Consider the following 86132-nt stretch of genomic DNA (forward strand, 5'->3'; position numbering starts at 1 on the left):
TCCCGTTTCCCGATCCGAAACGGTCGGGAACGGTCCGAAAGCATTCATTGTCAAGTCAGGCTTGACAGCTTGTAAAGGCGCGCGGGAATTGTCAATGAATCTCGATCAATCGAGAATCGCATCATGCCCGGCAACCATGCCGGACCGTTGCCCGCGCCGCCTGGACCGGCTCGCGCACCGGCGCTGCGGGCCGCCCGACCGGTGTGGGCCGCCCGGCGCACCGCACCACTGGAGACACGATGAATTCCACCGCTTCCCCCGCCAGCCCGACGGCCGGCACCGTCACGCGCGAACGGCGCGACAAGGTGCTCGTCGTCACGATCGACCATCCGCCCGTCAACGCGCTGTCCGCCGACGTGCGGCGCGGTCTCGCCGACGCGATCGACGCCGCGCAGGCCGACGACGCGATCCGCGCGGTGCTGATCGTCGGCGCCGGCCGCAACTTCATCGCGGGCGCCGACATCCGCGAATTCGGCAAGCCGCCCGTGCCGCCGTCGCTGCCCGACGTGTGCGAACGGATCGAATCGGGCGCGAAGCCGGTCGTGGTCGCGCTGCACGGCGCGACGCTCGGCGGCGGCCTCGAGGTCGCGCTCGCCGCGCATTACCGGCTCGCGGTGCCCGGCGCGAAGCTCGGGCTGCCCGAAGTGACGCTGGGCCTGCTGCCCGGCGCGGGCGGCACGCAGCGCGCGCCGCGCCTGATCGGCGCGAAGGCCGCGCTCGACCTGATGCTGACCGGCCGCCATGCGAGCGCCGAGGAAGCGCTCGCGCTCGGCCTCGTCGATCGCATCGCGCACAGCGACGACACGCTCGCCGAAGGGCTCGCCTATGCGCAGGAACTCGTGTCGCTCGGCGCGCCGGTGCGCCGCACGCGCGACGCGCAGGGCCTGGCCGATCGCGCGGCCGCGCAGGCCGCGATCGACGCGGCGCGCGCGGAATTGCCGAAGAAGTCGCGCGGCCTGTTCTCGCCGGCGAAGATCGTCGACGCGGTCGAGGCCGCGCTCACGCAGTCGTTCGACGCGGGGATGAAGTTCGAACGCAGCCTGTTCCTGCAGTGCCTCGACAGCCCGCAGCGCGCGGGCCTCGTGCATGCGTTCTTCGCGGAACGCGAAGCGGCGAAGGCGCCCGAGGCGCGGCGCGCGAGCGCGCGGCCGGTCGAGCGGATCGGCGTGGTCGGCGGCGGCACGATGGGCGCGGGCATCGCGGTCGCGGCGCTCGACGCCGGGTTGCCGGTGACGATGATCGAGCGCGACGACGCGTCGCTCGCGCGCGGCCGGGCGCACGTCGAGAAGGTGTACGACGGCCTCGTCGCGAAAGGGCGGATGACGCCGGCCGCGCACGCGGCGCGGCTCGCGCGCTTCAAGGGCAGCACGTCGTACGACGCGCTCGCGCAGGCCGACGTCGTGATCGAAGCCGTGTTCGAGGACATGGCCGTGAAGCAGGCGGTGTTCGCCGAACTCGCCCGCGTGTGCAAGCCGGGCGCGGTGCTCGCGACCAATACGTCGTATCTCGACATCGACGCACTTGCCGCGAGCATCGACCGGCCGGCCGACGTGACCGGCCTGCATTTCTTCTCGCCGGCCAACGTGATGAAGCTGCTCGAGATCGTCGTGCCGAAGCGCGTGAGCCCGGACGTCGTCGCGACCGCGTTCGCACTGGCGAAGCAACTGAAGAAGACGCCGGTGCGCGCGGGCGTGTGCGACGGCTTCATTGGCAACCGGATCCTCGCCGTCTATCGGACGGCTGCCGACTACCTGATGGAAGACGGCGCGTCGCCGTACCAGATCGATCGCGCGGTGCGCGAGTTCGGCTTCCCGATGGGCCCGTTCCAGGTGGTCGATCTCGCGGGCGGCGACATCGGCTGGGCGACCCGCAAGCGCCGCGCGGCGACGCGCGATCCGAACGCGCGCTACGTGGAGATTTCCGACCGGCTGTGCGAGCGCGGCTGGTTCGGGCAGAAGACCGGCCGCGGCTACTACCTGTATCCGGACGGCGCGCGCGTCGGCACGCCCGATCCGGAAGTCGACGCGATCGTCGCGGAAGAACGCGCGAAGAAGGGCGTCACGCCGCGCACGTTCACCGATGAAGACATCCTGCGCCGCTATCTCGCCGCGATGATCAACGAAGGCGCGAACGTCGTGCACGAGAAGATCGCGCTGCGCCCGCTCGACGTCGACGCGGTGTTCCTGTACGGCTACGGCTTCCCGCGCTATCGCGGCGGCCCGATGCACTACGCGGACACGGTCGGCCTCGCGAACGTGCTCGCCGATATCCGCTCATTCGCAAAGGAAGATCCGCTGTTCTGGAAGCCGTCGCCGCTGCTCGTCGATCTCGTCGCGCGCGGCGCGGATTTCGCGAGCCTGAACCGCATCGACTGAACGCCCACCGCATTCGCAACGGACCCACGATGGACCTCGATTTCACTCCCGAAGAGGAAGCGTTCCGCACGGAAGTGCAACGCTTCCTGCAAGCCGAACTGCCCGAGCGCACCGCGCGCAAGGTGAAGGGCGGCCTGCACCTGACGCGCGACGACATGCGCGAATGGCATGCGACACTCAACGCGCGCGGCTGGCTCGCGAGCCACTGGCCGCGCGAATACGGCGGCCCCGGCTGGAGCGTCGCGCAGAAGTTCCTGTTCGACAACGAATGCGCGCTCGCCGGCGCGCCGCGCATCGTGCCGTTCGGCGTGAACATGCTCGGCCCCGTGCTGATCAAGTACGGCAGCGAAGCGCAGAAGCGCCGCTGGCTGCCGCGCATTCTCGACGGTACCGACTGGTGGTGCCAGGGTTATTCGGAGCCGGGCGCCGGCTCCGATCTCGCGGCGGTGAAGACGAGCGCGGTGCGCGATGGCGATCACTACGTCGTGAATGGCCAGAAGACGTGGACCACGCTCGGCCACTACGCGAACATGATCTTCTGCCTCGTGCGTACCGCGACGGACGTACGCAAGCAGGAAGGCATCAGCTTTGTGCTGATCGACATGAACACGCCGGGCGTCGAGGTCCGCCCGATCATCACGCTCGACGGGGAGCACGAGGTGAACGAGGTGTTCTTCACCGACGTGCGCGTGCCGGTGGAAAACCTGGTCGGCGAAGAGAACCGCGGCTGGACCTACGCGAAATACCTGCTCACGTACGAGCGCACCAACATCGCCGGAATCGGCTTCTCGACCGCCGCGCTCGACCGGCTGCGCGCGGTGGCCGCGAAGGTCACGAAGAACGGCCGGCCGCTTGCCGACGATCCGTTCTTCGCCGCGCGGCTCGCCCGTGTCGAGATCGAACTCGAAAACATGCGCACGACCAACCTGCGCGTGCTGGCCGCGGTCGCGGGCGGCGGCGTGCCGGGCGCGGAAAGCTCGATGCTGAAGATCCGCGGCACGCAGATCCGCCAGGAGATCACCGCGCTGATGCGGCGCGCGATGGGGCCGTACGCGCAGCCGTTCGTCGACGACGCGCTCGACGCCGATTACGACGGCGAACCGGTCGGCCCCGACGAAGCCGCGAGCGCCGCGCAGCAGTACTTCAACAACCGCAAGCTGTCGATCTTCGGCGGCTCGAACGAGATCCAGAAGAACATCATCGCGAAGATGATGCTCGGGCTGTAAGAGGGACGCGACGATGGATTTCCAGCACACAGAAGACCGCCGGATGCTGGCGGACACGTTGAACCGCTTCATCGCCGAACAGTACGCGTTCCCGGTGCGCGACCGCATCGCGCAGTCGGCCGAAGGCTTCGACCGCGCGATGTGGCGGCGCTTCGCCGAACTCGGCACGGTCGGCGTGCTGTTCGCCGAAGCCGACGGCGGCTTCGGCGGCGCGGGCTTCGACATCGCCGTGGTGTTCGAATGCCTCGGGCGCGGGCTCGTCGTCGAGCCGTTCCTCGGCGCGCTGCTCGCGGGCCGGGCGCTCGCGCTCGCCGGCGGCGATGCGCATCGCGACCGGCTCGCCGCGCTGATCGACGGCAGCGCGAGCGCCGCGTTCGCGCACGACGAACCGGGCTCGCATTACGAACTGACGACGGTGCGCACGCGCGCCGAACGTTCGGGCGACGGCTGGGTGCTGACGGGCGCGAAGGGCGTCGTCGACCAGGCCGCGCAGGCGGCGTTCTTCGTCGTCAGTGCGCGCGTGTCGGGCAACGACGACGACGCGGCCGGCATCGGCCTGTTCGTCGTGCCGGCCGATGCGCCGGGCGTGTCGCTGCGCGATTACAGGAAGATCGACGGCGGCCGCGCGGCCGAAGTGCGCTTCGAGCGCGTCGCGCTGCCGGGCGATGCCGCGCTCGGCGCGCCGGATGCGCACGACGGCGAAGCGGGCGCTGCGCTGCTCGAACGCGTGCTCGGCTACGGGCTGCTCGCGCTGTCGGCGGAAGCGCTCGGCGCGATGGACGTCGCAAAGGCGCACACGCTCGACTATCTGCGCACGCGCAAGCAGTTCGGGTTGCCGCTCGGCAGCTTCCAGGCGCTGCAGCACCGGATGGCCGACCTGCTGCTCGAAGTCGAGCAGGCGCGCTCGGCGGTGATCAACGCGGCCGCGCAGCTCGATGCGCCGCGCGCGGTGCGCGAGCGCGCGCTCGCGGCGGCGAAATACACCATCGGCCGGATCGGCACGCTGGTCGCCGAGGAGAGCATCCAGCTGCACGGCGGGATCGGGATGACGTGGGAGTTGCCGCTGTCGCATTACGCGAAGCGGCTCGTGATGATCGATCACCAGCTCGGCGACGAGGATCACCATCTCGCGCGCTACATCGCGCTGTCGAAACAATAAAGTCGAACGACGCGAATGGAGGAGACAAGGATGACGAACGAATCGTGCGCGTTGCCGCTCGCCGGCGTGAAGGTGCTCGATTTCTCGCGCGTGCTCGCGGGCCCGTGGTGCGCGATGGTGCTTGCCGATTTCGGCGCGGAAGTGATCAAGGTCGAGCATCCGGCGCGCGGCGACGATACGCGCGACTGGGGGCTGCGGATCGGCGACACCGAGACCACCTATTTCAACAGCGTGAATCGCAGCAAGCGGTCGATCTGCGTCGACCTGCAGACGGAAGCCGGCCAGCGCATCGCGCGCGAGCTGGCCGCGCAGGCCGACGTGGTGCTCCACAACTTCAAGTGCGGCGGCGCGGAGAAGCTCGGGCTCGGCTACGACGCGCTGGCCGAACTGAATCCGCGGCTCGTGCATTGCGCGATCTCCGGCTACGACCGCTCGGGCCCGGAGGCCGCGCGGCCCGGCTACGACCTCGTCGTCCAAGGCGAAGCAGGGCTGATGGCGCTGAATGGCGAGGCCGGCCAGCCGCCGTTGAAATTCGGCGTCGCGGCGGTCGACCTGTTCACCGGCATGTATTCGGCGCAGGCGATCCTCGCCGCGTTGTACGAGCGCCAGGCGACCGGGCGTGGGCGGCGCATCGAGATGGCGCTGTTCGACTGCGGGCTGATGATCACCGCGTACTACGGGCTCGACGCGCTGCTGATGGGCGAGGACCCGCCGCGCTACGGCAACGCGCATCCGTCGATCGTGCCGTACGGCGTGTTCGACGCGGCCGACGGCCCGCTCGTGATCACGGTCGGCAACAACACGCAGTTCGCACGCTTTTGCGACGCGATCGGGCGGCCCGATCTCGCGGCCGACGAACGCTACAGGACCAACCTCGGCCGCTCGGAGAATCGCGCCGACCTGCTGCCCGAGATTCGTCGCGAACTCGCGCGCCGGTCGCGCGCGACGCTGCTGGCGGCGCTCGCCGATGCGGGCATTCCGTGCGGCGAAGTGCTCGGATTGCACGAAGCGCTGACGTCCGAACGCGCGACCCGCGCCGGGCTCGTCACGCGGCAGCCGCATCCGGTCGCGGGCGGCGTCGACGTGCTCGCGCCGCCGTACCGCTTCGACGGCGCGCGGCTGCCGGTGCGCGGCGCGCCGCCGGTGCTCGGCGCCGATACGGCGGCGGTGCTCGGTGGCTGGCTCGGGATGTCGGCGGAGGACGTCGCGCGGCTGCGGGCGGATCGCGTCGTGTAGATCGCTTGTTCCGCCGCGGCGCGGGCGGTGAGTCGACGCGCGCCGACCATTCCACACTACATCGCTCGCCATGACGAGCCGGAAATGGAGACACCATGGAGCTTTCCGTCATCGAATCGGTCACGGCGCGCCGCGACTACCAGCAACTCGTGCGGGCGCGGCGCCGCTTCAGCTTCACGCTGACCGCGCTGATGATCGCCACGTACTACGGCTTCATCCTGCTCGTCGCGCTCGCGCCGCACGTGCTCGCCGCGCCGCTGTACCGCGGCGCGACAACGACGGTCGGGATCGCCGCGGGCGTCGCGATCATCCTGGTCGCGATCGGCCTGACCGCGTGCTACGTGCTGCGCGCGAACCGTGCGTTCGACCGCCGCGTCGACGCGATCCTGCAACGTCCGTGACGGAGCCCGACATGCGATTCATTTCGAGCGCGCCCGGCGCGCTGGGCATCCTCGTTTCCGTCGTTTCCTCCACCGCCCATGCGACCGGCGTCGCCGGCCCGATGCCCGACAAGGTCGAGCTGAACCCGGTCGCGATCGGGATGTTCTTCGCGTTCGTGTTCGCGACGCTCGCGCTCACCCGCTGGGCCGCGCGCCGCACGCGCTCGACGCGCGACTTCTATACGGCCGGCGGCGGCATCACCGGGTTGCAGAACGGGCTCGCGATCGCCGGCGACTACATGTCGGCCGCATCGTTCCTCGGGCTGTCCGGCATGGTGTTCATGTTCGGCTTCGACGGGCTGATCTACTCGATCGGCTTCCTGGTCGGCTGGCCGTTCGTGATGTTCCTGATCGCCGAACCGCTGCGCAACCTCGGCAAGTTCACGTTCGTCGACGTCGTCGCGTACCGCTTCGCGCAGCGGCCGATCCGGCTGCTGACCTCGGCGAACGCGCTGACGATCGTCGTGCTGTACCTCGTCGTGCAGATGGTCGGCGCGGGCAAGCTGATCCAGCTGCTGTTCGGGCTGTCGTACGGCACGGCCGAGCTGATCGTCGGCGTGCTGATGGTCGTCTACGTGTTCTTCGGCGGGATGACCGCGACCACCTGGGTGCAGGTGATCAAGGCCGTGCTGCTGCTCGCCGGCGCGACGCTGCTCGCGTGGCTCGCGCTCGGCGAATTCGGCTTCAGCATCGACGCGATGTTCCGCCGCGCGGTGGCCGTGCATCCGGGCGCGCTGTCGATCATGGGGCCCGGCAAGCTGATCCGCGATCCGGCCAACGCGCTGTCGCTCGGCATCGCGCTGATGTTCGGCACGGCCGGCTTCCCGCACATCCTGATGCGTTTCTTCACGGTGCCGAACGCGAAGGAGGCGCGCAAGTCGGTGCTCTACGCGACGGGCTTCATCGGCTACTTCTACCTGCTGACCTTCGTGATCGGCTTCTCGGCGATCGTGCTGCTCGCGCAGCATCCGGAATTCTTCCGGCTCGGCGCGAACGGCACGTTCAACCTGACGCACGACCTGCTCGGCGGCTCGAACATGGTCGCGGTGAAGCTCGCGCAGGCGGTGGGCGGCAACTGGTTCTACGGTTTCATCGCGGCGGTCACGTTCGCGACGATCCTCGCGGTGGTCGCGGGCCTGACGCTCGCCGGCGCGACGACGATCTCGCACGACCTGTATGCGCAGATGTGGGCGCGCGGCAAGCCCGACGAACGGCTCGAGATGCGCATCTCGCGCGCCGCGACGATCGGGCTGTCGGCCGTCGCGATCGCGCTGTCGATCCTGTTCGAGCACGTGAACGTCGCGTTCATGGTCGGGCTCGTCGCGGCGGTGGCCGCGAGCGCCAATTTCCCGGTGCTCGCGATGTCGATCTTCTGGCGCGGGATGACCACGCGCGGCGCGGTGCTCGGCGGCGGTCTCGGCCTCGTGTCGGCGGTCGCGCTCACGGTGCTGTCGAAGTCGGTGTGGGTCGACGTGCTGCACCACGCGCATGCGGCGGTCTTCCTCGACAACCCGGCGCTCGTGTCGGTGCCGCTCGCGTTCGTGGGGATCGTGGTCGGCTCGCTCGCGGATCGCGGCGAGCGCGCCCGCCGCGAGCGCGATGCGTTCGCGCAGCAGGAGTTCTACGCGCAGACGGGCGTGCTGGCCAGCCGGGCCGTGCAGCACTGATTCGTCCGATGAAACGATGCGTCCGTCCGGATCGCCGGACGGATATTTTCCGGAAATCCGGAATCCCGGATTTCCTTGCCTGCCGCATTATGAGAAATACAATGAAAACAACGGCTTGAGGGGTTCCGGAAACCTGGCATCGACCTTGCGATATAAAACGCACGGCCATCCCCCCGGCCGAACTACTACAGCAAGCAAGGAGACAACCGATGACCGCTGCCTTCCTCCCCCTCCGGACGTCCTGAGGCATCGCTTGTTGCGGCACGGCAGCCGCGCGGGCGAATGCCTTTCCCCTGAGACATTCGCCTGCGCGCGTGACGCCGTTTCCACGGCTCATCTACTTCAGCAGGAACCATCGTGAAGAAGAAACCCTTCTACAAAGTGCTCTATGTGCAGGTGATTTTCGCCATCATCGTCGGCGTGATCCTCGGCCACTTCTACCCGTCGATCGCCACCGACATGAAGCCGCTCGGCGACGGCTTCATCAAGCTGATCAAGATGGTGATCGGGCCGATCATCTTCTGTACGGTCGTCACCGGCATCGCCGGCATGGAGGACATGAAGAAGGTCGGCCGCGTCGGCGGCAAGGCGCTGCTGTATTTCGAGATCGTGTCGACCTTCGCGCTGCTGCTCGGCCTCGCGGCCACGCACCTGCTGCGCCCGGGCGTCGGCTTCAACATCGATCCGGCGACGCTCGACGGCAAGGCCGTCGCGTCGTACGCGGCGAAGGCGCACGGGCAGTCGACGGTCGACTTCCTGATGCACATCATCCCGAACACGATGGTCGATGCGTTCGCGCAGGGTGAAATCCTGCAGATCCTGCTGATCGCGCTGCTGTTCGGCAGCGTGCTCGCGCACCTCGGCGAGCGCGGCAAGGTCGTGACCGACTTCATCGACGGCTTGACGCGCGTGCTGTTCGGCATCGTGCACATCGTCACGAAGCTGGCCCCGATCGGCGCGTTCGGCGCGATGGCGTTCACGATCGGCAAGTACGGCGTCGGCTCGCTGGTGCCGCTGCTCAAGCTGATCGGCACGTTCTATCTGACGTCGGTCGTGTTCGTGCTGGTCGTGCTCGGCGCGATCGCGCGCTTCACCGGCTTCTCGATCATCCGCTTCGTGTCGTACATCAAGGAAGAGCTGCTGATCGTGCTCGGCACGAGCTCGTCGGAAGCCGCGCTGCCGCAGCTGATGGAAAAGCTCGAGAAGGCCGGCTGCTCGCGTTCGGTCGTCGGCCTCGTCGTGCCGACCGGCTATTCGTTCAACCTCGACGGCACCAACATCTACATGACGATGGCCGTGCTGTTCATCGCGCAGGCGACCAACATCGAGTTGACGTGGATGCAGCAGCTCACGCTGCTGGCCGTCGCGATGCTCACGTCGAAGGGCGCGAGCGGCGTGACCGGCGCGGGCTTCATCACGCTCGCCGCGACGCTGGCCGTCGTGCCGACGATCCCGCTGTCGGGCATGGTGCTGATCCTCGGCATCGACCGCTTCATGAGCGAATGCCGTGCGCTGACCAACATCGTCGGCAACGGCGTGGCGACCGTCGTCGTGTCGGCATGGGAGAAGGAACTCGACCGCAACAAGCTGCGCCAGGCGCTGAAGGGCGGCGGCGAAGTCGCGCCGACCGAGAAGACGGCCGGCGTCTGACTCGATGAGCGAGCAGGCGGCGGCACGGCCGGCCGGCCGTGCGACCCGCGGCGGCCGGGGCATCGACGAGCAGGCCTATGACACAATAGGCGATCCGCATCGCCAGGAAGCCTCGACCGTGACGCGCCGCCTGCTCATCCTCGTCGTGCTTGCCGCCGCGCTCGTCGCGGCGTGCGCGCTCACGTGGACGGTCACCTGGCAGCGCGGCGTCGCCGAACTGCAGCGCAATGCCGCGGTGCGCGTCGACCGCACCACCAACGCGCTCAAGAGCACGCTCGACCGCTACGAATCGCTGCCTTATCTGCTCGGCAGCCATCCGTACGTGCAGGATCTGCTCGCCGAGCCGAAGCGCGGCGACTACACCGCCCGCGTCAACCGCTATCTCGAAGACCTCAACGAGCACGCGCACGCGACCGTCACCTACGTGATCGGCGCGGACGGCCTGTGCGTCGCCGCCAGCAACTGGCGCGCGCCCGACAGCTTCGTCGGCATCGAATACCGGTTCCGCCCGTATTTCCTCGATGCGATGAACGGCCGGGTCGGCCGCTTCTTCGGGATCGGCACGATCTCGCGCGATCCCGGCTACTACATCTCGCAACCCGTGTGGCACGACGGCAAGATCGCGGGCGTCGTCGTCGTGAAGCTCAACCTCGAATGGTTCCAGGGCGCCGATGCGTCCGAGCCGCTCGTTGTCGTGGACGATCACGGCGTCGTGTTCCTGTCGTCCGTGCCCGCGTGGAAGTACCACACGCTGCGCCCGCTCACGGGCCCGGTCGCCGCGTCGATCTACGAAACACGCCAGTACGCGCGGCAACCGGTCACGCCGCTGCCGCTGCGCGTCGAGCAGACGCTCGGCGCCGATGCGGAAATCGTGCGCCTGGGCGCCGGCCGGCGCGCGCCGCGCTTTCTCGCCAGCAAGCGGCGGATCGGCGAGCCCGACTGGCAGCTCGTCACGCTCGCGCCGATCGCGCCGATCGATGCCGATGCGCGCAACGCGACGATCGTCACCGGCTTCGGCTTCGTGTCGGTCGCGCTGCTCGCGTTCTACTGGCGGATGCGCCGTGCCCGCGTGCGCGAGATGATCCGCGGCCGCGCGCTGCTGCAACAGGCGTACGCGGAGCTGAACCGGCGCGTCGAGGAGCGTACGGCCGATTTGTCTGAAGCGAACGAGCAGTTGCAGAAGGAGGTCGGCGACCGGATCCGCGCGGAGCAGGAGCTGCGCGCCGCGCACGACGAACTGATCCAGGCGAGCAAGCTCGCCGCGCTCGGCCAGATGGCGGCCGGCATCACGCATGAACTGAACCAGCCGCTCGCGGCGCTGCGCAGCTTCTCCGACAACACGCGCGTGCTGCTCGATCGCGGCGAGCAGGCGGCCGCGCGCGAGAATCTCGAGGCGATCGCCGCGCTCACCGAACGGATGGGCAAGATCACGAACCAGCTGAAGCTGTTCGTCGGCCGCGCGAAGCCGCGCAACGAGCAGGCGCTCGTCGTGCGTGCGCTGCGCAGCGTGCTGTCGCTGCTCGACGAACGCCTGCGCGGCGTCGCGCTCACGCTGACGCTGCAGGACGCGACCGTCTCGCCCGCGCTGGACGCGCCGCTCGATCTGGCGCGAGACTATCCGGAACTCGTCGCGCGCTGCGAGGACCTGCGCCTCGAACAGGTGCTGATCAACCTGCTCGGCAACGCGCTCGATGCGGTGGCCGGCGTCGCGGCGCCGGCCATCGAGGTGACGATCGCGGTGTCGGTCGCGACGCTCGCGGTCGAGGTGCGCGACAACGGCTCCGGCATCGCGCCCGATCTGCTGCCGCGCCTGTTCGAGCCGTTCTTCACGACCAAGGAAATGGGGCGCGGGCTCGGGCTCGGCCTCGCGATCTCGTCGTCGATCGCGAGCGACGCGGGCGGCGCGCTGACCGCACGCAACGCCCCGTCGGGCGGCGCGCTGTTCGTCTTGACGCTGCGGCGCGCCCGCACGCATCATCCGGACTCCGTGTCCGAGCCGGCGGGCTCGCACTAGCGTGAGCAGGCCCGGTCGGCGAACGACCGGCATCAACGAGAGCCGCGCGCGCCGCGGTCTGTCAGGAGCAAGTGACCAAGATGGCCAACCGGCTGCAAGTGATCTATATCGAAGACGATGCGCTCGTGCGCCGGGCGAGCGTGCAGAGCCTTCAACTGGCGGGCTTCGACGTCGCCGGGTTCGAATCGGCCGAGGCGGCCGAGAAGGCGATCGTCGCGGAGACCGCCGGCGCGATCGTCAGCGACATCCGGCTGCCCGGCGCGAGCGGGCTCGACGTGCTCGCCCAGTGCCGCGAGCGCGTGCCGGACGTGCCGGTGATCCTCGTCACCGGGCACGGCGACATCTCGATGGCCGTGCAGGCGATGCGCGACGGCGCGTACGACTTCATCGAAAAGCCGTTCGCGGCGGAGCGCCTGATCGAGACGGTGCGCCGCGCGCTCGAGCGCCGCGAGCTCGTGCTCGAGAACCACGCGCTGCGGCGCGAGCTGGCCGGACAGAACGTCGTCGCGCCGCGCATCATCGGCCGGAGCCCCGCGATCGAGCAGGTGCGAAAATTGATCGCGAACGTCGCGCCGACCGACGCGTCGGTGCTGATCAACGGCGACACGGGCGCCGGCAAGGAGCTGATCGCGCGCAGCCTGCACGAGCTGTCGCCGCGCCACGACAAGCCGTTCATCGCGGTGAATTGCGGCGCGCTGCCCGAGCCGATGTTCGAATCGGAGATGTTCGGCTACGAGCCCGGTGCGTTCACCGGCGCCGCGAAGCGGCGCGTCGGCAAGCTCGAATACGCGTCCGGCGGCACGCTGTTCCTCGACGAAATCGAAAGCATGCCGCTCGCGCTGCAGGTGAAGCTGCTGCGCGTGCTGCAGGACGGCGTGCTCGAGCGGCTCGGCTCGAACCAGCCGATCCGCGTGAACTGCCGCGTGGTCGCGGCCGCGAAAGGCGACATGAGCGAGCTCGTCGCGGCCGGCACGTTCCGGCGCGACCTGCTGTACCGGCTCAACGTCGTGACGATCGCGCTGCCGCCGCTCGCCGAGCGCCGCGAGGACATCGTGCCGCTGTTCGAGCATTTCATGCTCGATGCGGCCGTGCGCTACGGGCGGCCCGCGCCGGTGCTGACCGACCGGCAGCGCGCGAGCCTGATGCAGCGCGACTGGCCGGGCAACGTGCGCGAGCTGCGCAACGCGGCCGACCGCTTCGTGCTCGGCGTGGCCGACATGCCGCAGGAAACGGGCGCGGGCGACGACGCCGACAACGACCAGACGCTGAAGGAGCGCATCGAGCAGTTCGAGCGCGCGGTGATCGCCGAGGCGCTGAACCAGACGGGCGGCGCGGTCGCGGCGACGGCCGACCGGCTGCATGTGGGCAAGGCGACGCTGTACGAGAAGATGAAGCGCTACGGGCTGTCGGCCAAAGGCGAAACCGAGCGCTGAAAAGCAAACGGACCGCAGTGCGGTCCGTTTCGCGGAGCAGGGCGCGGCGTGCGGCCCTTCTAGCGGGATCCGGCGGCGCTCAGGCCGCGTTGCCGTCGAGCGCCTTCTTGAGCAGCGCGTCGAGTTCCGCGAATTGCGGCGCGCCGACGTAGCGCTTCAGGATCTTGCCGTCCTTGTCGACGACGAAGGTCGTCGGCGTGAGCTGCACGTTGCCGAACTGCTTCGCGACGCTGCCGTCGTCGAGCGCGACCTTGAACGGCAACTGGCGCGTCTGCGCGTAGTTCGCGACGTACATCGGCGGATCGTAGTTCATCGCGACCGCGACGAATTCGAGCCCCTGCCCCTTGAAGCGATTGTAGGTATCGACCATCTGCGGCATTTCCTGCATGCAGGTCGCGCAGCTCGTCGCCCAGAAGTTCACGAGATAGACCTTGCCCTTCAGGTCGCCGGCGGTCGAGACTTTCTGGCCCGACAGCAGCGTGAAGGTCGCGTCCGGCACGCTGGACTTGCCGTTGAACGCGAAGAAGCCGGCGACGGCGATCGCCGCGACGACGGCGGCCGCGACGAGGTAGCGGACGGGGCCGGTGCTGCGGCGGGCGGGAGGCGTGGTGTTCATCTGGTGCTCTCGGAGTCGATGACGCGGATCGATGCAAAGGACGTCGAAATCGACGTCGAAATTCGGCGCTCATTTTAGCGCGAATGCGGCGTATGCATCGGCCGCCGCCGCGCATCCCCGATTTCAGGTTCGGCGGATAATGCCCGTTTTGCCTGCCGCGATCCACGCCATGCCGAAGGATGTCACCGATTCGTTGCGCCCCCTTTTTCGCCCGCTGCGGCACTTCGCCGCGCTGGCCTGCGTGAGCGCGGCGCTGGCCGCGTGCTCGCCGTCGTACGACTGGCGCACGCTGCACAACGACGCCGGCTATACGATCGATCTGCCGGCGAAGCCGACCGTCGAGGAGCAACCGGTGGCGCTCGGCGGTACGTCGATGCCGATGCGGATGCAGGCCGCGCACGTCGACGGCGCGGTATTCGCGGTCGGCACGCTGACGTTGCCCGACGACCGCGACGACACGCGGCGCACGGCGCTCGAATTCCTGCGCGCGGGACTGTCGCGCAACCTCGAAGGCGCGCCGCAGACGGCGTCGGTGCCGGTGCCGCTCGCCGCCGGCGGCGCGGTGAACGGGCTCGAGCTCCGCATCGCGGGCGCGGCCGCCGGCGGCGATCGCGCGCACAAGACGATCGTCGCGCGGCTCGCCGCGCGCGGCCGGCACGCGTACCAGGCTGTCGTGATCGCCGACGGCCCGCTCGCGCAGGAGCAGCTCGACCAGTTTTTCGGCTCGTTCAAACTCGATTGACGACGGCCGGCGAGGGCGCTCGGACACGCCGTGACAACTGAAAGTTCATTCGCAGCTTTCGACGCTAATCGCCGGATTTTGCGAAGGTTTTTCGACTATCCACAGCGCATGTGGATAACTTTGTTGAAAAGTACTGCGTATTGCCCGCGCAGCCGCGCCGGACGGCCTTCCGGCCCGTTTGGTCGCTCGTGTGCCGTTTGAGAAAAATCAATCAAAACAACGGGATACAAATTCCGTCCGGCAAAGGCCACGGGAAGCCGCGACCCGGGGCCGGATTCGTGGAATTGTGTATAAGTCAAGTCTTGACAGCCTGATTTTGTCCTCCCAGCGCGCTCACAGCGCCGTCAGCGCGCGCCGGTAGCGGATCGCCTCGGCGATCTGCGCGGCCGTCGGCAGCGGGTCGCCGGCCAGGTCGGCGATCGTCCGCGCGACTTTCAGCACGCGGAAATACGCGCGCGCCGACCAGCCGAAGCGCTCGCCGGCCTCGCGCAGCAACCGCTCGCCTTCGTCGGTCGGCCGGCACAGGTCGTCGGTTTCGCGGCCGCTCAGCATGTGATTCGTCTTGCCCTGCCGCTCGAGCTGCAGCGCGCGCGCCTGCGCGACCCGGGCGGCCACCGCCGCGCTCGGCTCGCCGGGCGCCGTCGCGCGCGACGTGAGTTCGGCCGGCGACAGCGCGGGCAGGTCGATCTGGATGTCGATGCGGTCGAGCAGCGGCCCCGACAGCTTGCGCAGATAGCGGGCGGCCACGTCCGGCGAGCAGCGGCAGCGGCCGGACGGATCGCCGTGCCAGCCGCACGGGCACGGGTTCATCGCGGCGATCAGCTGGCACGCGGCGGGGAAGTCGGCCTGCTGGGCCGCGCGCGAGATCGTGATGCGGCCGGCTTCGAGCGGCTCGCGCAGCATTTCCAGCACGTGCCGGTCGAATTCCGGCAGCTCGTCGAGAAACAGCACGCCGAGGTGCGCGAGCGTGATTTCGCCCGGCTGCGGCGGATTGCGGCCGCCAACGAGCGCGGCGGCGCTCGACGAGTGATGCGGCGAGCGGAACGGCCGACGGCGCCACTGTGCAGGCGAGAAGCCGAGCCGGCTCGCGGACAGCAGCGCGGCCGAGGTCAGCGCCTCGTCGTCGGTCAGCGGCGGCAATAGCCCGGCGAGGCGCGCGGCCAGCATCGACTTGCCGGCCCCGGGCGGGCCGACCATCAGCATGTGATGGCCGCCCGCGGCGGCGACTTCCAGCGCGCGCCGCGCGCCGCGCTGGCCGACGACGTCCGCGAGATCAGGTGCGGCGGGCGTTGGCAGGCCGTCGAGACAGGGCGCCGCGACCGGCGCGAGCCGGCCGTCCGGCGCATCGGCGAGGTGCGCGCACAGCGCCGGCAGGTCGCGCGCACCGAATACGGTCACGCCCGGTACGAGCGCGGCCTCGGCGGCGCTGTCGAGCGGCAGGTACAGCTCGGGCGGACGCGATGTCGCGACGGAATCGCGCGGTGCGCCGGCATCCAGGCCCGCGTCGCCTGCGGCGCCCGCGCCGGATGTGTCCGCCCGCCAGTCCCGCGCGACGCCGCACGCCATCGCGAACGCGCCGCGCATCGGCCGCAGCGCGCCGGTCAGCGACAGCTCGCCCGCGAATTCGCGGCCGGCCAGCGCGTCGGCGGGGATCTGGCCGTTCGCGGCGAGGATGCCGAGCGCGATGGGCAGGTCGAAGCGGCCGGATTCCTTCGGCAGGTCGGCGGGCGCCAGATTGACTGTGATGCGGCGCACCGGGAATTCGAATCCGCAGTTCTGCAGCGCGGCGCGTACGCGCTCGCGGCTTTCGCGGACTTCGAGATCGGGCAGGCCGACGATCGAGAACGACGGCAACCCGTTGGCGAGATGGACTTCGACGGTGACGTCCGGCGCGCGGCCGGAGGCGGGCGCGCGACTGCGCACCACGGCGAGCGACATGGCGAGGCTCCTGCATGACAGGCGGCGACGGCCGTTCGGGGCCGCATGCCGCGGGAATCGGAGAAATCGGTGCGCGCTTGCCGGCGTGGCGCGGGGAAAGAACGAGGTGTTGCGAACGACGAACAGCGATGGACTGCGAAGAGCGATGGACTGCGAAGAGCGGAGGGTGCTGCGAAGAGCGACGGACGACGAAGAGCGGAGGAAGGTGGCGGGCGCGGGGCGCACGAGGCGGCCCCGCGCCCGGACCTTGCTGCCGGGTGGACGTCAGGCCTGCGGGGCGGCGAGCTTCTGCTCGAGTTCCGCGACGCGCTTTTCGAGTTCCTCGAGGCGCACGCGGGTGCGGGCGAGCACCTGTGCCTGGGTGTCGAATTCCTCGCGCGTGACGAGGTCGAGCTTCGAGAAGCCTTGCGACAGCATGGCCTTCACGTTGCGCTCGACGTCCTTGGCCGGCGAGTTTTTCAGCAAATCGCTGACGCGCGACTGCAGATCGTTGAAAACGTCGCTGGGTTGCTTCATGTGATTCCCCTTCCTTGCACAAAAAATGTGCATCTTCAGTTGCGTACGTGCCCATGATGCACGCATGACCGGAAATGGTGCGCGCGGGGCGCAAATTCCGGGCATGGCGCCCGCATGGGTGAATGGCCCGGCGATCCGGGACGTGCGTGCACTCTAGCAACGATCCTTTCGCCGCGCCAGCAAACCGGCCGATGTTGGCCATTCGGCCGGGCTCTGGCGCCTTACACCGCAAGATATGACCCCGTTCCGGAGCCCTTCGAGACGGTGTTCGGGCAAACATGGCATGCGAGTTGCTGAGAAGAGTCCGTCACAACATTCCAACTCTATTCGACGGGACAACCCAGCGAGAGGACTTCATGAAACTCATTACCGCAATCATCAAGCCGTTCAAGCTCGATGAGACGCGCGAAGCGCTGTCGGCGCTTGGCGTCTCGGGCATCACGGTGACGGAGGTGAAAGGGTTCGGGCGCCAGAAGGGGCATACCGAGCTGTACCGCGGCGCCGAATACGTGGTCGATTTCCTGCCGAAGATGAAGATCGAGGCGGCCGTGTCCGACGATCTCGTGGACCAGGCGGTGGAAGCGATCGAGCGGGCCGCGCGCACGGGCAAGATCGGCGACGGCAAGATCTTCGTCACGCCGATCGAACAAGTGATCCGGATTCGCACCGGGGAGACAGGCGCGGACGCGCTGTAACAGAACAGACAAGACAAGCGACAAGAGGAAACCCAAGATGCGCAAACTTCTGATGTCCCTGCTGATGGCCGGCTCGCTGATCGCGGCCGGCGTCGGTTCCGCGCTCGCGGACGACGCGGCGTCCGCCGCGGCTGCTTCGGCGCCCGCCGCCGCTGCTTCCGACGCATCGGCCGCCGCCGCACCGGCCGCTTCGGCGCCGGCTGCCGACGCATCCGCCACCGCCGCCGCACCGGCTTCGGGCGCGGCCGACGCATCGGCTGCCGCCGCCGCGTCCGCGCCGGCTGCACCGGCCGCGCCGACGGCCCCGTTCTCGGTCGATTCGTCGAAGATCAGCGCGGGCGACACCGCGTGGATGCTGACGTCCACCGCGCTCGTGCTGTTCATGACGATCCCCGGCCTCGCGCTGTTCTACGCGGGCATGGTCCGCAAGAAGAACGTGCTCGCGACCGTGATGCAGAGCTTCGCGATCACCGCGGTGATCACGGTGCTGTGGACGGTGGTCGGCTACAGCCTCGCGTTCACGCCGGGCAACGGCTTCATCGGCGGCCTGTCGCGCGTGTTCCTGCACGGCATGAACTACATCAAGGGCGACAAGGCAACCACGCTGACCGTCAGCCACCTCGCGTCGACGATTCCGGAATCGGTCTACTTCGTCTATCAGATGACGTTCGCGATCATCACGCCGGCGCTGATCTGCGGCGCGTTCGCGGATCGCATGAAGTTCTCGGCGATGCTCGTGTTCATGACGCTCTGGTCGCTGATCGTCTATGTGCCGATCGCGCACATGGTGTGGGAGCCGACCGGCTGGCTGTCGGCCGACGGTGTGCTCGACTTCGCGGGCGGCACGGTGGTGCACATCAACGCCGGTATCGCGGGCCTCGTGTCGTGCCTCGTGCTCGGCAAGCGCGTCGGCTACGGCCGCGAATCGATGGCGCCGCACAACCTGGTGCTGACGATGATCGGCGGCTCGATGCTGTGGGTCGGCTGGTTCGGCTTCAACGCGGGTTCCGCGGTCGCGGCCGACGGCCGTGCCGGCTTCGCGATGCTGACGACGCAAGTCGCCACCGCCTGCGCGGCGCTCGGCTGGATGTTCGCCGAGTGGATCGCCAAGGGTAAGCCTTCGGTGCTCGGCATCGTGTCGGGCGCGGTCGCGGGTCTCGTGGCGATCACGCCGGCAGCCGGCTTCGTCGGCGTGGCGGGCGCGCTCGTGATCGGCATCGCGGCGGGTGTGATCTGCTTCTGGTCGGCGACGTGGCTCAAGTCGAAGCTCGGCTACGACGATTCGCTCGACGCGTTCGGCGTGCATGGCGTGGGCGGGATTCTCGGCGCGCTGCTGACGGGCGTATTCGCGGTCAAGGACATCGGCGGCTTCGACGGCAGCCTGCTGCTGCAGGCGAAGGGCGTGCTGATCACGCTGGTCTACAGCGGCGTGCTGAGCTTCGTGCTGCTGAAGCTGATCGACCTGACGATGGGCCTGCGCGTGACCGAAGAGGAAGAGCGCGAAGGTCTCGACGTGATCCTGCACGGCGAACACGTGGAATAAGTCACACGAATCAACGGCGGGCCGCCGCGCAGACGGCGCCCGCCCCGAATGAGCGCAGCGACTTCGGCCCGCCCACCCGGCGGGCTTTTTTTCTCCTGTCACCCACTGCCGTAGCGGATAACCCTTCACTCTATCGGGTCAATAGCCGAAAACTTCCTCGATATCCTTGCGAAGCCGGGAACAATCCCCAAATGGGCAAGGCAATTGCTCTACAATCTTCATTCTCCCGCTCGCGAGTGATTCATGGTTCCCCACCTCGTTACCGCGTTGAACGGTCCGCTGCTCGAACTCGAGCAGAAGATCCTCGACGCGACGCCTGCGATCGAACGCTGGTTCAGGCTCGAATGGCAGGAACACACCCCGCCGTTCTATTGTTCGGTGGACCTGCGCAATGCCGGCTTCAAGCTGGCGCCCGTCGACGCGAACCTGTTTCCCGGCGCGTTCAACAATCTGCCGTCCGAAGTGCTGCCGCTCGCCGTGCAGGCCGCGATGGCCGCGATCGAGAAGATCTGCCCGGACGCGAAGAATCTGCTCGTGATTCCCGAGCTGCCGACCCGCAACGCGTTCTACCTGGAAAACGTCGCACGGCTCGCGACGATCATGCGCCAGGCCGGCCTGCACGTGCGCTTCGGCTCGCTCGACCCCAGCATCACCGACATGACGCCGATCACGCTGGCCGACGGCCAGAAGATCGTGCTCGAACCGCTCGAGCGTTCGCAGCGCCGCCTCGGCCTGAAGAATTTCGATCCGTGCTCGATCCTGCTGAACAACGACCTGTCGGCCGGCATCCCGGCCGTGCTGGAAAACCTGCACGAGCAATATCTGCTGCCGCCGCTGCACGCGGGCTGGGCCGTGCGCCGCAAGTCGACGCACTTCGCGTGCTACGACGACGTCGCGAAGAAGTTCGCGAAGATGGTCGGCGTCGATCCGTGGATGGTGAATCCGTATTTCGCGCACGTCGAAGGCGTCGACTGGCAGGCGCATGAAGGCGAGCAGGCGCTCGCCGACGCGATTGACGGCGTGCTGAAGAAGATCGCGCGCAAGTATCGCGAATACGGGATCAGCGAGAAGCCGTACGTCGTCGTGAAGGCCGACGCGGGCACCGCGGGCCGCGGCGTGATGACCGTGCACGACGCGGCCGAGATCGGCCGCATGACGAAGGCCGAGCGCGCGCAGATGGCCGAATCGAAGGCCGGCCTCGCGGTGCGCGACGTGATCGTGCAGGAAGGCGTCTACACGTTCGAGCGCGTTGGCGACGAAGTGGCCGAGCCGGTCGTGTACATGATCGACCGCTACGTGGTCGGCGGCTTCTACCGCACGCACGGCGGCCGCGAGCGCGACCAGAACCTGAACGCGCCCGGCATGCACTACGTGCCGCTCGGCTTCGAGCACACCGCGCTGCCGGATGCCGGCGCCAAGCCGGGCGCCGCGCCGCCGAACCGTTTCTACATGTACGGCGTGGTCGCGCGGCTGTCGCTGATCGCGTCGTCGATCGAACTGGAAAAGACCGACCCCGAAGCGATCCAGGTGTAACGGACCTTCGCTACGTACAGGACCCGCATGGACATTCTTTTTATCGCCGACCCGCTCGAGCGTTTCAAGATCTACAAGGATTCGACCTACGCGATGATGGCGGAGGCCGCCCGGCGCGGGCATGCGGTGTACGCGTGCGAACCGCGCCACCTCGCGTGGACGGGCTCGGCGGTCGAGGCCGACGTGCGGCGCATCGCGTTCGTCGGCGAACTGGACGATCTGCATCGCGACACCTGGTTCGACGCGGGCGCGGTCGACGCGCGCCGCCTCGAATCGTTCGGCGCGGTGCTGATGCGCAAGGATCCGCCGTTCGACATGGAGTACGTGACGTCGACGTGGCTGCTCGAGCTGGCCGAGCGCGCCGGCGCGCGCGTGTTCAACAAGGCGCAGTCGATCCGCGATCATTCGGAGAAGCTCGCGATCGGCGAGTTTCCGCAGTTCGTCGCGCCGACGCTCGTCACGCGCGACGCGAAGCGTCTGCGCGCGTTCCACGCCGAGCACGGCGACGTGATCCTGAAGCCGCTCGACGGGATGGGCGGGATGGGCGTGTTCCGCGTGAAGCCGGACGGCATGAACCTCGGCTCGATCGTCGAGATGCTGAGCCACGACGGCACGCGCTCGGTGATGGCGCAGAAGTTCATTCCCGAGATCAAGGCGGGCGACAAGCGCATCCTGCTGATCGGCGGCGAGCCGGTGCCGTATTCGCTCGCGCGGATTCCGCAGGGCAGCGAGGTGCGCGGCAATCTCGCCGCGGGCGGGCTCGGCGTCGCGCAGCCGCTCACACCGCGCGATCGCGAGATCGCCGACACGCTGGGGCCCGTGCTCGCGTCGCGCGGGCTGTTGCTGGTCGGGCTCGACGCGATCGGCGACTGGCTGACCGAGGTCAACGTCACGAGCCCGACGTGTTTCCGCGAGATCATGGAGCAGACGGGCTTCGACGTCGCCGCGATGTTCGTCGACGCGCTGGAGCGTGCGGCCGCGTAGGCCGCCTCCCGCACAACCCCGGCGGCGGCCGCGCAGGTCCCCCGTCGCCGGAGCAGCTTGACCGGCCTGCTACAATGCCCGCTTGCCCGGTGCCGTGATCGGCGCACCGAAGGCCCGGCGGTCGGGCCGACACTGTTGCAAGGCTGAACATGAAACGTTCCCCATACTCGCTACGCTCATTGCCCCGCCGCGGGGTATCGGCCCGCCAGGGGCGGCCGGGAGCGATCTGACATGGCCGGGATCCTCATCATCGCGCACGCTCCGCTCGCCACCGCGCTGCGGGATTGCATCGCGCACATCTACGGCGGCGTGCCCGCCCGCATCGGCTGCATCGACGTGATGGCCGACAGCGATCCGGCCCAGGTGATGGCGTTCGCGCACGCGGAACTCGCGCGGCTGCGCGAAGAGAACGGCGTGGTCGTGCTGACCGACATGTACGGCGCGACGCCCGCGAACATCGCGGGCCAGCTCGCGAAGCTCGACAACGTGCGCGTGCTGGCCGGCGTGAACCTGCCGATGCTCGTGCGGGCCGTCTGCTACCGCACCGTGCCGCTCGACAAGCTGGTCGACAAGGCGCTGTCCGGCGGCGCGAAGGGCGTCCACGAGGTGTCGTCCGGCACGCCGCCGCCGCCGAGCGAAACCGGCTGTGGCCAGTGCGCGCCGATTCCGCCCGAACCGCAGCCGCGCACCGAATCGCACTGAGCCTGGCGTTTTTCGTTTTAGACCGACCCGCCTGCGCGCGCCGCCGGCGGTCCCGACCGACCCGACCGAGAATCATGCTTCAACAAGAAACCACCATCGTCAATAAATTGGGGCTGCATGCGCGCGCATCGGCCAAGCTTACGCAACTGGCCGGCAACTTCCAGTCGGAAGTCTGGATGACACGCAACGGGCGCAAGATCAATGCGAAGAGCATCATGGGCGTGATGATGCTGGCGGCCGGCATCGGCAGCACCGTGACGATCGAGACCGAAGGGCCCGACGAGCGGGAAGCGATGGACGCGCTGCTGAAGCTGATCGCCGACAAGTTCGGCGAAGGTCAGTGATCGCTACGCGGGATCGTTGCCGTTTCCAGCCAGAATGCCGCGGATGTCGCGGCATTTTTTTCGTCGGAAGCATTGATGCGAAATGCGCAATGCTGCGCTGCATGCAGTCAGCAGGGAGTCGCGGAATTTATAATCGCTAACCGGGGTCATAAGCGCATCGCAGCAGTGTGCCGCGGCTTTACTTGTACAGAGGAGGTGCGCGTGTCCTTCACGCTGCATGGCATTCCCGTCTCACGAGGTATCGCGATCGGGCGAGCGTACCTGATCGCGCCGGCGGCGCTCGACGTCGCCCATTACCTGATCGAGGCCAACCAGACCGACGCCGAGGTGGAGCGATTCCGCACCGCGCTCGACGTCGTGCGTCGCGAGCTCGAAGCGCTGCGCGCCGACCTGACCGACGACACCCCGAGCGAAGTCGGCGCATTCATCGACGTCCACACGATGATCCTGAGCGACGAGATGCTCGTGCAGGAAACCATCGACCTGATCCGCACGCGCCGCTACAACGTCGAATGGGCGCTGACCGAGCAGCTCGAACTGCTCACGCGCCATTTCGACGACATCGAGGACGAATATCTGCGCGAGCGCAAGGCCGACATCGAGCAGGTGGTCGAGCGCGTGCTGAAGGCGCTCGCCGGCGCGCCGTCCGCATCGCAGGCGCTCGACGGCGCGGCCCGGAACGGCACCAACGAGATGATCGTGGTCGCGCACGACATCGCGCCGGCCGACATGATGCAGTTCAAGACGCAGTCGTTCCAGGCGTTCGTCACCGATCTCGGCGGCCGCACGTCGCACACGGCGATCGTCGCGCGCAGCCTCGGCATTCCGGCCGCGGTCGGCGTCCAGCATGCGAGCGCGCTGATCCGCCAGGACGACCTGATCATCGTCGATGGCGACCAGGGCATCGTGATCGTCGATCCGGCGCCGATCGTTCTCGAGGAATACTCGTACCGCCAGTCCGAGAAGCTGCTGGAGCAACGCAAGCTGCAGCGCCTGAAGTTCTCGCCGACGCAAACGTTGTGCGGCACGAAGATCGACCTGTACGCGAACATCGAACTGCCCGACGACGCGAAGGCGGCCGTCGAGGCCGGCGCGGTCGGCGTCGGGCTGTTTCGCTCCGAGTTCCTGTTCATGCATCAGAAGGAGATGCCGGAAGAGGAGGAGCAGTTCGCCGCGTACAAGCGGGCCGTCGAGTGGATGAAGGGCATGCCGGTGACGATCCGCACGATCGACGTCGGCGCCGATAAACCGCTCGAGGCGCTCGACGAAGGCTACGAAACGGCGCCGAACCCGGCGCTCGGGCTGCGCGCGATCCGCTGGAGCCTGTCCGAGCCGCAGATGTTCCTCACGCAGTTGCGCGCGATCCTGCGCGCTTCCGCGTTCGGCCAGGTGAAGATCCTGATCCCGATGCTCGCGCACGCGCAGGAGATCGACCAGACGCTCGACCTGATCCGCGAGGCGAAGCGCCAGCTCGACGACGCGGGGCTCGCGTACGATCCGAACGTGCGTCTCGGCGCGATGATCGAGATTCCGGCCGCGGCGATCGCGCTGCCGCTGTTCCTGAAGCGCTTCGATTTCCTGTCGATCGGCACGAACGACCTGATCCAGTACACGCTCGCGATCGATCGCGCCGACAACGCGGTCGCGCACCTGTACGACCCGCTGCATCCGGCCGTGCTGCACCTGATCGCGTACACGTTGCGCGAAGCGAAGCGCGCGGGCGTGTCGGTGTCGGTGTGCGGGGAGATGGCGGGCGACCCGGCGCTCACGCGCCTGTTGCTCGGGATGGGGCTCACCGAGTTCTCGATGCACCCGAGCCAGCTGCTCGTCGTGAAGCAGGAGATCCTGCGTGCGCACCTGAAGGCGCTCGAAAAGCCGACGGCCGACGTGCTGGCCGCGTTCGAGCCGGAAGAAGTGCAGGCGGCGCTGCAGCGGCTGTCGGTCGCCGAGCCGCGGGCGGATGCGGCCGCATAGGCGTTTTCGTCGCCGCTAACTGTAGAGAAGTGTTACGCATGCGCGGTCCGGCGCATGCCTGTCGCGCGTCAGTGCCGGCCCCCGCACACGGGGCAGTCGGCCTGGCGCGCGATTTTCATCGTCGTCCATTCCATCCGCAGCGAATCGAGCATCATCAGCCGCCCGTTGAGCGTCTTGCCGATGCCGCCGATCACGCGCAGCGCCTCGGCCGCCTGCATCGCGCCGATGATCCCGACGGTCGGCGCGAATACGCCCATCGTCGCGCACGCGACTTCCTCGAACGGCTGGTCTTCCGGGAACACGCACGCATAGCAGGGCGCGGCCGCGTCGCGGAAGTCGAACGTGCTGATCTGGCCGTCGAAGCGCAGCGCGGCGCCCGACACGAGCGGCACGCCGTGCGCGACGCATGCGCGGTTGATCGCATGCCGCGTCGCGAAGTTGTCGGTGCAGTCGAGCACGACGCTCGCGTGCGGCACGTGCGCGTCGAGCCACGCATCATCGACGCGCGCCGCGACCGCGTTCACCGTCACCTCGGGATTCAGCTGCGCGAGCGTGTCGCGCCCCGATTCGACCTTGCTGCGGCCGACCGACGCCGTCGCGTGCAGGATCTGCCGCTGCAGGTTCGTGAGGTCGACCGTATCGGCGTCGACGAGCGTGAGCGTACCGACCCCCGACGCCGCGAGATACATCGCGGCGGGCGAGCCGAGGCCGCCCGCGCCGACGACGATCGCATGCGCATCGAGAAAGCGCTGCTGCGCCTCGATGCCGATTTCGTCGACGAGGATATGGCGGGAGTAGCGAAGGAGTTGGTCGTCGTTCATGGGGAATCGTGAGCGAGGCGGGCGGACGTTCGTTATTTTAGGCGCGCATGAAAAACGGGCCATCGCGGTCTTCCCGCGATGGCCCGTTGGATGCCGGCCGGCGCTTACTTCGGCGCGGAGGCGGGCTTCGGTGCGGAAGCCGGCTTCGCGGCGCTCGCGCCCGATGCCTTTGCACTTGCGGCAGCCTTGGCGGCCGGGCTCTTCGTCGTGCTCTCGGCGAGCAGCGACTTCGATTCCTGGACCGGCTTGCCTTCGAGCTTGTTGAGCGCCTGCTGCATCATGAAGTCGTCGGCGCTGCCGAACTCGATCGGCTTGCGATCGCGATCCTTCTGGCGCTGCTCCGGCGTCTTCTTGTCGTTCTGCTCCTCGAGAATGCGCAGCTGATCCAGCCGGCGCTGCTCGCGCTCTTCCTGTTCCTTCTTCTCGTTCGGATCCTGCGTGTTCGCGAGGTGGTTCGTGTAGTCGACCTCGCGCGTCACGAGCACGTCGTCCGGATCGCCGTCCGCGTACTGATCGACCGGCACGTCCGGCGTGATGCCCTTGTTCTGGATCGAACGGCCGCTCGGCGTGTAGTAGTACGCGGTGGTCAGGCGCAGCGCGGTGTCGGCCGTCATCGGGCGGACCGTCTGCACCGAACCCTTGCCGAACGTCGTCTTGCCCATGATCTGCGCGCGCTTCGAATCCTGCAGCGCACCGGCGACGATTTCCGATGCGGACGCCGAATACGCGTTCGTCAGCACGATCATCGGCACGGTCTTGAAGACGGGCGGCAGGTTCTTCAGCGGATCGCCGTCGAAGGACGGCAGGCGATAGTTGTCGTATGTATCGCGGTAGACCTGCTTCGAATCGGGGATCTGGCCGTTGGTCGACACGACGACCGAGTCGGGCGGCAGGAATGCGCCGGCCACGCCGACCGCGCTCTGCAGCAGGCCGCCGCCGTTGTTGCGCAGGTCGAGGATCAGCCCCTTCAGGTTCGGCTGCTGGCGCGCGATGTCCTGCAGCTTCTGCGCGAGATCGGGCGTCGTGCGCTCCTGGAAGCTCGTGATGCGGATGTACGCGTAGCCCGGGTCGAGCATCTTCATCTTCACGCTCTGGACCTTGATGATCGCGCGCGTGACGGTGACGGGGAACGTGCGGTCGTCGCTCTTGCGGAAGATCGTCAGCGTGACCTTGGTGCCCGGCTCGCCGCGCATCTGCTTGACGGCCTTGTCGAGGGTCATGCCGCGCACCGGCTTGTCGTTGATGCGCGTGATCAGGTCGCCCGGACGGATGCCGGCGCGGAATGCGGGGGTATCCTCGATCGGCGAGATCACCTTGACGAGGCCGTCTTCCTGCGAGATCTCGATGCCGAGGCCCGCGAAGCGGCCCTTCGTCTGCTCCTGCAGCTCGTCATAGTCGGTCTTGTCGAGGAACGACGAGTGCGGATCGAGGCTCGACACCATGCCCTTGATCGCGGCCGTCAGCAGCTTCTTGTCGTCGACCGGTTCGACGTACTCGCGCTTGATCTGCCCGAATACTTCCGCGAACAGGCGGAGCTGGTCGAGGGGAAGCGGCGCCGTGGCGGTCTGCTCGGCCGATGCGGAAACCTGCAGCGTGGCGAACACGCCCGTGGCGAGGCCCGCGGCAATCAGGCCGATGTTCTTCAAATTCATTCGCATAGAGAGTCTGGTGCGGTCGGGAAGCGCGTGGCGGTAGCGGGGATGTAGCGGACAAGTATAACTGTTCGTCCGATTACTCAGTGGAACGGCGCGAAAAGCGTCGAAAAGGCCGCTGAGGGCCCGGCCGGGGCGCCGCCGGGCGCGCTGCGGGGTTCGAAAGCGGTTTCGACCGCGGCAGGGCCGCGAAGGTTCGCGCGGCGTGCGGGCCGAGGCCGGAGCCCGACGCGCCGCGCCGGAACGCCACCTCGGCCACCTCGGCCGCCGCGCCGGGCGTCAGCCCGCCTTGCCCTGCTTCGCGACGGCGGCCTGAGCCTGCGCGATCGCGTCCTGGTCGCCGAGGTAATAGTGCTTGATCGGCTTCAGGTTCTCGTCGAGTTCATACACGAGCGGCACGCTGTTCGGGATGTTCAGGCCGACGATGTCGCTGTCCGAGATGCCGTCGAGGTACTTGATCAGCGCGCGCAGCGAGTTGCCGTGCGCGGCGATCAGCACCTGCTTGCCGGCGCGCACCGCCGGCGCGATCGACTCGTTCCACAGCGGCAGCACGCGCGCGACCGTGTCCTTCAGGCATTCGGTGAGCGGCAGCTGCTCGCGCGGCACCTTCGCGTAGCGCGGGTCGTCGAACGGCGCGCGCTCGTCGGTCGGCTCGAGCGCGGGCGGCGGCGTGTCGTAGCTGCGGCGCCACACGAGCACCTGCTCGTCACCGAACTTCGCGGCCGTTTCCGCCTTGTTCAGGCCCGACAGCGCACCGTAGTGGCGCTCGTTCAGGCGCCACGAGTGGACGACCGGCAGGTACATCAGGTCCATCTTGTCCTGCACGTGCCACAGCGTGCGGATCGCGCGCTTGAGCACCGACGTGTACGCGATGTCGAACGTGTAGCCGGCCTCCTTGAGCAATTCGCCGGCCTGGTAGGCCTCGTTGCGACCCTGTTCGGTCAGGTCGACGTCGACCCAGCCGGTGAAGCGGTTTTCCTTGTTCCACGTCGATTCGCCGTGGCGGATGAGAACGAGTTTGTACATGGATCTTGCGGTCGGTAGTGATAGGGAAGCGGGGCGCGTCGCGCGGCGCCCGGACCGGGCCCGCCATCGCGCAAGGCGGTTATTTTATAATGGCGGGATTGTCCTCATCCGATTTCTCTTTTTCCGGCGGCATTCCGTGACGTTCTTTACCCATTACACGAACCTGGCCCTTATCGCGATCCTGCTGGTTTCCGGCGGCCTGCTGGCGTGGCCGGCCTTGCGCCGCGGCCGCGGCGGCCTGTCGGCCGCGGAGGCGACGCAGCTCATCAATCGCCGCAACGCGGTCGTGATCGACCTGCGCGCCGCGTCGGATTTCGCCGCCGGCCACCTGCCGTCGGCGCGCCAGATCGCGGCGGGCGAGATCGGCGCGAAAATTGCGCAGGTCGCGAAGAACAAGAGCACCCCGGTGCTGCTCGTCTGCCAGAACGGCCAGCAGTCGCAGAAGGCGGCGCGCGAGGTCGAGGCGGCCGGTTACGCCGAGGTGCACGTGCTCGAGGGCGGCGTGGCCGCCTGGCAGCAGGCCGGGATGCCGGTCGTCAAACAAGGAGTGGCGAAGTGAACAAGGTTTTGATGTACAGCACGCAGGTGTGTCCGTATTGCATGCAGGCCGAGCGCCTGCTGAAGCTGCGCGGCGTCGAGCAGATCGAAAAGGTGCTGATCGATCGCGATCCGGCCCGCCGCGAGGAAATGATGACGCGCACGGGGCGCCGCACGGTGCCGCAGATCTATATCGGCGACACGCACGTCGGCGGTTACGACGATCTGTCGAAGCTCGACCGCGAAGGCGGCCTCGTGCCGCTTCTGCAAGCGGCCTGATTAGGGCAGAATGGCCGCCGGCCGCGCCGCGGCTTGGGCGCGCAGGATTCATCCGTGGCGGCCGGCGAGAAGCCGGGCCGCCCCGTCACCACTTTTAGGGAAACACCATGTCCGACGTCGAAAACCAACCGTTCTTCAACATCCAGCGCGTCTACCTGAAGGATATGTCGCTCGAGCAGCCGAATTCGCCGGCGATCTTCCTCGAGCAGGACATGCCGTCGGTTGAAGTCGAAGTCGACGTCAAGGCCGACCGCCTCGCGGAAAGCGTGTTCGAAGTCGTCGTGTCGGGTACCGTCACCGCGAAGGTGAAGGACAAGGTCGCGTTCCTGATCGAAGCGAAGCAGGCCGGCATTTTCGACATCCGCAACATTCCGGACGAACAGCTCGATCCGCTCGTCGGCATCGCGTGCCCGACGATCCTGTTCCCGTACCTGCGCTCGAACATCGCCGACGCGATCACGCGCGCCGGCTTCCCGCCGATCCACCTGGCCGAAATCAACTTCCAGGCGCTGTACGAGCAGCGTCTCGCGCAGCTTCAGCAGCAGGCCGGCGCGGCAGGTGCACCGAACGGCGCGCCGAATGGCACGACGCTGAACTGACGTTTCGCTCGGACCGGTGCTGGGTATGAAAGTAGCCGTTCTCGGCGCCGGTGCTTGGGGCACCGCGCTCGCGGGCCATCTGGCCGCGCGGCACGATACGCTTCTGTGGGCGCGCGACGCCGCGCTCATCGCCGGGCTGCAGGCCCGGCACGAAAATTCCCGCTATCTTGACGGCATCGCGCTGCCTGCTGCGCTGCGCTACGACGCCGATCTCGGCGCCGCGCTCGCGCATGGCGCCGCGGACGACGCGCTGTGCGTGATCGCCGCGCCGGTGGCCGGGCTGCGCACGCTGTGTCACGCGATGCGCGACGCGGGTTGCGTGCCCGCGCACGTCGTCTGGGTCTGCAAGGGCTTCGAGGCCGACACGCACCTGCTGCCGCACCAGGTGATCGCGGCCGAGTTGCCCGAACAGCGGAGCAACGGCGTGCTGTCGGGCCCGAGTTTCGCGCGCGAGGTCGGGCAGTCGCTGCCCGTCGCATTGACGGTGGCGAGCGCGTCGGCCGAGTGCCGCGAGCGCACGCTCGCCGCGTTCCATCACGGCGCGATGCGGATCTATACCGGCGACGACGTGGTCGGCGTCGAGGTCGGCGGCGCGGTGAAGAACGTGCTGGCGATCGCGACCGGCATTTCCGACGGTCTCGGCCTCGGGCTGAATGCGCGCGCCGCGCTGATCACGCGCGGCCTCGCCGAAATGTCGCGGCTCGGCGTGGCGCTCGGCGGCCGCGCGGAAACCTTCACGGGCCTGACCGGCCTCGGCGACCTGATCCTCACCGCGACGGGCGACCTGTCGCGCAACCGCACGGTCGGGCTGCAACTGGCGGCCGGCCGCACGCTGAACGACATCCTCGGTGCGCTGGGCCACGTGGCCGAAGGCGTGCGCTGCGCGCAGGCCGTGCTGGCGCTCGCGCGCGCGCAGTCGATCGAAATGCCGATCACGCAGGCCGTGTGCGGCGTGCTGTTCGACGGGATCGCGCCGCGCGACGCCGTCAGCGGCCTGCTGCGCCGCGACGCGCGCGCCGAGTAGCACGGGCGGGCGCCGCTCGGCGCGGTTGCGCCGGGCGCGCGGCGCCAAATCGGACTACGCTTGAATCGTCTCCGGCGTTCCGCGAGGGTGTCATGCTGCAGATCCATTCCACCACGCTCGATGCGCAACGCGTCGACATCACGACGCTCGACGTCGATGTGATCGTCAACGCGGCGAACGGCTCGCTGCTCGGCGGGGGCGGCGTCGACGGCGCGATCCACCGCGCGGCCGGCCCCGGCCTGCTTGCCGAGTGCCGCACGCTCGGCGGCTGCGACACCGGCGACGCGAAGCTCACGCGCGGCCACGGGCTGCCGGCGCGCTACGTGATCCACGCGGTCGGGCCGGTCTGGTATGGCGGCGCGCGCGGCGAAGCCGACCTGCTCGCGTCGTGCTACCGGCGCGCGATCGAGCTGGCCGAGGAAGTCGCCGCGACGTCGATCGCGTTTCCGGCGATCAGTTGCGGTATCTACCGCTATCCGGCGCAAGAGGCCGTCGACATCGCGGTCGGCACCGTCACCGAAATGCTGGCGCAGGCGCCGAACCTCGCACGCGTGGTGTTCGCGTGCTTTTCTTCCGACATCTACGACCTGTACCGCGCGCGGCTCGCGCGAACCTGACGCATCTGGTGCGGCGGGCCGCGCTCGGCAAGTTTCAGGCGCCGCCTTCGAAGCCGGCCTGGCGCCACGCCTCGAACACGACCACCGCGACCGTGTTCGACAGGTTCAGGCTGCGGTTGTCCGGCCGCATCGGCAGGCGCACGCGCCGTTCGTTCGGGAAGCGTTCGAGCAGCTCGGCGGGGAGGCCGCGCGTTTCCGAGCCGAACACGAACCAGTCGCCGGGCAGGAACGCGTGATCGTGGAAGCGGCCCGAGCCGCGCGTCGTGAACGCGAACATCTGCGCGGGATCGGGCGTTTCGGACGCGACGAACGCGTCCCAGTCGCGGTGCACGCGCATCTGCGCATACTCGTGATAGTCGAGGCCGGCGCGGCGCATCCGCGCGTCGTCGAGCGGAAAGCCGAGCGGCTCGATCAGGTGCAGGTGCGCGCCGGTGTTCGCGCACAGGCGGATCACGTTGCCGGTGTTCGGCGGAATTTCGGGGGCGACGAGGACGACGTTGAACATGTTTCGGTTTGGCTGGGCCGGCCGGGCCCACGCGATACACGGGTGCGCCCGGCCAGCCGGTTCGTGACGGCCGCTTGCGGGCGGCCGGCCTCTTTATCTAATTAATCCCTGGCGGTGCGCAGCGCAACCAGATTCGTCACGCGCGCGGCGCCCGCCGCCTTCAGCGCGTGCGCGGCCGCCGCGAGCGTCGCGCCGGACGTCATCACGTCGTCGACGAGCGCGATGTGGCGGCCGGCGACGCCGCCTGCCACCGCGAAAGCCGCCATCACGTTGTCGCGCCGTGCGTGCCGGTCGAGCCGCGACTGCGGTGCGGTGTCGGCGACACGCGCGAGCAAGGCCGCGTCCGCCGGCACGCCGAGCCGGCGCGCGAGCGGACGCGCGATCGCCCACGCCTGGTTGTAGCCGCGCGCGACGAGCCGCCGGTGCGACAACGGCACCGGCGCGACGAGATCGAAGCCGCTGGCGCCGCGCGTATCGTCGACCAGCCGCGCAAGCCGGGCCGCGAATTCGCCGCCGAGCGCGAGCCGCGCGTGAAACTTCAGGCCGCGCGCGAGCCCGTCGAGCGGCGGGCGGTAATCGGCGAGCGCGAGCGTCGCGTCGAACGGCGGCGGCGCGGTGCAGCATGCGTCGCACCGGTACGCGGCCGCGCGACCGGCGCCGGGGCGGCCACCGCGGGGCGGGCGCGCGTGCCCGACCCCGAGCGGCACGGCGCAAACCTCGCAGCGCAGCCGCGCTTCATTCCAGTACGCGGCATCGCAGGCGCCGCAAATCACGGTGTGTGACAAATTGCCGCATAACGCGCAGCGATTCGGCAGCGTGACCGCGGCAACGCGCACGACCAGCGCTCGAATCTGCGACAAAACGACGCGCATCGTGCGCTCGGCGGAACCGCGGACCATCGCAACACTCCAGGCATGCCGCCTCGATGAAGCTTGCGAGGCGAGCGAGTATACTTCGGGCTCTTCGCCAGTGTGCCCGACATGTCCCCAGCTTCGACTTCAACCGGCCGTCCGGCCAATGACGCCAGGCGCCTGCGGCGGATCTTCGACCGCCGTGCCGCCACGTTCGATGCGGTTGCGTTCCTGCCGCGCGAGATCGCGCAGCGGATGAACGAGCGCCTCGAATACATCAAGGTGAGCCCCGCGGCCGTGCTGGATGCGGGCTGCGGCCCGGGCGACGACCTGCCGGCGCTGCGCGCGCGCTTTCCGGAAGCGCCGGTGTTCGGCGTGGACCTGTCCGGTGCGATGCTCGCGCGGGCCGGTCAGCGCGAGGTCGAGCAGACCACCTGGCGCCGCTGGCTGCCGGCGTCGCTCGGCCGCGCGCTGGGCCAACGCGGCCCGCGCGTCGCGCAGGCCGACTTCGCTACGCTGCCGTTCCCGGGCGGCGCGTTCGACCTGATCTGGTCGAATCTCGCGCTCCACTGGCATTCGCGTCCCGATACCGTCTTCCCCGAATGGCAGCGCGTGCTGCGCGTGAACGGGCTGCTGATGTTCAGCACGCTCGGCCCCGACACGCTGCGCGAGCTGCGCGCGGCCTGCGCGGACGCGGAAGCGTCGCTCGGCGTCGCGCCGCCCGCGGCGCGCGTGATCGATTTCGTCGACATGCACGACCTCGGCGACATGCTCGTCGAGAGCGGCTTCGAGATTCCCGTGATGGACCAGGAAGTGCTGACCGTCACCTACCAATCCCCCGATTCGCTGCTCGCCGACGTGCGCCGCTGGGGCGCCTATCCGTTCGAGCGCACGGCGCCGCAGCACGCGACGCGGCGCTTTCGCGCGGCGCTCGGCGATGCGCTGGACGCGCGCCGGCGCGAGGACGGCACGATCCCGCTCACGTTCGAGGTGATCTACGGCCACGCATGGAAGGCCGTGCCGCGCACGACCGCGGAAGGGCACGGGATCGTGCGCATCGAGGACATCGGCAAGGGGCGTCCGAAGAATCGGTAAAGCGGTAAAGAGGGGTTTTGTTATGTCCGAAATTAGCGGCGCAAAGCGGGGTCGAATTGGCGGCAAAAACGGCCGGGAAGCTTGTCGCGCTTGGCTTGGCGGGCGATAGGCGCTTGCTTGTGGATGCCATTGAACCCGCCTATAATGCGTCAGCTTGTCGTCCCGGGGTCCCCGCAATACGGGGCGGCGAGTCCGATGCAGGCATGCATCGCATGCCATTCGCGTGAGGCGGCGATGGAAGCAGCGAGCGTTTTGGCGAAGACGGCGGACAGCGAACCGGTCCTCGAAGACTGGCTGATGAAACGCAACTGTTCGGTGTCGCCACGCCAGTTCGTGCTGTTTTACGCGTCGCTCGCGGGCTTCTCGCTGGCGATCGCGGCGTTGCTGATGTGGAGAGGGGCCTGGCTTGTCATGCCCTTCACCGGCATCGAGTTGCTGGCGGTGGGTGTCGCGTTTGCGATCCATGCTCGCCATGCGGTCGATTACGAGCGCATCAGGCTGTTCCCGCACCGGCTCGTGATCGAGCGGATGGATGCGGAGCGGCTCACGCAGATCGAATTCAACCCGCGCTGGGTGCGGGTCGAGCCGGGTGCGACGCCACGCGATCCGATTCGACTGGTATCGCGTGGGCAGACCGTCGTAATCGGGCAGCATCTCGCGCAGTACAAGCGTGCGCAGTTCGCCGACGAACTGCGCGTGTCGCTCAGGCGCTGCGGCTGACGAGGCGCAGTCATCGGCCGGAACAGGCCGGCGGCTTGCGACGGGGGAGGGTTTGAATGGAAATTTTGGGTAAGGATGCTATGAAAACAATCAAGCGAGCCCTCGCGGGCGTGCTGGCATGCAGCGGATTGCTCTTTGCCGGTGCGGCCCTGGCGGTCGGTGATAGCCCGGGCGGCCCCCGTGTCAACGAGATCAACTTTCAGCCGCCTGTCACGAAGATCGCCGAGGAGCTCTACGATCTCCACACGATGATGCTGATCCTGTGTACGGTGATCTTCGTCGGCGTGTTCGGCGTGATGTTCTATTCGATCTTCGCGCACCGCAAATCCAAGGGCCACAAGGCCGCCAATTTCCATGAAAGCACGACCGTCGAGATCATCTGGACGATCGTGCCGTTCGTCATCGTCGTGCTGATGGCGCTGCCGGCGACGAAGGCCGTCGTCGCGATGAAGGACACGACGAACGCCGATCTCACGATCAAGGTCACCGGCTACCAGTGGAAGTGGGGCTACGACTACGTGAAGGGTCCGGGCGAGGGCATCGGCTTCCTGTCGACGCTGACCACCCCGCGCGACGCAGTGATGGGCAAGAAGCCGATCACCGACACCTATCTGCAGGAAGTCGACAATCCGCTCGTCGTGCCGGTCAACAAGAAGATCCGCATCATCACGACCGCGAACGACGTCGTCCACTCGTGGTACGTGCCCGCGTTCGGCGTGAAGCAGGATGCGATCCCCGGCTTCGTGCGCGACACGTGGTTCAAGGCCGACAAGGTCGGCACGTTCCGCGGTTTCTGTACCGAGCTGTGCGGCAAGGAACACGCGTACATGCCGGTCGTCGTCGAAGTCCTGTCGGACGACGACTACGCGAAGTGGGTCACCGCGCAGAAGGCGAAGCTGGCCGGCGCGGCAGTCGATCCGAACAAGGTCTACACGATGGCCGAACTCGTCGCGCACGGCGAGGAAGTCTACAAGGCGAACTGCGCGGCCTGCCACCAGGTGAACGGCAAGGGCCTCGGCGCATTCCCGGCGATGGACGGCAGCCCGATCGTGAACGGCCCGATCGCCGCGCACGTCGAGCGCGTGCTGCACGGCAAGGGCGCGATGCCGTCGTGGGCGTCGCTGTCGGACCTCGACATCGCTTCGGTCGTCACGTACGAACGCAACTCGTGGGGCAACCACAAGAACGACCTGCTGCAGCCGAAGCAAGTGGCCGACGCACGCAACGGCAAGCTGCCGGAAGACACGGCGGGCGCGGCAGCGGCACCGGCCGAAGCGGCTTCGGCGCCGGCGCAAGCCGCGTCGGGCGCCGAGCAGCCGGCGGCAGCGGCATCGGCCGCGCTGTCGACGATCTACTTCGAGACGGGCAAGAGCGTGCTGCCGGCCGACGCGAAGGCGGCGATCGCCGCCGCGGCCGACTATGCGAAGGCGCATCCGGACGCGAAGCTCGCGCTGTCGGGCTTCACCGACAAGACGGGCTCGGCCGACGCGAACGCCGAACTGGCGAAGCATCGGGCGCAGGCCGTGCGCGATGCGCTGAAGGCAGCAGGCGTGGCGGAAGACCACATTATTCTCAAAAAGCCGGAAACGATCACGGGCGGGGCTGACGCGAAGGAAGCCCGGCGTGTCGAGATCGGCCCGGCGGCTTGACGTGTCGCTGAGTTAGTCGACGTATTCGCATTAGGAGATTCTCATGTCTAGCATCGGGCACGACGTAGCCGCGGACCACGCGCACGACGACCACGCGCACGAAGCCCCGCACGGCTGGCGTCGCTGGCTGTTCGCCACCAACCACAAGGACATCGGTACGCTGTACCTGCTGTTCTCGTTCATCATGTTCCTGTCGGGCGGCGTGATGGCGCTCGGCATCCGTGCGGAGCTGTTCGAGCCGGGCCTGCAGATCATGCGTCCGGAGTTCTTCAACGAACTCACGACGATGCACGGCCTGATCATGGTGTTCGGCGCGATCATGCCGGCGTTCGTCGGCTTCGCGAACTGGATGATTCCGCTGCAGATCGGCGCATCCGACATGGCGTTCGCGCGGATGAACAACTTCAGCTTCTGGCTGCTGCCGGTCGCGGCCGTGCTGCTGGTCGGCTCGTTCTTCGCGCCGGGCGGCGCGACGGCCGCCGGCTGGACGCTGTACGCGCCGCTGTCGACGCAGATGGGCCCGGGCATGGACTTCGCGATCTTCGCGGTCCACATCATGGGCGCGTCGTCGATCATGGGCGGGATCAACATCGTCGTGACGATCCTGAACATGCGCGCACCGGGCATGACGCTGATGAAGATGCCGATGTTCGCGTGGACGTGGCTGATCACCGCGTACCTGCTGATCGCGGTGATGCCGGTTCTGGCAGGCGCGATCACGATGGTGCTGTTCGACCGCCACTTCGGCACGTCGTTCTTCAACGCGGCAGGCGGCGGCGACCCGGTGATGTACCAGCACATCTTCTGGTTCTTCGGCCACCCCGAGGTGTACATCATGATTCTGCCGGCGTTCGGGATCGTGTCGCAGGTGATCCCGGCGTTCGCACGCAAGACGCTGTTCGGCTACAGCTCGATGGTGTACGCGACGGCATCGATCGCGATCCTGTCGTTCATGGTCTGGGCACACCACATGTTCGCGACGGGCATGCCGGTCACCGGCCAGCTGTTCTTCATGTACGCGACGATGCTGATCGCGGTGCCGACGGGCGTGAAGGTGTTCAACTGGCTCGCGACGATGTGGCGCGGCTCGATGACGTTCGAAACCCCGATGCTGTTCGCGATCGGCTTCCTGTTCGTGTTCACGTTCGGCGGCCTGACGGGCCTGATGCTCGCGATGGCGCCGCTCGACATCCAGTATCACGGCACCTACTTCGTGGTCGCGCACTTCCACTACGTGCTGGTGGCCGGTTCGCTGTTCGCGCTGTTCTCGGGCTGGTACTACTGGGCGCCGAAGTGGACGGGCTGGATGTACAACGAGACGCGCGGCAAGATCCACTTCTGGGCGTCGATGATCTTCTTCAACCTGACGTTCTTCCCGATGCACTTCGTCGGTCTCGCGGGCATGCCGCGCCGCTATGCGGACTACCCGGCGCAGTTCACGGACTTCAACCAGGTGGCGACGATCGGCGCATTCGGCTTCGGCCTCGCGCAGGTGTACTTCCTGTTCGCGGTCGCGCTGCCGGCCTACCGTGGCGGCGGCGACCTGGAAAAGGCGTCGGACAAGCCGTGGGATGGCGCGACGGGCCTCGAGTGGACGGTGCCGAGCCCGGCTCCGTTCCACACGTTCGAGCAACCGCCGCACGTCGAGTAAGTTTCACCGAGCGTTCCGCCGCTGCCTGCCGCGCAGGCAGGCGCGGCGGGCGCGGAACGGAAGTTTCAGCGAAGTTTCAGATGACCCGGAATCCATCAGAAAGACGAACGCCCGAGCAGATTCGCGCGGGCAACAAGCGGCTCGGCCTCACCCTGCTCGTCATCGCCGCCGTTTTTTTCGTGGGTGTCGTGATCAAGCAGTGGTGGCTGTCCACCCACTGATGCAGCAACTGACGCAGTAGCGAGGAAGTCGTCGTATGTCGAAGCCGGAAGAGGGCGCCGTGGATCGCGCGTTCAATCGTTCGATGCTGGTGAAGCTCTTCGTCGTGGCCGGGCTGATGTTCGGTTTCGGCTTCGCGCTGATCCCGATGTATCGGGCGATCTGCCAGATCACCGGCATCAACAACCTGGTGCAGCGCGATGTCAGCGCGCGCGAGGTGAAGAACTCGCAGGTCGACACCAGCCGCACGGTGTCGGTCGAGTTCGATGCGAACGCACGCGGGCCGCTCGGGTTCAAGCCGGAGCACAACAGCCTCGACGTGCATCCGGGCGAACTGACGACGATCGTGTACGACGTGACGAACGGGCAGGGCCGGCCGGTCGTGGCGCAGGCGATTCCGAGCTACGCGCCGAAGCAGGCGACGGAGTTCTTCAAGAAGATCGAGTGCTTTTGCTTCACGCAGCAGACGCTGACCGCGAACGAGTCGCGCAAGATGCCGGTGGTGTTCGTGATCGACCCGAAATTGCCGAAGGACGTGAAGACGATCACGCTGTCGTACACGTTCTTCGAGCTGAATACCCCGGCCACGCCGGCACCGGCGCAGCGCAGTACGGCGGCGGCGCAGGGTGCGGCGAAGCCGGACGCATGACGAAGGAGGCGGGGCGATGACGGAAGTCAAGCGGAGCGGAACGTTCGGTCAGGCGCTGAAAGCGGTGCTGTGGTCGTTCTTCGGGGTGCGCAAGCGGCGCGACCTGGAGGCCGACGCGACGCAGCTCAATCCGCTGCACGTGCTGATCGTCGCGTTGATCGCGGCCGGCATGTTCATCGGCGTGCTGATCCTGATCGTGCGTGCGGTCGTGGGTTGAGTAGCGGCTCGCGGCCACGAAAGAATGCAGTGCGCGGCGCCACGGCGCGGCGTGCGGGAAAGAGCGGTGGCGGTCTCGCCGCGCAAGAAATAAAGCCGGAGCGGTTTCCGGTACACAAATTGGACTGAAGTGGAGAATCAAGCATGAGCGGTCAAAACCAGACCCCGTACTATTTCGTGCCGCATCCGTCGCAGCATCCGATCAGCGCGGCCATCGGCCTGCTGGTCATGCTCGGGTCGACAGCGCTGTGGATCAACGGTCACGACTGGGCGCCCTTTACGGCGCTGCTCGGCCTGCTGTGGTTGCTCTTCACGCTGTATCACTGGTTCGGCGACGCGATCGCCGAATCGGAAGGCGGTCATTACGGCAAGAACGTCGACAAGTCGTACCGCTGGAGCATGAGCTGGTTCATCTTCTCGGAAGTCATGTTCTTCGGCGCGTTCTTCGGCGCGCTGTTCTATGCGCGTGAAATCGCGCTGCACCAGCTCGGCAGCCTCGACTACAAGCTGATCTGGCCGGACTTCTCCGCCGTGTGGCCGAACGAAGGCCCCGCCGCGCTCGCCGGTCACTTCAAGACGATGGGCCCGTGGCCGATCCCGACGCTGAACACCGCGTTCCTGCTGTCGTCGGGCGTGACGCTGACGATCTCGCACCACGCGCTGCGCGACGATCATCGCAAGAAGGCGATCGCGTGGCTGGCCGCGACGCTCGTGTTCGGTATCTGCTTCCTGTTCCTCCAGGGCTTCGAGTACTACCACGCGTACAACGAACTGAACCTGACGCTGAACTCGGGCGTGTACGGTTCGACGTTCTTCCTGCTGACCGGCTTCCACGGCTTCCACGTGTTCCTCGGCGGCACGATGCTCGCGGTGGTGCTGGTGCGGATGATCCGCGGCCACTTCAAGCCCGATCATCACTTCGCATTCGAAGGCGCCGCGTGGTACTGGCACTTCGTCGACGTCGTCTGGCTCGGCCTGTACGTCGTCGTCTACTGGCTGTAAATGGAAAAACGGCCCGCGCAGCGATGCGCGGGCCGTTTTCATTGGTGTCGCGGGCGCGGCGGCGAAGCTGCGGGCGAGACCACCCTGGCGCCGCCGCGACTCAGTCAGGCGGCGCTTTTACTTGGTGGCGCGGCCGTGCGGCTAAATGTCACGGCGGCCGGCGCGGCGACGGCATCAACGTCCGATCGGCAAACCGGTCGAATGGATCCAGCCCATCCAGTTCGCGAACAGGATGAGCAGGAACAGCGACACCGACAGCCCGACGCGGGTGGCGAGCGACCAGACCATGCGTTTCGTATGGCCGCGGTCGTGCATCATGAAGTAGAGCGCCGAGCCCATGCTGGCAATGATGAGGACGAAGGCGATGGGAACGAGTATGTGCATGACGCGAACCGGACGACGGCAATTCGAAAGGAAGAGGATAATTATCGCACTTCGCTTTCGCGAACGCGCCGGGCGGGCCGCCCGATGAAGATTCGCTGGCTGCCTGCGCTGCTGATCCTCGTCGTCGTCGCCGTCACGATCCGGCTCGGTTTCTGGCAGCGCGACCGCGCGCACCAGAAGGAAGCGCTGCAGGCGAGCATCGCGCGCTACGAGCAGGCGGCGCCGGTCGACCTCGGCGCGCAGCCGGTTCCGCTCGCGTCGATCGAGTTTCATCGCGTACGGGCAAAGGGCCGTTTCCTGCCCGAGCAGGCGGTGTTCCTCGACAATCGGCCGTATAACGACCAGCCGGGTTTTTACGTCGTGATGCCGTTTAAACTCACGGGCGGCGGCGTCGTGCTCGTGAACCGCGGCTGGCTGCCGCGCAACATCGCCGATCGCACGGCGATCGAGCCGTTCGCGACGCCGGCGGGCGACGTCGAGATCGTCGGCATCGCGCGCGCCGACGCGTCGCGCGCGTTCGAGCTCGGCGAAGGCGGGTCGGCCGCGCACCAGAAGATCCGGCAGAACCTCGACGTCGCCGCGTATGCGAAGGAAACCGGGCTGCCGCTGCAGCCGTTCGTGATCCAGCAGACGAGCGACGACGGCGACAGGCTCGTGCGCGACTGGCCGGCGGCGACGACCGGCGTCGAGCGCAATTACGGTTACATGTTTCAGTGGTGGGCGATGGCGGCGGCCGCGCTCGGCTTCGGCCTGTACGCCGCGCGGCGTGCGGCGAAGAAGTCGGCCGGCGCGTGAGCGTCATGCCAGGACGCGGCGCCGGCGCCGCGGGTTCGTTTCGAGAGGTCTGATTTGTCCATGCAATCTTCCCGTCAGGGTCCGGCCGCTGCGCCGATGTCGCCCGCGGCCCGCAAGCGCGGCCGCTGGATGCTCGTGCTGCTCGGTCTCGTGTGCGCCGCGCCGATGATCGCGTCGTACTTCACCTATTACGTGATCAAGCCGAAGGGCGGGTCGACGAACTACGGCACGCTGATCGAGCCGCAGCGCCCGATTCCGGCGGATCTGCAGGTCACCGACGAAACCGGCAAGACGGTGCCGCTGTCGTCGCTGCGCGGGGTCTGGCTGTTCGTGATGACCGACCGCAGCGCGTGCGACGACGCGTGCGCGCAGAAGCTCTATTTCATGCGCCAGATCCGCGTCACGCAGGCGGGCGAACGGCACCGGATCACGATGGTGTGGCTGCGCAGCGATGCGGGCGCGGTGCCGCAGAAGGTGCTGGACGCATATCCGGACACGCGCCGGCTCGTCGCCGATCCGGCCGCGGTGGCCGCGTGGCTGCCGGCCGATGCCGGCACGAAGGACAGCGACCACATCTACATGGTCGACCCGAACGGCAACCTGATGATGCGTTTCCCGAAAGACCCGAATCCCAGCAAGATCAAGTCGGACGTGACGAAGCTGCTGAAGTGGTCGAGCATCGGTTAAGGCGAGAGAGCGAGGCACCATTCCGATGTCGTATCTACTGCAACTCGGCCTGATCGGCGCGTGCATCGCGCTGCTGCCGCTGTCGTACGTGTGGGTGAAGGCCGACGACGACAAATTCCGCAAGCTCGTGTGGATCACCACGTTCCTGACGCTCGACCTCGTGATGTTCGGCGGCTTCACGCGGCTGACCGATTCGGGCCTCGGCTGCCCCGACTGGCCGGGCTGCTACGGCACGTCGTCGCCGTTCATCGCGCACGCCGCGATCACGGCCGCGCACCAGGCGATGCCGACCGGGCCGGTCAGCATGACGAAGGCGTGGATCGAGATGATCCACCGCTATTTCGCGATGGCGATCGGCGTGCTGATCATCGCGCAGGTGGCGATCGCGTGGGCTGCGCGGCTGCGCCGCCGCCCACTGCACGTGTCGCCGTGGTGGCCGACGAGCCTGCTGCTGCTGATTCTCGTGCAGGGCGCGTTCGGCGCATGGACGGTCACGATGAAGCTGCAGCCGGTGATCGTCACGATCCACCTGCTGCTCGGCCTCACGCTGCTCGGCACGCTCGGCTGGCTCGCGGCGCGGCAGACGCCGCTGCCGTCGCATGATCCGGAGGCCGGGCGTTACCGGGCGGCCGCGCTCGCGGCGCTCGTGCTGCTGGTCGTGCAGATCGCGCTCGGCGGCTGGGTGAGCACCAACTACGCGGTGCTCGCGTGCACCGACTTCCCGACCTGCAACGGCCAGTGGATTCCGCCGATGGACTTCCAGCACGGCTTCCACCTGTGGCGCGCGCTCGGGATGACGAAGGATGGCGACGCGATCACGCAGGACGCGCTGGTTGCGATCCACTGGACGCACCGCACGTTCGCGTTCGTCGTGGTCGCGTATCTGGTCGCGTTCGCACTGAAGATGCGCCGCTTCGAATCGCTGCGGCGGCCCGCGAACGGCGTGCTGCTGGTCGTCCTGCTGCAGTTCGTGACGGGCCTGACCAACATCGTGCTGCAGTGGCCGCTGCCCGTCGCCGTCGCGCACAACGGCGGGGCCGCGATCCTGCTGCTGCTCGTCGTCATGTTAAACTTTCGCATCCTTTCAAGCCGCCCCGGCCGTGTCGCGCAGCCTGCGCGCGACGCCGCCCCGGCGTGACCGTCCCCATGCAAAGCACCCTCTCCCAATCGCCCGGTAGCCGCTTTTCCCAATACATGGCGCTGACGAAGCCGCGTGTCACGCAGCTCGCGGTGTTCTGCGCGGTGATCGGCATGTTCCTCGCGACGCCGGGCATGGTGCCTTGGCATGTGCTGATCGGCGGCACCGTCGGCATCTGGCTGCTGGCCGGCGCCGCGTTCGCGATCAACTGCCTCGTCGAACAGAAGATCGACGCGATGATGCGCCGCACCGCGTGGCGTCCGTCCGCGCGCGGCGAGATCACGACGCCGCAGATCCTGCTGTTCTCGGCCGTGCTCGGCAGCGTCGGCGCATGGACGCTTTACACGTTCACGAATCCGCTGACGATGTGGCTGACGATCGCGACGTTCGTCGGCTACGCGGTGGTGTACACGCTGCTGCTCAAGCCGATGACGCCGCAGAACATCGTGATCGGCGGCGCGTCGGGCGCGATGCCGCCGGCGCTCGGCTGGGCTGCCGTCACCGGCGCGGTGCCGGGCGACGCGTGGATCCTCGTGCTGATCATCTTCGTGTGGACGCCGCCGCATTTCTGGGTGCTCGCGCTCTATCGCCGCAAGGATTACGAGAACGCCGGGCTGCCGATGCTGCCCGTCACGCACGGCGAGAAGTTCACGCGGCTGCACATCCTGCTGTATACGGTGATCCTGTTCGCGGTCACGATGATGCCGTTCATTTCCGGCATGAGCGGGGCCGTCTACCTGACGAGCGCGGTGCTGCTCGGCGCGGTGTTCCTCGCGTATGCGTGGAAGATCCATCGCGACTATTCGGACGAACTCGCCCGCAAGGCCTTCCGCTACTCGATCGTCTATCTGTCGCTGCTGTTTGTCGCGCTGCTCGTCGATCACTATGCACGTCCGCTGCTCGGCGTGTAACCGCACGGTTTGAACGCAATGCTCCCATCACGGTTCGGGCGCCGCGCGCGCCAAGGCTGGATGCTCGCGTGCGCATTCGCGGCAGTGCTGCTGCTCGCCGGATGCGACAACGCGCCGAAATTCCAGAATCTCGACATCACCGGCAACACGCAGTTCGGCAGCGATTTCTCGCTGCCCGATACGACCGGCAAGGTCCGCACGCTCGCCGACTTCAAGGGCAAGGCCGTCGTGATGTTCTTCGGCTATACGCACTGCCCGGACGTGTGCCCGACCACGATGGCCGAGCTGTCCGAAGCGCTGAAGCAGCTCGGGCCCGATGCCGCGAAACGCGTGCAGGTGCTGTTCGTCACCGTCGACCCGGAACGCGACACGCCGGCGCTGCTCGGCCAGTACGTGCCCGCATTCGATCCGTCGTTCATCGGCCTGCGGCCGGCCGACGAAGCGGCGCTCAAGAAGGTCACGAAGGATTTCCGCGTGTACTACGCGAAGGTGCCCGGCAAGACGCCCGGCAGCTATACGATGGATCACACGGCCGCGAGCTACGTGTTCGATCGCGACGGCAAGCTGCGCCTGTTCGTGCGCGACGGCCAGGGCCCGGCCCCGTGGGTCCATGACCTGAAGCTGCTGGTCGACTGACCGGCAGCCGCCGGGCGCGCGGCCCGGCGTTTCGCGTGACGGCCGTTTCGCGCCATCACGTCTTCCCTCTCGCTTCGTTGTGCGCATGCGCTGCCCGCCGGGCGGCGCGTCGGCATGCGCGCGTCGCGCCGAAGCCGAAGCCGAAGCCGAAGCCGAAGCCGAAGCCGAAGCCGAAGCCGCGTTACGGCAGCGCCGGCAGGTTGAAGCCGGACGCGGCGCGCGTGATCCGGAATTCCGTCACGCGATAGGTGGCGAGCCCCTCGGTGACGAACGGGTCGGTTTCGAGGATCGCGTCGAGTTCGTCGCGATCGATGCGGGCCGCGAGGATCACGCCGCCTTCGCGCGGCACCTTCGGTCCCGCCGCGATGAAGATGCCCTTGTCGAACTGCGGCTGCAGATACGCGCGGTGGCGTTCGAGCGCGTCGTCGATGCGCTCGAGCGACGCGGTGTAGTGGATGTCGATGACGTACATATGGATGGCCCTGGAATGATGCCGGCGCTTCGGGCGCCGGCCGGTCTTTTTAGCACAGCGGACGCGGGCTGTCGCGCCGGCGCCCCGCGCGACGGGCTGCGTGCCCGTCGATCGCCGGTTCGCTGCGGCGACGCGTATTCAAGATGTAAGCCTCGGTGCCGTAAATGAAAGAGCAACCGTTTGCGCGCGGCAGGCCGTTCGCGCGCCGGATGCATCGACATCGACAGAGGCACGCAGATGAGCAGAATGAGTTTGAACCGCAAGCTGTGGCTCGCGCTTGCGCTGGTATGGATCGGTCTTCTGGGCGTCGGCGCATGGAGCGCCTACGAGACGCGCGCGACGATGCTCGCCGAACGCAAGGCCGGCATCGCGAATCTCGTCGACTCGGCGGCGGGCATCGTGAAGGCCTATCACGCGCTTGCGCAGAGCGGCACGATGCCCGAGGCCGACGCGAAGCGCGACGCGCTCGCGCGCCTCGCCGCGATGCGCTACGGCGATTCGGGCTATGTGTTCGTGATGGATTCGAAGCCGGTCGTGCTGATGCACCCGACGCTGCCGAAGCTCGTCGACACGCAGGTCGGCGACTATCTCGATCCGGACGGCAAGCCGCTGTTCGTGACGATCCTGAACGCGGCGAAGGCGACCGGCAGCGGGTTCGCCGAATACCGCGGGCGGCTGCCGCACAGCGAGACGGCCGTGCCGAAGATCAGCTACGTCACGCGATTCGCGCCGTGGGACTGGAACATTTCGAGCGGCGTGTTCCTGAAGGACATCGACACCGTCTATTACCGGACGCTGCTCGGCCACCTGGCCGTGGTGTTCGTGATCGGCTTCGTGATCAGCGCGGCGATGCTGGTGATCATTCGCAACGTGCGCGGCAGCCTCGGTGGCGAGCCGGATGAAGCGGCCGCGCTCGCGACGCGCATCGCGCAGGGCGACCTCACGCAGCCGGTGCCGGTGCGCGCCGGCGACCGCACGAGCATGATGGCCGCGATGCACGACATGCAGGCGCGGTTGGAGGCGACGATCGGCGGGATTCGCCAGTCGGCCGAAGCGATCGCGTCGGCGAGCCGCCAGATCTCGGCCGGCAACGACGACCTGTCGCAGCGCACCGAGGAGCAGGCCGCATCGCTCGAGGAAACGGCCGCGAGCATGGAGCAACTGACCGCGACGGTGAAGCAGAACGCGGACAACGCGCGGCAGGCGAGCGGGCTCGCGAACAACGCGTCGGACATCGCGCGCACCGGCAGCGACGTCGTAAACCGCGTGATCGGCACGATGGGCGAGATCGACGACAGCTCGCGCAAGATCGCCGACATCATCGGCGTGATCGAGGGCATCGCGTTCCAGACCAATATCCTCGCGCTGAATGCGGCGGTCGAGGCCGCGCGGGCGGGCGAGCAGGGCCGCGGCTTCGCGGTGGTCGCGGGCGAGGTGCGTTCGCTCGCGCAGCGCAGCGCGACGGCCGCGAAGGAAATCCGCGCGCTGATCGTCGATTCGGTCGAGCGCGTGCGCAACGGCTCGACGCTGGTCGGTCAGGCCGGCACGACGATGGGCGAGATCCTGCAGGCGGTCGCGCGCGTGACCGACATCATGGGCGAGATCGCGGCCGCGTCCGAGGAGCAGGCGAGCGGCATCACGCAGGTCGGGCGCGCGGTCACGCAGATGGACCAGGTGACGCAGCAGAACGCGGCGCTGGTCGAGGAAGCGGCGGCGGCGGCCGCGTCGCTGCAGGAACAGGCCGCGCGGCTGCGCGATACGGTCGGCGCGTTCCGGGTCGGCAAGACCGGCGGCCCGTCGGCGCGCGGGGCCGGCGGCAGGGCGGCCGAACCGGCATTCGGCGGCGCGAGGGCGATCGACGAGGTGGTGGCGGCGTGACGGGTGTCGGCCGATGGGCCGACGCGTCGACGAGAAAGTGCAACTAACGGCCGAATCGGGCATCGGCCGCCGGCACTGCGCTGGTGCATACCCATATGAGCGGGATGTATTTCACTTCCCGCCGATCCTGTGACACCATTTGCCCCTTCCTGCGAGTCCGGGCATACCCGTATCGCGCCCCATTTCAAGTAAGCAAGAAAGCGAGAAACAGATGAAGCGTCGCAGTCTCCTGAAGGTATTTTCCGTGCTGGCCACCGGCGCCACGCTGACGCTGTCGGCAGGCGCGCACGCCGACGACAAGGTGATCAAGGTCGGCACGGTCGCCGGCCCGGATGCGGAAGTGTGGCAAGTCGTGCAGAAGGTCGCGAAGGAGAAGGAAGGCCTGAACGTGAAGGTCATCGAGTTCAACGACTACGTGCAGCCGAACGCGGCGCTCGATTCGGGCGACCTCGACGCGAACAGCTTCCAGCATCAGCCCTACCTCGACAGCCAGGTGAAGCAGCGCGGCTACAAGATCGTCAGCGCGGGCCTGACCTACATCTCGCCGATCGGCGTGTATTCGAAGAAGTTCAAGTCGCTGAAGGATCTGCCGCAGGGCGCGAAGCTCGCGGTGCCGAACGATCCGTCGAATGAAAACCGTGCGCTGCTGCTGCTGCAGACCCAAGGCGTGATCAAGCTGAAGGCTGGCGCCGGCACGGGCGGCAACAACGCGACGGTGCTCGACATCGCCGAGAACCCGAAGAAGCTGAAGATCTCCGAACTCGACGCCGCGCAACTGCCGCGCGTGCTGTCGGACGTCGACGCGGCCGTGATCAACACGAACTACGCGCTGGCCGCGAACCTGCAGCCGACCAAGGATGCGATCGCGCTCGAAGCGCTGACGAGCCCGTACGCGAACCTGATCGCCGTGCGTGCGAAGGACAAGGATCAGCCGTGGGTGAAGAAGCTGGTCAAGGCGTACCAGTCGCCGGAAGTGAGGGAATTCATCAAGAAGCAGTTCAAGGGCTCGATGGTCGCGTCGTTCTGAACGCGATCGGTTGATCGAATGAAGGCCTGCACGTGTGCAGGCCTTTTTTTTGTGTGCGAGCGGAATGCTTTTCGAGATGCAGGAGTAGTGTGAAGATTACACGCCGCAATTGCATCGGCATTCATGGATGAAAGCCGATTGGTAACGGTTCGACACGTTGGTATGGAACGTGTGCGCGACTGCTCGAATTCGGAATCGCTATGCATTTTCTCTCTCTGGCATCCCGCTGCACTCCGTCATTGCTTATGCCGAGCCGAATAACGATTCATTCGGCATGAAATTCCATCACCGTTGCGGTGCGGTCGGCCAATAGGTCGGCCGGATTTGTCGGTACGGTAATCGTGCGTCTTCGTTAGACTAAAAAATATTTTTAAAAACTACGAACGAGGACGCTGAATGGGTGCTGTTGAGAAATTGAATGGGACTTACCATTACTACGGGATGGCCAATCTGACTGCGGGAGAGTTGTTCTTCTGGATCATGGTTGACGAAACGATGAATCGGTTGGGCGTCGATGATGTCGTGTCGGTCGGTATGATCTTGCTTGGTAGAAGTAATTTGCCGACCAGGGTAAAGCCGGGCGGTGCGATACAGGGGACTTCGCGTGCAAGCAAATACTCAAGAAGAATTTTTCAAAAGGCTCAATTCCCGTTTGGTTGGAGATTGCCAACACTGGTAGGCGGATCCGTGCGAAATTTGAAAATCAGGTTGCTTGGAAACATCGGAACCTTCGTAGGAAGAACGACTCCTGTGCTTGGTTAGGTGATTCTTGCAAGTGATATTTCTATTATTGCCGGCAAGACGGTCGCTCACTGCAATAGAGTTGCAAGAGAGGGGGTGTGGTAGATCTTGAAAAAAAGGGTGATTGAATTTATAGGGAAAAAGTCCGGATTCTCTATATCATTCATGGCCGATGGGATAACGGAAAGGACCGATTTGGATCTGGACTTGCGTTTTGATGATTGTGAGGTCGAGGATCTGATGTGGGAGTATTCGGCGAAATTTAATGTTGATATAAGTGGGTTCGATATTAAAAAATATTATCCGGAAGACGATTCTTCGTTTCTTGACTTGATCAATCCGTTTAAGAAAAAAGTGATCCATCGTGTTCCGGATCTGAATGTTCGAGTGCTGATCGCATCGGCAAAAGCGGGGCGCTGGCTCTACGACTGACCGCTCACCGAGTTTGTCTACGACCTGACGGGGGGCACTGTCCGGCGTTGCTGCAAACATCGCGCAGCCCCTTTTTCATATCGGTGCGCGTAAAGGAGGGCCGACAGCGTGGCGTTCAGCCCCCGCTCACATCTCCCCACGCCGCGAGCAGATCGACATGATCTGCTGGATCGCGTAGTTGTCGCGCACGCCGGGCAGCGACTGCACGACGCACTCGTGAAAGCGCCGTTCGCGCGGCAGCAGCATCGCGTTGTTGCGGTACAGCGCGTCGCACGAGCGCTGGATCAACTGGGCCGCCGCGCCGTTACGGCTTTCGCGCAGCGCATTGAGCATGCAATCGTCGTATTGCGCGCTGCCGTCGGTCAGCGCGAAGGCTGCGCCCGGCAGCGCCAGCGCGACGGTCGCGCATGCGATCGCACGAATCGTTCGTTTCAAGTCCCCTCCAATGGTGTGGGTCGGGTCGGCGGACAGCATAACGTAAAGCGCTCGACGCGGCTGACGCGTTGCGCCGATGCGGGCCGGTGCGCCGTGGCAGGACGGACGCCCCGGCTTCTCCCTGATTTCTTCCGACGAAAACCGGTTTTACACCGCTGCTGTGCGGCGCGCGCGCATTGCCATATACTGTATATCCATACAGTTGTGGGTTGGCATCATGCTCGCATCCTCCATTGCTCCCGAGTCCCTTCATCCGTCCCTTTGGCGCGGCTCGCAACTCGCGCGCGGCGGTCCGCGCACGATCGACACGGGCTTCGCGCCGCTGTCGGCCGAACTGCCGGGCGGCGGCTGGCCGGTCGGCGGCCTCGTCGAACTGCTGGCCGCGCAGCCGGGCTGCGGCGAGATGCGGCTGCTCGCGCCCGCGCTCGCCCGCGCCGTCAGCGCGCGGCGGCCGCTCGCGCTCGTCGCGCCGCCGCAGTCGCCGCATGCCGCCGCGCTTGCCAGTCTCGGCGTGCCGGCCGACACGCTGCTGTGGCTGCGCGCCGGGAGCCGCACCGATGCGCTGTGGACCGCCGAGCAGGCGCTCAAGACGGGCTGTTGCGGCGCGCTGCTGCTCTGGCAGGACGCGCGGCCCGATGCGCTGCGGCGCCTGCATCTCGCGGCCGCGCGCACCGGCGACACGCTGTTCGTGATGCTGCGCCCGCTGTCGGCCGCGCGGCAGCCGTCGCCGGCCGTGCTGCGCGTCGCGCTGCATCCAGTGCCGGGCGGCGTGTCGCTCGACATCGTCAAGCGTCGCGGGCCCGCGCGCAGCGAGCCGTTCGTGCTCGATTTGCCGTCGCCCATCGTGGAGAGCCGCTATGCGCGTCTTGCTCGGCATCCATCTGCCGCGCCTGCCGCTCGACGTGTGCGCCCCGCCGCCGTCTGACGCGGCGGCCGGCGAGACCGGCTGTGCGGTGCTCGAGCAGGGTGTCGTGCTGATCGCCGATGCGGCCGCGCGCCGGCAGGGCGTACGCGCGGGCATGAAGCGCGGCGGCGTGCTCACGCTCGCGCCCGCGACGCATCTCGTCGAACGCGATCCCGCCCGCGAAGCCGATGCGTTGCGCGCGGTCGCGCTCGCGTTGTTGCGCTTCTCGCCGTGCGTCGCGCTCGACGACGAAGCGACGCTGATCGTCGACGTCGGCCCGAGCCTGCGCCTGTTCGGCGGGCTGCCGTCGCTGTGCCGCCAGGTGCGGGCGACGCTCGCGGCGCTCGGCTATGCGGCGCGCCTGTCCGCCGCGCCGACCGGGCGCGGCGCGTGGCTGCTCGCGCGCACGTCGGCGCGCTCGCGCATCCGGCGCCGCGTCGCGCGTCACGCGTCGCTCGTTCGCGCGCTCGATCGGCTGCCCTGTGTGCTGCTGCCCGACGCGCGTCCATATGCGGGCTGGTTCGACGGCCTCGGCTGCCGCACGCTTGCCGATCTGCGCCGCCTGCCGCGCGCGGGGCTGCAGCGGCGCTGCGGTCCCGCGCTGCTGGCCGCGCTCGATCGTGCATACGGCGAAGCGGTCGAGCCGCTCGCGTGGATGGCGGTGCCGCCCGTGTTCGACGTGCGGCTCGAATTGCCGGAGCGCGTCGAATACGCGGAAGCCGTGCTGTTCGCCGCACGGCGGCTCGTCGTGCAGCTGTGCGGCTGGCTGGCCGCGCGGCAACTGTCGCTGGCCGCGATGACGTTCGATCTCGAGCACGAGCGCGGCCGCCAGGCCGTGCCGCCGACGCCGCTCGAGCTCGCGTTCGCGGCGCCCGTGCGCGACGAAGCGCATTTCATGCGGCTGCTCGGCGAGCGGCTCGCGCGCGTCGAGTTGCCGGCCGCGGTGATCGCGGTGCGGCTGAAGGCCACGCGCGTCGAATCGGTCGCGCCGCCGGCCGACGATCTTTTCCCCGAGCCGGGCGGTACGCGGGAAACCCGCGAGCGGTTGCTCGAACTGCTGGTCGCGCGGCTCGGCGCGGACAACGTATTGCGCGCGGCGCCCGTCGCCGATTACCGGCCCGAGGTCGCGAACCGCTGGTTGCCGCTCGATGCGCAAGCGGGCAAGCCTGTTGCCGGTCCGCCCGCCGCGCCGCCGCGTCCCGCGTGGCTGCTCGCCGAGCCGCTGCCGCTTCTGATGCGCGGCGAGCGGCCGGTATTTCATACGCCGCTGCGGATGATGTCGTCGGCCGAGCGAATCGAAGCCGGGTGGTTCGACGGGCAGTTGATCGCACGCGATTACCACGTCGCGCAGGACGAAGAGGGCGCGTGCTACTGGGTATTCATGGAGCGGACGAGCAGTCAGGCTGCCCCGCGCTGGTTCCTGCACGGCCTGTTCGGGTGAGCGGAGATGGTTGCGGAATTCAGCTTGCTGCCCGATTACGCGGAGTTGTTCTGCCGCTCGAACTTTTCGTTCCTGCATGGCGCGTCGCATGCGGATGAACTGGTCGAGCGTGCGGCGGAACTCGGCTATCGCGGGATCGCGATCACCGACGAATGCTCGCTCGCCGGCGCGCCGCGCATGCATGTCGCCGCGAAAGCGAAAGGGTTGCCGCTCGTCATCGGTTCGTATTTCGACGTCACGCCGGATGAAGTCGCGCCCGGCCAGGATCCGGGGCCCGGTGCGTTCGGACTCGTGTTGCTCGCACAGAACCGCGAAGGGTACGGCAACCTGTCCGAGCTGATTTCGTGGCGGCGGATGGAGTCGCCGAAGGGAACTTACCGGCTGACGTCGCGAATGTTGTCGAGGCCGCCTGAGAAATTCGCCCATCTGCGCGGCATGCCCGACTGCTTCGCGATTCTCGTGCCTGCGTATCCGGTGCGGGCGGACGTGCTCGACGCACAGGTCGCATGGTTCCGCGCGACGTTCGGCGAGCGTGCGCGGCTCGGGCTCGTGCAGTTGCAGCGCGCGCTGGATGGTGCGCAGCGCGACGAGATTCGCGAGGCGGGCAAACGGCGCGGCGTGCGCATCGTCGCGCTTGGCGACGTGACGATGCATAAGCGCTCCTGCAAACCGCTGCAGGACGTGATGACGGCGATTCGCGTCGGGATGCCGGTTTCTGAATGCGGCTATGCGCTCGCGCCGAATGCGGAGCAGCATCTGCGTTGGCGGAAGCGAATCGCAGAACTGTTTTCGCCGAACGAGATGGCGGAGACGTGCGCGATTCTCGACGCGTGCGATTTCGATCTCGGCAAGCTGCGCTACGAGTATCCCGACGAGATCGTGCCGAAGGGGCTTACGCCGACGCGCTATCTGGAACAGGAAACCTTCGCGGGCGCGGCCGGGCGTTATCCGAACGGCATTCCGGAAAAGGTAGAGAAGCAGATCCGCTATGAACTCGACCTGATCGCCCAACTGAAGTACGAACCGTTCTTCCTGACCGTCTACGACATCGTCAAATACGCGCGCAGCCAGAACATCCTGTGCCAGGGCCGTGGTTCGGCCGCGAACTCGGTGGTCTGCTATTGCCTCGGCATCACCGAGGTCGATCCCGACCAGAGCACGACGCTGTTCGAGCGCTTCATCAGCGCAGAGCGCGGCGAGCCGCCCGACATCGACGTCGACTTCGAGCATCAGCGTCGCGAAGAAGTGATCCAGCATATCTACAAAAAATACGGCAAGGATCGCGCCGCGCTCGCGGCCGCCGTTTCGACGTATCGTCCGCGTGGCGTGTTGCGCGAAACCGGCAAGGCGCTCGGCGTCGATCCGATGCTGGTCGATCGCGTCGCGAAGGGGCATCGCTGGTTCGACGGCAGCCGCGATCTGCTGCAGCAATTCGCGTCGACCGGGCTCGATCCGGCGACGCCGATCATTCAGTCATGGGCCGAACTGGCGGGGCGCCTGCTCAACTTCCCGCGTCACCTGTCGCAGCATTCGGGCGGCTTCGTGATCAGTCGCGGCAAGCTCACGCGGCTCGTGCCGGTCGAGAACGCGGCGATGGACGGCCGGCGCGTGATCCAGTGGGACAAGGACGATCTCGAGGCACTCGGGCTGATGAAGGTCGACGTGCTCGCGCTCGGCATGCTGTCGGCGCTGCATCGCGCGTTCGACCTGCGCACCGCATGGCGCGGGCCGCCGGAGCCGGACGGCGAACCGTTCACGCTGAAACACATTCCGCAGGACGACAAAGCAACCTACGACATGATCTGCCGTGCCGATACGGTCGGCGTGTTCCAGATCGAATCGCGTGCGCAGATGTCGATGCTGCCGCGGTTGAAGCCCCGCCACTATTACGACCTCGTCGTCCAGGTATCGATCGTGCGGCCCGGCCCGATTCAGGGCGGCGCGGTGCATCCGTATTTGCAGCGGCGCAGGATCGTGGCCGGCGAAGAAGAGGGTGAGGTCACGTATCCGAGCGACGCGCTCAGGGAAGTGCTCATTCGCACGCTGGGTGTGCCGATCTTCCAGGAACAGGTGATGCAGATCGCGATCGTCGCCGCGGGTTTTACGCCTGGCGAAGCGGATGACTTGCGCCGCGCGATGGCCGCGTGGAAGCGCAAGGGCAATCTCGAGAAATATCAGGACAAGATCATCAGCGGGATGCTCGAACGCAACTACACGCGCGAATTCGCCGAGCAGATCTTCGAGCAGATCAAGGGCTTCGGCGAATACGGTTTCCCCGAAAGCCATGCGGCCAGCTTCGCGAAACTCGCGTACGCGAGCAGCTGGCTCAAATGTCACGAACCGGCGATCTTCCTCGCCGCGCTGCTGAACAGCCAGCCGATGGGCTTCTATCCGCCGTCGCAACTCGTGCAGGACGCAAAGCGTCACCGCGTGAAGGTGCTGCCGATCGACGTCACGCAAAGCGGTTGGGAAGCGTCGCTCGAAGCGCTGCCCGATCAGCCGCCGCCGCACGGCCAGCCCGCGGTGCGGCTCGGCCTGTCGCTCGTGCGCGGCTTGGGCGAAGCCGCCGCGCGGCGCATCGAAGCCGCTCGCACCGCTGGCCCGTTCGACAACGTCGACAGCCTCGCGCGCCGCGCGCAGCTCGAACGACGCGATCTCGAAGCGCTCGCCGCCGCGAACGCGCTCGCGACGCTCGCCGGCCATCGCCGCGATGCGCTGTGGCAGGCCGTCGCCGCGGCGCCGGAGCGAGACCTTCTTGCCGCCGCGCCAATCGACGAAGTGGAGCAGCCCGCGCTCGGCGCGCCGTCGGAAGCCGACGACATCATCGCCGACTATCACACCACCGGCCTCACGCTGAACCGCCACCCGGTCGCGCTGCTGCGGCCGGCGTTGCGCGCGCAGCGGCTGTCGTCCGCGGCCGAGCTGCGCGACCGTCCCGACGGCCGGCTCGCACGCGCCTGCGGGCTCGTGATCGCGCGGCAGATGCCGGGCACCGCGAAGGGCGTGATGTTCATGACGCTCGAAGACGAAACGGGCTGCGTGAACGTGATCGTCCGGCCCGAGCTGCTCGCGCGGCAGCGTCGCGAAACGCTCGATTCGCGGCTGCTCGCGGCGTCGGGCGTGTGGCAGGTCGTCAGCGACGTGCGGCACCTCGTCGCGCAGCATTTCGAGGATCTGACGCCGATGCTCGGCGGCTTGCGCACGTCGAGCCGCGAATTCCACTGACGCCTGCATCGCGCCGGCCTGCTCGGCAGGTGCATACCAGTTGGCCTAATTGGTTCTATTCCGGTCTCATATTCGCACCCGAAACCCGACCGAACGGTGCACCGGAACCGTCCCTTTGCATACCGCTTCGGGTAAATCCCTATCCCGCACTGCATTGTAAACAAAGGCTTTGTCGGCACTAAAACGCTTGCCGCGCAAGGCTTTCGGCGATTTCCGCGACGCTAATACCAGTTCGTTGACTGGTATTATGGTGGTTATATAATGCGTTCACTTTCGACGGTCCGAGATCGTCGTCCGACACGCGGAGGCGCATGGAAACCGGCTGGTCCGAACTGGCGCCCGATCCCCTCGACGACACGCCGCTCTATCTGCAGCTCGCCCGCAACCTGGCGAGCGCGATTCACGCCGGCGCGTGGCGGGCCGGCGAGGCGCTACCGTCGGAGCGGCTGCTGTCGGTGTCGGTCGGCGTGTCGCGGATCACCGCACGCCGCGCGCTCGCGCTGCTGGTCGAGCAGGGCCTGATCAAGCGGGCGCGCGGGGCAGGCAGCTTCATCACGCCGCGTGTCGCCGATCCGCTGTCGCGGCTCGTCGGCTTCACCGCGAAGATGCAGCAGCGCGGCTTCGTGCCCGATTCGGTGTGGCTGGCGCGCACGCTGCGCGCCGCGAGCCGCGACGAGCTCACGCATCTCGGCCTTGCGCCCGGCGCGACGGTCGCGCGGCTCGAACGGCTGCGCCGCGCGGACGGCATCGTGATGGCGGTCGAGCACTCGACGCTGCCGGCCGCGGTGGTGCCCGATCCGCAGGCGCTCGGCGCGTCGCTGTACGAATACCTTGAGGCGCGCGGCATGACCGTCGTGCGCGCGCTGCAGCACTTTCGTGCCGCGAACGCGACGCACGCGATCGCGAAATGGATGGCGGTGAAGCCGGGCTCGGCGCTGCTGGTGATCACGCGCATCGGCTACGGCGCCGACCAGCGCGCGATCGAAGTGACCGAAACGTATTGCCGCGACGACTACTACGACTTCGTCGCCGAACTGAAACGCTGACGCGCGAGACTGCCCGCGCACCCCGCGCAATCGCGATGGAACGCAATCGCGCGCAATGAATCGCAACGAATTGGCCAATCACGACGCGGATGCCTGCGTCACCCGATCATCAAGAGAACGTCATGCTGACTGGCAACATCCTCACCTCCGACGGCTGGATCCACGGCTCGCTCGATAGCGAGAACGGCCGCATCACCACGCTCGACGGCACGCCCGTCGATCCCGCGACGAACGACGCGCCGTACATCCTGCCCGGCTTCATCGACCTGCACGTGCATGGCGGCGGCGGCGCCGACGTGATGGAGGGCGGCGACGCGATCGAAACGATCGTCCGCACGCACGCGCAATTCGGCACGACGAGCCTGCTCGCGACGACGATGACCGCGCCGCGCGACGAACTGATGGAGGTCGTCGCGAACCTCGGCATCGTCGCCCGCACCCGCACGCCCGGCGGCGCGCGCGTGCTCGGCGTGCATCTCGAAGGCCCGTACATCAACCCCGGCAAGCTCGGCGCGCAGCCGGACGCGGCCGTGTCGGCCGTGCTCGACGAGGTGCTGAAGTACCTGTCGATCGCGCCGATTCGCGTCGTCACGCTCGCACCGGAAATCGCGGGCCACATCGAGATCATCGGCGAGATGGCCGCGCGCGGCGTGCGCGTGCAGCTCGGCCACTCGCTCGCGACCTACGACGACGCGGTCGCCGCGCTCAAGCACGGCGCGTGCGGCTTCACGCACCTGTTCAACGCGATGTCGCCGCTGCATCACCGTAACCCGGGCCTCGTCGGCGCGGCGCTCGCGCATGCCGAATACGCGGAAATCATCCCCGACCTGCTGCACGTGCATCCGGGCGCGATCCGTGCGGCGCTGCGCGCGATTCCGCGCCTGTACGTCGTGACCGACAGCACGTCCGCCACCGGCATGCCCGACGGCGAATACCGGCTCGGCAGCCAGCACGTGACGAAGTGCCTCGGCGGCGTGCGGCTCGCCGACGGCACGCTCGCCGGCAGCACGCTGACGATGGACCAGGCGCTGCGCAATCTCGTGTCGCTCGGCCTGCCGATCGCCGACGTGTCGAACCGGATGTCGCGCTACGCGGCCGACTACCTCGGCATCGCCGATCGCGGCCGCCTCGAGCGCGGCGCATGGGCCGACCTCGCGGTGTTCGATCGCGACCTGAACCTCACCGCGACCTATGTCGAAGGAGAATCGATTGTCGAATATGCTTAAGGAAGCGCGCGAGTCCGCCCAGGTCGTCGCCGCGCAACTCGCCGACACCGCGCGCGTCGAAGCGCTCGCCGGCCAATTGCTCGATCACCCGCCGGCCGTCGCGCTGACGGTCGCGCGCGGCAGCTCGGATCACGCCGCCAGCTATTTCGCGAGCCTGACGATGAGCCGCCTCGGCGTGCCGGTCGCGTCGCTGCCGATGTCGGTCGCGACGCTGCAGCAGGCGCCGCTGAAGGTGCAGGACCAGCTCGCGCTCGCGTTCTCGCAGTCGGGCAAGAGCCCCGATCTCGTCAACACGATGGCCGCGCTGCGCGAAGCCGGCGCGCGCACCGTCGCCGCCGTGAACGTGCTGCCGTCGCCGCTCGCCGACGCGTGCGAGCACCAGTTGCCGCTGCTGGCCGGCCCCGAACTGTCGGTCGCCGCGACGAAGAGCTATATCGCGATGCTGTCGCTGTCCGCGCAGATCGTCGCGTACTGGCAGCGCGACGCCGCGCTGATCACCGCATTGCGCGGCCTGCCCGACGTACTCGCGCAAGCCGGCCGGCTCGACTGGTCGCAGGCCGTCGCCGCGCTCGCGGGCGTCGAGCGGATGATCGTGATCGGTCGCGGCCTCGGCCTCGCGATCGCGCAGGAAGCCGCGCTGAAGCTGAAGGAAACCTCCGGCATCCAGGCCGAGGCATTCTCGAGCGCCGAAGTCCGCCACGGTCCGATGGAACTGATCGATCGCGACTATCCGCTGCTCGTGTTCGCGCCGCCGGGGCCCGAGCAGGCCGGCCTGCTGCAGCTTGCCGCGGACATGCGTGCACGCGGCGCCGCCGTGCTGCTCGCGGCGCCCGCCGGCACGCCCGGCGTATCGACGCCCGGCGTATCGGGCACCGTGCTGCCGCTCGCGCAGTCGGCCCATTCGGCGCTTGACCCGATCGCCGCCATTCTTTCGTTCTACGTGATGGCGGCGGATCTTGCCGTCGCGCGCGGCCGCAATCCCGACACGCCGCGCCACCTGAACAAAGTCACCGAAACGCACTGATAGTCGAGAAAGCCGATGAGACGCGCCGAGGAATCCCAGTTGAAGAGCCCCAACCACGATCAGATCGTCCTGCTTAGCCCGTTGACGGGGCCGATCGTCCCGCTGGCCGACGTACCCGATCCGGTGTTCTCCGGCGGGATGTTCGGCGACGGCATCGGCATCGACCCGCTCGAGGGCCGGCTCGTCGCGCCGTGCGCGGGCGTCGTGTCGCATCTCGCGCGCACCGGCCATGCGGTGACGATCACGACGCCGCACGGCGCGGAAGTGCTGCTGCACATCGGCATCGACACCGTCGAGCTGAACGGGCAGGGCTTCATCGCGCACGTCGAAGCCGGCGCGCGCGTCGAAGCCGGCGCGCTGTTGATCGAGTTCGACCAGGACGCGGTGGCGCGAAACGCCCATTCGCTCGTGTCGGTGATCGCGATCGCGAATTCCGACGCGTTCGAGGTCGTCGATCGCGCGAGCGGTTTCGCGACCGCCGGCGAGACGCCGTTGCTCGCGCTGCGCGGCAAGGGCGAAGCCGCCGCGCAGGCGGCGCAGGCCGGCGCGGCCGCGCACAACGAAGTGCGCCGCGAGATCGTGCTCGCCCAGCCGGGCGGCCTGCATGCGCGGCCGGCTGCACGGGCGCGGGAAGCCGCGCGCGGGTTCGACGCGACCGTCGACGTGCTGTTCGACGGCCGCAAGGCGTCGATCGCGAGCGTCGTCGGCCTGCTCGGTCTCGGCGCCGGCGAAGGCGCAACGGTCGAACTGGTCGGCCGCGGCGCACATGCGCAGCAGGCCGTTGACGCGGTCGAGCGCGAGCTGCTGCGCGAAGCGCACGGCGAAGTGGAGGAAAAGCCGGCGCGGCTGACGTCGCCCGCGCCGCAGACGGTCGCACGCCACGCCGGCGCGCCGCGCGATGGCGCACCAATCGACCCGAACACGCTCGCCGGCGTGTGCGCCGCGCCCGGCATCGCGGTCGGCACGCTGGTGCGTCTCGACGATGCGGACATCGTGCCGCCCGAGCAGGCGTCCGGCACGCCGGCCGCGGAAAGTCGCCGCCTCGACCAGGCGCTGAAGGCGGTCGACGCGGAACTCGGCGAAACGGTGCGCAACGCATCGGCGCGCGGTGCGGTCGGCGAGGCGGGGATTTTCGCGGTACATCGCGTGCTGCTGGAAGATCCGACGCTCGTCGACGCGGCGCGCGACCTGATCAGCCTCGGCAAGGGCGCGGGCTTCGCGTGGCGCGCGACGATCCGCACGCAGATCGACACGCTGTCGAAGCTCGACGATGCGCTGCTCGCCGAACGCGCGGCCGACCTGCGCGATATCGAGAAGCGCGTGCTGCGCGCGCTCGGTCACACGAACGGCGCCGCGCGCGCACTGCCCGACGAAGCCGTGCTCGCGGCCGACGAATTCACGCCGTCCGACCTGTCGTCGCTCGATCGCGAACGCGTGACCGCGCTCGTGATGGCGCGCGGCGGCGCGACGTCGCACGCGGCGATCATCGCGCGGCAGCTCGGCATCCCGGCGCTGGTGGCGGTCGGCGATGCGCTGTACGCGATTCCGGACGGCACGCAGGTCGTCGTCGATGCGAGCGCGGGCCGGCTTGAACACGCGCCGACCGCGCTCGACGTCGAGCGCGCGCGGCATGAGCGCCAGCGCCTGGACGGCGTGCGCGAGGCGAACCGGCAACTGGCAGGTGTTGCGGCCGCGACCGTCGACGGCCGCGCGATCGAGGTCGCCGCGAACATCGCGACGCTCGACGACGCGAACACCGCGGTCGACAACGGCGCGGACGCGGTCGGCCTGCTGCGTACCGAACTGATGTTCATCCATCGCCAGGCCGCGCCGACGGCAGTCGAGCACCAGCAGAGCTATCAGTCGATCGTCGACGCGCTGCAGGGCCGCACGGCGATCATCCGCACGCTCGACGTCGGCGCGGACAAGGAAGTCGACTACCTGACGCTGCCGCCCGAACCGAACCCGGCGCTCGGCCTGCGCGGCATCCGTCTCGCGCAGGTGCGCCCCGATCTGCTCGACGATCAGTTGCAGGGCCTGCTCGCGGTGAAGCCGTTCGGCGCGGTGCGCATCCTGCTGCCGATGGTGACCGACGCGGGCGAACTCGTGCGGTTGAAAAAGCGCATCGACGAATTCGCGCGCGCGCAGGGCCGCACCGAGCCGATCGAGGTCGGCGTGATGATCGAGGTGCCGTCGGCCGCGCTGCTGGCCGACCAGCTCGCGCGGCACGCGGATTTCCTGTCGATCGGCACCAACGACCTCACGCAATACACGCTCGCGATGGACCGCTGCCAGGCCGATCTCGCCGCGCAGTCGGACGGCCTGCATCCGGCCGTGCTGCGCCTGATCGACATCGCGGTGCGCGGCGCCGCGAAGCACGGCAAGTGGGTCGGCGTATGCGGCGCGCTCGGCGGCGATCCGCTCGCGGTGCCGGTCCTGGTGGGCCTCGGCGTGACCGAACTGTCGGTCGATCCGGTGTCGGTGCCGGGCATCAAGGCGCGTGTGCGCCGTCTCGATTACCAGTTGTGCCGTCAGCGCGCGCAGGACCTGCTCGCGCTCGATTCGGCACAGGCGGTAAGGGCAGCAAGCCGCGAGGTCTGGCCGCTCGACTGAACGTCGGCGGCGGGCACGCGACCCGTTTTACTACGAAAGCAATTAGGTCAACGACGCTTAACGACGAGACATGGATTGGAGGATCGAATGGACGGGAATCCGTTTCTGAAAATACAGGGCCTGGGGCGGGCGCTGATGCTGCCGATCGCGGTATTGCCGGTCGCCGGCATCCTGCTGCGGCTCGGCCAGCCGGACGTGTTCAACATCAAGATGATCGCCGACGCCGGCGGCGCGATCTTCGACAACCTGCCGCTGTTGTTCGCGATCGGCGTGGCGGTCGGCTTCGCGAAGGACAACAACGGCGTGGCGGCGCTCGCGGGCGCGATCGGCTACCTGATCGAAACCGCGATCATGAAGGACATCGATCCCAAGCTGAACATGGGCGTGCTGTCCGGGATCATCGCGGGTGTCGTCGCGGGCCTGCTGTACAACCGCTATAAAGACATCAAGCTGCCGGACTACCTCGCGTTCTTCGGCGGCAAGCGGTTCGTGCCGATCATCACGGGGCTGGTCTGCGTGATATTGGGCATCGCGTTCGGGTACGTGTGGCAGCCGATCCAGCATGCGATCGACGCGGCCGGCCAGTGGCTGACGACGGCGGGCGCGATCGGTGCGTTCGTGTTCGGCTTCCTGAACCGCCTGCTGCTCGTCACCGGCCTGCACCACATCATCAACTCGCTCGCGTGGTTCGTGTTCGGCAACTTCACGCCGCCCGCCGGCGGCGAGATCGTGCACGGCGACCTGCACCGCTTCTTCGCGGGCGACCCGACCGCGGGCACCTTCATGGCCGGCTTCTTTCCGATCATGATGTTCGGCCTGCCGGCCGCATGTCTCGCGATGCTGCACGAAGCGCCGAAGGAGCGCCGCGCGATGGTCGGCGGCCTGCTGTTCTCGATGGCGCTGACGTCGTTCCTGACCGGCGTGACCGAGCCGATCGAATTCAGCTTCATGTTCCTCGCGCCGGTGCTGTACGTGATCCACGCGGTGCTGACGGGGCTGTCGCTCGCGATCTGCCAGATCCTCGGCGTGAAGCTCGGCTTCACGTTCTCGGCCGGCGCGATCGACTACGTGCTGAACTACGGGCTGTCGACGAAGGGCTGGATCGCGATTCCGCTCGGTATCGCGTACGGCGTCGCGTACTACGGGCTGTTCCGTTTCTTCATCCGCAAGTTCAACATGGCCACGCCGGGCCGTGAGCCGGCATCGACCGACGCGGCCGCGGACTCGTACGCATCGGGCGGCTTCGTCGCACCGGGCGCGGGCGCGACGGCCACGGCTGCCGCACCGCGTGCGCAACGCTACATCGCCGCGCTGGGCGGAGCGGCCAACCTGTCGGTCGTCGACGCGTGCACGACGCGCCTGCGCCTGACCGTCGTCGATCCGGAAAAGGTATCGGAGCCGGAACTGAAGTCGATCGGCGCACGCGGCGTGCTCAAGCGTGGCGGCAACAGCGTGCAGGTGATCATCGGGCCCGAGGCCGACATCATCGCCGACGAGATGCGTGCCGCGATCGGCGCCGGCGCGACCGCTGCGGCAGCGCCGGCGCCGGTCGCCGCGCAGCCCGTCACGGGCGCGGCCGCCGGCCCGCTCGATCCGGAGCCGGCCCGCTGGCTCGCGGTGTTCGGCGGCGCGACCAACGTCGTGTCGCTCGATGCGGTGGCCACCACGCGCCTGCGCGTGGTCGTGCGCGATCCGTCGGCGGTCGATCGCGAGCGTCTCGGCACGCTCGACGTCGCATGGGTGTCGCTCGACACGTTCCACATCGTCTGCGGCAACGCGGCGGCACGCTATGCCGAACAGCTCGGCGCGCGCCTGCCGCCGTCGGGCGGCGGGGCGGCTGCGCAACCGGCGTGATGCGGTGAAGCCGGCCTGATCGATCCGCGTGGCGGATCCGGGCCGGCCGTCAAAAGAACAACGGCTTGCGACGTACGCGTCGCAAGCCGTTTTCTTTGGGGCGGGCGATGCGCTTGCCCGCCCCGCGCAGACCGGATGCCTTCAGCCGTTCACGGATTCGTCAGCGTGAAGGTCGGCTTCCGGTAGCCGACGCCGGCGCGCTCGAGCTTCGGCAATTCGCGTTGCGTGAGCAGCGTCGCGAAGCCGGCCCAGTCGCGCTGCAGCGCGGCGACGTCGACGTGGTGCGTGTCGCCGCGCTTGAAGCGCACGCCGGCCGCATACGGCAGCTCCCAGTCGGCCCGGTGCCACGCGCGTTCGGCGAGCGCGAGCAGCCGCGGGTAGGTCATGTATTCGAGGAAGGTGTCGTTGCGCATCACCTCGCTCCACGCCTGGCCCTGCATGCCTTCGATGCGCGGCGCGGGGCCCGTGCCCGTCACCTCGAACGCGTTGCCGTCGCGGTCGCCCATCACTTCGGCGTTCTGCGGCAGGTTCTCCGGCGCGAGCGAGAACACCTTGTACTCGTCGGTCGCGTGCGAGCCCCAGTAGTAGCCGCGCTCGCGCGGATTGAGCGTGTACGGGAAGTCGAAGTACAGGTAGTCGGGCAGTGCGAGCACCGTCTGGTAACCCTTGCCGCTCAGGTCGCGCGCGCTGTCCGACGCGCCCCAGAAGATCGTGTCCCACAGCGACACCATCACGTGGCGCGTGCTGAAATCCTGCGGCCCGTTCGCGTGCTTGATGCCGTCCTGCCACGCGGCCATCGTGCCGATCCCGTTCGCGTTGACGGCCGCGCTCACCTGTTTCGCGAAACGCGTCGGCAGCTCGTCGATCGACTTGATCTCGCCGCGCTGGAGCAGTGCCGTGCACGCGGGCGAACGCGCCCACGGCTTGTCCTGCGCGGCCAGGTCGATGCGCCCCTTGTTCGGGTCGGTGCCGTTCAGCGGCTGGAACCCTCCGCCGAGGAAGATGTTCTTCGCTTCGTCGCCGCCGTAGTGCCAGGTCTGCAGCGGCGCCTGCGCGTCCGCGTGCATCGCCGCGATCTCGCGGATCACCTTCGACGCGAAGTTGAGCGCGCCCGGCACGCACGGGTTCAGGTCGCTGCGCCGGTCGTAGAACTGCACCGTCGTCAGGTTCGTCGTGTCCTGCGGGTCGAGCAGCCGATACGCGTTCGCTTCCTGCTCGCGGCCGGCCGCGTGCAGCCGCCGGTAGCGCGCCTCCATCGTCACGACGGCCGCGCGGGCGTGCACGGGCATGTCGATCTCGGGGATGACCTGCACGAAGCGCGCGGCCGCGTAGCGCACGAGCGCCACGTAGTCGTCGCGCGTCAGGTAGCCGCCGCCCGAGCGGTTGTCGGGGCCGGAGCCGAGCTGCGGCAGCAGGCAGCGCGTCTCGCCCGGGTCGTGACAGCGGCGCGAGCCGATCTCGGTCAGCTCGGGCAGGCCGGGAATCTCGATGCGCCAGCCTTCGTCGTCGGACAGATGCAGGTGCAGGCGGTTGAGCTTGTACGCGCTCATCTGGTCGATCAGGCGACGCAGTGTCGCCGGCTGCTTGAAGTTGCGCGCGAGGTCGACGTGCATCCCGCGATGCGTGAAGCGCGGCGCGTCCTCGACGAGCATCGCCGGAATCGGGCCGCCGCCGGCCGGCGCGAGCGAGTAGAGCGTCTGTACGCCGTAGTAGAGGCCCGCGCGATCGTAGCCCTCGATCAGCACGCCGCGCGGCCCGATCGCGAGCCGGTAGCCGCCCGGTGTCGCGAGGTCGGCCGGCAGCCGGCGCGGTGCGACGAAGCCGCGCACCGGCACGCGTGCGCCGTCGAGCCCGAGGGTCGTCGCGCGCTCGCGCAGCGCCGCGACCTGCGCGTCAGGCAGGTCCGGCAGCGCGAGTTCGACGCCGCGCAGCTCGAGCGTGCCGGGCAGCGGCAGTTCGCGCTTCACGCTCGGCAACGCACGGCCCGGATCGGGCCGTGCGGCCACCGGCGGCGCATTGCCGGTCGAGTTGTTCTGCGCGTCGGCCGGCAGCGATTCGACGTAGCGCAGCTCGTTGTCGGTGTCGTTGTAGCGCAGCACGGCCGGCGGCGCGCCGTCGACGACGACATACGGGCGCGGAATCACGTCGCTGTAGCGCAGCAGCCAGTATTCGGCGACGAACGGCAGCTCGATGCGCTCGCCGGGCGCGAGCCGCACCGAGCCCGGCTGCGGCGTCAGTTCGTACAGGTCGCCGGTGAGCCGCCGCAGCGCGAAGCCGGGGCGATCGATCCGCAGCAGGCGGCGGATGCTGTGCAGGTAGAGCTTCCAGCTGCCGTCGGCGATTGCCTGGTGGCCGCGGTTCTGCAGGATCAGGCGGCCCGTCGCGCAGGCGGCGCCGTCGGCGCCGAGATCGGCGCACGGCACGCCGGCCGCGCCCGCGTGGTTGTTGTCGACGGCGACGCGCAACGCGAGGCCGTTCGACAGCTGCGTCGCGAGGCTGGCCGCTTGCGCGGTGCCGGCGGGCGCGCCAACGGCGGCCGGCGCAGGTGCCGCGGCGATCGCAGCGGGCGACAGCACCGCGATCAGCAGGCCGGCAATGAGGGATGGCAAGGTGCGCTTCAATTCGAACTCCTGAGAAAAAGAGGACATGGCGGCGTCGTGACGCGACGTCGCTGCGATCGGGTCTTTCAGTGGAGCTGCGGGAGATACCCATGCGCGGGGCGATGCGGCTGCACCGCGCGCATTCGGCACGCGGGAGCGTGCGTTACGGAACGGGAGGCGGGCACGCGTGCCGATCGGATCGGGGCGTCGGCGTGCGCGGATTCATCGGCGGCCCACGGCGTTCGCCGCGGCGACGAGGCGGTCGTGGCCGGCGGCGCCTGGTTGGCCACGGCGCGCGCCGACGGGGCGCGCCGCGGCACGCGGAAGTCGAAACGGCGCGCAGGCGCACGCCACACACGGAAATCGCATGTCTCCCCCACCCAGAAGGAATCGGCCTGTCAGCGGCCGTGTCCAACGATCTTATGAAACCTTTTATTGGTATTCAAGTGGTATCAATCTGGCGCTAAATTGGCATCGATGTACGCCGCCTCCCGGCGCGGCCAGGGCGAAAAAAAACCTCGCGCGAAGCGAGGTTCTTTCCTTCCGGACGGCGACCGCGCGATCGAGCGGCCGCATGCGTCACGCGTTCAGTCGCGGCGCGCCCGCACGGACGCTTCCTGCGTCTTCTGCCGCGCTTCGAGCCACATCGCGTTGACGATGCCGAACGACAGCGCGACGCCGATACCGAGAATCCAGCTGAAATACCACATGGTCAGACTCCTTGCGAAACGGTAGGCGAGGGCGCCCGCGCGCCCCGACCGGGTTCAATGCGTCAATACATCGAGTGCTTGTTCTCCTCGAGCGTCTGGTGCGTGACCTTGCCGCGCATCACGCGATACACCCAGCCGGTGTAGAGCAGCACGATCGGCAGGAACACGATCACCGCGAACAGCATCACCTGCAGCGTCATGTGGCTCGACGTCGAGTCCCATACGGTCAGGCTGCTGCGCGGGTCGAGCGACGACGGCATGATGAACGGGAACATCGAGAAGCCCGCGGTCAGGATCACGCCGACGATCATCAGGCCCGTGCAGAAGAACGCCGTCTTTTCCTGCTTCGAGCCGGCGAGCAGCAGCGCGAGCACGCCGCCCGCGATCCCGACGACGGGCGCGGCGATCATCCACGGATAGTCGCCGTAATTCGCGAGCCACAGGCCGGAACCCGCGGCGACGTCCTTGAGCAGCGGGTTCGCGACGGTGTCGGTCGGCGCGGCATGCGTGATGTGGAAGCCGCCGATGTAGGAGGCCACCAGCACGCCGGCCAGCACGAACAGCACGACCGCGAGGAACGACGCGACGCGCAGCGCGATCGACGCACGGCGCGCGATCGCGCCGTCGGTCTTCATCTTGATGAACGCGGCGCCGTGCGCGACGAGCATCGTGAGGCTGACGAGCCCGCACAGCAGCGCGAACGGGTTCAGCAGCGCCCAGAAGCCGCCGTAGTAGGTCACGCGCAGGTCGCTGTCGAACTTGAACGGCACGCCCTGCAGCAAGTTGCCGAACGCGACGCCGAACACGAGCGCCGGCACGAAGCCGCCGACGAACAGGCCCCAGTCCCAACCCGCGCGCCAGCGCGGGTCCGGCCGCTTGCTGCGGTAGTCGAAGCCCACCGGCCGGAAGAACAGCGCGAACAGCACGAGCAGCATCGCGAAGTAGAAGCCGGAGAACGACGCCGCGTAGACGAGCGGCCAGGCCGCGAACATCGCGCCGCCGGCCGTGATCAGCCACACCTGGTTGCCTTCCCACGTCGCGCCGACCGTGTTGACGATGATGCGGCGCTCGTCGTCGGTCTTGCCGAGGAACGGCAGCAGCGCGGTCGCGCCCATGTCGAAGCCGTCGGTGACGGCGAAGCCGATCAGCAGCACGCCGACGAGCACCCACCAGATCAGCTTGAGAGTTGCATAGTCCATAGCGATTCCTTGTTCGGTTGCGAGGGCGTGCTCAGACTGCGGCCCGCTCGCCGGCGGCGGCGAGTTCGTGGTGATAGCGGCCGGTATGCAGCGACGACGGGCCGAGGCGCGCGTACTTGAACATCAGCTTGATCTCGATGACGAACAGTACCGTGTAGAACGCGATGAAACCGGCGAGGCTCAGGTACAGGTCCGTCGACGTCAGGCTCGATGCGGACAGATGCGTCGGCAGGATGCCCGCGATCGTCCACGGCTGACGGCCGAGCTCGGCGACGACCCAGCCGAATTCCGCGGCGAGCCACGGCAGCGGGATCGCCCACAGCGCATAACGCAGGAACCAGCGGCGGTTGTCCTGCAGCAGTTGCCGGCGCGCGCAGAACCAGAACGCGGCGACGAAGGTCGCGAGGAACAGGAAGCCGAGGAACACCATGATCCGGAACGAGAAGAACACGGGCGCGACCGGCGGGATCGTCTTCTTCGCGGCGGCCTTGATCTGCTCCGGCGTCGCATCGATCACGTTCGGCGTGAACTGCTTGAGCATCAGTCCGTAGCCGAGATACTGCTTGTGCTGGTCGAACAGCGCGCGGGTCGCGTCGCTCTTGTCGCCTTCCTTGATCTTCTGCAATGCGCCGTACGCGACCATCCCGCTCTGGATGTGTTCCTCGCTGTGCTTCGCGAGCTCGCGCAGGCCGATCACCGGCTCGTCGATCGAGCGCGTCGCGATCAGGCCGAGCGCGTACGGGATCTTGATCGCGTAGTCGGTGCGCTCTTCCTTCTGGTTCGGGATGCCGATCAGCGTGAACGACGCCGGCGCCGGCTGGGTTTCCCATTCCGATTCGATCGCGGCGAGCTTCATCTTCTGCACTTCGCCGGTCGTGTAGCCCGATTCGTCGCCGAGCACGATCACGCACAGCGTGGCCGCGAGGCCGAAGCCGGCCGCGACCGCGAACGAGCGCAGCGCGAAGTCGATGTCGCGCTTCTTCAACAGGTACCACGACGAAATGCCGAGTACGAACATCGCGGCCGTCACGTAGCCGGCCGACACGGTATGCACGAACTTCACCTGCGCGACCGGGTTGAACAGCACGTCGAACAGGCTGGTCAACTCCATGCGCATCGTCTGGTAGTTGAACTCGGCGCCGACCGGGTTGTTCATCCAGCCGTTCGCGACGAGAATCCACAGCGCGGACAGGTTCGAGCCCAGCGCGACGAGGAACGTGACGATCAGGTGCTTGACCTTCGACAGGCGGTTCCAGCCGAAGAAGAACAGGCCGACGAACGTCGATTCGAGGAAGAACGCCATCAGGCCTTCGACCGCGAGCGGCACGCCGAAGATGTCGCCGACGTAGTGCGAGTAGTACGACCAGTTCGTGCCGAACTGGAATTCGAGCGTGATGCCGGTCGTCACGCCCATCGCGAAATTGATGCCGAACAGCTTGCCCCAGAACTGGGTCATGTCCTTGTAGACCTGTTTGCCGGTCATCACGTAGACGGCTTCCATGATGACGAGCAGCCAGGACAGGCCGAGCGTCAACGGCACGAACAGGAAGTGGTAGAGCGCCGTGATGCCGAACTGCAGACGTGACAGATCGACGACTTCGCTACTTATCATGATGGTCTCCCTCGGTAGATGCAGGCGCCGGCGCCGAGAGCAGCTTCTCGGCCACGGCGGCAGGCGGCAACGACATGTGCTCGGCCTGCGGATGATTGAAGAATGCGTATTTGAGCGACATCAGGAGGATCAGCTTGACGATCAGCACCAGGGTGATGTCGCGGGCGAGGGTGGGTCCGCGTGCCCATGCGGCGATGCGTGCGCGCCAGCCGATCGTGCCGGCCGGCCGCGAAGGCGGCGCAGGCTCTTTATTGATCGAGATCAAGGCGATTATCCTGAATCGATTTACGTCGGATTGGGGGCGACTTTACGTCGGATTTATGACGGCCGTGAAGCTGTTTTAATCCTTTTGCGCCTGACATGCCAATTTTAAAAGGACTGCTTTCCGATGCCGAGTGCTGCGCTGCGGCAGACCGTCGCGAAACAGGGGGTAAAAATTGAGGTGGATCAAGGTTATGCGGAAGGGCGCCGCAAATGGCGTAATGCCTGATGAATCAGTTCAATTAATCGACGCAAAAACGGAGAGCGAAACGGCCGAAAAGCACGGGGAAACCGGACGAAAAAAAACCGCTGCCGGTCGGGCAGCGGTTTTCGATGAGGCGCTTTAGGTCGCCGGGATTCAGGCGTATTCGGCGAGGGCGGTGCGCATCTTTTTCATGGCGCTCGCCTCGATCTGGCGGATGCGTTCGGCCGACACGCCGAATTCGGCAGCGAGATCGTGCAGCGTCGAGCCGCCCGAGCCGTCGTCGTCGACCTGCAGCCAGCGCGCCTCGATGATGCGGCGGCTGCGCGCATCGAGCGCGTCGAGCGCCTGCGCGATGCCGTCCGTCTGCAACATGTCGCGTTGGCGCGCGGCGAGCACGGCGGTCGGCTCGTTGTGCGAGTCGGCCAGGTAGGCGATCGGCGCGTACGATTCCTCGCCGTCTTCCACTTGGCCCTCGAGCGCGATGTCGCCGCCCGACAGGCGCGTTTCCATCTCCGTGACTTCTTCGCGCTTGACGTTGAGCTCCTGCGCGAGGCCGTCGATTTCCTCGGGCGTCATCGCCTGCATGCTCTTCTTGTGGCTGCGCAGGTTGAAGAACAGCTTGCGCTGCGCCTTCGTCGTCGCGACCTTCACCATGCGCCAGTTGCGCAGGATGTACTCGTGGATCTCGGCCTTGATCCAGTGAATCGCATACGACACCAGGCGCACGTTTTGCGTCGGGTCGAACCGCTTCACCGCTTTCATCAGGCCGATGTTGCCTTCCTGGATCAGGTCGCCGTGCGGCAGGCCGTAGCCGAGATAGTTGCGCGCGATCGACACGACGAGACGCAGGTGCGACAGCACCAGGCGGCGCGCCGAGTCGAGGTCGTTGTTTTCGCGGAATTCGGTTGCATACCGGCGTTCCTCCTCGGCGGTCAGCAGCGGAATGCGGTTGACGGCCTGGATGTACGCGTCGATGTTGCCGAGCTGGCCGGGCAACATCGATTGGGCTGCGAGCGCCAGCGAGCCTGCCGATTCGGCCTTGGCCGGCGTCGGGCTCAGGGTGTTCGGGAGGGTCAGGGCGTTGCTCACTAAAAACTCCTTTGGAATCAGGGACAAACCCCGGTCTCGGATGAGATTCCGTGGTCATCTTAGCACTCCCGCAATACGAGTGCTAATTCCTTAGAGCGGGTGGGGGCATCGGAGTTCCCCATTTTTCTATCGGATGGGTCGAACCGATAGTCTATTCTGCGACAGGGGCTCGGCCATGAAGTTCCGTAAGCCGTTGTTTCTGATAGGAATCAGTAGACGATTTCGATTTTTGTCGTTTTGGAAGCAAGCCATTTCGCTTCGTGATGCCGATTCGAAAAGTCCTTTACCATACCATTCAGTTCGCTCGGGCCCCGGCCGTTGCCGCAGGCTCCATTCAACCCACAAAGTTGGAGTGTCAGATGAACAATAAGAAGAATCGCCGGCCCCGCAGCCGGCTGGTGCTGCATGCGATGCTGGCAGCGTCTCTTCTGGGCGGATCGGGTGCGGCTTTCGCGGACCGATGGGGGATCCAGGCGGGCGGCGGCTTTTCCGATCGCCACGGGATCGACAAGGCCGATCTCGGCGTGGTCTGGGATCCGGGCTGGAACTGGTGGGAAATCGGCGGCTGGCACTTCGCGTTCGTGATGGAAGGCCATGTCGGCTACTGGCACACCGGCGGCAACGTGCACGCCAACATCGGTGAATTCGGCGCGACGCCGATGTTCCGTTTCATCAAGAGCGCGGGCCAGGTTCGTCCGTTCGTCGAAGCCGGCGCCGGCATCCGGTTCCTCACGCATCCAACGATCTCGAACAATCTGTCGCTGTCGACATCGTTCCAGTTCGCGGACGTCGTCGGCGTCGGCGCGCAGTTCGGCGAACGGCAACAGTATCAGGTGGGTTACCGTTTCCAACATGTGTCTAACGCGGGTATCAAAGAGCCGAATCCTGGTATAAATTTCCACCAGTTCTACGTGCAGTACAACTTCTGATCCGCACGCCGGCGCACGGCGGGCGCGTTGCCGAGGAGTCAGGCGATGGCGAAGGTGGTCGATGCGATCCGCGCGCTCGAGCGCGATCGGTTCCGGGCGATGGTGGACGGCGACGGCGAGGCGCTCGACGCGCTGTTGTCGGACAAGGTGTTTTTCGTCCACACCAACGGCAAACGCGAAACCAAGCAGCAGTTCATCGACGCCATCGTCGCCGGCCGCCGCCGCTATCGCCAGATCGAAATCCAGTCGCAGGACGTGCTGCCGGTCGGCGACGCCACCTGCGTCGTCACCGGGCGCGCGTTGATCGAGATGGAAACCAACAACGGCGGCCTCGTCTTTCCGATTGCCTATACGTCCGTCCACACGCACGACCAGGGCCGCTGGTGCCTGTTCGCGTGGCAGGCGACGCGGTGCGCGACCGAAACTTGAGCGCGGGTGGCGCCCCTTTTCATGTGTCGATCGAAGCGGCCTTCTGAGCCGCTTTTTGCTGCCTCGTGCGGCGCGGATCGCGCGGCGCACGGGCGGTCACGCACCGCTCGCTGACGTTTCAACCCGGCATCGCAGCCCGGCGTTCAGGCCGCCGCGCGGTGGTCCGCGCAGTGCCATGCCGAGCGGTTGACCGCACCGACGACCGCATCGAGCGCCGCGACGGCCGCATCGGCGTGCACGCCGACCCCGTGCCGCAGCGGCGCGTCGCCGACCCGGCAGCCGACCGATACCGCGATGCGGCCGTCCGCGGCGCGCGTGTGCTCGCACGACGCGACCTCGATCGCGGCGCCGGCGGCCGCCGCAAATGCCGCGGCGAAATGTCGCGCCGCGTCGTCCGGCGTCGCATCGGCGGCAGGCGCCGTCGCGATCTCGCGGTTTTGCCAGCGCGCGCCGTCGCCGTGGCGCGCGGCCGGGCCGTCGGTCTCGAAGAATTCGCGTGCGAACAGCGCGCAGATCGCGTCGCCCGTCACTTCCTCGCCCGACGCGTCGGCGAGCGTCTGCACCGCATGGCTGAACTCGATCTGGACGCGGCGCGTCGGCGTGAAGCCCATCCCGCGTTCGAGCAGGAACGTCGCGCCGCCCTTGCCGGACTGGCTGTTCACGCGGATCACCGCGTCATAGCTGCGGCCGAGATCGGCCGGGTCGATCGGGAGGTACGGCACTTCCCAGACCGCCTCGGGGCGTTGCTGGGCGAAGCCCTTGCGGATCGCGTCTTGGTGCGAGCCCGAGAACGCGGTGAATACGAGGTCGCCCGCGTACGGGTGGCGCGGATGCACGGGAATCTGGTTGCAGCGCTCGACGACGCGGCGCACCACGTCGATGTCGGAGAAATCGAGGCCCGGGTCGATGCCTTGCGTGTAGAGGTTCAACGCGAGCGTGACGAGATCGACGTTGCCGGTGCGCTCGCCGTTGCCGAACAGGCAGCCTTCGATGCGGTCGGCGCCCGCGAGCAGCGCGAGTTCGGCCGCCGCGACCGCGGTGCCGCGATCGTTGTGCGGATGCACGGACAGCACGATGCTGTCGCGATACGCGAGATTGCGGTCCATCCATTCGATCTGGTCGGCGAACACGTTCGGGGTCGCGGCTTCGACGGTGGCCGGCAGGTTGACGATCATCTTGTGGTCACGGGTCGGGCGCCACGTCTGCGCGACCGCGTCGCAGATCTCGCGCGCGAACGTCAGCTCGGTCATGCTGAAGGTTTCCGGCGAATACTGGAAGGTCCAGTGCGTGTCGGGGCGCGCGGCGGCGTGTGCCTTGATGATGCGCGTGCCGTCGATCGCGAACGCCTTCACGTCGTCCTTCGACATCCCGAACACGATGCGGCGGAACGACGGGCAGACCGCGTTGTACAGGTGCACGATCGCGCGCGGCACGCCTTCGAGCGCATCGAACGTGCGCGCGATCAGGTCTTCGCGCGACTGCACGAGCACTTCGATCGTCACGTCGTCGGGAATCCGCTTGTCGTCGATCAGCTTGCGGACGAAATCGAAGTCGGTTTGCGACGCCGACGGAAAACCGACTTCGATCTCCTTGAACCCGATCGCGACCAGCATGTTGAAGAACTCGAGCTTCTGCTCGATGCTCATCGGTTCGATCAGCGACTGGTTGCCGTCGCGCAGATCGGTGCTCATCCACACGGGCGCACGCTCGATGGTGCGGGCCGGCCAGCGGCGGCCATTGAGGCGGACGGGCTCGAACGGACGGTACTTGTCTTGCGGATTGCGCATCATCTTCTGGACCTCGGGTCTCAAGTCGCGAGCGAAGACGCACGGCGCGGGCGCCGGTTGGCGCTGCCTCGCATCCGGCGCGCGATGGCGCCGCGGATGCGGATGATCTTCGCGAATCGGCCGACGGATGGACGGACGAATGCTGACGACTTCGGGTTGTAAAAACTGCGAGAGGGGTACGGCGAGGAACTGCTGGGAGGACCGTGCGAACAGCACACGGCGCTACGACAGCCTTAGGCTAGTCGTAGCGATAGCGGCCGCGCTAGGCGGCCGGAGGTAATTCGGAGGGTGTTCGGAAAGGAACGCATGACGGCCACTCTATGCCAGGATGCGCTCGCGTGTCAAATGTCGGGATAAAGGGCCAGGTCGTCGTCGCGCCGTCAGCGCGCGACGCGCACGATCTGCACGATCGTCGCGACCTGTCGCGCGACCGTGTCGGGCACCGGCACCTCGCCGCGCAGCACCGCGTCCGTCCATGCCGCCGTGGTCGCCGCATCGCGCGACTCGGGCAGCGCGACGGGCGGCGCGTCGGTCGACGAACGTTCGGCGTCGATCAGCGTGTCGCACACGCCGTCGTGCAGCCAGTCGACCTGCACCTGGCGCCGCGTGTCGGCCACCGCTTCGCCTTCGGTGCCGCGCGCGAGCAGCGCGCCGCCCCGCGCGGCGTCCGGATGATCGCGGAACAGCTGCGCGAGGCTGTCGCGGTACGGCGGGTGCGTGTAGTTGACGAGCCGCAACCCGGCGGGCGCGAACGGCTGCAGGATCTTCACGAGCGTATGCGTCGAGTTGCGCACGCCGAGCACGCGGCGCATCGACAGCAGATGCGCGATGCGGGGCGCCAGCACGTCGATCGGTGCGAACGCGACGCGGCGCTCGGCGAGCGTGTCCTCGATCGCATCGTGCGACGTCGACGGCGCGAGCGACAGCGCCGAGAAGATCTCGGCGCTCGTCACGCGGCCCGGATCGCGCTCCACTCCGTGCACCAGCACCGGCACGCCTTCGCGCGCGAGCAGCAGCGCGAGCAGCGGCACGAGGTTCGGCTGCTTGCGCGCGCCGTTGTAGCTCGGGATCGACACCGGGCGGAACGCGGCGTCCTGTACGTGCACGGGTTCGAACGACGCTTGCGCGGCGGCGAGCATCGCGGCCAGTTCGTCGGCGGATTCGCCTTTCAGCCGATAGGCGATCAGGATCGCGCCGAGTTCGACGTCCGACACGCGCGCATCGAGCATCGCGCGATAAAGCTCGAACGTGTCCTCGGCGGACAGGGCGCGCGCGCCGTTCGGCCCGCGGCCGATTTCCTTGATGAAGCGGGCGCAGGGGAACGGAGCGGCGGCGGGATCGTGGGAAGCGGTCATCGGAACGTGGGGCGGGCGGCCGGCATCGGGCCGCGCGGTGAGCGGTGAGGAATGCCCCGAGTATCGCACGGGCGCGGCCGCGCACCGTGCCGCGCTACACTCTGGTTCCCGGCGGCGCGCGCACCGGCTGCGCCGCGCCCGTGCCGCCGCCGGCCGAATACGATCAAAAGAGAGACATCCCATGAAGCTCTACAGCTATTTCCGCAGTTCCGCGTCGTACCGCGTGCGGATCGCCCTGAACCTGAAGCGGCTGCCGTTCGACTATGCGCCCGTGCACATGCTGCGCGACGGCGGCGAGCAACTGAAGGACGCGTATCGCGCGCTGAATCCGGATGGGGTCGTGCCGACGCTGGTCGATGGCGACGCGACGCTGCAGCAGTCGCTCGCGATCATCGAATATCTCGACGAAACCCATCCCGAGCCGGCGTTGCTGCCGAAGCAGCCAGCCGATCGCGCGTACGTGCGATCGGTCGCGCTGCAGATCGCGTGCGAAATCCACCCGCTCAACAACCTGCGCGTGCTCAAGTACCTGAAGCACACGCTGAAGGTGTCCGAGGACGCCAAGAACGCATGGTACCGGCACTGGATCGAGGCGGGCTTCGACACGCTCGAGACGCGTCTCGCGAACGATCCGCGCACCGGCAAGCTGTGCTTCGGCGACACGCCGACGCTCGCCGACGTGTGCCTCGTGCCGCAGGTGTTCAACGCGAACCGCTTCTCGATCGACACGACGCGTTTCCCGACGATCCAGCGGATCGTCGACCATGCGGCGACGATCGATGCGTTCAAGGCCGCCGAGCCGGGCGTGCAGCCGGACGCCGAATGAGCGCCGAATGAGCGCGGCGCCCCCGTGGCGAGCATGATCGGGTGCGCATGAAAAAGGGCGCCCGAAGGCGCCCCGCGCGATGCGAGCCGGCGGCGTTCAGCCGAGCAGCGCGTCCGCGAATTCCACCGCGCTGAACGGCTGCAGGTCCTCGACCTTCTCGCCGACGCCGATGAAGTAGACGGGCACCGGCCGTTGCCGCGCGATCGCCGCGAGAATCCCGCCCTTCGCGGTGCCGTCGAGCTTCGTGACGATCAGGCCGGTCAGGCCCAGCGCGTCGTCGAATGCCTTCACCTGCGTGAGCGCGTTCTGGCCGGTGTTCGCGTCGATCACGAGCAGCACTTCGTGCGGCGCGCCGTCGTGCGCCTTCGCGATCACGCGCTTCACCTTCTTCAGCTCTTCCATCAGGTGCAGCTGCGTCGGCAGGCGGCCGGCCGTGTCGGCCATCATCACGTCGATCTTGCGCGCGCGCGCGGCGCTGACCGCGTCGAAGATCACCGCGGCCGGATCGCCGCTTTCCTGCTGCACGACCGTCACGTTGTTGCGCTCGCCCCAGACCGCCAGCTGCTCGCGCGCGGCCGCGCGGAACGTGTCGCCGGCGGCCAGCAGCACCGACTGGTCGAAGCTCTGCAGATGCTTCGCGAGCTTGCCGATGCTGGTCGTCTTCCCCGCGCCGTTCACGCCGGCGATCATCATCACGAGCGGCTGCGCGCGGCCGAGCATCAGCGATTTCTCGAGCGGCGTCAGCAGCTCGACGAGCAGGTCGTGCAGCGCATTCTTCACTTGCTGCGGATCGGTCAGCCGGCCCGCGCGCACCTTCTCGCGCAGCGCGCCGAGCAGGTATTCGGTCGCGTCGACGCCCGCGTCGGACATCAGCAGCGCGGTTTCGAGCTCCTCGTACAGGTCTTCGTCGATCTTCGTGTTGACGAATACGCCGGTGATGCTCGAGCCCGTCTTCGCAAGCCCCGTTTTCAGGCGCGCGAGCCACGACTGCTTCGCGGACGCGTCCTGCAGCGGCGGCGGGACGATCTCGACCGTCTCGACCACTTCGTCGCGACCGTCGTTGGTCGGCGTGACCGTCATCACGACGGCCGGCGCGGCCGGTTGCGCGGTCGCCTGCGGCACGTCGGCCGCGGGCGCGTCGGCGTCGGACGCTTCGTCCGCTTGCTGCGCGTCGGCCGATTGCGATTCCGCCGGATCGGGCTCCTGCGTTTTCTTGAATCGTTTGAAGAAACTGAACATGGTCTGACGTCGGGAAGAGGGCGGGCCGCCGCCGAGGGCGGGGCGCCGGACGGGCCGTTCTGCGTTCGCGCGGGCGCGGCGCTCGGCGGCCGAAACCGTGCATTTTATCAGTGCGGCGCGGCACTCGCGTCAGTGCGCGTCGCCGCTGTGGTAACGTGCGCCTGTTTGGCGGCGCCCCCTGCGCGCGCCCGGTCCCTCCGTTGTCGATATCCCGTATGTCCCGTTCCTCTTCCGGCCGCCCGGCGGCCCCTTCCAGTCGCGGCAAGCCGCACACGATCCGCATCATCGGTGGCGACTGGAAACGCACGCCGCTCGCGGTGCTCGATCTCGACGGCCTGCGCCCGACCCCCGATCGTGTACGCGAGACGCTGTTCAACTGGCTCGGCCAGGATCTCGACGGCTGGCGCTGCCTCGACCTGTTCGCGGGCACCGGTGCGCTCGGCTTCGAGGCCGCGTCGCGCGGCGCGGCGAGCGTCGTGATGGTCGAGCGCCACCCGCGCGCCGCGCAGCAGCTGCGTGCGATCAAGGACAAGCTCGGCGCCCGTTCGGTCGAGATCGCCGAAGCCGATGCGCTGCGGCTTGCGGCCGGGCTCACGCCGGGCGCGTTCGACGTCGTGTTCCTCGATCCGCCGTTCGACGACCTGGCCGTGCTCGAGCGCGCGATCGCGCTATCCGCGCCGCTCGTCGCGGCGGACGGCGCGCTGTACGTCGAAACGGGGGCGGAACTCGATCCGGCCGCGCACGACGCGCTCGCGGGCTGGCAGGTCGTGAAGCACGGCAAGGCCGGTGCGGTTCACTATCATTTGCTGCGGCGCGAAAATGATGAATAATGCGCGTTCCATACGAGGCGGCGCGCCGCAAAGGCGACGCATGCCCATCTCGGCAGCGGCGCGTGCATCGCACGGCTGCCATCCCGTTTGCGTGATGACAGGAGGAGCGACATGGTAGTCGCCGTGTATCCCGGTACGTTCGATCCGCTGACGCGCGGGCACGAAGACCTCGTGCGGCGTGCGTCGAGCATTTTTGATACGCTGGTGGTGGGCGTTGCCGACAGCCGCGCGAAGAAGCCGTTTTTCTCGCTCGAAGAACGTCTGACGATTGCGAACGAGGTGCTCGGCCATTATCCGAACGTGAAGGTGATGAGTTTCACCGGCCTCCTGAAGGATTTCGTCCGCGTCAACAATGCGCGCGTGATCGTGCGCGGGCTGCGCGCCGTGTCCGATTTCGAATACGAGTTCCAGATGGCGGGGATGAACCGCTATCTGCTGCCCGACGTCGAGACGATGTTCATGACGCCGTCCGACCAGTATCAGTTCATCTCGGGAACGATCGTGCGCGAAATCGCGCAATTGGGCGGCGATGTCAGCAAATTCGTGTTTCCGTCCGTCGAGAAGTGGCTGACCGAGAAAGTCACTGCGATGGGAGGCCCTGCCGCGTGACGCGGCACCGGCCGGTTTCGTCGCGAAGCCGGCCGCCGGCCTGAAGAAGTGAGATCAGTATGGCTTTGATGATTACCGACGAGTGCATCAATTGCGACGTGTGCGAGCCCGAGTGCCCGAACGGCGCGATTTCGATGGGCCCGGATATCTACGTGATCGACCCGAACAAGTGCACCGAGTGCGTCGGCCATTTCGACGAACCGCAGTGCCAGCAGGTGTGTCCGGTCGAATGCATCCCGCGCGATCCGCAGCATGACGAATCGCACGCGCAATTGATGGAGAAGTACCACGCGTTGATCGCCGTGAAGGGCGACGACGCATCGTGATGCTGCGCTGACGCGCGCGCTTCGATTGACGGGCGCGCGCATCGCGCTTCCTTTCAGATCGGCGCCGCCCGGCGCCGGTTCTTCCGTGTCAGCCCAGCAGCTCGCGCAACGCCGCGACGAGCGCATCGCATTCGGCGTCGGTGCCGACGGTGATGCGCAGATGCTGGTCGATCCGCGGCAGCCGGAAGTGCCGCACGAAAATTTCCCGTTCCTTCAGCTTCGCCGCGATCGCGCCCGCATCGTGCGCGGGATGGCGCGCGAACACGAAATTCGCGGCCGACGGCACGATTTCGAAGCCGAGTACGCCGAGCGCATGCGTGAGCCGCGCGCGGCTGTCGATCACGCGCCGGCAGGTGGCGTTGAAATGGTCGGTGTCTTCATACGCGGCCTGCGCGGCGACTTGCGCGAGCCGGTCGAGCGGATACGAGTTGAAGCTGTCCTTCACGCGGTTCAGCGCGTCGATCAGCGCCGCATCGCCGAACGCGAAGCCGACGCGCATGCCCGCGAGCGAGCGCGCCTTCGACGTCGTATGCACGACGAGCAGGTTCGGATGGCGGTCGATCAGCGTAATGGCCGACTGCGCGCCGAAGTCGACGTACGCTTCGTCGATCACGACGACCGACGACGGATTCGCGGCCGCGATCCGCTCGACGTCCGCGAGCGGCAGCGCGCGCCCGGTCGGCGCATTCGGGTTCGGAAACAGCACGCCGCCGGCGTCGTCGAGATAGTCGTCGACGCGGATCGAGAAATCGTCCGCGAGCGGCACGACCGTGGTCTCGACGCCGTACAGGCGCGCGTAGGTCGGGTAGAAGCTGTACGTGATGTCGGGAAAGCGCAGCGGCCGGTCGTGCTTGAGCAGCGCCTGGAACGCGTGCGCGAGCACCTCGTCGGAGCCGTTGCCGACGAACACCTGTTCCGGCTGGATGCGGTGATGGGCCGCGACCGTCTCGCGCAGCGCGCGTGCGACCGGGTCGGGATAGCGGCGCAGCGTGTCGCCGGTCTCGCCGAGTTCGCGTGCGATCGCCGCGACGACGCGCGGCGACGGCGGATAGGGATTCTCGTTGGTGTTCAGCTTGACGGGGTGCGCGAGCGCGGGCTGTTCGCCCGGCACGTAAGGCACCAATTGCTGAACGACGTCGCTCCAGTAACGGCTCACCGCTTGGCTCCTGTCGGGCAAAACGTCCAGATTACCGCATGTGTGCGTCTCGGTGGGGCGGGCGAGGCCGCCAGGTTGCGCCGGACCGCCGATGCACCGGGCCGGTGCGCGGTGCGGTCAGTTGCGATGCAGCTGCATCGTCGCGCGGTCGAGTTCGCCCTTGACGACCATCGGCATCACGGCGAGCGCGCGTTCGATCGATGCGTCGATCACGTCCTGTTCCTCGCGGCGCGGCGGTTTCAGCACGAAGTTCGCGACGTCGGGCTTCGCGCCGGCGCGCGCGCTTTCCGGAATCAGGTCGCGCGGATGGCCGATGCCGATCCGCAGCCGCCAGTATTGCTGCGACGACAGGTGCGCGGAGATGTCCTTGAGGCCGTTGTGGCCGCCGCTGCCGCCGCCGAGCTTCAGCTTCACGGTGCCGGGCGGCAGGTCGAGCTCGTCGTGCGCGACGAGGATCTGGTCGGGCAGGATCTTGAAGAATTGCGCGAGCGCGACGACCGACTGGCCGGAGCGGTTCATGTAGGTCTGCGGCTCGAGCAAATGAACTTCCTCGCCGTGCAGGCGCGCTTTCGCGTAGAAGCCGTGGAAGCGGCGTTCGTCGCGCAGCGTCGTGCCGGCTTCGCGGGCGAGCTGGTCGATCAGCCAGAAACCGGCGTTGTGGCGCGTCGCGGTGTATTCCGCCCCGGGATTGCCGAGGCCGACGATCAGTTTGATCATGACGTTTCGAAGGCGGCGGCGGCCGCCTGGGCGCAGAAAAAGAAAAACCCGCCGGGCAAGCCGCGGCGGGTTGCGTCGACCGTTTCGCGAAACGGATCGATGGGCGTGCAGGCAGCCGCTTAGGCAGCCGGCGTTTCGCCTTCTGCTGCGTCCGACACGGCACCCGCCGGGACCGTCGCCGATGCGACAACCGGGTTTTCCGCGTCGACGTGCGCGACCAGCGCGACGCCCTTCGGCAGCGCGATGTCCTTCGCGTGCAGCGACTGACCGGCTTCGATCTTCGACAGATCGACTTCGAGGAATTCCGGCAGGGCCGACGGCAGGCACTCGACTTCGATTTCCGTTGCGACGTGCGAGACGATTGCGCTCGACAGCTTCACGGCCGGGCTGACTTCAGCGTTCAGGAAGTGCAGCGGCACCTTCGTGTGCAGCTTCTTCTTCGCGTCGACGCGCTGGAAGTCCACGTGCAGCACGAGTTGCTTGAACGGGTGGTATTGCACGTCGCGCAGCAGAACCTGTTGCGACTGGCCAGCGACTTCCAGGTCGAGGATCGACGAGTGGAAGGCTTCCTTCTTCAGTGCATGCCACAGCGCGTTGTGATCCAGTTCGATCTTTTGCGGGGCGGCTTCGCCACCGTAGACGATGCCCGTGGTCTTACCGGCGTTGCGCAGGCGGCGGCTCGCACCCGTACCTTGCTGTTGGCGCTCGAAAGCGACGACTTTCATGTGATTCTCCATTTGCTGCCCGCGACCAGGCAGTAAAACGGGGCCATCAAGCGGCCCCCGATGAAACGGCCGGGGTTTCGTCTATCCCGTCCGATTGTGCAAAAAGCGAAGCGTTGCCGCTTCGCTTTCCGCGCATGCTTTGTTCCGTCGATTCGCGATCAGGATTCCGCGAACAGCGACATCACCGAATCGCCGCGGCGAATCCGCGAGAACGTCTCGGCCAGCAGGCTCGCGCTCGTCAGCGAGCGGATCTTCGAGCACGCCAGCGATTCGGCCGACAGCGGAATCGTATCGGTGACGACCAGTTCGTCGAGTTCCGATGCAGCGATACGCTCGGCGGCGCCGCCCGACAGCACGGGGTGTGTCGCGTAAGCGAAAACCTGCTTCGCGCCGCGATCCTTCAGCACTTGTGCAGCCTTGCAAAGCGTGCCCGCCGTATCGACCATGTCGTCCATGATCACGCAGGTGCGGCCTTCGACTTCACCGATGATGTTCATCACTTCGGCGACGTTCGCCTTCGGACGACGCTTGTCGATGATCGCGAGATCGCAGTTCAGCTGCTTCGCGAGTGCCCGGGCACGCACCACGCCGCCGACGTCCGGCGACACGACGAGCAGATCCGCGTAGTTCTGCTTGCGCAGGTCGCCCAGCAGGATCGGCGTCGCGTAGATGTTGTCGACCGGGATGTCGAAGAAACCCTGAATCTGGTCGGCGTGCAGATCCATCGTGATGATCCGCTCGACGCCGGCGATTTCCAGCATGTTCGCGACGATCTTCGCCGAGATCGCGACGCGCGCCGAACGCGGGCGGCGATCCTGACGGGCGTAGCCGAAGTAGGGGATGGCGGCGGTGATCCGGCCGGCGGATGCGCGCTTGAGCGCATCGACCATGATCATCAGTTCCATCAGATTGTCGTTCGCCGGTGCGCACGTGGATTGCAGGACGAAGACGTCCTTGCCGCGCACGTTTTCCTGGATCTCGACCTGGATCTCGCCGTCGGAGAAACGGCTGACCATCGCTTTGCCGAGGGGAATACCAAGGATACTGACGACTTCCTGGGCGAGCGCGGGATTCGCGTTGCCAGTAAAGACCATCAGGCCATCATGGCTGTGGCTGCTCATCGTGCACCTGCTTCAGGCTTGGGCGGGAAATGCGGGAAAATTTTTGGCAGGGGAGGAAGGACTCGAACCCTCGCATGCCGGAATCAAAATCCGGTGCCTTGACCAACTTGGCGACTCCCCTACACTTAACTGATAACTTCACCGAACTTGTGTAGGCCGTTCGGCAAAGTAAAACTTCATGACGCGAAAGCGAAGAGCGGATGCTCGTTCAGACTCTCGGCAACTGCGCCGTTCCAACTGGCGGGCAGCTTGGCTTTCGCCGCTTCTGCCTCGTGCTTGCTGTGAAACGCTGCAAACACGCTTGCTCCGGAGCCGGTCATCCTCGCGGGGGTCACATCATACAACCATTTGACCGCCTGCGCAACTTCCGCGTACTTCCTTGTTACAACTTCCTGCATATCGTTCCGGCCGAAGCTATCTGGCCATTCCGCATCGCTGGTTTGCTGTGCAAGAAAGTCAGCAATTGTGACGGGCTTCGTATCTCTTGTCAACAACTCATCTGAAAATATTTCAGCGGTCGGGACATGAACGCGTGGCGTCACAACCAAGAACCAGCGAGTCGGCAATTGTACCTCAGCTAATTCTTCTCCGATACCCTCTGCGAACGCATTTTTTCCAAAAATAAAAAACGGGACGTCGGCGCCGAGTTTGACCGCGAGCGACTGGAGTTCGGCGCGCGGCACATCGAGTTGCCACAGGCGGTTCAGCGCAAGCAGCGTCGTCGCCGCGTCGGAGCTGCCGCCGCCGAGGCCGGCGCCCATCGGCAGGATCTTGTCGATTTCGATGTCGACGCCGTGCGCGGTGCCCGTATGCGCTTTCAGCAGGTTCGCCGCGCGCACGACGAGATCGCTTTCCTCGGGCACGCCGGGTACGTCGGTGACGCGTGCGACGCGGCCGTCGTCGCGCCGCGTGAAATGCAGCGTGTCGCCCCAGTTCAGCAGCTGGAATACGCTCTGCAGATCGTGATAGCCGTTCGGACGACGGCCGGTGATGTGCAGGAACAGGTTGAGTTTCGCGGGCGCCAGGCAGTCGCGCAGCGAGCGGGTCGAATCGGTCATGCGGGTATCGGGGCTAGGCGCGCGTGCTCACTGATCGAGCACGAGCTTGATGTCGAGCGGCGGCGTCGCGCGCACGAGGTTGACGCGTTTGACGCCCGTGGCCGGGGCATCCGCGTAGGCAAGGTAGTCGATCGTCCAGCCGTCCTGGCGCAGCTGCTTGATGCGCGTGCCGTCGGCCGGGTCGCGCACGGTTTCCGCGGGCGTCGCGGGCGCGGCGATCGGCAGCAGCCAGTAGCGCAGGCCCGCGAGCGGCAGTTCGAAGCCGAGCGTTTTCTGCATCAGGTCGCCGACGTCCGGCGCATATTGGATCGGGCGGTTCGGCAATTCGAGCGACGCCGCGCGCGGCGACGATTTCACGACCGCGAGCGTCTGGCCGAGCGGGCTGCGCAGTTCGAGCGACACGTCGTCGCCGTGCTCCTGCCAGTCGAAGTTGCCGTACACGTTCTGCGGGTTGCCGAGACGATCGTCGTACCGCACCGCGAAGCGGCCATGGTACGCATGCGTCGCCGCCGTCTGCAGCGCAGCGCCCGTCGGCGCGTTGGCCGCCGGCGGCGTGCTCGCGCAGCCGGCGAGCGCGAGCGCCGCGCCGGCCGCGGCCAGCGTGCGCCGCGCGCGGGAGGACAGGGAAAACATCGGGGACATCCGCATCAAAGGCCGTTGATCTGCAGGCGCTTGAGCGTCTGCACGAGCGTTTCGTTGTCGGGCTCGAGCTTCTGCGCGGCCCGCAACGCGTTGCGGGCGTCGTCCTGCGCGCCGCTCTTCCACAGCACTTCGCCGAGATGTGCGCCGATTTCCGCGTTCGGCTGCAGTTCGTATGCACGCTGCAGTACCTTCGTCGCGCCGGCCGTGTCGCCCATCCGGTACTTCACCCAGCCGAGGCTGTCCATGATGTACGCGTCGTTCGGCGCGAGCGCCATCGCCTTGTCGATCAGCTTGCTGGCCTCGGGCAGGCGCTGGTTGCGGTCGGCGAGCGAATAGCCGAGCGCGTTGTAGGCCTGCGGGTTGTCGGGCTGCGTACGGATCAGCTCGCGCAACTGCTTTTCCATCGTCGCGTAGTGGCCGGTCTTTTCGGCCGCCATCGCGTAGTCGTAGCGGAGGTCGGGATCGTCCGGGAAGTCCTGGACGGCTTGCCCGAGCCGCGCTTCCGCTTCCGGATAGCGCTTCGCGGTGAACAGGATCGACGCATCGGTGCGCGCGACCACGGCCGCGTCGCGCGGATCGGAGATCGGCAGGTTGTCGAGCACCTTGCGCGCCTCGTCGGTCTTGCCCTGTTTCTGCAGCAGCTGCGCCCGCGTGATCTGGGCGGGCAGGTAGTGCTGGCTCGTCTGGTCGACCTTGTCGAGCCATTGCGACGCCTGCGCGTCGTTGTTCTGGTCGATCGCGATCTGCGCGAGGTAGATGTAGCCCTGGCCGACGTCGAGGTTCGGCTGCTTGTCGCCGAGCTGCACGTACTGCTTCAGGTAGCCGGTCGCCTCGTCCAGCTTCTTCTGCTGGATCTTGATCAGTGCGAGCGCCATCAGCGGCGTCGGATCCTTCGCGTCGAGCTTGCGCATCGTCTCGAACTGCTTCTGCGCGTCGTCGAGGCGATCGTCGGCGAGATAGAGCTGCGACAGCGCAAGCCGCGCGTCGCGCGACTTCGGATTCTGCTGAACATACTTCTCGAACGACGCAATGCCCGCCGCGCGTTCCGCCGGGCCCATCTGCGACAGCATCAGCGCCGCCGGCAGGTAGTCGGGGCGGATCTGCAGCGCCTGCTTCAGCGATTGCGCCGCGCCGTCCTTGTCGTCGACCGCGAGCTGCTGCCGCGCGATCGCGAGCTGCGCCTCGGGGCGATTCATGTCGTTCTTCAGCATGTCCTTCAGCACCGCAAGGCCGCCGACACGATCGGGGCCGCGCACGAGCAGCGCCTGCAGCGCGAGGATCGCCGGGCCGCGCGTGTCGCCGGTCGCGCGGGCCAGCTCGCGCGCGAGCATCGGTTGCGCGTCGGCCGGCTTGCCGGCGAGCACCAGCAGCGCGGCGTCGACCTGCGACGCGCGGTTCGAATCCGGTGCGTACTGACGCCACAGGTTCGCGGCGGACAGCGCGTCGGCCGGGCTCTGCGCGCCGAGCGCGATTTCGGTCGCGCGCTGCGCCATGCGCGGATCGCGCGTGTCGCGGGCCAGCGCGAGATAGGTCTGGTACGCCGGCGCCGGTTGGTTGCGCTGGAGCGCGACCTCGGCGGCGAGCACCTGGTAGACGATCTGGCTCGTCAGCGGCACGCCGGGGAGATTCTTCTGCTCGTCCGGCATCACATGCTCGAACGCACCCTGCGGCGCCGCGTCGTCCGATGCCGGATCCTGCGCGTGGGCCGGAAAGGCGGTGAGGGTCCAGGCGGCAAACAGCGCGGCGCCGAGTGCACGACGGACCGGGAAGGCGCGCGCGCCGCGCACGGCGGCGGGGCGCTTCTGAAGCAGCTTCGAGGGCAGGGTCATGGAAATCCGTTCGATGTTTCAACCGATTGTAACGCGCTCGCTACAATACACGCACGATCGTGATAGGGTCCGTTTACCTGCGGAACCCCCATGCGAATGCCCGAAATCGC

The 86132-nt window shown here is 67.4% G+C and carries 80 protein-coding genes and 1 tRNA gene; 53 read left to right on the plus strand and 28 right to left on the minus strand.

All coding sequences use genetic code 11. The features are described 5' to 3' along the window. Window positions 1-239 precede the first annotated feature (239 nt). From A9Z05_RS23485 to A9Z05_RS23525, 9 genes are all read left to right on the plus strand, one after another. The gene (locus tag A9Z05_RS23485) at window positions 240-2375 is read left to right on the plus strand and encodes a 3-hydroxyacyl-CoA dehydrogenase NAD-binding domain-containing protein (RefSeq protein WP_069620218.1); all 2136 of its coding nucleotides are present in this window, start codon (window positions 240-242) and stop codon (window positions 2373-2375) included. 29 nt (window positions 2376-2404) lie between these two features. Then, window positions 2405-3601 (plus strand): acyl-CoA dehydrogenase family protein, encoded by a 1197-nt coding sequence (locus A9Z05_RS23490; protein ID WP_069620219.1) that lies wholly within the window; start codon window positions 2405-2407, stop codon window positions 3599-3601. 13 nt (window positions 3602-3614) lie between these two features. Then, window positions 3615-4760, plus strand: a complete 1146-nt coding sequence (locus A9Z05_RS23495) for an acyl-CoA dehydrogenase family protein (protein ID WP_069620220.1) — start codon at window positions 3615-3617, stop codon at window positions 4758-4760. 30 nt (window positions 4761-4790) lie between these two features. Next, on the plus strand, window positions 4791-5996 hold the full coding sequence (locus A9Z05_RS23500) for a CaiB/BaiF CoA-transferase family protein (protein ID WP_069620221.1): 1206 nt from the start codon (window positions 4791-4793) through the stop codon (window positions 5994-5996). 95 nt (window positions 5997-6091) lie between these two features. After that, the gene (locus A9Z05_RS23505) at window positions 6092-6397 is read left to right on the plus strand and encodes a DUF485 domain-containing protein (RefSeq protein ID WP_069620222.1); all 306 of its coding nucleotides are present in this window, start codon (window positions 6092-6094) and stop codon (window positions 6395-6397) included. 11 nt (window positions 6398-6408) lie between these two features. After that, on the plus strand, window positions 6409-8103 hold the full coding sequence (locus A9Z05_RS23510) for a cation acetate symporter (RefSeq protein ID WP_069620223.1): 1695 nt from the start codon (window positions 6409-6411) through the stop codon (window positions 8101-8103). 357 nt (window positions 8104-8460) lie between these two features. After that, complete coding sequence (locus A9Z05_RS23515) at window positions 8461-9753, plus strand: dicarboxylate/amino acid:cation symporter (protein WP_069620224.1); 1293 nt, start codon at window positions 8461-8463, stop codon at window positions 9751-9753. A 4-nt stretch (window positions 9754-9757) separates the two neighbouring features. After that, window positions 9758-11767: an ATP-binding protein gene (locus tag A9Z05_RS23520; RefSeq protein ID WP_069620225.1), complete on the plus strand. Its 2010-nt coding sequence runs from the start codon at window positions 9758-9760 to the stop codon at window positions 11765-11767. A gap of 80 nt (window positions 11768-11847) precedes the next feature. After that, complete coding sequence (locus A9Z05_RS23525) at window positions 11848-13200, plus strand: sigma-54 dependent transcriptional regulator (RefSeq protein ID WP_069620226.1); 1353 nt, start codon at window positions 11848-11850, stop codon at window positions 13198-13200. Between the two features lie 79 nt (window positions 13201-13279). Here A9Z05_RS23525 and A9Z05_RS23530 read toward each other — a convergent pair whose 3' ends face one another. Further along, entirely contained in the window at window positions 13280-13816 is a 537-nt protein-coding gene (locus A9Z05_RS23530) for a peroxiredoxin (RefSeq protein ID WP_069620227.1), read from the minus strand. A gap of 169 nt (window positions 13817-13985) precedes the next feature. On the opposite strand from A9Z05_RS23530, the gene A9Z05_RS23535 reads away from it, so the two are divergent. Continuing rightward, on the plus strand, window positions 13986-14558 hold the full coding sequence (locus A9Z05_RS23535) for a hypothetical protein (RefSeq protein ID WP_069620228.1): 573 nt from the start codon (window positions 13986-13988) through the stop codon (window positions 14556-14558). Window positions 14559-14891: 333 nt separating this feature from the next. Here A9Z05_RS23535 and A9Z05_RS23540 read toward each other — a convergent pair whose 3' ends face one another. Both A9Z05_RS23540 and A9Z05_RS23545 read right to left on the minus strand, forming a co-directional pair. After that, window positions 14892-16496, minus strand: a complete 1605-nt coding sequence (locus A9Z05_RS23540; RefSeq protein WP_069620229.1) for a YifB family Mg chelatase-like AAA ATPase — start codon at window positions 16494-16496, stop codon at window positions 14892-14894. Window positions 16497-16760: 264 nt separating this feature from the next. Next, the gene (locus A9Z05_RS23545; RefSeq protein ID WP_006489451.1) at window positions 16761-17012 is read right to left on the minus strand and encodes an accessory factor UbiK family protein; all 252 of its coding nucleotides are present in this window, start codon (window positions 17010-17012) and stop codon (window positions 16761-16763) included. Window positions 17013-17368: 356 nt separating this feature from the next. Between A9Z05_RS23545 and A9Z05_RS23550 the strand changes: the two genes are divergently transcribed. The 7 genes from A9Z05_RS23550 (at window position 17369) to ptsP (A9Z05_RS23580) (ending at window position 24787) form a co-directional block, all read left to right on the plus strand. Continuing rightward, window positions 17369-17707 carry a P-II family nitrogen regulator gene (locus A9Z05_RS23550; RefSeq protein ID WP_006398175.1) on the plus strand — a complete coding sequence of 113 codons (339 nt, stop codon included), beginning with the start codon at window positions 17369-17371 and terminating at the stop codon, window positions 17705-17707. Between the two features lie 37 nt (window positions 17708-17744). Continuing rightward, on the plus strand, window positions 17745-19250 hold the full coding sequence (locus tag A9Z05_RS23555; RefSeq protein WP_069620230.1) for an ammonium transporter: 1506 nt from the start codon (window positions 17745-17747) through the stop codon (window positions 19248-19250). A 243-nt stretch (window positions 19251-19493) separates the two neighbouring features. Further along, entirely contained in the window at window positions 19494-20783 is a 1290-nt protein-coding gene (gshA, locus tag A9Z05_RS23560) for a glutamate--cysteine ligase (RefSeq protein WP_069620231.1), read from the plus strand. Between the two features lie 27 nt (window positions 20784-20810). Next, entirely contained in the window at window positions 20811-21767 is a 957-nt protein-coding gene (gene gshB / locus A9Z05_RS23565; protein ID WP_069620232.1) for a glutathione synthase, read from the plus strand. A 231-nt stretch (window positions 21768-21998) separates the two neighbouring features. Then, the gene (locus A9Z05_RS23570; RefSeq protein WP_069620233.1) at window positions 21999-22469 is read left to right on the plus strand and encodes a PTS sugar transporter subunit IIA; all 471 of its coding nucleotides are present in this window, start codon (window positions 21999-22001) and stop codon (window positions 22467-22469) included. 74 nt (window positions 22470-22543) lie between these two features. Further along, window positions 22544-22813 carry an HPr family phosphocarrier protein gene (locus A9Z05_RS23575; protein ID WP_006477716.1) on the plus strand — a complete coding sequence of 90 codons (270 nt, stop codon included), beginning with the start codon at window positions 22544-22546 and terminating at the stop codon, window positions 22811-22813. Window positions 22814-23014: 201 nt separating this feature from the next. Beyond that, on the plus strand, window positions 23015-24787 hold the full coding sequence (gene ptsP / locus A9Z05_RS23580) for a phosphoenolpyruvate--protein phosphotransferase (protein ID WP_069620234.1): 1773 nt from the start codon (window positions 23015-23017) through the stop codon (window positions 24785-24787). Between the two features lie 68 nt (window positions 24788-24855). Here ptsP (A9Z05_RS23580) and A9Z05_RS23585 read toward each other — a convergent pair whose 3' ends face one another. From A9Z05_RS23585 to gpmA, 3 genes are all read right to left on the minus strand, one after another. Continuing rightward, on the minus strand, window positions 24856-25608 hold the full coding sequence (locus A9Z05_RS23585; protein WP_069620235.1) for a molybdopterin-synthase adenylyltransferase MoeB: 753 nt from the start codon (window positions 25606-25608) through the stop codon (window positions 24856-24858). Window positions 25609-25712: 104 nt separating this feature from the next. Continuing rightward, entirely contained in the window at window positions 25713-27266 is a 1554-nt protein-coding gene (locus A9Z05_RS23590) for a S41 family peptidase (protein WP_069620236.1), read from the minus strand. A gap of 273 nt (window positions 27267-27539) precedes the next feature. Next, window positions 27540-28286 (minus strand): 2,3-diphosphoglycerate-dependent phosphoglycerate mutase, encoded by a 747-nt coding sequence (gene gpmA / locus A9Z05_RS23595; RefSeq protein WP_069620237.1) that lies wholly within the window; start codon window positions 28284-28286, stop codon window positions 27540-27542. Window positions 28287-28422: 136 nt separating this feature from the next. On the opposite strand from gpmA, the gene A9Z05_RS23600 reads away from it, so the two are divergent. From A9Z05_RS23600 to A9Z05_RS23620, 5 genes are all read left to right on the plus strand, one after another. Beyond that, on the plus strand, window positions 28423-28845 hold the full coding sequence (locus A9Z05_RS23600) for a rhodanese-like domain-containing protein (protein WP_069620238.1): 423 nt from the start codon (window positions 28423-28425) through the stop codon (window positions 28843-28845). Next, window positions 28842-29102, plus strand: coding sequence for a glutaredoxin 3 (gene grxC / locus A9Z05_RS23605; protein WP_006477722.1), 261 nt, complete (start codon window positions 28842-28844; stop codon window positions 29100-29102). Before A9Z05_RS23600 ends, grxC begins: the two co-directional genes overlap by 4 nt. A gap of 107 nt (window positions 29103-29209) precedes the next feature. Continuing rightward, entirely contained in the window at window positions 29210-29701 is a 492-nt protein-coding gene (gene secB / locus A9Z05_RS23610; RefSeq protein ID WP_006481561.1) for a protein-export chaperone SecB, read from the plus strand. 25 nt (window positions 29702-29726) lie between these two features. Beyond that, entirely contained in the window at window positions 29727-30725 is a 999-nt protein-coding gene (locus A9Z05_RS23615) for an NAD(P)H-dependent glycerol-3-phosphate dehydrogenase (RefSeq protein ID WP_069620239.1), read from the plus strand. A 92-nt stretch (window positions 30726-30817) separates the two neighbouring features. Then, entirely contained in the window at window positions 30818-31342 is a 525-nt protein-coding gene (locus A9Z05_RS23620; RefSeq protein WP_069620240.1) for an O-acetyl-ADP-ribose deacetylase, read from the plus strand. Between the two features lie 34 nt (window positions 31343-31376). Here the strand turns inward: A9Z05_RS23620 and trmL are convergent, their stop codons facing one another. Both trmL and A9Z05_RS23630 read right to left on the minus strand, forming a co-directional pair. After that, complete coding sequence (trmL, locus tag A9Z05_RS23625; RefSeq protein WP_069620241.1) at window positions 31377-31847, minus strand: tRNA (uridine(34)/cytosine(34)/5-carboxymethylaminomethyluridine(34)-2'-O)-methyltransferase TrmL; 471 nt, start codon at window positions 31845-31847, stop codon at window positions 31377-31379. Between the two features lie 101 nt (window positions 31848-31948). After that, window positions 31949-32746, minus strand: coding sequence for a ComF family protein (locus A9Z05_RS23630; RefSeq protein ID WP_069620242.1), 798 nt, complete (start codon window positions 32744-32746; stop codon window positions 31949-31951). A gap of 81 nt (window positions 32747-32827) precedes the next feature. On the opposite strand from A9Z05_RS23630, the gene A9Z05_RS23635 reads away from it, so the two are divergent. The 8 genes from A9Z05_RS23635 to A9Z05_RS23665 all read left to right on the plus strand — a co-directional run bounded on the left by A9Z05_RS23635 (window position 32828) and on the right by A9Z05_RS23665 (window position 39899). Next, the gene (locus tag A9Z05_RS23635) at window positions 32828-33793 is read left to right on the plus strand and encodes a methyltransferase domain-containing protein (protein ID WP_069620243.1); all 966 of its coding nucleotides are present in this window, start codon (window positions 32828-32830) and stop codon (window positions 33791-33793) included. Window positions 33794-33988: 195 nt separating this feature from the next. Then, window positions 33989-34513, plus strand: a complete 525-nt coding sequence (locus A9Z05_RS23640) for a DUF2244 domain-containing protein (protein WP_069620244.1) — start codon at window positions 33989-33991, stop codon at window positions 34511-34513. A gap of 56 nt (window positions 34514-34569) precedes the next feature. Continuing rightward, window positions 34570-36162, plus strand: a complete 1593-nt coding sequence (gene coxB, locus A9Z05_RS23645) for a cytochrome c oxidase subunit II (RefSeq protein WP_069620245.1) — start codon at window positions 34570-34572, stop codon at window positions 36160-36162. Window positions 36163-36205: 43 nt separating this feature from the next. Then, a complete protein-coding gene (gene ctaD / locus A9Z05_RS23650; RefSeq protein WP_050014798.1) occupies window positions 36206-37813 on the plus strand; it encodes a cytochrome c oxidase subunit I in 1608 nt (535 codons plus the stop codon). A gap of 80 nt (window positions 37814-37893) precedes the next feature. Then, window positions 37894-38034 (plus strand): cytochrome oxidase small assembly protein, encoded by a 141-nt coding sequence (locus A9Z05_RS37025; RefSeq protein ID WP_089435671.1) that lies wholly within the window; start codon window positions 37894-37896, stop codon window positions 38032-38034. A gap of 35 nt (window positions 38035-38069) precedes the next feature. Continuing rightward, window positions 38070-38681, plus strand: coding sequence for a cytochrome c oxidase assembly protein (locus A9Z05_RS23655; protein WP_069620246.1), 612 nt, complete (start codon window positions 38070-38072; stop codon window positions 38679-38681). A gap of 16 nt (window positions 38682-38697) precedes the next feature. Further along, window positions 38698-38898, plus strand: coding sequence for a DUF2970 domain-containing protein (locus tag A9Z05_RS23660; RefSeq protein WP_069620247.1), 201 nt, complete (start codon window positions 38698-38700; stop codon window positions 38896-38898). A gap of 143 nt (window positions 38899-39041) precedes the next feature. Beyond that, window positions 39042-39899: a cytochrome c oxidase subunit 3 gene (locus A9Z05_RS23665; RefSeq protein ID WP_039346195.1), complete on the plus strand. Its 858-nt coding sequence runs from the start codon at window positions 39042-39044 to the stop codon at window positions 39897-39899. Window positions 39900-40073: 174 nt separating this feature from the next. Here the strand turns inward: A9Z05_RS23665 and A9Z05_RS23670 are convergent, their stop codons facing one another. Further along, window positions 40074-40283 (minus strand): twin transmembrane helix small protein, encoded by a 210-nt coding sequence (locus A9Z05_RS23670; protein WP_006477735.1) that lies wholly within the window; start codon window positions 40281-40283, stop codon window positions 40074-40076. A gap of 84 nt (window positions 40284-40367) precedes the next feature. Between A9Z05_RS23670 and A9Z05_RS23675 the strand changes: the two genes are divergently transcribed. From A9Z05_RS23675 to A9Z05_RS23695, 5 genes are read left to right on the plus strand one after another with little or no spacing between them, the layout of a single operon-like run. Then, entirely contained in the window at window positions 40368-41078 is a 711-nt protein-coding gene (locus A9Z05_RS23675; RefSeq protein WP_069620248.1) for an SURF1 family protein, read from the plus strand. A 60-nt stretch (window positions 41079-41138) separates the two neighbouring features. After that, window positions 41139-41765, plus strand: coding sequence for a cytochrome C oxidase subunit I (locus A9Z05_RS23680; RefSeq protein WP_069620249.1), 627 nt, complete (start codon window positions 41139-41141; stop codon window positions 41763-41765). 25 nt (window positions 41766-41790) lie between these two features. Further along, window positions 41791-42903, plus strand: coding sequence for a heme A synthase (locus A9Z05_RS23685; RefSeq protein WP_069620250.1), 1113 nt, complete (start codon window positions 41791-41793; stop codon window positions 42901-42903). A gap of 8 nt (window positions 42904-42911) precedes the next feature. After that, window positions 42912-43814, plus strand: a complete 903-nt coding sequence (gene cyoE / locus A9Z05_RS23690; protein WP_069620251.1) for a heme o synthase — start codon at window positions 42912-42914, stop codon at window positions 43812-43814. An 18-nt stretch (window positions 43815-43832) separates the two neighbouring features. Then, entirely contained in the window at window positions 43833-44450 is a 618-nt protein-coding gene (locus A9Z05_RS23695) for an SCO family protein (protein WP_069620252.1), read from the plus strand. Window positions 44451-44631: 181 nt separating this feature from the next. Here the strand turns inward: A9Z05_RS23695 and A9Z05_RS23700 are convergent, their stop codons facing one another. Next, complete coding sequence (locus tag A9Z05_RS23700) at window positions 44632-44922, minus strand: YciI family protein (protein WP_069620253.1); 291 nt, start codon at window positions 44920-44922, stop codon at window positions 44632-44634. A gap of 237 nt (window positions 44923-45159) precedes the next feature. Here A9Z05_RS23700 and A9Z05_RS23705 point away from each other — a divergent pair, with 237 nt between their 5' ends. The 4 genes from A9Z05_RS23705 (at window position 45160) to A9Z05_RS35185 (ending at window position 49000) form a co-directional block, all read left to right on the plus strand. Further along, window positions 45160-46800, plus strand: a complete 1641-nt coding sequence (locus A9Z05_RS23705) for a methyl-accepting chemotaxis protein (protein WP_069620313.1) — start codon at window positions 45160-45162, stop codon at window positions 46798-46800. Between the two features lie 211 nt (window positions 46801-47011). Then, on the plus strand, window positions 47012-47827 hold the full coding sequence (locus A9Z05_RS23710) for a MetQ/NlpA family ABC transporter substrate-binding protein (protein ID WP_069620254.1): 816 nt from the start codon (window positions 47012-47014) through the stop codon (window positions 47825-47827). A 396-nt stretch (window positions 47828-48223) separates the two neighbouring features. After that, window positions 48224-48589 carry an STM2901 family protein gene (locus tag A9Z05_RS35180; protein ID WP_218077819.1) on the plus strand — a complete coding sequence of 122 codons (366 nt, stop codon included), beginning with the start codon at window positions 48224-48226 and terminating at the stop codon, window positions 48587-48589. A gap of 99 nt (window positions 48590-48688) precedes the next feature. Beyond that, complete coding sequence (locus tag A9Z05_RS35185; RefSeq protein WP_176730241.1) at window positions 48689-49000, plus strand: DUF1493 family protein; 312 nt, start codon at window positions 48689-48691, stop codon at window positions 48998-49000. Between the two features lie 126 nt (window positions 49001-49126). Here the strand turns inward: A9Z05_RS35185 and A9Z05_RS23715 are convergent, their stop codons facing one another. Next, on the minus strand, window positions 49127-49435 hold the full coding sequence (locus A9Z05_RS23715; RefSeq protein ID WP_069620255.1) for a VF_A0006 family four-cysteine protein: 309 nt from the start codon (window positions 49433-49435) through the stop codon (window positions 49127-49129). A 217-nt stretch (window positions 49436-49652) separates the two neighbouring features. On the opposite strand from A9Z05_RS23715, the gene imuA reads away from it, so the two are divergent. The 8 genes from imuA to nagE all read left to right on the plus strand — a co-directional run bounded on the left by imuA (window position 49653) and on the right by nagE (window position 62768). Beyond that, complete coding sequence (imuA, locus tag A9Z05_RS23720) at window positions 49653-50360, plus strand: translesion DNA synthesis-associated protein ImuA (protein WP_069620256.1); 708 nt, start codon at window positions 49653-49655, stop codon at window positions 50358-50360. Further along, window positions 50293-51780 carry a DNA polymerase Y family protein gene (locus A9Z05_RS23725; RefSeq protein WP_069620257.1) on the plus strand — a complete coding sequence of 496 codons (1488 nt, stop codon included), beginning with the start codon at window positions 50293-50295 and terminating at the stop codon, window positions 51778-51780. Before imuA ends, A9Z05_RS23725 begins: the two co-directional genes overlap by 68 nt. Window positions 51781-51786: 6 nt before the next feature. Further along, window positions 51787-55005, plus strand: a complete 3219-nt coding sequence (locus A9Z05_RS23730; RefSeq protein WP_069620258.1) for an error-prone DNA polymerase — start codon at window positions 51787-51789, stop codon at window positions 55003-55005. A gap of 311 nt (window positions 55006-55316) precedes the next feature. Continuing rightward, window positions 55317-56051 (plus strand): GntR family transcriptional regulator, encoded by a 735-nt coding sequence (locus tag A9Z05_RS23735; RefSeq protein WP_069620259.1) that lies wholly within the window; start codon window positions 55317-55319, stop codon window positions 56049-56051. Window positions 56052-56173: 122 nt separating this feature from the next. Beyond that, window positions 56174-57277 (plus strand): N-acetylglucosamine-6-phosphate deacetylase, encoded by a 1104-nt coding sequence (gene nagA, locus A9Z05_RS23740; protein WP_069620314.1) that lies wholly within the window; start codon window positions 56174-56176, stop codon window positions 57275-57277. Further along, window positions 57270-58301: an SIS domain-containing protein gene (locus tag A9Z05_RS23745; protein ID WP_069620260.1), complete on the plus strand. Its 1032-nt coding sequence runs from the start codon at window positions 57270-57272 to the stop codon at window positions 58299-58301. The genes nagA and A9Z05_RS23745 overlap by 8 nt, the downstream gene beginning before the upstream one ends. Window positions 58302-58316: 15 nt before the next feature. Beyond that, window positions 58317-60914 carry a phosphoenolpyruvate--protein phosphotransferase gene (gene ptsP / locus A9Z05_RS23750; RefSeq protein ID WP_069620261.1) on the plus strand — a complete coding sequence of 866 codons (2598 nt, stop codon included), beginning with the start codon at window positions 58317-58319 and terminating at the stop codon, window positions 60912-60914. 87 nt (window positions 60915-61001) lie between these two features. Further along, the gene (nagE, locus tag A9Z05_RS23755; protein ID WP_069620262.1) at window positions 61002-62768 is read left to right on the plus strand and encodes an N-acetylglucosamine-specific PTS transporter subunit IIBC; all 1767 of its coding nucleotides are present in this window, start codon (window positions 61002-61004) and stop codon (window positions 62766-62768) included. Window positions 62769-62917: 149 nt separating this feature from the next. On the opposite strand, the gene A9Z05_RS23760 is transcribed toward nagE, so the two are convergent. The 6 genes from A9Z05_RS23760 to rpoH form a co-directional block, all read right to left on the minus strand. Continuing rightward, a complete protein-coding gene (locus A9Z05_RS23760; protein WP_371090912.1) occupies window positions 62918-65416 on the minus strand; it encodes a family 20 glycosylhydrolase in 2499 nt (832 codons plus the stop codon). 539 nt (window positions 65417-65955) lie between these two features. After that, window positions 65956-66078, minus strand: coding sequence for a cytochrome bd-I oxidase subunit CydX (gene cydX / locus A9Z05_RS23765; RefSeq protein WP_060733353.1), 123 nt, complete (start codon window positions 66076-66078; stop codon window positions 65956-65958). A 62-nt stretch (window positions 66079-66140) separates the two neighbouring features. Then, window positions 66141-67277, minus strand: a complete 1137-nt coding sequence (gene cydB / locus A9Z05_RS23770) for a cytochrome d ubiquinol oxidase subunit II (RefSeq protein ID WP_069620264.1) — start codon at window positions 67275-67277, stop codon at window positions 66141-66143. 31 nt (window positions 67278-67308) lie between these two features. Next, window positions 67309-68889, minus strand: a complete 1581-nt coding sequence (locus tag A9Z05_RS23775) for a cytochrome ubiquinol oxidase subunit I (protein WP_069620265.1) — start codon at window positions 68887-68889, stop codon at window positions 67309-67311. After that, a complete protein-coding gene (gene cydP, locus A9Z05_RS23780; protein ID WP_175683011.1) occupies window positions 68879-69160 on the minus strand; it encodes a cytochrome oxidase putative small subunit CydP in 282 nt (93 codons plus the stop codon). Before cydP ends, A9Z05_RS23775 begins: the two co-directional genes overlap by 11 nt. 348 nt (window positions 69161-69508) lie before the next feature. Continuing rightward, entirely contained in the window at window positions 69509-70444 is a 936-nt protein-coding gene (gene rpoH / locus A9Z05_RS23785) for an RNA polymerase sigma factor RpoH (protein ID WP_069620267.1), read from the minus strand. A gap of 359 nt (window positions 70445-70803) precedes the next feature. On the opposite strand from rpoH, the gene A9Z05_RS23790 reads away from it, so the two are divergent. Together A9Z05_RS23790 and A9Z05_RS23795 are read left to right on the plus strand one after the other, a co-directional pair. Beyond that, a complete protein-coding gene (locus A9Z05_RS23790) occupies window positions 70804-71373 on the plus strand; it encodes an acyloxyacyl hydrolase (RefSeq protein WP_069620268.1) in 570 nt (189 codons plus the stop codon). A gap of 45 nt (window positions 71374-71418) precedes the next feature. Then, window positions 71419-71802, plus strand: a complete 384-nt coding sequence (locus tag A9Z05_RS23795; RefSeq protein WP_069620269.1) for a nuclear transport factor 2 family protein — start codon at window positions 71419-71421, stop codon at window positions 71800-71802. Between the two features lie 143 nt (window positions 71803-71945). Here A9Z05_RS23795 and leuA read toward each other — a convergent pair whose 3' ends face one another. Together leuA and ybiB are read right to left on the minus strand one after the other, a co-directional pair. Next, window positions 71946-73592, minus strand: coding sequence for a 2-isopropylmalate synthase (leuA, locus tag A9Z05_RS23800; protein WP_069620270.1), 1647 nt, complete (start codon window positions 73590-73592; stop codon window positions 71946-71948). 377 nt (window positions 73593-73969) lie between these two features. Next, window positions 73970-74944, minus strand: coding sequence for a DNA-binding protein YbiB (gene ybiB / locus A9Z05_RS23805; RefSeq protein WP_069620271.1), 975 nt, complete (start codon window positions 74942-74944; stop codon window positions 73970-73972). Window positions 74945-75125: 181 nt separating this feature from the next. Here ybiB and maiA point away from each other — a divergent pair, with 181 nt between their 5' ends. Further along, window positions 75126-75770 carry a maleylacetoacetate isomerase gene (gene maiA, locus A9Z05_RS23810; protein WP_069620272.1) on the plus strand — a complete coding sequence of 215 codons (645 nt, stop codon included), beginning with the start codon at window positions 75126-75128 and terminating at the stop codon, window positions 75768-75770. Between the two features lie 96 nt (window positions 75771-75866). Here the strand turns inward: maiA and ftsY are convergent, their stop codons facing one another. Next, on the minus strand, window positions 75867-77009 hold the full coding sequence (gene ftsY / locus A9Z05_RS23815; RefSeq protein WP_069620273.1) for a signal recognition particle-docking protein FtsY: 1143 nt from the start codon (window positions 77007-77009) through the stop codon (window positions 75867-75869). A 215-nt stretch (window positions 77010-77224) separates the two neighbouring features. On the opposite strand from ftsY, the gene rsmD reads away from it, so the two are divergent. From rsmD to A9Z05_RS23830, 3 genes are all read left to right on the plus strand, one after another. Continuing rightward, a complete protein-coding gene (gene rsmD / locus A9Z05_RS23820; RefSeq protein WP_069620274.1) occupies window positions 77225-77839 on the plus strand; it encodes a 16S rRNA (guanine(966)-N(2))-methyltransferase RsmD in 615 nt (204 codons plus the stop codon). A 111-nt stretch (window positions 77840-77950) separates the two neighbouring features. Then, window positions 77951-78448, plus strand: a complete 498-nt coding sequence (coaD, locus tag A9Z05_RS23825) for a pantetheine-phosphate adenylyltransferase (RefSeq protein ID WP_006477773.1) — start codon at window positions 77951-77953, stop codon at window positions 78446-78448. Between the two features lie 59 nt (window positions 78449-78507). Continuing rightward, window positions 78508-78774 carry a YfhL family 4Fe-4S dicluster ferredoxin gene (locus A9Z05_RS23830; RefSeq protein WP_006477774.1) on the plus strand — a complete coding sequence of 89 codons (267 nt, stop codon included), beginning with the start codon at window positions 78508-78510 and terminating at the stop codon, window positions 78772-78774. Window positions 78775-78862: 88 nt separating this feature from the next. On the opposite strand, the gene hisC is transcribed toward A9Z05_RS23830, so the two are convergent. The 8 genes from hisC to A9Z05_RS23870 form a co-directional block, all read right to left on the minus strand. Beyond that, window positions 78863-79930, minus strand: coding sequence for a histidinol-phosphate transaminase (hisC, locus tag A9Z05_RS23835; protein WP_069620275.1), 1068 nt, complete (start codon window positions 79928-79930; stop codon window positions 78863-78865). 117 nt (window positions 79931-80047) lie between these two features. Beyond that, complete coding sequence (gene pth, locus A9Z05_RS23840; RefSeq protein ID WP_048246979.1) at window positions 80048-80647, minus strand: aminoacyl-tRNA hydrolase; 600 nt, start codon at window positions 80645-80647, stop codon at window positions 80048-80050. A gap of 119 nt (window positions 80648-80766) precedes the next feature. Beyond that, entirely contained in the window at window positions 80767-81372 is a 606-nt protein-coding gene (locus A9Z05_RS23845) for a 50S ribosomal protein L25/general stress protein Ctc (RefSeq protein WP_069620276.1), read from the minus strand. A 158-nt stretch (window positions 81373-81530) separates the two neighbouring features. After that, complete coding sequence (locus A9Z05_RS23850; protein WP_069620277.1) at window positions 81531-82493, minus strand: ribose-phosphate pyrophosphokinase; 963 nt, start codon at window positions 82491-82493, stop codon at window positions 81531-81533. 44 nt (window positions 82494-82537) lie between these two features. Beyond that, window positions 82538-82614: transfer RNA gene (locus tag A9Z05_RS23855), tRNA-Gln, on the minus strand. 55 nt (window positions 82615-82669) lie between these two features. Next, complete coding sequence (gene ispE, locus A9Z05_RS23860) at window positions 82670-83551, minus strand: 4-(cytidine 5'-diphospho)-2-C-methyl-D-erythritol kinase (RefSeq protein WP_069620278.1); 882 nt, start codon at window positions 83549-83551, stop codon at window positions 82670-82672. Window positions 83552-83578: 27 nt separating this feature from the next. After that, the gene (gene lolB / locus A9Z05_RS23865) at window positions 83579-84199 is read right to left on the minus strand and encodes a lipoprotein insertase outer membrane protein LolB (protein WP_069620279.1); all 621 of its coding nucleotides are present in this window, start codon (window positions 84197-84199) and stop codon (window positions 83579-83581) included. After that, window positions 84199-86022, minus strand: coding sequence for a tetratricopeptide repeat protein (locus A9Z05_RS23870; RefSeq protein ID WP_069620280.1), 1824 nt, complete (start codon window positions 86020-86022; stop codon window positions 84199-84201). The genes lolB and A9Z05_RS23870 overlap by 1 nt, the downstream gene beginning before the upstream one ends. Between the last annotated feature and the right edge of the window lie 110 nt (window positions 86023-86132).

The sequence above is a fragment of the Burkholderia sp. A2 genome (genome assembly GCF_001729305.1).
Classification (GTDB): Bacteria; Pseudomonadota; Gammaproteobacteria; order Burkholderiales; family Burkholderiaceae; genus Burkholderia; species Burkholderia sola.

What these genes read in the sequence shown, in the direction of transcription:
- A9Z05_RS23485 (WP_069620218.1), top strand. Translation starts at nt 240, where the DNA reads ATGAATTCCACCGCTTCCCCCGCCAGCCCGACGGCCGGCACCGTCACG.
- A9Z05_RS23490 (WP_069620219.1), top strand. Translation starts at nt 2,405, where the DNA reads ATGGACCTCGATTTCACTCCCGAAGAGGAAGCGTTCCGCACGGAAGTG.
- A9Z05_RS23495 (WP_069620220.1), top strand. Translation starts at nt 3,615, where the DNA reads ATGGATTTCCAGCACACAGAAGACCGCCGGATGCTGGCGGACACGTTG.
- A9Z05_RS23500 (WP_069620221.1), top strand. Translation starts at nt 4,791, where the DNA reads ATGACGAACGAATCGTGCGCGTTGCCGCTCGCCGGCGTGAAGGTGCTC.
- A9Z05_RS23505 (WP_069620222.1), top strand. Translation starts at nt 6,092, where the DNA reads ATGGAGCTTTCCGTCATCGAATCGGTCACGGCGCGCCGCGACTACCAG.
- A9Z05_RS23510 (WP_069620223.1), top strand. Translation starts at nt 6,409, where the DNA reads ATGCGATTCATTTCGAGCGCGCCCGGCGCGCTGGGCATCCTCGTTTCC.
- A9Z05_RS23520 (WP_069620225.1), top strand. Translation starts at nt 9,758, where the DNA reads ATGAGCGAGCAGGCGGCGGCACGGCCGGCCGGCCGTGCGACCCGCGGC.
- A9Z05_RS23525 (WP_069620226.1), top strand. Translation starts at nt 11,848, where the DNA reads ATGGCCAACCGGCTGCAAGTGATCTATATCGAAGACGATGCGCTCGTG.
- A9Z05_RS23530 (WP_069620227.1), bottom strand. Translation starts at nt 13,816, where the DNA reads ATGAACACCACGCCTCCCGCCCGCCGCAGCACCGGCCCCGTCCGCTAC.
- A9Z05_RS23535 (WP_069620228.1), top strand. Translation starts at nt 13,986, where the DNA reads ATGCCGAAGGATGTCACCGATTCGTTGCGCCCCCTTTTTCGCCCGCTG.
- A9Z05_RS23540 (WP_069620229.1), bottom strand. Translation starts at nt 16,496, where the DNA reads ATGTCGCTCGCCGTGGTGCGCAGTCGCGCGCCCGCCTCCGGCCGCGCG.
- A9Z05_RS23545 (WP_006489451.1), bottom strand. Translation starts at nt 17,012, where the DNA reads ATGAAGCAACCCAGCGACGTTTTCAACGATCTGCAGTCGCGCGTCAGC.
- A9Z05_RS23550 (WP_006398175.1), top strand. Translation starts at nt 17,369, where the DNA reads ATGAAACTCATTACCGCAATCATCAAGCCGTTCAAGCTCGATGAGACG.
- A9Z05_RS23555 (WP_069620230.1), top strand. Translation starts at nt 17,745, where the DNA reads ATGCGCAAACTTCTGATGTCCCTGCTGATGGCCGGCTCGCTGATCGCG.
- gshA (WP_069620231.1), top strand. Translation starts at nt 19,494, where the DNA reads ATGGTTCCCCACCTCGTTACCGCGTTGAACGGTCCGCTGCTCGAACTC.
- gshB (WP_069620232.1), top strand. Translation starts at nt 20,811, where the DNA reads ATGGACATTCTTTTTATCGCCGACCCGCTCGAGCGTTTCAAGATCTAC.
- A9Z05_RS23570 (WP_069620233.1), top strand. Translation starts at nt 21,999, where the DNA reads ATGGCCGGGATCCTCATCATCGCGCACGCTCCGCTCGCCACCGCGCTG.
- A9Z05_RS23575 (WP_006477716.1), top strand. Translation starts at nt 22,544, where the DNA reads ATGCTTCAACAAGAAACCACCATCGTCAATAAATTGGGGCTGCATGCG.
- A9Z05_RS23585 (WP_069620235.1), bottom strand. Translation starts at nt 25,608, where the DNA reads ATGAACGACGACCAACTCCTTCGCTACTCCCGCCATATCCTCGTCGAC.
- A9Z05_RS23590 (WP_069620236.1), bottom strand. Translation starts at nt 27,266, where the DNA reads ATGCGAATGAATTTGAAGAACATCGGCCTGATTGCCGCGGGCCTCGCC.
- gpmA (WP_069620237.1), bottom strand. Translation starts at nt 28,286, where the DNA reads ATGTACAAACTCGTTCTCATCCGCCACGGCGAATCGACGTGGAACAAG.
- secB (WP_006481561.1), top strand. Translation starts at nt 29,210, where the DNA reads ATGTCCGACGTCGAAAACCAACCGTTCTTCAACATCCAGCGCGTCTAC.
- A9Z05_RS23615 (WP_069620239.1), top strand. Translation starts at nt 29,727, where the DNA reads ATGAAAGTAGCCGTTCTCGGCGCCGGTGCTTGGGGCACCGCGCTCGCG.
- A9Z05_RS23620 (WP_069620240.1), top strand. Translation starts at nt 30,818, where the DNA reads ATGCTGCAGATCCATTCCACCACGCTCGATGCGCAACGCGTCGACATC.
- trmL (WP_069620241.1), bottom strand. Translation starts at nt 31,847, where the DNA reads ATGTTCAACGTCGTCCTCGTCGCCCCCGAAATTCCGCCGAACACCGGC.
- A9Z05_RS23630 (WP_069620242.1), bottom strand. Translation starts at nt 32,746, where the DNA reads ATGGTCCGCGGTTCCGCCGAGCGCACGATGCGCGTCGTTTTGTCGCAG.
- A9Z05_RS23635 (WP_069620243.1), top strand. Translation starts at nt 32,828, where the DNA reads ATGTCCCCAGCTTCGACTTCAACCGGCCGTCCGGCCAATGACGCCAGG.
- A9Z05_RS23640 (WP_069620244.1), top strand. Translation starts at nt 33,989, where the DNA reads ATGCAGGCATGCATCGCATGCCATTCGCGTGAGGCGGCGATGGAAGCA.
- coxB (WP_069620245.1), top strand. Translation starts at nt 34,570, where the DNA reads ATGGAAATTTTGGGTAAGGATGCTATGAAAACAATCAAGCGAGCCCTC.
- ctaD (WP_050014798.1), top strand. Translation starts at nt 36,206, where the DNA reads ATGTCTAGCATCGGGCACGACGTAGCCGCGGACCACGCGCACGACGAC.
- A9Z05_RS37025 (WP_089435671.1), top strand. Translation starts at nt 37,894, where the DNA reads ATGACCCGGAATCCATCAGAAAGACGAACGCCCGAGCAGATTCGCGCG.
- A9Z05_RS23655 (WP_069620246.1), top strand. Translation starts at nt 38,070, where the DNA reads ATGTCGAAGCCGGAAGAGGGCGCCGTGGATCGCGCGTTCAATCGTTCG.
- A9Z05_RS23660 (WP_069620247.1), top strand. Translation starts at nt 38,698, where the DNA reads ATGACGGAAGTCAAGCGGAGCGGAACGTTCGGTCAGGCGCTGAAAGCG.
- A9Z05_RS23665 (WP_039346195.1), top strand. Translation starts at nt 39,042, where the DNA reads ATGAGCGGTCAAAACCAGACCCCGTACTATTTCGTGCCGCATCCGTCG.
- A9Z05_RS23670 (WP_006477735.1), bottom strand. Translation starts at nt 40,283, where the DNA reads ATGCACATACTCGTTCCCATCGCCTTCGTCCTCATCATTGCCAGCATG.
- A9Z05_RS23675 (WP_069620248.1), top strand. Translation starts at nt 40,368, where the DNA reads ATGAAGATTCGCTGGCTGCCTGCGCTGCTGATCCTCGTCGTCGTCGCC.
- A9Z05_RS23680 (WP_069620249.1), top strand. Translation starts at nt 41,139, where the DNA reads ATGCAATCTTCCCGTCAGGGTCCGGCCGCTGCGCCGATGTCGCCCGCG.
- A9Z05_RS23685 (WP_069620250.1), top strand. Translation starts at nt 41,791, where the DNA reads ATGTCGTATCTACTGCAACTCGGCCTGATCGGCGCGTGCATCGCGCTG.
- cyoE (WP_069620251.1), top strand. Translation starts at nt 42,912, where the DNA reads ATGCAAAGCACCCTCTCCCAATCGCCCGGTAGCCGCTTTTCCCAATAC.
- A9Z05_RS23695 (WP_069620252.1), top strand. Translation starts at nt 43,833, where the DNA reads ATGCTCCCATCACGGTTCGGGCGCCGCGCGCGCCAAGGCTGGATGCTC.
- A9Z05_RS23700 (WP_069620253.1), bottom strand. Translation starts at nt 44,922, where the DNA reads ATGTACGTCATCGACATCCACTACACCGCGTCGCTCGAGCGCATCGAC.
- A9Z05_RS23705 (WP_069620313.1), top strand. Translation starts at nt 45,160, where the DNA reads ATGAGCAGAATGAGTTTGAACCGCAAGCTGTGGCTCGCGCTTGCGCTG.
- A9Z05_RS23710 (WP_069620254.1), top strand. Translation starts at nt 47,012, where the DNA reads ATGAAGCGTCGCAGTCTCCTGAAGGTATTTTCCGTGCTGGCCACCGGC.
- A9Z05_RS35180 (WP_218077819.1), top strand. Translation starts at nt 48,224, where the DNA reads ATGGGTGCTGTTGAGAAATTGAATGGGACTTACCATTACTACGGGATG.
- imuA (WP_069620256.1), top strand. Translation starts at nt 49,653, where the DNA reads ATGCTCGCATCCTCCATTGCTCCCGAGTCCCTTCATCCGTCCCTTTGG.
- A9Z05_RS23725 (WP_069620257.1), top strand. Translation starts at nt 50,293, where the DNA reads ATGCGCGTCTTGCTCGGCATCCATCTGCCGCGCCTGCCGCTCGACGTG.
- A9Z05_RS23730 (WP_069620258.1), top strand. Translation starts at nt 51,787, where the DNA reads ATGGTTGCGGAATTCAGCTTGCTGCCCGATTACGCGGAGTTGTTCTGC.
- A9Z05_RS23735 (WP_069620259.1), top strand. Translation starts at nt 55,317, where the DNA reads ATGGAAACCGGCTGGTCCGAACTGGCGCCCGATCCCCTCGACGACACG.
- nagA (WP_069620314.1), top strand. Translation starts at nt 56,174, where the DNA reads ATGCTGACTGGCAACATCCTCACCTCCGACGGCTGGATCCACGGCTCG.
- A9Z05_RS23745 (WP_069620260.1), top strand. Translation starts at nt 57,270, where the DNA reads ATGCTTAAGGAAGCGCGCGAGTCCGCCCAGGTCGTCGCCGCGCAACTC.
- ptsP (WP_069620261.1), top strand. Translation starts at nt 58,317, where the DNA reads ATGAGACGCGCCGAGGAATCCCAGTTGAAGAGCCCCAACCACGATCAG.
- nagE (WP_069620262.1), top strand. Translation starts at nt 61,002, where the DNA reads ATGGACGGGAATCCGTTTCTGAAAATACAGGGCCTGGGGCGGGCGCTG.
- A9Z05_RS23760 (WP_371090912.1), bottom strand. Translation starts at nt 65,416, where the DNA reads ATGTCCTCTTTTTCTCAGGAGTTCGAATTGAAGCGCACCTTGCCATCC.
- cydX (WP_060733353.1), bottom strand. Translation starts at nt 66,078, where the DNA reads ATGTGGTATTTCAGCTGGATTCTCGGTATCGGCGTCGCGCTGTCGTTC.
- cydB (WP_069620264.1), bottom strand. Translation starts at nt 67,277, where the DNA reads ATGGACTATGCAACTCTCAAGCTGATCTGGTGGGTGCTCGTCGGCGTG.
- A9Z05_RS23775 (WP_069620265.1), bottom strand. Translation starts at nt 68,889, where the DNA reads ATGATAAGTAGCGAAGTCGTCGATCTGTCACGTCTGCAGTTCGGCATC.
- A9Z05_RS23790 (WP_069620268.1), top strand. Translation starts at nt 70,804, where the DNA reads ATGAACAATAAGAAGAATCGCCGGCCCCGCAGCCGGCTGGTGCTGCAT.
- A9Z05_RS23795 (WP_069620269.1), top strand. Translation starts at nt 71,419, where the DNA reads ATGGCGAAGGTGGTCGATGCGATCCGCGCGCTCGAGCGCGATCGGTTC.
- leuA (WP_069620270.1), bottom strand. Translation starts at nt 73,592, where the DNA reads ATGATGCGCAATCCGCAAGACAAGTACCGTCCGTTCGAGCCCGTCCGC.
- ybiB (WP_069620271.1), bottom strand. Translation starts at nt 74,944, where the DNA reads ATGACCGCTTCCCACGATCCCGCCGCCGCTCCGTTCCCCTGCGCCCGC.
- maiA (WP_069620272.1), top strand. Translation starts at nt 75,126, where the DNA reads ATGAAGCTCTACAGCTATTTCCGCAGTTCCGCGTCGTACCGCGTGCGG.
- ftsY (WP_069620273.1), bottom strand. Translation starts at nt 77,009, where the DNA reads ATGTTCAGTTTCTTCAAACGATTCAAGAAAACGCAGGAGCCCGATCCG.
- rsmD (WP_069620274.1), top strand. Translation starts at nt 77,225, where the DNA reads ATGTCCCGTTCCTCTTCCGGCCGCCCGGCGGCCCCTTCCAGTCGCGGC.
- coaD (WP_006477773.1), top strand. Translation starts at nt 77,951, where the DNA reads ATGGTAGTCGCCGTGTATCCCGGTACGTTCGATCCGCTGACGCGCGGG.
- A9Z05_RS23830 (WP_006477774.1), top strand. Translation starts at nt 78,508, where the DNA reads ATGGCTTTGATGATTACCGACGAGTGCATCAATTGCGACGTGTGCGAG.
- pth (WP_048246979.1), bottom strand. Translation starts at nt 80,647, where the DNA reads ATGATCAAACTGATCGTCGGCCTCGGCAATCCCGGGGCGGAATACACC.
- A9Z05_RS23845 (WP_069620276.1), bottom strand. Translation starts at nt 81,372, where the DNA reads ATGAAAGTCGTCGCTTTCGAGCGCCAACAGCAAGGTACGGGTGCGAGC.
- A9Z05_RS23850 (WP_069620277.1), bottom strand. Translation starts at nt 82,493, where the DNA reads ATGAGCAGCCACAGCCATGATGGCCTGATGGTCTTTACTGGCAACGCG.
- ispE (WP_069620278.1), bottom strand. Translation starts at nt 83,551, where the DNA reads ATGACCGATTCGACCCGCTCGCTGCGCGACTGCCTGGCGCCCGCGAAA.
- lolB (WP_069620279.1), bottom strand. Translation starts at nt 84,199, where the DNA reads ATGCGGATGTCCCCGATGTTTTCCCTGTCCTCCCGCGCGCGGCGCACG.
- A9Z05_RS23870 (WP_069620280.1), bottom strand. Translation starts at nt 86,022, where the DNA reads ATGACCCTGCCCTCGAAGCTGCTTCAGAAGCGCCCCGCCGCCGTGCGC.